Source organism: Thermincola sp. GK-1 (assembly GCF_059412445.1).
The window spans coordinates 57672-173014 of the sequence record NZ_JBSQAT010000002.1 but is presented as its reverse complement, the minus strand read 5'-3'; the positions used below and the strand labels follow the sequence as shown (position 1 = coordinate 173014).

The window sequence follows — 115343 nt, the reverse complement described above, 5'->3', positions numbered from 1 at the left end:
TGCGGAGCTGCCAACCCGACGCCGTTGGCATCATACATGGTATCGGCCATGTCATCCAGCAGTTTAATAATATTAGGGGTAATTTTATTCACCGGCCTGCATTTCTCTTTTAAGATGGGGTCCCCTATTTCCACAATTTTGTATACAGCCACTGTTTTTCCTCCTTAAAGTAAACTTTGCGGATCTATCTCTACATTAAATTTTAAATCATTAAACTGTTCACGCAGCCCTGATTTGTAAAGCGCACTGTCCACCAACGGGCCGAACACCTTACGGTTTTTGGCCTTTATGCATAACTGCCACCGGTATTTGTTTCTTAATTTTGTCAACGGCGCCGGCGCCGGACCCAGTAAAGGCTGTTCCAGCCTTTCTTCCACGCCGCGGAGCTGCGCTTGCACATTTTCCGCCAATATATGGGCTGCCCGGATAACTTTATTTTCATCAAAACCACTTATTACTATGCGCAGCAATCGCGAGAAAGGAGGATACTCCATTTCCCGCCTGGTCTCTATCTCTATCCCATAAAACCCGGGAAAATCATGTTTTTGGGCTGTCCGGACACTGTAATGAGCAGGGGCATAGGTCTGCACAATTACCTTCCCCGGGGCACCAGCTCTCCCAGCACGCCCGGCCACCTGAGTTAACAACTGGAAGGTTCTCTCGGCTGCCCGAAAGTCAGGCAGATTGAGAGAAGTATCGGCGCTAATGACGCCCACCAGGGTCACATTGCGAAAATCAAGCCCTTTAGCAATCATCTGGGTGCCAATTAAGATATCCGCTTTGCCCGAAGCAAAATCCGTCAGGATTTTTTCATGGGCTCCTTTCCGGGAAGTAGTATCCACATCCATTCTCAGCACACGGGCTTGCGGAAAAAGTTTTTTTATTTCATCCTCCACCCTTTGTGTTCCCAGGCCAAAATACCGGACGTGCTTGCTGCGGCAGGCCGGGCACACCTGGGGCACTGTGGCTTTGTAACCACAGTAATGACAAATCATTTTTTCTCCATGGGCATGATAAGTTAAAGAAATATTACAGTACCTGCATTTAACGACAAAACCGCAATCCCGGCACACAACAAAGGTTGAATATCCTCGCCGGTTTAAAAATAGAATAATTTGTTCCTCTTTTTGTAGTGCCGTTGCAATCTCTTCCTGCAGCCGGCTGCTGAATATTGACCTGTTGCCCTGTTCCATTTCCCGGCGCAAGTCCACTATATGTACTTCCGGCATCGGCCGGTTGCCGATCCTGTTAGGCATCGTCTTTAATTTATATTTACCTTCCCGGGCGAGATAATAACTTTCAACGGAAGGGGTAGCGCTGCCCAGGATAACCGGACATCCGGCCATTCTGGACCGGTAAATGGCCACCTCCCGGGCATGGTACTTGGGATTTTCTTCTTGTTTATATGTACTTTCGTGTTCTTCGTCTACAATAATCAGGCCTAATTTTGGCACCGGGGCAAAAACGGCTGAACGGGCGCCTACCACCACCTGAATTACGCCCTCTTTAATCTGCCGCCACTGGTCAAACCGCTCACCCAACGATAAAGCGCTGTGTAAAACAGCCACTTTTTCCCCAAACCTTCCCCGCACACGCTGCACCATTTGAGGGGTAAGGGCTATCTCCGGTACAAGAAAGATTGCCTGTTGGCCCATAGTGAGCGCCTTGTCAATGGCCTGCAGATAAACTTCCGTTTTACCGCTGCCCGTAGCTCCATGCAGCAGGAAAACATCAGAGACCCCACGTTCAATACTGCAACTGATATCAGCTAATACTTCCGCCTGCTCTGAAGTCAGTTGTTTAGGCGGTTCATATTCCACAGGCCGGCATTCCTGAAAAGGGTCACGGATATCTTCTATTTCTTCTATCTTAATTAGCCCCTTTTCTAGAAGAGCCTGAACAGCCGCAGGCGAACAGCCCATATCCTTCAATTCCGGCAGGGTAACAGGCGAATCAGAAGCCAGTATTGTCAGAACTTCGGCCTGTTTTGGAGCTTTCACTGCCAAATGACGGATTAATTCTTCCGTATCATCCCTGCTGTTTTCAGTCAGTAAGACCCGTTTCACCTTTTTTTTGCGGGCTTTTGCCGCAAACTTAGTCCGCACCTCACCCCAGCCATTTTCCTTTAAAATCCTTGCCAGGTATTCCACCGGCTTTTTACCGTATTGCTGTTCCAGTGATTTGATTTCTGCCTTGCCCCGGACAGATAAAAGGTCCAGAACAGCGGCAACCTTATCCTTCAATTCAGTATCGGCTCCGGTCATTATTTCGGCAAATATTTTATTTTTCAAATTGGCGTCAGGGTTGTTTAAGGACAGAAACTTTTTGCTACGCAGTTTCAATCCAGGAGGCATAACCACATGCAGGGCATCGACCATGGTACAAAGGTAGGTTTTAGACATCCAACGGGCTAAAGCCAGCATTTCCCGGCTGAAGACAGGTTCCTCTTCCACAATTTCCAAAACATCTCTGGTTTTTTCTACCTCCGCTGTTTCCGTGAGACCGACCACGTATCCGTCAACAGTCTGGGGGCCAAAAGGAACCAGTACCTGCATGCCTTCCCGCAGACGCTTTTCCAGGGCGGAAGGGATAGAATAATGAAACACCCTGTCCAATTTCCGGTTCAAAAGGTTGACGACAACCTCGGCATACAAATTATGTTCCCATTCCCTTCATTTAGGATAGTTTATTTAACATTATAACAAAAACCCGGTAGTTAATAAAGCGCTGTTCAATTTCCCCATATAAAAGAACAGCCGCCCTGTACATCAGGCAGCTTTTAAAATGTTTTTTAACTGTCATTTTGTTTCAGTCTACAGTTACGTCCGACATAATTTTTAAGGCCAGGGCTTCTACTGGAGCATAATCATCTGTCAGCAATATCGCCTCACTAAGATCAATATTACCTTTGTACTCGGGACGACCCGCCAATTGCCCCGGAGAAGGCAACTTATCCCGTGACGACACTAAAATTAAATTATCCATTTCCGTCGGGTCATCGAATTCTGCCTGAAACACGCGAAATTCAGGGAAAACCTGTTTAGAAGTCAGCAACAAACTCTTGAAAAAGGGACTGTAATCACCCTCGATACTGCTCACAATGTTAAAAACCACAATACCGCCCGGTTTCAGCGCGGCAGCCACTTCATCGAAAAATTCCCTGGTGGTAAGATGAAAGGGAATACTTAATCGGTTGTAAGCATCCACCATAATTACGTCATACTGATTCTTTTTATCTCGCAAAAATGACCTGCCATCGGCAGCCGCAGTATGGAGCCTGGGAGAATCAGGCATATCAAAATATTTATGTGCCACATTGATTACCTCAGGGTCAATGTCAACAGCATCTATATCTATGTCTTTTTTTTGTGCCAATATGCCGTTGATTACTGTTCCTCCTCCAACTCCAATAACCAGCACCTTCTTTGCATCGGGCCGGTAATATTGCATGGCAGCATCCATAAGTTTCGTATATGGCCAGACATGTTCACCAAACTTATATTTGTTGATGACACTTTGTTCAGTATCGTTAAACACCAGGTACCTGAGTTCTCCGTCGTCTTCCACCGAAATATTGTTATACATTGTCTCTTTTTCATATATTAAGCCGGCATTCTGGGAGCTTTCTGCGACAATTGGGTCAGCCAGCGCTATACCAAAAAGAGACAGCCCAAGCAAGCAAATGGCTAATATACCCTGTGGCAGCAATTGTTGAAGTATTAAAATGGCCGCTGCCAAAAAAACAAGAATTATACCCAAAGAAAAAATAATATGTTTTATTCCAAACCAGGGAATGAGCACAAAGGTGGTAGCCAGGGTCCCAAGAATACTGCCAATTGTGGAAACGGCGTAAAACTTACCGACCAAATTGCCCAGTCGACTGGACTCTTTCATTCCCAGCTTGATTATATAAGGCGAAACCATCCCCAAACCCAGACTGGGCAGGAAAAACAGCAGCATACCCACAAACAGCGCCCCGAAATTACCCAGCCCCAGCGAAAAAGCAAATTGCGCAAGGGGAAATACCAGCAGGGGAATAAAAAGAATTAACAACCCTGATACAGCTATATATCCCGATAAAAAAGCCATACTGGGCTTCCTGTCGGCTGCAACACCGCCCAGGTAGTATCCCGTACTAAGGGCAATTAGAAAAACGGAAATAATACTTCCCCAAACATAAACAGAACCGCCAAAAAAAGGAGACAAAAGCCGGCCACCGATTATCTCCAGTGACATCAGGATTGCCCCGCATATTATAGAAGTAATGTATAAAACCCAGCCCCCTTTATTTTTACACCAAATGTTTTGTTGTTTTTCCCGCTTTTTGTGTTTAATTCCACTCATTTTGTAAAAATCACCCTATAACATTCAACACTATGTCTCAATAAATTGTATAATTCGACATTTTTCTATGTTTTCCTTTTATTTACCAAAGCAATTTTAAATTCTGTTTTATCAGGAAGGAAATGTCCCCTCCAAACTACTGTAAACTCTGCCTTTTCCAAATAAAGAAGCAGCATCATCAAAAATGGTATAGACTACAGGTACTATGACCATAGTTAACAACGTAGCAGTTAAAATCCCTCCGATCACAGCCGTAGCCAAAGGAGCAAAACGTTCCGAACCCAAGGCCATACCGGTAGCCAGTGGCAGCATCCCGGCTAGCTGTGACATGGCAGTCATCATAATCGGCCGGAAACGTACCCGCACAGATTCGACAATTGCCTCAAACCGCGGTTTGCCATCCTTCCGGGCCCTGATAATGAAATCTATCAACATAATAGAGTTATTTACTACAGTCCCTACAAGCAAAATCAAGCCAAGCATAACCGACATGGACACAACTTTGTTGGTAAAAAGCAAAGCCAGGGATACACCAATTATTACCAGCGGTACAGCCACCATGATAGTAACCGGATGGATAAATGAACGGAACTGGGAAACCAGAAGCAGGTATACAGCCAAAATGGCCAGGGCCAGAGAATACAGCAAATCCCCCATAGACTCCTGCAGGTCTGTCTGTTCACCGGTTATCGTTATTGAATACCCGTTAGGTACCGGTATTCTGGCGAGTTCATTACTTATATCATCTGTCACATGGCTAAATGTCCGCCCATAGGTATAACCGAGGATATCAATTGTGGGCTGCAGGTTTTCACGGGTGACCACATTGGCTCCCCTACTGATCCCTATTTCTGCAACATCCCTCAACGGAACGCGCACCCCTATGGGAGTAGACAGTGTAACACTTGTAAGATTGTCCAGGGAAGTCCGGTCTTCGGGGCGGTACCTCACCAGAATACGCGTATCCTTGCGGTTATCTGATTTGATTTCCGAAGCCGGCGAACCTTCCAGGCCGGCAAATACTTGTTTGATTACTTCTGTAGGGGTAAGCCCTAACTCGGCTGCCCGTTTTTCATTGACTCTTACATGTATTTCCGGGCTGTTCAAGGACCAGCTTTTGTAAAGGTTAACGGCTCCGGGGACCCTGCTAACCCGGGATTGGACTTGGTCAGCCAAACGGTAAATAATTTCCGGATCCTGCCCAGTGATGCGGATATCAATAGGCGCCGCCGTTGTTGATATTGCGGTTCCCCCGCTCTCCTTGACCACGAAGGTCTCAACACCGGGAATCGCAGATATTTTCTTCCTAATCCGATCTTCAATCTGCCAGATGGTCTCCTTGCGTTCCTTCCGTGTCGAAAGGTTTACTGTTATGTTGGCCTGGGTTACCCCGAGCGCCCCGGTGTCCCCAAGAAAATGGCTCCCCGGCTCGTAACCGATCTGGGTGCTGTAATATTGCACCTCTTTTTCGGAAGAAATAATCTTTTCCACCTGCTGGACGATTTCGCTGGTCTTGGTCAGGGAGGTCCCGGGCGAAGTCTGCAGCGACACAAAGAAGGTCCCAGCATCTATTTTGGGCAATACTTCCATACCAATGGTCCTAAGTAACTGCATTCCCAGAACAAAAAGCACAAAAGTTAGCGCTATCGAAAGCCAGCGCTGCTTAAGGGCTCCGGAAAGGATACCAGTATAAAAATCCCTTAACCCATCCATAAAGCTTGTATAAGGAGAGGCCAATTTAGTTATTACCTTCTGTAGACGAGGCCATGAACGGCCACCAATTAAGACAGTAAATAATGGAATGACAGTAAGGGAAACAATTAATGATACCCCGAGGGCATAAATCAAAGTTAGGGAGAGGGGGCCGAAAACCTTGCCAACAAATCCTTCTATAAACAGTAACGGCACCAACACTATGGCATGAGTGGAAGTTCCTGCCATGTCGGCAAGAAATATTTCCTTCGTACCTTCAATAGCGGCTGTTTTGAGGTCTTTCTTAAATTCGTGATGATGCCGCATAATATTTTCCAGGACGATAATGGAGTCATCTACTACTATACCTACTGCCAGGATTAAGCCCGACAAAGTGATCAGGTTCAGTTCCATACCTGAAATCTTCATAAGGGCCAAAGTGGCCAAAAAGGATATCGGCATGGAAAGAGATACAATTACAGATTCACTGAGCGAAACGATAGAAATCATGATAATTAAGGTTGTCAGGATAATTGCATCCCTGACACTGCCGGTCATATTTTCCACAACCTGTTTGGTAAAAACAGAATCATCGTCTGCTACCTTAAATTCCAAGTAAGGATAGCTCTTCTCCAGTTCCCGTACCTTTTCTTTAACCAGGTCAATAACCTCTACTGTGTTGGCATCTTCCCGCTTGATAACCTGAAGAGCAATAGCCGCCTTTCCATTGAACCGGTATTCACTTCGCCTCTCTTCACCTGATGCATCAACAGAAGCTACATCCTTCAGGTAAATTAAATTCCCGTTTTTATTGTCAATCACGGTGTTTAGTAATTCTTCCGGGTTGGCATACTCCTGGACCAGCCGAATCAAAAATTCCTGGTCCTGTCCGGTAATCCGTCCTCCGGGAGCAGAAGCATTTTGTCCGCTGATGGCCCCGGTAACCCGGTCAAAAGGAATGTTTAAGGCATCCAGTTTTCTTTTATCCACCAAAACATTGACCTGTCCTTTATATCCACCGAAAACATCGACGGCCGCTACCCCATTTACTGCTTGTAGGGCGGTTTTTATTTCATTTTCGGCCAGATCGCGCACAGTTGCCAAACTGACCTTTTGGCTTTGGATAGCGTATGTAATTACCGGTTTACTTGATGAACTAAATTTCATTACCTGTGGTTCCTGGATACCTTCAGGCAGTTGCCTTTTTATCCTGTTGATGGCGTTCTGGATATCTACGGCAGCCACATCAACATCGCGCCCGTAATGGAATTCAACCTTAATGATGGAAAGGCCGTCCTGGGATGTAGACTTAATCTTCTTAACCCCTTCAACTGTAGCAAACTCCTCTTCCATGGGTTTGCTTACATCCTTGGCTACATCCTTCGCAGACACGCCGGGATAAGCGGTAATGACGTTTACCAGGGGAGGTGAAGTGTCAGGAAAAAGCTCCATTTTAAGGGTTTTACTGGCATAAATGCCAAATAGTAATACTGCAATAATAAAAGCAAAAATGCTGTATTTATGTCTGATTGAAAACTCCGCCAGGTTCATATAATCTCACTTCCTTAAATTAATCTTACTTCCTTAAATATAAAAGCCTTCCGTCGTAAATTTCAGAAAGACCGGAGGTTATGATTTTCTCACCTGACTTAAGCCCACTGATAATCTCGATAAATTTGTCATTGCTAATTCCCGTTGTCACTTTCCTTTTAGCGGCCTTGCCATTATTGACAACGTAAAGATAAGTGTTGCTCCCCTCGGTTACTACAGCTTGTTTGGGGACAAGGACAGCATCCTTTTTTTCTCCAAAGATAAAGAAGACATTTATGCTCATCCCCAGTTTAAGGTTATAATCCTTTATCATGTCCGGCGGGACAGCAATTTCCACCGAACCTGTCCGGATTGTCTTGTCCAGGGTGGGAAATATTTCCGTAATTGTTGCTGTATAATACTTTGTACTGTTAACCGGTGACAGATTTACTTTCATACCCCGTTTAAGTTTTATCAAATCTTCTTCCACAACTTTTACCGTAACCTTTAATTTTCTGGTGTCAGCAATTGTAAGGATGGGTTTCCCAGGAACAGCCATGTCTCCAGGATAACTGTAAACGGCAATAATAGTGCCTGTCATTGGTGAATAAATAGTGGAGTTTGCCAGACTGATGCGTGCTTCCTCCAGGGCGGCCTTAGCTTCTTCATAGCTGCTTTGAGCCGTGTCACGGCTGAAAATAATCTGTCGAAAATTCTGCTCGGAAATTGCTCCTTCCTTGAAAAGGGTTTCATAACGTTGGACCTGGGAATTCCAGTAATCAAGACTAATTTTTGTGGTCTCGACCTTTTGGGAAAGACTGTTTATTCTACCCTGCAGGTCTTCATTATCCAAGGCCACGGCTAGTTGACCGGCCTTAATAATTTCCCCTTCCCTACCCGATACACTTAAAATCCTGGCCGAAATCTTTGGCGCCAAATCAACTTCCATCCGCGGCTCAACCGTTCCGACATATGAAATCCCTTCAGAAATAGCTCCCGTTTTGGCTGTTATGGTTTCTACCGGGTAACCGGCATCAGTCTGTACTTCAGGCACTTTTTTTAACTGTTTAATTTTAATGCCCGTAAAAATTCCCAGGAGAACCAGGATAATAATACTCGCTGCCAGATATTTTTTTATGCTTGTTTTCATATGGACCGCTACCTCCAAATAAATTCTCTTTTGGTATTTCCCGTCTTAAAAGTGTTTTGTGTTAATAAGTCCTCACTAACATAATGAGCAAAAAAAATTACGCACAATAATTACGCCCAATAAAACACTGCCGTAAAAACCTGGCCATGGGTTCAAACTGTTGCAACAGGCTTACGTCAAAATCTGTCATGAATGATGTAAATATAGAAGTCTGAATTAATCCAAAAAAGGTTTTGGCCCCCATCTTAATATCCAGGTCACCTCTGAAAATACCCAGTGCAACGCCTTCGGCAATAACAGACATAATGGTTTCCAAATATTTTTCATGACGCTTCATTATCGTTTGCCGGAGTTCCTTATCCCCAAGGTGTAGCTCATCAGAAAACAAAATCCTGGGCAACCCCTTATTTTCCTCAATAAAGGTCAATTGGAACTTGAGAATTTCCTCAAGCTTGTTTAATGGGCCGGTATTTTTGGATATAATCGTCTGGATGCCATTTAGAAGGGATTCATGAACATCAACCATAGTAGCCTTGATTATTTGTAGCTTATTGGGGAAATGCCGGAACAAAGCAGCTTCCGAAAAGCCTACCCGCCTGGCCACTTCTGCCGTAGTCAGCCCGCTCACGCCTTTTTCTGCTATAATCTCAAGAGTCGCTTTGATAATCTGCTTCTTGCGAATTTCAGTAGGCTGCTTCGACATAATTCACCCTCCTTTTGGAAAACTTAACCCTATAAAGGCGACAGTTAGTGATTACTTACTTATATAATATCAGTTACTTGTTCTTTTGGCAATATTAACTATCAGTTTATTTTTTCACAAAATCGAGTTAATAATAAAAAATTCACTTTTGTCAATTTGAGCATGGAACATCAGCTTACCTAAGGCCGCTATATCCAGCACTTTAACACCAACTAAATTAACATTAGGGGCCGCCCCTTCCACCAGGGCCGTCAACCACACCAAATCACTGTTGGCTCCGGCAGAAAACTTGCTCTTATCGGTAAGGGAATCAAAAACATTGGCCATTCCAGCCAAAAAAGCATCAAAAAGAACCTGCGCTTTTCAGCAGCAGGTTCTTCCCAGTGAAGGTTTAAATCAATATCAAAATTCCTGTTAATATCCCAAACCGGCGCTAACCTGCAGGGTCCGGGCCAGCAGCACGGCCGCTTCCGCTCTGGTAGCCGGATTAGTTGGTTTTATGTAACCGTTTTGCCCTGTCAATATACCCATCTGCAGGGCTTGAACCACAGCATTTTTGGCCCACCCGGCAATTTTGTCCGCATCCTTAAATTCCGCCTGCAACACATCGGTTAAGTCTTCCTGCAGGAAACTTCCGCCGCTGTTGGCCGCGTTCATTAACATAACTACCATTTCCTGCCTGGAAATAGGTTGCTGGGGATTGAATTTCTTGCCGGAACCTTTGACCAGACCGGCCCTGGCCGCAGCTTGCACGGCGTTAAAGTACCAGGCGGTTTTGGGCACATCAACAAACACCGGGGCCTCCTCACTACCGGGCTCCAGGCCCTTGGCCGCCGCCAGCATGCTGATGAATTCTGCTCTGGTAATGGTCCTGTCCGGGTTGAATTTCTTCTCTTTATTGCCGCTGACCACGCCCCAGGCGGCCAAAATCCGGATTTCTCTTTCCGCCCAATGGCCGTCGATGTCTTTTAATTCCACAGGAACACCGTAATTATAGACATTTTCCACTTCGCCTGTCCTGGCGTTAACCATCTTGGGCACCTGATTATATAAAGTATAAACTAACATGACCTCTTTTGCCGGTCTGCCGTCTTCCGATGCCTTGCGGGTATATTTCAATGTGGGCTTCTCTAAAGCCAGTAAACTCTCAACGGCTTCTTTTTCAGTAATTATCCCGTCGCGGGAGGCAAAGGTCTGGTATTCATCCCAGTTGGACCAGTATGCCCGCACTTTTCCTGTATTGTTATTTACTGATATACTAATGGTGTTCATATTAAACGGAATGCCGTTTACCACGCGAACAAAGTTAAAACTGTAGGCAGGAGATTTTACTTCTTTACCGTTGACGTAATAATAGTCCTGCCGGGGGAATTCCTGCAAATATACTTGTTCGGCCTTTTGCGGGGCAACTTTTTTCAGGTAATCCAGGGCAATCTGCTTGCACCTGTCATAGTCATAATTGACCGGTTTTTCTTCCTGTTCGCCCCAAATCTCTTCCCATCTGTGATAATTTATCAATTCCCCTGTTTGGGCGTTTATTGTTACACTGATGTTCTCCCCGCCCCGGTAATCACTGGGACCGAACTGAAACTCCCAGGTTTTGGCGGAACCGGGGTACCAGCCTTCTGCATACCGGCTGTTTTGCACTGTATAATCGCTGGGAATATCTATATATTCGCCGGCTTTGGCCCTGGCTTCTTCCAAGGTCAGGGTTTTTCCCGGTTGGTTGGCGGCAGGCGGTTCTTCTTTGACAGGCAGGTACACTTTTTCCGGCACCTTGACTTCTTTGCCGAACCCGTCTATTAACTTGCCGCTGAACGCATCAATATAGCTCCCGCCCCCCATGAAATCCTCAACAGTATAGTATAACTGCACCGGTTTCCTGGCATTTACCGGGCCCGGAGGATACGGCCCGTAAGGCCGTACGTAAGCAAGCCGCAATCCGATCTGTTCGCGGAATATCCGCTCTGCCTGCTCCGCCGTAATAACTCCGTCCGGTCTGGGAAACTCCACACTGTTATCCCAATTGGAGTAATAGTGGATTACTTTGCCCGTTCCGGCGTTAACGTTCACAGTAAGGGTATTTTCCAAAAATGGAATCCCGTTCACCATGCGAACGTAAGTAAAACTGTATGTTCTAAAACCGCCGTAGTAATCATATTCCGGGTAAGGCTGTTCCACCGGTCGGCTTTGTTTAAACTTTTCCGGCGCCAGGCGCTGCAGCATAGCCTCAGCTATTTGCCGGCATTCTTCCCTGGTCTTATACTTGGCCGGTTTTTTGGCATTAGACCAGTCTTCATTTTCCGAGTACTGAATTATTTCTCCCGTGTCGGCATCTATCGACACACTGATATGGCGGTACCGGTTCAGTATTGACATATTCCAGTTGAATTCCCATATCTTCCGGTTACCGAAATAGCTTTCTTCCCGGTAGCTTATGTCCACGTTTTTCAGACCCTCGGGTATGCCAAAAGTATCCCGGGCGATTTTCATGGCTTCTTCCCGTGTTATTTTCGCCCCTTCCCCCTGCGCCCAGGCCGAGGGAACAAAGGTCAGCAGCATTGCGCCGAGAATGGCAAGTGATATCAATTTTCGGGTTATCTTGCGTGGCATAATCTTTACACCTCCGTTTGGTATTGGTAAAAACCTAAATGTCTCCCCCCTTTCAACCGTCGCGGTATTTTTTGCAATTTTCTGAAACTACCGGCCGGTAAAATATGTTAAAACCTATACTTATAATTATATTACATCAGGCCGATTAGATTCATCACCCCGGCGGTAAAATTGAGGGTGATTTTTCTAATCCCGGTTGACTCATATCCGTCCCACACTGCTGATTTATTGTTTATTCTTCAATATAATTCTTTTTATAATCAATAATATCCTTTTTAGTTAATTTAATAAGATTGGTATCTTTCACTTCAAACCGGGCTTTAGAAGTTACATCAATTACATAATCATTCCACACTTTTTGCTTTTCTGATTTATCAACTTGGCCAGTAATTTGATTTTTCAGTTTACCAATAGAGCCTTTAATTTGGTATTTCTTTGGCACATAGCCTTCCCAGTATGTTTTTTCCCCCATGGTAGCAATAAAATCGTCAATTTCACTGGACATTCCCTGTTTTTTGTTTTGCTGGTATTTTTCTTTAGTTTGTTTAGCATAGTCTTTTGCTTTTTGTTCGGATACCTCAATACCGAGTTTCTTTGCTTCTGTAACCAGTGCGTATTCCGTCAAAAAATAAGATAATGCTCTTTTTTCTTCTCCGGCAACCAGTTTTTTATCGATATTGGCAAGGGCCTTTTCTTTTTCCGGACCTGCAGGAGCATTCAATGCTATATTTTCTTTTTCTGTCTTCAAACTGGCCGTAAGGTCTTCCTGCATTTTTAGAGTAATCATATACTCTGCTTTTGTTATTTCGTTTCCGTTTACTACAAGAACAATTTTATTAGCATCAGGCATGCCCTTAGCCTCATTGATATAGTCCGCCGTACTTTTACCTTTTGAAATAGAAAAGGCTGCTGTAGCCGCTACAAGTACAAAAATGGCAACTAGAATAAAAATGGGCATTTTTTTCATAATAATATTCTCCTAACGGTATTTTCTGGTTCTTCACTTGAAAACTTCTTCGTTTTGGGGTAAGGTCCTTTCTATTTTCTTTAATTTCTAAGACTAATTATTATGCAAAATGCTCATACAACAAACAGCCAAAAAAAAGATCAGTTATTACTTTTAAGTAAATTTTTTATTTCTTCTTTATTGAATTCCTTTACCTTTAAAGCAATTACAAATTTCCCGTCGTTAAATATAATGAGTTTTTTTTCTAAAGTTAAAAACCAAAGATTCCCTTTAATAGTCTTTGAGTTTACTTTTATTTCTTTAGCTTTGCTGTAAGTATATATAAAACCTTCGTAACCGCCCCGAATAACTTCATTATGTGTATATTTCTCATTTGTCAAACTCAAATCTTTAATAGCTTTCTCTAGAATGGTTAGTGCTTCTCTGGAACTTTTGTCAGATAATTTTATAATTTTGTTATATGATATTTTAGCAACCTGGACATCGTCTTGATTTGCAATGCAGCCAATTAAAAAAGTAAGCGACATAAAAATGATTATTCCAAATAACCACCGTTGTTTCACGTAGTCACCTCTGTTTTTTCATAAGTTTTTTACTCCAAAGAAGAATGCCAGTACTGACTTGCTGTTGCTGTTACTGATAATTCCAGAGTGCCATTTGTGTGCAGGGTACGGATATCCATTCAAACCATTTTAGAAAAGGAGCTCATAAGTATATCCTACAACAAATTAACATGACTTTAAGATTATTAATCTTTGTATTTTAATTCCTTTAATGTTATAATATAGATAATTTAGAAAAAAAGGGGGAGTTAATATAAAATTTAATTATACTTTGAATACTCTGATATTAATCCTTTTGTTAATTGTTGCCGGATGTAATGATAAAGTAACCAATGAAATCACTTTTGAGGGCGAGAGTAAGAATTGGGAAGTTACTTTGAGTTATAAACTGTCCGGCAATGAGACCTACGAAACTTATACATTAAATTACAAAAATAGTAATATTAGTGATAAAACGAAAGTCAAATTCCAATTTAGCTCAATTGTTAATAATAAGATATTACCGCCCTTTGCTTTCGGAGAAATTACAATAGGTAAAGATTTTAAAATTGAAAGCACTAGTACGTCAGGGGCTAAAATGCCAAGCAACAGTGAAATCTTTGACGTTAGTATTGAGTGGGAAGGTAAAAAAGAATCGATAAGACTAACTTCAAAAAGAGTAGGCCGTTATTAAAACTGGCCTACTCTTTTAATCGATTCATCAGGAAAGATTAGAAGTAAAAATTCTTTTACACTCCCGATTTATCTTGGAAATTCTACACTATAATCATTAATTATTAAATTTTCTAACCATAAATCGTATGTTGTTGATGACGTTCCTTTTCTAACCGAGCCATAAGAATTAGCTCCTACCATTCCTTTTGATATAGGTTTCCATTCTGGAGGTACATTGTAATCATACATTATAAGAACATTGTACTTTGTCAAGGCTTGAGATATAGTATAGCCACCGTTATAAAAACCATTTTGACCAATGTTAACTTTACAATTTTGTACGGAATACGACGAAGAAACCGTCCAACCGCCTTTAACTTTATACATATCATAATAATCGTCATCACCGATAGAAGTAACCGTCCAATATACTGTTTGATAGGCTTTTACACCTTTTGATGGATCCCATCTTTCAACATACTTATAATCGTTTAAAAAATATCTATTCTTTACACGACTATTCGGGGATTTCTTTTCGGAAGAAAGTTCAATTTCGTCTACTATTGCAAAAGTCGTTGTTACATAACTCTTTTTTTCCTTCCCATCTTTTAATTTCTCAATTTTCAACAGTTGAGTGGTCGAATACACTTTAACATTTAACGGTTTTCCCTCTTTATTTTTTAGTTTAGCTTTTGGATAAGTAATTTTATCAGTTTTGCCATTTAATGCACGATTATATAATTCATTTATATCTGTGATTTCTTCCGCTTGATAAATAGTTTTTGATGTTTGAGAATTCGCTGCCAAACTAACTGGTACCAAGCTAAATACCAATAGTGTAATAAGTAGCAATGAAATAAATTTCCTCATCTTCATTTTTAATTTGCTCCTTTCTGTGTTTACCATTTTTAATTAAATTAAATATGCTTATTGAGCATCCCACCTTTCTTGATTTAATTTTTTGTAAAATTATATCGTAATTATATAATTAAAGGCGTATAATAAAACCCCTAAATATTGACAGAAAAAATAGCTAGTTAATTTTTGATACGTTTGTTTGTATCCGTACCTTTCTTGTAATTGCTATTATATACCAAATTTCCGACGAAAATCATCACCCTTTTTCTGAAATTTTTGGGTATTTTTTTAATCCTCTCCCAAATATCAGGGTTATAATTATAACCCCAATAGAAAAACCCAGGCTGTTCCCCATAATCCTATGCCTAAAGGAACAGCCTGGGTTCTCCAATAACATACCTGCGGGAAAGCTCCCCAGAAATTGTGTTGTTTAATTCCATACTATGTCTTTCACCTTAGCCATGCAATCACTGAAGTTTCCCACACCTAATTTTTGATAAATGTTTTTTAAATGACACTTAATAGTATTCTTTGAAATATTTAATTCACCTGAAACCCTCTCCTGGTTTTTTCCACAATACAACTCATACAATACCTCCACTTCCCTGACTGTCAAATCCCGGCGTGAAATGATAATTTTCCCGAAAAACACGGCTTTATCTATGCTTTTTCCTGCCACACCGGAAGAATTATAATGCTCACCCCTGGTATTATGATTATTACCCCTAGGTCTGCAGCTTCCCTGCGTCGTTTCCATATAGCTGCCCGCCAACTCTGCCATCAATTCCACCAGGGCCGTCAACTGCACTAAATCACTGTCGGCTCCGGCAGAAATATCAATATAACCCACCGTCTCACCGGCCACCCTGATAGGCGCCGCAATGCAACTCCAGGATTTCATCACACTGCAGTAGTGCTCATCTCCTATGATTACTGTTGGGCTGTTCTCATAAATGGCCATACTGATGGAATTAGTCCCGAAACTGTAGTAATCCAGACAAGCACCCGGCATTATCCCCCTGTTGAAACACCACTGCATTACCTCCATGCTGCTGTAGAGATCGATGATATACCCCCTGGAATCACATAAAAATAGAAGCTTGCTCTTATCGGTAAGGGAATCAAAAACCCTGGCCATAATGGGGCGGCACACGGAAATCAGCATCTCGTTTCCGGAAAGAAGTTCGCTGAGTTCGTCCCCTTCCAGGATAACCTTTGGCCAGGGCTGGTTTTCCAGCAGCCCGCTTTCTCTGGCTTTAGCGATAACTTTCTCCAGGCTACGCCTGTTTACACGGTATTTCGGGTCGCACTGTAGGTATTTAAACTTTTTAAATACTTCCTCCATTACATCCCTTTACTCCTTTTGTTGAAAAAATCATTTCCTGGATAATTATAACATAAATGGGATGTATTTTTTGTCGTTTCTTGTCGTCTGTTTATCTTTTTTACATTTTCGAAAACTAATCGTAAAGGATATTTGTGGAAAACAACCTTGAAAATCAAGGTTCTATAATAAATGTTGGAGTGGCAGGAAAAGAGAATACCCACTAGCCCACCCTAACCCTCAATGAAGGAGGTATTCACCAAATGCCCTTTCACTTTTTAAACAATAAGGTAGTCAGCAGTATACTTTAACACAAAAACAAGAACGGCAGCACAAATGAAAGCAAAGTAGCTTTTTCTGCTGTAAATCTGTTGTACTGCAAAAGCCGCCAATGGAATGATTAAAATGATAGCCGGGAAAATGTACCGGTATTGAAAAAAGAAGATCGACAGCACCGCCGGAAAATAGGTAGCCGTCAATACTACAAACAGCGCTTCCCGCTTATACAACAAAACCATTACTGCACCCACTGCACCCAAAGCCATCAGGGTCCAGTGATAATATTTGTTAAAGTTTTTTGAGTATAAAAAAATGTTGTCAAAGTGGTATAAATCAGCTATCCAGTCCCTGGTATCGCTGACAGAAATTAATAGTTTTCTAATTACAAGTTTAATAAAAAGAACCGGATGTTGGGCAATCCATCTGACAGCTTCCTGTTTCATAAGCCGGTCTACCTGAGCGTCATTTTTTCCTTCGGTTACTGCTCGCCGGTATCCGGGCAGCTTCATAACCTTATCGGTATAATACCCGGTGGCGTAGTCATTGTTCCCCGTCAGCAGATTAAGCCCTGAAATGGTATCCACCAGGACAAACTCCTTTTGCTCCATATAGTTCCGTATTGTCCAGGGCATAATTGTCAAGGCCATAAACAGTATCATTAAAATTGAGGGGAACCACAGCCGTTTGGTTAGTACTTCCTTATAACTGCGCAGGCAATACCAGCCAAGTAATATTAAAGGTACAAGGAGGGAAATTGACCGGGTAAGGGTAGCCAAGCCAAAAAGAATCCCGGATAATACGAACCAATGAACTTTGTTTTCCTGTGTTCCCCGGACAAAACTATACAGCGCATAAGAAAAGAGGGTTAAAAACAGGATTTCCGTCAACAGCACTCCTGAATAACCTATAAAAGGCACATACAATGCAGCTATAATCAGTCCCATTAGAGCCGTGTTTTGGTCGAAAACTCTTCGGGCAAACAGATAAATTGCCAGCAAAACTGATACGCTCATCAGGGACTGCAAAATGTAAACGACATGATAATTGTGTCCAAATACTTTATAGATTAATGCCAGGAACACTACATAGCCGGGCGGGCGGTAGGTAGCGCCATGTTTCTCGTTGGTCGCAAAAGTTCCTTTTTCCTGTAAAGTTACTGCCCGCCTGTCATAATCCCGCATATCCGAAATGGGTTGTGTGTTAACCTGTATAACATATTCAAGCCGAACAAACAACGATACCAGGATGACCAATATCAATACAATCGTTTTCGTCCGGGATATTCCGCTGCTCAATGTCACTTAAGTACCTCACTTCCATATCGACCTTTAATGTCTCCGGTAGTACAGAAAGAACCTGCGCTTTTCAGCATCAGGTTCCTCTTAATTTTCTCCCGTGTTTTATTAGAGTCCCGCTTCTTTCCTCAGGAGTTCGGCCTTATCGGTCCGCTCCCAGGTCAGGTCGATATCAGTACGCCCGAAATGGCCGTAGGCAGCCGTTTGCTTATAAATCGGGCGCCGCAAATCCAGTTCTTTGATAATGCCCGCCGGACGCAGGTCAAAGTGCTTCTGGACCAGTTCCACCAGCTTATCTTCAGGCACTTTGCCGGTGCCAAAGGTATCGATCCTTATAGATACAGGCCGGGCTACGCCGATGGCATAAGCCAACTGCACTTCGCACCGGTCGGCCAGGCCGGCGGCAACAATATTTTTGGCCACGTACCTGGCAGCGTAAGCGGCTGAACGGTCAACTTTTGTAGGGTCCTTACCCGAGAAGGCGCCACCGCCGTGACGGGCCATACCACCGTAAGTATCTACGATAATCTTCCTGCCGGTAACACCGGAGTCGCCCTGCGGACCACCGATAACGAAACGACCGGTGGGGTTAACAAAATACTTGGTTTTGTCATCCAACATTTCGGCGGGTATAACAGGCTTAATGACCTTTTCAATGATATCCTGCCTGATCCGCTCCAGAGAAACCTCCGGCGCATGCTGAGTGGATATGACAACGGTGTCAACCCGTACAGGCTTATCATCTTCGTACTCAACAGTTACCTGGCTCTTGCCGTCAGGACGCAGGTAATCAAGTACACCTTGCTTCCGTACTTCCGTCAATTTTCTGACCAGCTTATGGGCGAGGGATATGGGAAGCGGCATAAGCTCTTCCGTTTCGTTAGATGCATAACCGAACATCATCCCCTGGTCGCCGGCGCCGATGGCTTCTATCTCGGCATCGGACATTTCCCCTGTTTTCGCCTCCAGCGCCTTATCAACGCCCATAGCAATATCAGGTGACTGTTCGTCAATAGATGTAATTACTGCGCAGGTATCACAATCGAACCCGTATTTAGCGCGGGTATAGCCGATTTCCCTGATAGTTTCGCGGACAACCTTGGGAATATCCACATAACACTTGGTTGTAATTTCCCCCATAACTAAAACCAGACCGGTTGTAACAGCCGTTTCGCACGCTACCCGGGCATAGGGGTCCTGAGCAAAAATGGCATCCAGGACGGCATCCGATATTTGGTCGGCAATTTTATCAGGATGGCCTTCCGTAACTGATTCAGACGTAAAAAGTTTTCTCATGAAATGTTCCCTCCTTGAACTAAAATATTACACAATTTATTTTAAAGTTAGAATTGTGTCCAATATAATGTCTGCCACCTGGCGTTTCGGCATTTTTTCCAGCGGTATAACCCGGCCATCGGCAAATACTAACTTTACCACATTGGTATCCACGCCAAATCCGGCTCCTTCCAACGTAAGGTCATTGGCCACAATCAAATCCAGGTTTTTCTTTTTCAGTTTCTTCTGTGCGTTTTCCATCAGACTTTCTGTTTCAGCAGCAAAACCCACCAAAATCCGGTCGCCTTTATTTTGTCCCAGAAATTCAAGTATATCGGGATTTCGCGTAAGTTCCAGCGAGATACTGTCCGGTCCCTTTTTGATTTTTTGCCGGGTCACGGCAACCGGTCTGTAGTCCGCCACCGCGGCGGCCTTAATGACAACATCAGCCTGAAGGTATTCCTGTTTTACTGCTTCAAACATTTCATCGGCCGATTCAACTTCTATCTTGCGGACATCCATTGGCGCATCCAATGTCGTTGGTCCGGATATCAGCGTAACCTCCGCTCCACGGTCCCTGGCTGCTTCTGCAATAGCATAACCCATTTTGCCGGTACTTCTGTTAGAAATAAAACGAACCGGATCGATGGCTTCCCGGGTCCCTCCGGCCGTAACCAGAACCTTTTTGCCGGCAAAATCCTTTATGCCCACTAAAAGATAGATGAGCTTATCCATTATATATTCAACGTCAGGTAACCGCCCTTTCCCTTCGTATCCACAGGCCAGGCGCCCGGTTGCCGGTTCGATAAAATAATACCCCAACTGCTTGAGTTTGTTGATATTACCCTGGACAATGGGATTTTCGTACATATGTACATTCATGGCCGGAGCAAACACAACAGGTGCTTTGGTAGCCATCAAGGTCGTGGACAACATATCGTCGGCAATCCCGTTGGCAACTTTCCCTATGATATTGGCCGTAGCCGGAACCACAGCCATTAAATCCGCCTTATCAGCCAGCGCTATATGCTGTACTTCGCAACTGACCGGCTCCTGAAACATATCGGTTATAACCCTTTGTCTGGAAATAGTTTGTAAAGTAAGGGGAGTGATAAATCGGCAAGCTGCCTTGGTCATAATAACGTGAACCTCAGCACCATGTTTAATCAAACGGCTGGCCAAATCAGCAGCCTTATAAGCGGCAATCCCACCGGTTACTCCCAGGACCACACATTTGCCCTGTAACAACATCCTCCCCCCTTGTAATTTACTTAATACCCGTTTTGGTGCGGTGGTACTTTACCTTATCCTGGGCTATTTCTTCCAAGGCTACCGTAACAGGTTTGTAAGAATTAGACTCTACCAGTTTAGGAGCTCCTTCAGTAATCATGCGGGCTCTCTTGGCAGCAGCAACAGCCAGTGTGTATTTACTGTCAACATACTTCAACAGCACATCCAGAGAAGGTTGTTTCAAACTATCTACCTCCTATTTTTGATATTGCTCTGCTATAAATAATATTTCATTATCTTGGTCTGGTGACTCAATACACTGATAGCGGCTGGCCCTGTGTTTTTCTGCAAAAATAATAGCCTCTATCGCCGCTACCGCCTCCCCAACCCTTTCATTGACCACAATATAGTCGTAATTAGAATAGCTTTTCATTTCTCCGGCCGCGGAATTCATACGTGTGGCAATTACCTCGGCGCTATCCGTCCCTCTGGTGCAAATGCGTTTTTGCAATTCTTTTAACGAAGGCGGCATTATAAAAATGAAAACCCCTTTGGGGAACTTTTCTTTTACCTGCATGGCCCCCTGAATGTCTATTTCAAGGATTACATCTTTGCCCGCTGCCAGGTTCGCCAAAAGCGCGTCCTTGGGGGTACCGTAATAATTACCGTAAACCTTAGCCCATTCAACAAAACCGCCTTCTTTTACTTTTTGCAGGAATTCTTCTTCACCCAAAAAGAAATAATTCACCCCGTCAACTTCTCCTGTTCTGGGTGGCCTGGTGGTAGCCGACACAGAATAGACAATAGAGGGGTGTTTTTCCACTAAAGCCCGACATACCGTGCCTTTGCCCGTACCTGAAGGCCCAGAAATAACCAACAACAGACCAGGTAACTTCATTTTTCTCTCTCCCCGGTCAGCAATAATTAATCAGCCGGGTCTTCGCTATGGTTTGTATCTTTGGTTGCCAGTCTATGCGCCACGGTTTCCGGTTGCACCGCAGACAGTATCACATGATCACTGTCTGTGATAATAACGGCTCTGGTCCTTCTTCCGTATGTAGCGTCTATCAACATACCTCTATCACGGGCTTCCGTAATTATCCTTTTAATAGGAGCCGATTCCGGGCTAACAATGGCAATAATCCTGTTTGCAGAAACTATATTGCCAAAACCAATATTAATCAATTTTATTTCCATAAATAAAAGCCCTCCTTTGTTTTAAAAACAAAACATATTAAAAATACTAAAAAACCTCGCCATTCGGTATACAGCTATATATTTTCCAGTCTACCCTCCTTTTATTAGGAATTCCTTATTTTACCTTTAACTTACTCTATATTCTGTACCTGTTCCCTTATTTTTTCCAATTCACTTTTGGCCACAATTACAAGGTTGCTTATGGTTAAATCATTGGCTTTGGCACCAATGGTATTCACTTCCCGGTTCATTTCCTGCACCAAAAAGTCCATTTTTCGACCAATGGGTTCCGCACTGTCCAAAGCAGCCTTAAACTGAGCGAAATGACTCTGTAGCCTGACCAGTTCCTCAGTAATATTGCTCCGGTCGGCAAAAAAGGCCACCTCAGCAGCTAGCCGGCTCTCGTCAACTTCTACACTTTCGAGCAGTTCTTTTATCCGGGCATGTAGCTTTTCTTTATACTCCACCACCACATTAGGAGCACGGTCGTTTATCTGCACCCAACAACCTTCCAGTTTCTCAATACGCGAGTACAGGTCTGCGCGCAGCCTTTTCCCCTCTTCCCGGCGCATATTTACTAACTGTTCGAGAGCCATTTCCGTAGCAGTCTGTAAAGCTTTTGCCATTTCTTCCATGTCGGGGTCCCCTTCTTCCAGAACCACCACATCAGGAAAACGGGCAATATCAATCAACTGTATCTGCTGTTCGGGTGCGCCTAAAATCTCCCCTAAATCCTTCAAAGAATTATAATACGCTAAGGCTAAATCTTTGTCAACTTTGATGGTTTTATTTTTACTGTCTTCTGTCTCAACGGATACGAAAACATCAACGCGCCCCCTGGCCACTTTTTCGGCAACACTTTTTTTCACCAGGTCCTCCAAGGCTGCATAAAGCCTTGGCATCCGGACAACTGTTTCCAGGAAACGATAATTAACAGAACGTATCTCTACAGAAAATACAACATTACCGCCGGTACATTCACCCCGGCCATAACCGGTCATGCTCTTTATCAATCTTTCCACCTCTTCATCTCTTGACAACATTCCTATTATTACCACAACCAGTTAAAAAGTTTCGATTTAAAGAAAAAGTTTGAACTACTGGTTTTAACACACAAAATTAATAGTTCTACTTAAAAAAAGAAATTCCTCTTTGAAAATCCAGAAATCAAGAGAATTTTTAAGAATTAAGGAGAATTCCCAACCTATTCCCCGGAAACACGCTCACAAAAAAGCCCAGGTGTTAACCCCGGGTAGCTCAAGTAGATTTAACCAGATTCAAATCGGTTTTAAAATGCTTTTTATTGGGATAAGACATTACTTTTTTCTCCCATGTTCGGATAACTATCTCATCTTCGCCGGATGAAATCAGGTATTCGGGAAGCATAGGCGTTTTTCCGTACCCTTTCGGAGCATTAATTATATAAGTGGGAACGGCCAACCCCGAAGTGTATCCCCGCAGTTTTTCCATGATTTTGATTCCTTCTTCTACCTTTGTGATAAAATGACTGGTGCCTGTAACAGTTTTAGCGTGAAATATATAATATGGACGAATGCGCACCTTCAAAAGTTCATGGTTGAGTTTTTTCATGACATGGACATTATTATTTATTCCGTTCAGCAGAACCGCCTGGTTACCCAACACAGCCCCTGCCTTGATCAACTTGTCGCATGCTTCGGCTACAGCCGGGGTAATTTCCTTGGGATGGTTAAACTGAGTATTGATATAAAGTGGCGGGTGTTTCTCAAGAATCTCACATAATTGCGGGGTAATTCTTTGCGGCATGGAAACCAAAGTCCTGGTACCGATTCTTTTGATTTCAACATGCGGAATGCTATCCAACTGGGTTAAAATCCAATCTAATTCCGAATTACTTAACAGCAACGCATCCCCCCCGGTAATGAGGACATCCCGGATTTCCGGATTCGCCCTGATATATTCAATGGCAGCTTTTATCTCCGAACGGGGCTTGTTGCGGTCAACTTCCCCGATATTTCTCCGGCGTTGACAGTGCCTGCAATACATGGCACACTGATTCGTGACGTTTATTATCAACCTGTCCGGATACCTTCTCGTTATGCACGGAGCGGGCGATGTAAACTCTTCTCCCATCGGGTCGTCTTTCCCTGATTGGTCTAATAACTCCAGTATACTGGGGATAGCTTGCAAGCGAACAGGGCAGCTCGGATCGCGCTCACTCATGAGGCTGGCATAATAAGGCGATATAGCCCATCTGAACTTCTGTCCCACTTTCTTTATATCTTCGATTTCTTTCTCAGTCAGGTCGATGATCTGCGCAAGGACTTCCACATCTCTGATCCGGTTTTTCATGTGCCATTTCCAGTCATTCCAGTCTGCTTCCGTACCGTTTAAAACCTGTAAAATCCTGGCCTTCCTCTTTTCAATCCGGGGCCATTGATCAAAACCCGTTTCGATATGGTCTCTCGCCACCAGATAATCCTCTATCCGCAATTTTAGTTCAGCCGCTCTTTCCAGCGCTACCTGCCTTTTCTCTTCCGGGGTTATAATCCTCTGTACCTGATTGTTTTTTGCGCTACTGTTTTCAACTTCCTGATGCAGCATATAATCCTCTTTCATCACCATGGCCAAGTCCTCCTTTCCAAAGTTAAAACACAAAACCCCCGAAACAAACCGGGGGTATAGAGTCAGCTAATTTTGAGGACAGCCAAAAAATGCTAAAACACTTCTTCCTGTCCACGCTTGCGAAGTTAGCTGACGGATTCGGGTCGACAGATGACCCTACCCACAATAGTTGTGGGATTCACCCCAAAAGGTTGGTTCCTCCGCTTCTTTTTAGCAAAGAATTCAGCGCTGTAAGTAAGCATCTAGCCATTAATAAAGGTGTATTATATATTTGCTTATATATATTATACTATAAAAATCTTTTTTTGTACATAAAAAACAAAGCTTTATTTATTATTTTTAAAATAACCCGATGATTTTAGCCCCATTCCACGCATAATTCACTTTCCTTACACAAATTCGACGAAAAAGAAAAGCGAGACTTTTTCTCGCTTTTAAAATTCCACTTTGCCTACGTTCTGTTTTATTCTTTCAATAGCTTCAAGAATGCGTTCTTTTTCCACCGTCAAAGCAATACGGAAGAAACCTTCGCCGTATTCGCCGTATCCATTGCCGGGCGTAATAACTACACCGGTTTTTTCAAAAACATATTCAGCAAAAGAAATTGAAGTATAGCCCTTAGGCACGGGTGCCCACACATAGATCGTAGCCTTGGGTTTCTCCAGGTTCCAACCAAGGCTGTTCAACCCATCGACAACAATATCTCTTCTTTCACGATAGACTTCACTCATTTCTTTTGTACAATCCTGCGGCCCTGTTAATGCAGCAATACCGGCGTACTGGACAGCCTGAAATACTCCGGAATCAATATTTGACTTGATTCTGCCCAAAGCTTCTATAACTCTGGCATTACCGGCAGCCCAGCCAATTCGCCAGCCGGTCATGTTATAAGACTTGGAGCAGGACCCAAATTCGATACCCACATCCTTGGCCCCCGGATATTCCAAAAAACTTGGCGGCCTGTATCCTTCGAAAGCAATCTCCTGGTAAGCAGCATCGTGGCAAACTATAATGTCGTATTCCTTGGCAAAAGCAATCAGTTTGTGATAGAACGCGTCATCAGCAATAGCCCCCGTCGGGTTATTGGGATAGTTTACAAACATCAGCTTTGCCTTTTTAGCTATATCAGGAGGTATGGCATCCAGATCAGGCAAAAATCCGTTTTCCGGCTTCAGAGGCATAATGTATGGATTCCCGCCGGCCAAAAGTGCGCCTATACCATATACGGGGTAACCGGGGTCGGGAATTAAGGCCACATCGCCCGGATCCAAATAACAAAAAGAAATATGGGCAATGCCTTCTTTGGAGCCTAACAGAGAAACGACTTCTGTCCTGGGGTCCAATTCAACGTTAAACCTGTTCCCGTAGTATTCCGCAACTGCCTTACGGTAACTCAGCATACCTACCGATGAGGGGTACCGGTGGTTTTCCGGGTTATGGGCCTGTTCGCAGAGCTTCTCAATTATGTGGTCCGGGGTCGGGCGGTCAGGGTCGCCTATCCCCAGGCTGATTACATCTACTCCTTCTTCTTTGGCCTTTTCAATTTTTTTTTCGATTCTCGCAAACAAGTAAGCTGGTAATTGCCTAATGCGCTGTGCTTCTTCCAACTTTCAAATCCTCCTTTGTTTATGGTGGTAAAATAGCTTAATATATAATAATGTTTTTGGTCAATCACTGCATAAATTGGGTGGTTGCCAACCTATTCCAGGGTTGTACCTTTGAAAACATAAGCAGCCGGCCCCATCATATAGACATGGTTGTCCTGAGCCCACCGGATAAAGAGGTCGCCTCCATCGAGGTGTACAATGACTTCGCGGCCCGTAAATCCATTGAGGTGGGCAGCCACCGCCGACGCACAGGCTCCTGTGCCACAGGCCATGGTTATCCCGGCTCCCCGTTCCCAAACTCGCATCCGAACTTCATTTTCATTCAAAACCTGGACAAACTCCACGTTGGTTTTATTGGGAAAGGCGGTATGCGTTTCAACCCGGGGTCCAATTGCAGCTACCGGATAATCTTCCGCGTTGTCCACGAAAATCACACAATGAGGATTTCCCATAGAAACACAGGTAACATTATATGTAGAACCGTTTACCGGCAAAGGCTCAGCGACAACTTTCCCCGGTTCCCCCAGCATCGGGATACGCCCGCGTTCCAGTTCCGGCTCGCCCATATCTACTTCGACAAGCGCCTCTCCGGCAGGGTTTTCTATAATCCGGGGTATTCTTATGCCTGCCAGAGTCTCAACTCTGATGGTTTGCTTTTTCACAATACCGTGGTCATATAAATACCTGGCAAAACACCTGATTGCATTGCCGCACATCTCCGGCTCACTGCCGTCAGGGTTAAATATGCGCATCTGAATATCTGCCGTTTCTGAGGGTAATATAAAAACTAAGCCGTCAGCCCCTATACCGGTTTTCCGGTTGCACAGCCGTACTGCCAATTCAGCCCCGTTCGCCAGGTTGTTTTTATCAAAATCTTCGATTAAAATAAAGTCATTGCCAAGTCCATGCATTTTAGTGAACTGCAACCTATTCTGCCACCTCCTTTGACATGGAAAAGCCAAAACAAAAGAGGAATTTCCTCGCCGGTTTTGGCCCCGATAAAAAACACATTATTTTTCGTACAAAAATGTACTATTTTAATAGAATTACTTACTAATTTATCTTATACTACTTATAGGCCTTTTGCAACAGTTTCCGCCCTTGTATACAATATATAATCAAATAATTAGGTTTTGGAGGAAATATGGCATACGACAGTTTAGTTTTGTCTGCTCTGATTAACGAATTGAACCAAACTATCCTGGGCGCCCGTATTGAAAAAATATATCAGCCGGGTAAAACCGATATCGTAATTATTTTCCATACACCCGCCGGTAAACAGAGATTGTTCATGTCCGCCGACCCCGGCATGGCCAGGGTACACCTGACCCGTTTTAACAGAGAAAATCCACTGACACCGCCGATGTTCTGCATGGTACTCAGGAAACACCTGGAAGGCGGTAAGCTTACCCGTATCAGCCAACCTGACTTTGAACGCATCATTCGCTTGCATATAGAAAGCTACGATGAATTGGGCAGGTTAAGTGAAAAAATCCTGGTTTGCGAAATCATGGGCAAACACAGTAATATTATTCTCTTGAACAGCGAGGATAATGTGATTTTGGATGGAATTATCCGTTTCAGTCACGCCGTAAACAGGTACCGGGAGGTTTTACCGGGCAGGTCCTACGTTGCACCACCCGGTCAGGGGAAAATTAACCCCCTGCATATCTCGGAGTATGATTTTAAATCTATTCTCTGGAAAAAGGTCTTGACCTGTGCTGAAAGCGCCCCTGCATCTCCCGACAAATGGCTGCTACAAACTTTTACCGGCTTAAGCCCGCAAACCTGCAGGGAAATGTTTTTGCTGAGCGGCCTGGCCGAAGATATCACTCTGGATAATTTCGGTGAACATGAATTGCAAAAGTTGTGGGAATCCTTTTCTTCCATGATGGAAAAAACCAAAAAAGCAGCTTTTTGTCCTACTTTGGTACTGGACAATCACAAACAACCTGTAGCTTTTTCCGCCCATGACCTGGTTCAGTTCGGCCCACTGCCGAAATTACATGGCTCCATGAATGAAATAACGGACCGCTTCTACCAGGCCAGACACGAACAAAATCTGTTCAGGCAGCTCAGGGACCGGTTAAACAAAACAGTCAGTAACGAGATTAGCCGGAACCGGAAAAAGCTGACTTTTCAGGAAGAAACCATTGCCCTTGCCAAAGCAGCGGAGGAATACAGAAAAGCCGGCGAGCTTTTAATGGCGAACCTGCATCTTCTGAAGCCTTATATGGAATCGGTCACATTACCGGATTTTTACGATCCCGGGCAAAAAGAAATAACCATTGCCCTTGACCCGTCCTTAACCCCGTCAGAAAATGCCCAGGCCTACTTTAAAAAATATAACAAAGCCAAAGCCGGTAAAAAAGCGGCCCGGGAACTACAAAGAGAGATCGAACAGGAACTGGCGTACCTGGAATCAGTTTCCGCCAATATCGACCAGGCCGCCTCCCTGGAAGACCTGGCCGAGATTAAAACAGAACTGGCTGAACAGGGTTATATCCGGGAAAAGTCTACAGGCAAAAATAAAAAAACACCTGCTCCCGAAAGCAGGCCCTGGCAGTTTTCCACAGAAGAAGGAGCAATTATCTGGGTGGGCAAAAATAATAAGCAGAACGATTGGTTAACCTGCAAAAAAGCCAAAGCTTCCGACCTATGGCTGCATGTGAAGGACAGCCCCGGTTCGCACGTAATCGTCCGGTCCGAAAACGGCGACATCCCGGAAAAAGTCTTAATCCAAGCAGCGCTATTGGCGGCTTACTTCAGCAAGGCCCGAAATTCAGCTAAAGTCCCTGTGGATTATACCTTGCGTAAGTATGTGCATAAACCCAACGGAGCCAAACCGGGCATGGTAATATACGAAAACCAGCGGACAGTTTATGTGACCCCGCCAAGGGAATTATCAGAAATACCTGTCCGGCAAATAATAGAATAGGGGGCGATTTTCGCCCCCGCTCCAGAATAAGATGCTCTCCTTCGGTCAGGAGTCTCCTTTTTCTTTTTCCTGCAACTCTTTATGCAATTCTGACTGTACCTCGGCGGATGCCCTTCTGAATTCCTGCATAGCCTTACCGATGGCTCTGCCAACTTCGGGTAGTTTGCCCGGCCCGAAAATTATCAGGGCAATTACCAAAATGAGAATCAGTTCGGGAAATCCCAGGTTAAACAAGGAAACCACCTGCTTTGCTCAGTTTGTTTTCTTGTTTTCGGAAATACCGACCTCTTTTATATATCCTTCTCTTTCTGCCAGTATGTCCAGGTGTATGGTTTTTATGTCTGTTATCAGTGCATTTTCTCTGGTGATAATTTTTTCCTCGTCAATGGTCTTGATATATCCTTTGCACCGTTCACAAACGTTTACCCTGTAGACTTCATCATCTTCCACGGTGAAATACTTTAAGGTATCATGGTCTGTATTCGAACAATGCGGACATTCCAGACCGGCAAAGGGCCATTCCGTTTCACACAGGGAACAATGGAGCAACCTACGGTGACTTCCCGCCGAAATAACAGCAAATGAAGGTTTCCAACCGCAGACGGGGCAGTATCTCTCAAACCACCGGTTTTTGTCGTATTGGCCTTCCAGATTTCTGGCATAATTGGCAACGAAGGGTTTCAACACGTTAAAGAAGACAAAGGATGTCAAGTTGCCGTCTAGACGGTGTTGTTCCACTAACTCGCTGATATAACTTTTATCCTGCCAAAGAAACCTTTCCAGAACCTTTGGCAATTCTTCTTCAAGGTCAGCCAAAGCCTGTATTCCGGCTAGTTTACCGGCTACCTGCGGCCGGTATTCCGCCGTAACCCGGCATACTTCCAGCAAAGCCTGTTTAACTTTCTCTTTTTCCGGATGAAAACCGGTAAAATTTAGCAGAGGGGCCTTTTCATTGATAAAGGTATCCTTTTGTTTCTCTGTTAAGGTTACCGGTAAAAGGTCCCCGGAAAATTTATCTTGTACCCTTATAAGTTCGCCATAAAAATCGAGAATTTCCTTCGGTACCAACAGTTCTTTCGGCAACTTCCTCAACTCCCTGCGTTATGCTTGGTCACCTTTCACCTTTTTCACCCATAATGGATAATGGTGCCTCGCCCACTCTTCCTTAACATAACCCGATAACATGCCATTGATACCGTGTCTGGTTGCCGGCAGCCCGCAGGCCATGTAAGCATGCCCAAGAGCAGCGGAAAAAGTCAGAATAAAGGTTAAATCATGCACCGGCAGGGCCCACTGCACCAAAACTACGGGAAAATACTGTTTAAACCAGATGACAATTCCCGATAAAGCCAACAGGGTACAGCCAAAGACCTGCAGCAGGGAATTAATCTTTTCCCCGGCATTAAACTGGCTTTGCGGCGGGAATTCAACGGGTAAACCAAACAGTTCCCTGGGAAACATCTTCAGGAACAAAAGTTCGTTTTTTCCCCAGGTAGTAACGTCTTTCATCCATTCTTGAAAACCTTTGAAATTAGCGGCCAGGGATATCAGCGGGCAGATAATGAAAGCCACCGCCATAATTCTGTGCACGAGCCTGACGCCCTGAAAACCGCCGAACAGTACGGCCAGAAAACTGAAAGATTTGATATAAATAATCATACCCGTCAATGCCAGCATGAAAAAAGTCACTGTATGCGCCCAATGGGCAAAGATGGCTACCCGACCGAAACGAAGAATCATTTCACCGGAGGTCTTCTTATTGTTGTCCATGCTCTTCCCCTCCTTCACTTTCGTGATGGTCTCCGTGGTTGTTTTTCATTATTCTGTTGGAAACGGCGCTGGCAAAAATGGCCCCCAGGACTCCAACGGGGAGCATTTTACCGATAGGCTGAATAACGTCTTGCCAGATTGAGGCCACGACCGGTATTGCCGGCTTAGCAGGCAAGCCATAGAATTCAGGTTCCTCCAGCAGCAGGTAAAATACACCGGTACCCTGCAAGAACTGGTCGTCCAAACCGTAAAGATTGGCGTTCGGATACTGTTTTTTCACTTCAGCCAACCGTTTCTTTGCCTCCGCAACCAGTTTATTGCGCTCGCCGAACCGAATCGCACCCAGAGGGCAGGTTCTTGCGCAGGCCGGTTGTAAATTGTTGCTTATCCGGTCAGAACATAAATGGCATTTATACATTTTCTTTTCTTTTTCATTAATTTTGGGTATACCAAAGGGGCAGTACTGGGCACAGTATCCGCAGCCGATACACTTCTCCCGGTCCACCACAACAGCGCCTTCCGCAGTGTGGAATATGGCATTTTCCGGGCATACCTTTTCACAGGCCGCTTCTGTGCAATGCATGCACTGGCGTTTTAAAAACAACCAGTCCATCTTCTCCTGCTTCAACCGTTCCTTCATTACCACATAGGTAAAGGTCTGGGGCGACGTATCTTCGTGGGTCTGCAGGTAACCCTTAAATTCCAGTATTTCTGCCGGCAATTGGTTCCAGTTTTTACATGCCGTCTGGCAACCACGGCAGGCAGTACACCGGGAAGTATCTATAAATTTACTTAAATTTGCCATTATTTCGCCCTCCTTATGTTGACCAGAAAGGCTTTATATTCGGGTATCATAGTGTTACCGTCGCCGATATGGGGCGTCAGTTCATTAGCAATTGCTCCCTTGGCAAATCCTTTAAAGCCGAAGTGCCAGGGCAAGCCCACCTGGTGAACTTTCTTACCGTTAATTTCAATCGGCTGGAACCTTTCGGTTACCATGGCTTTTGCCTTAATTCGGCCTCTCATGTTTTCTACGATAACCCATTCGCCATTGGCAATCCCTAACTGGTCAGCCAGCGCCTTACTCATTTCCACAAACATTTCAGGCACCAGCTCGCATTGCCACGGCTGGTTTCTTGTCATGGCTCCCGTTTGCCAATGTTCCGATACACGGTAAGTGGTCGCCACGTACGGGAATCTGCCGGGAACAGACTGCTCGTCGGGATTCCAGACCTTCACCACAGGGTTTACCTGAACAGGGTTAATAATGTTTTTGACTGGGCTTTCCCATGGTTCGTAATGCTCGGGGAAAGGCCCTTCTTTCATTCCTTTCTTGGCAAATAATCCAGCGACACCGTCATCAAGCATGATAAAGGGCTGGTTGCCTACAAAGGGGAAATCACTGCCCGTAGGCGGACAGGTTGCTTTAAAGTCCGGAACGTCCTTACCTACCCATTTACCCGGTTTACCTGTTTTCGGATCAATAGCCGTCGAATCCCACCAAATAACAGCCTTATCCGCGGACCAGGGCTTACCTGCTAAATCGGCAGAAGCGCGGTTGTACAGGATGCGGCGGTTTAACGGCCAGGCCCAGGCCCATTCCAGGAATTGTCCAATACCTGTCTTATCCACCGTGTTTCGGCGCTTGGCCAGGTTGCCTTCTTCGGGATAGACTCCGCTCATAATCCAGTTACCACAGCAGGTAGTGCCATCATCCTTGAGATCAAGGAAATTGTTAACCTGTTTCTTTGTTTTGACATCATAGCCGTTGATTTCGCGCACTACTTTGTCAATGTCAATCTCCTCGCCATGGCCATAATCCCAGAATAAGTCCCGAATGGGAGCGTCCTCTGGCCTGGCGCTGCCGGCGTATGCCTCTTTCAGTTTGGTTGCCAGCAGGTGCATGATCTCCAGGTCTGCCTTGGCTTCCCCAACAGGCGCGGTAGCCTTCCAGCGCCACTGAATCCAGCGCCCGGAACTGGCGATGCTGCCCTCTTTTTCGTAAGAAGAGCAGGCAGGCAGAACAAATACTTCCGTTTTAATAGCGGCAGGGTCCTCTCCTGCTTCACGGGTCCAGAAATGCATGGTTTCCGTCGGGAATAAATCAACGGCCACCATCCAGTCAAGTCTCTTTAAAGCCTCTTTTTCTCTGGAACTGTTCGGCCCGCCTACCACTGGGTTCTGCCCCCACAGCATGGCTCCTTTTATCTCGCCCCTGTACATAGCTTCAAAAAGAGCTATATGGGAATAGTTCTTATCAGGGTCCCTCTTGGGCAGGTAATGATAAGCAAACTCATTGGCCGGGGTAGCCGCCGGACCCCACATGGCTTTCAGGTAACTAATAACCCATTTAGGTGTATTAACCTTAAAACCGGCCTTAGGCGTTTCTTTTTCCAGGAACGCCTTCAGTGTCGCATGCTCTGGGCTTGCGCTCGGAGTTGCGATATATCCGGGCAGGATATGGAATAGCAAGCCATAGTCCGTAGAACCCTGCACGTTGGATTCGCCCCGCAGGGCCTGCACACCGCCACCCGGAATGCCAATGTTGCCCAGCAATAACTGCAAAATGGCGTAAATGCGGACATTCTGCGAACCGACAGTATGCTGGGTTGTCCCCATTGCGTACATAATAGTCCCGGCCTTATCGGGCCTGCCGGTTGCGGCATAAGTCTTGCAAATCTCCAGGTATTTGTCCTTTGGTGTACCCGTAACTTTCACTACGGTATCGACATCGTACCTGGCATAGTGCTTTTTCAGTAACTGGAAAACACAGCGCGGGTGCTGCAGTGTCATATCTTTTAAAGGCTTTCCGTCAGGACCCGTTTTATATACCCAGGTGTCCTGGTTGTATTTTTTCTTTTCGGCGTCATAGCCCGAAAATAAACCGTCTTTAAAATCGAAACCGTCGTCTACTATATAAGCGGCATTGGTATAATTGACCACATAATCTTTGAAGTATAGGTCATTTTCCAAAATATAATTTATCATGCCGCCCACGAAAGCAATATCCGTACCGCTGCGCAAAGGAGCATAAATGTCAGCCTTGGCGGATGTTCGGGTAAAACGGGGGTCTACGTGAATAATTTTGGCGCCCCTGTTTTCCCGGGCATGAGTCAGCCACTTGAAAGATATCGGATGGTTTTCCGCAGCATTACTGCCCAGAATAAGTGCACAATCGGTATTTCTCAGGTCAATCCAGTGATTTGTCATGGCTCCACGGCCAAATGATGGTGCCAGACCGGCAACCGTAGAACTGTGTCAGATACGGGCCTGGTGTTCGAGATAGACTATGCCCAATGCACGGGCCAGTTTTTGCAATAAATAGCACTCTTCATTATCCAGGCCGGCCCCGCCAAGATTGGCGATAGCCTCGGTCCTCATTACGTTAATTCCGTCTTTTTGGGCAACGAAAGTCTTATCGCGGGTTTCTTTGATTCTCCCGACAATTTGTTCAATGGCCCAATCCCATTCCACTTCCTGAAAAGAATCGCTATATGGCGCCCGGTACAAGGGCTTAGTCAAACGGTTGGGGTTTATTTTGCCTACCGCAATGGAATTTAACTGGAATACTGAAGCTCCTTTACTGCAGGCAGTCCCTTCATTCACCGGATGGTCAGGGTCCCCTTCAGTGTACAGCACATGTCCCTTTTCTGCATCGGTATGAACCAGCAAACCGCATCCGACGCTACAAAAAGGACAGATGGTCGGTGTGGCTTTAGCCGAACGGATTCTCAGTTCCTGAACCTGGGCATGGACAGGAGAAACGTCGAACCCGAGGGCGCACACTGCCGCAAAAGCTCCACTGATTTTGAAAAAATCTCTTCTACTAATTTCCACTTTATCCTCTCCTTCCTGTTTTAATAAATTTTGTCATAATTTTGCGACAATTCCCCTCTTTCTGCAAATTGCCTCGGTTTACATTTTCTTATGTTCCATGCATAGGGTCAATTTTACGTAAATAACTAAAGTAAAGAAACCCTTTTTGTTTACTTAATGTTCAAAATGACCAAAATTCAGAGGGCCGCTGCTACGAAAAAGAAACTGCCGCTGTGGAGGTAAAACAAGCGTTGCTCCGAGGTTATGGGCGGAGACGGTGTAAAACTCCGTTAATGGACTGGCTTAAGCTCCCTTCAATCGTGCTAATTTAACTTTGTCTTCAAACTGAAAAGAGGTCCGCAGACCTCTCAGATTGTAGACAGAGCAGGAAAAGGGGAAGTTAAATGTTTTCCGGAGCGGGGCTTAAATCTTCCCACTTTTTTCCGGTGTCAGGAGGGCATATTATTCTGGAGCGGGGACTTTAAATCGTCCTCCGGCCCGCGACCCACGCGGTGGGAGCGGCTGCCGGAGGAGATTTCGTCCGTGAGCGGAAGAATAATATGTCCTCTTTTTTTTAACCAACAAGCTATTTTGATTTGTAAAGTTTTACCGGCCTTCCCACGGTACCGTATTTCTGTTCCACTTCTACCTTGCCGATTTGTTCTAAAAATTCCAGATACCGGCGGGCAGTAACCCTTGTCAGGTTCACACCTTCACCGATTTCCTCGGCCGACATGGGACGGTTTTCTGATTCAATAAAGGCTAAAATCTGTTTCAAGGTTGCTTCATTTAATCCTTTCGGCAGTTCAACCGGTAATGGGTACCCGGTATCCAAACCAATTGGGTCGTTTTTTGCACTTGCAGGAAAATTGATTTCAACAGCGGGTTTTACCTGAACCAAGTTCGGCTCGGACGATGATTGGTGCACAGGAAAGGTGACAGTGTTCACCTCTGTACCGGCAACCCTGGCAATATGCATGGCAAAACTCTGCATACCTTCAACCATCTGGTTAAATGCTGCTGCCAGTTCCCCAATTTCATTTTTACTTGCTATTTCTACCTTTTGGTTTAACTGGCCGGTAGCCAATTCTTTGGTACTTTTGGTAATTTCCTGCAAAGGCCCTATTATAACACGCTGAGTAAAATACCAGGCAATCAAAGCAACCAGCACAGTTAAAATTACCGTTATTCCCACAATTGTGAACAGAGATTTGTGCAGCAATTCATCAGAAAGTTTCTTGGAAATTCCCACATAAAGCATACCTATGATTTTGCCATTAGCGTCCCGGATGGGTTTGTAGGCAGTGCGGTACATCTGTCCGACCACATTGGCTTCACCCAGGTAAAGTTCTCCGTTTTTTAAAACCTTTGTACTGACAATACTTGATACCCGTGTCCCTATAGCCCTCTGGCCATTCTTTTCCCGCACGGTGGTCGTGGTCCGTATATCGCCGAGAAATATGGTCACTGTATCGCCGGTTAACTCAGCTATTCTGTCCACTACCGCAAAATTATTGGTTATTTTCGTATCTCCTTTGTAAAGAATTCCGTTTCTCTCTTCCCAATACCCCGGGTACATCAAATTCAAAATCTCTTCTGCTGTGGCCAGGTCGCATTTTGCTTTTGTATCCGTGGCCAGAATGGCTCTATCCTTCATATATGCTACAGTTATTACAGTCCCGATTATCGAAAGTAAGATTAATGGTCCTATTACCAAAAACAACAACTGCTGTTTTAATGAACGCATCATATCCTAACCACCTTTTTCTATGACCTTAATTCATACTTTTCAGCCCGGGACTCTAATTAATAATTGTAACTTATATTACAGTATTCGGCAAGGCATAAATTCTTCATTTAATTCTTGTTACTTTGCTTCTCTCCTGCTATACTATTAATGTTGTGTGTAGACTCCATAAAATGACCATGGGCGATATGACCGAGGCTGTGCAGAAGGGCGTGAAACCTCAAAATATAACGCAGCTCCAATTTCTGTAAGACTACCGGATATTACAAGGAGGATATATAAAAATGAAGGTAAGTCACAATCAAAATATAAGAAATATAGCTATTATAGCGCACGTTGATCACGGCAAAACTACCCTGGTAGACTGCCTGCTCCGGCAAAGCGGTATTTTCCGTGATAATGAAGTTATCCAGGAAAGGGTTATGGATTCGAATGACCTGGAACGGGAACGGGGCATTACCATATTGGCCAAGAATACTGCCGTCAGTTACAAAAACATCAAGATTAACATTGTCGACACCCCTGGCCATGCCGATTTTGGCGGCGAAGTGGAACGGGCCCTTAGTATGGTTGACGGCGTGCTGCTAGTGGTAGATGCCTTCGAAGGCCCCATGCCCCAGACAAAGTTTGTTCTGCGTAAAGCCCTGGAAGCCAACCTGCATCCAATCGTGGTGGTAAACAAGGCGGACCGAGCAGACGCCCGGCCCCATGAAGTCATAGATGAGGTCTTCGATCTTTTTCTGGAACTCGGCGCCAGCGACGAACAGTTAGATTTTCCTATTATCTATGCTTCCGCCCGCGAAGGGTGGGCACGCAAAGAAATAGAAGACACCAATACAAATATGGAACCGCTCTTTGAGGCTATCATCAACCATATTCAACCACCGGCCTGTATTCAAGATGGCCCCTTTCAAATGTTGGTGGCAAACCTTGAATATGACAATTACCTGGGCAAATATGCCGTGGGCAGAATTAAACGCGGTATCGTTTCCCAGGGTGAGAACATTGCGGTTATAAAGCATGACGGCACCGTAGAAAAAGGTAAAGTGGCCAAGCTTTTTATTTACAGTGGTTTGAAAAGGATAGAAGTTACCAGAGCAGAAGCCGGAGATATTATTGCCGTAGCGGGTCTTACAGAAGTAAATATCGGTGAAACCCTGGCTGACGCCAACCATCCCGAACAACTACCCGTGATTACTGTTGACGAACCTACGCTGACCATGACCTTTATGGTTAACAACAGTCCCTTCGCGGGACAGGACGGTGAATTTATCACCTCCCGCAAACTCAGGGAAAGGTTATACCGCGAACTGGACTCCAACGTCAGTTTGCGGGTTGAGGATACGGACAGCCCCGATGCTTTTCAAGTATCGGGTCGGGGTGAACTGCACCTGTCCATCCTGATCGAAAATATGCGGCGGGAAGGTTACGAAATGCAGGTTTCCAAACCGGAAGTTATATACAAAACCATCGACGGTAAGCTAATGGAACCGATGGAACACCTGGTCATAGATATTCCCGAAGATTGTATGGGGCCGGTCATGGAAAACCTGGGCCGCCGAAAAGCAGAAATGCTGAACATGGTTTCTACCGGCAACGGCCAGGTGAGGATTGAATTTAATATTCCGGCCCGTGGTTTGATAGGTTTCCGCGGCGACTTCCTTACAGAAACCAGGGGTCGTGGTATCATGAACCACACCTTTAACGGGTATGAACCCTATAAAGGCGACATCCAGCACCGTTATAACGGCGCACTGATAGCCTGGGAAACAGGCGAGGCAACAACTTATGGCATGCTGCAAGCCGAAGAACGGGGATTACTTTTTATCCAACCGGGCATGAAGGTTTACGAAGGCATGATTGTGGGAATGAATAACCGGGACAAAGACCTGGAGGTCAACGTCTGCAAGAAAAAGCACCTGACCAACATGCGGGCCAGTACCGCCGAAGAAACGGTAAAGTTGAAAGAACCACGGATTTTATCCCTAGAAGAAGCCATAGAATTTATTAATGAGGATGAACTGGTGGAAATAACGCCAAACCACATCAGGATGCGCAAAAAGGTATTGGATAAAAATGAACGCGCTAAGTACAATAAGCAAGTCAATATGATGAAGGCGCAGTAGGAAACGGGGGACTACGGTACTACTTTTTTGGCGGCCATATCTTCAAATCCGTTATATTCCAGGGTATAAACAGGCGACTTGTTGATGAGGAATATCAGTCGGCCGCTGGCGCTTTCCCCTCTCTGCAGGTCTACAGGTCCAAAGTAATCAGGCAAATCATAAGTATCATAATGGATACCGGCTGATTCTCCGTCAGGAGCCGATAGGGTAAAGTTGTTAGGAATCAGCCGTACCAATTTGTTACCCTTATTTTTTACACTGATCAAAACATGGACAAAAACGTAATTATCCGACGCCTGTTGCAAACGGACATCTTTAACAGCCATCACCACGTCTCCCTCTCCCTCATAAACTGCCATTTTCTTTTTCATCTCTACCCTAAGTGAAGCTTCGTAAGCGGCCTTAATCTGCTGCCGTAGTTCTTTTGCTTCTTGCATATTGCCATCAAGGGAGAAGGCTTCTTCTATATTCGCCAATGCCGCTTTTATGTTGCCCGAAACAAAATTGGCCTTCGCTTTATCTATCAAATCTTTGGCCAACGCTTTTTTGGCCACTTTTAATTGATTACAGGCATCCTGAAAGTTTTTATCCTCCGGCACTACTTTTTCAAAAAACTCAATAGCTTTGTAATAATCTTTGTGTACCATGGCCCGTAAACCATTAGTATAAGCATCATCGGAAACTGCCGGCTTATTCCGGCTACCGGTTTCTTCCTGGGGAAGGTTAGTAACGAAAGAATTTTCCGGAGGTTTATTATTTGAGCAACCCGAAAGGAACAGTATTGAGCTGATAAACAGAAGGACTGCAACCCTCCGCATCATTTACCGCCCCCACTTGGTACCTGTTTTCATATATTACATCGGAATTTCTCTCATTAAACTTAATAACGAAAAACAAAAATCACTCCATAGCTTTCCTGGAGGCAACGGTACAACAACGGAACGGTGGGAGGGGTGACCCGGCTACCCCGGAGCTTTGTGCTGCATAACCTGGCCGGGCAGGCAGTGTTCCCGAACTCGATGGCTCATATTGCATTTCTAATAAGTCGGCCGCCTCCCGTCCGGGCACTCAACCTGCGTTGAGGCCGTACTTCCCGGCGGCCTTCGCCATCTTCAAACATGCGGGAACTCCCTGCCTTCCTGGCTGCGGTTCTGCGGACGCAGTCGCTCCTTAACGGTAGCCTCAGCACCCCTCCCACCGTTCCTTCTTTGTGTAGATTGAACCGTAGCACATACAATGGGCAATCACACCTGGATACCACTGTCCGGTAAAACAACGAGTTGCGACCTGGCGGAGGGCAGATAGACAGTACGGAGTTTACATTGTCTTTGCCCGTAGTCTCGGAGCAACGGTAGTTTCACCGGAAGAGCGGCATCCAAAGGGCAACAATTGTTTCACCGGTACAGTCGCTACGTGTTCAAGTAAGGGTAGGTGGGGTGACCCGGCTACCCCACCCACCCTTACTGCCTTAATTTACTTCCCTGCTGCCCGGTTTTACTACGGGTATGCTTTCCTTACATAGAGGACAATCATCAGCCTCCCATGACTGGATGTCCATTGTCAATTCAGCGTGCAGCGGCACGCCGAAATCAACAGCGCCGTTACTCCTGTCTACCAAAACGCCTACCCCAACAATATTGCCCCCTAACTCACGTATTACGTTCATCACTTCTTTCACTGAACCGCCGGTGGTAACCACGTCCTCCACCACCAGCACATTGGCGCCCGGTTCAATGGTAAAACCGCGACGCAGCTTCATCTGGCCCTGTTCGCGCTCGCAGAAGATCGAAGGCACACCCAAGGCCCTGGCCACTTCATAAGAAACGATAATACCTCCCATGGCCGGTCCGACAACAATATCAATCTTCTGACCCTGAAATTTTGCCGCCAGATCAGCGCATAATTTTTGTGCATACTCAGGAAATTTTAAAACCTGGGCGCACTGCATATACCGGTTGCTGTGGCGGCCGGAAGTCAGCCGGAAATGACCGGTCAACAGCGCCTTGGCCTCGGTAAAAATATTTAATACTTCTTCCTTACTCAACATTTCAACCCCTCCTCCATTTCCGCAACTATTCTTTTGGCGGCCTCCACCGGGTCATTAGCCGCTGTTATGGGCCGGCCCACTACCAGGTAACTGGCCCCGGCCTCAACTGCCTCTTTGGGGGTCATTACACGCTTTTGGTCATTTTTCGCAGACCAGGCCGGCCTTACCCCGGGGGTGACAATGACAAAATCATTACCGCAGGTTTCCCGAATGACCCTGATTTCCCTGGGAGAAGCCACAACGCCATTCAGTCCCGACTCTTTGGCCAGTTTGGCCCACTTAACAACCTGTTCCTCAACGGTTCGGTCAATACCCATTTCGTTGCGCAGTATTTCTTCATTGATGCTGGTTAATACTGTCACGCCGATTACTAACGGTCTCGGAAGATTTAAAGAGGACGCCGTTTCAACGGAAGCTCTGACAGCCGCTTCCATCATCTCCTTTCCGCCGGCCGTATGTACGTTGAACATATATACCCCGTGCCCCGTCAGGACAGCACTGGCCTGCCCGACAGTATTGGGAATGTCATGCAGTTTCAGGTCCAGGAATATCCTGGTCCCGAGGCTATGCAGCCTCTTCAACACTTCCGGTCCCTCGCTGTTAAATAACTGCATGCCGACTTTGAACACTCCGACATGCTCCTGCAGTTGGGCAACCAGCATTTCAGCTTCTTGTGCCGTATCCACATCAAGAGCCACTATCAAACGGTCCTTCGCTGCTAACAATTGTTTAGCCTCCTTTTCTTTGGCCAACCGCCCGGCAAACCCCCTCGGCCTTCGCCTCGGGGGTGTAAAGGAAGGTTTGCTTACGCAAACCCCTATTTCCACGCGGCGCCTACCAGTTCGTTAATATCTTTCACCCCGTATTTCTCCATGTATTGCTCTATCCCTTCAAGAACGTCCATGGTAGCCCGGGGATTAACAAAGTTAGCCGTTCCGACAGCCACCGCCGAAGCGCCGGCCAGGATAAACTCTATGGCATCTTCGCCTGACATGATACCGCCCATGCCCAAAATAGGAAGATTAACTGCCTGGGCTACCTGCCAGATAATGCGCACGGCCACGGGCCTGATGGCCGGGCCCGATAAACCGCCCATTGTGTTGCCAAGGACCGGCTTTCTGGTATGAATATCAATGGCCATGCCCAGCAGAGTGTTAATCAGGGCCAGGGCATCAGCTCCTGCCTCGGCTACCCCCTGGGCTATTTCCACGATGTTGGTCACATTTGGCGATAGCTTGGCAATAACAGGCAGGGTGGTATGCTGTTTTACTGTCCTGATAACTTCGGCAGCCATAAAGCAGTCGGTTCCGAAAACCATGCCGCCTTTTTTCACGTTAGGGCAGGAAATATTTACTTCCAGGGCCGCCACCCCGTCGGCGGCAGTCAGCCGTTTAGCCAGTTCGGCGTAGTCTTCCAGGGTATTACCTGCTATATTCACAACTACCGGAGTATCATACTCCTTTAGATAAGGTAAGGCCTTGCTGATAAAGTGGTCTACGCCCGGGTTCTGCAGGCCTATGGAATTCAGGATTCCCGCCGGTGTTTCCACAATCCTTACGCCCGGGTTGCCCAACCGCGGCTCAAGGGTAGTTCCCTTGACCACTATGGCGCCCAGCCGGTTTAAGTCGATGTAGGGAGCATACTCCGGGCCAAAACCGAAGCATCCCGAAGCAGTAGTAACGGGATTTTTCATCTGCAGGCCCCCAAGATTTACGGCCAGGTTTGGCCTAGTCATCAAAAATCACCTCACCTGCACCAAAAACCGGACCATGGGTACAAACAAGACTGTAATCAAAATTTTGTTCATGACCGGCCACTGACAACTGACCACCGGTCACTGATTGTTGTCCACCGGTCCTTTTTCTTGTTTTACACGTACACGCCAGACAGGCGCCCACGCCGCAGCCCATGCGGGCTTCCAGGGATACCTGGCCCGGGATGTTCGCTTCTTTCATCAGCCAGACCACATTCCTGATCATGACTTCAGGGCCACAGACATAGTAATAATCCGGTTTAAAATCGGTAATGGCCTGTTTAACCAGGTCAGTTACAAAGCCACGGTGGCCAACAGACCCGTCATCGGTAGCTATGGCCAAAGGCCAACCCTTTTCCTGCACGACATCAATGCCCACCACGGCATTAGCATTCCGGAAACCGTAAAGAATCTTCTGCTCCAAACCCGCCTGGTCCAACATGCCGATTAACGGTAAAAGCGGGGCCACTCCAATTCCTCCCCCTACCACCAGGCACCGGGTTGCCCTATCAGGTAGCCAAAATCCATTCCCCAACGGACCCATAATATCCAGGTCGGCGCCAGCTTCTATCTCACTAAGCATGCGCGTACCCCGGCCCACTACCACATAAAGCAGACTTAAAATACCCTTTTCTTTGTCAATATCGTAAAGGCTGATTGGCCTTCTGAGGAGCGGGTCCATGGTCCTGCCAACCCTGATATGCACGAACTGACCCGGTTTTGCTTCTTCGGTAACTTTTGGGGCATCAAGCTCCATAAGGTAATAGCCCGGTTTTACCGGACTGTTGCTGACAACTTTAGCCATTTCCCGGACCGGCAAATCACTTCCCCCTTTTTGTGTAAGTCTAATTAAGGTATTCCTGTAAAGGAATGAGCGTGAAATCTTTACCTTCTTCAAAGGACTTCAGCACGTCGCGGATTACCCGGGTAGTATCCAGGGAGGTCAGGCAGGGGATGCCGTGCTCAACGGCAGCACGCCTGATCTTAAACCCGTCCCTTTCGGGCTGTTTACCCCTGGTCAAAGTGTTTATAACCAGGTCAATTTTGTTGGCCCTGATCAGGTCTATGATATGGGGTGACCCCTCCCTGATCTTGTTGACCTTTTCTACCGGCAGCCCTGCCGCCTGCAGGGCTTTGGCCGTCCCGCAGGTAGCCAGCAGTTTAAACCCAAGTTCTACAAAACCCTTCAGAATGGGGATGACTTCTTCTTTATCCTTGTCTGCTATGGTGGCCAGTATGGTCCCTTCCCTCGGAATATCCATCCCGGCAGCCACCAGAGCTTTGTACAGCGCCATGGACGGGTCGACATCAACCCCCATTACCTCTCCCGTGGATTTCATTTCCGGCCCTAGCGAAGTATCTACCTTCAGCAGTTTGGAGAAGGAGAAGACAGGCACTTTAATAGCATAGTACCTGGGAGCCGGGTAAAGTCCCGGTTTGTAACCCAGGTCCCGGAGTTTCTTGCCCAGAATCATTTTCGTCGCCAGGTTCACCATAGGTACCCCGGTTATTTTGCTGATATAAGGTACCGTCCTGCTGGAACGCGGGTTTACCTCCAAGACATAAATCCGGTCTTCATGAAGCACATACTGGATATTGATAAGCCCTTTCACCTGCAGGGCCCGGGCCAGTTTGGTAGTATAGTCAACCACATCCCTGACCAGGTTCTCCGGCAGGCTCCTGGCCGGATAAACCGCTATGCTGTCTCCCGAATGAACGCCGGCCCGCTCAATATGCTCCATGATCCCCGGTATGAGTACATCCTCTCCGTCTGAAATGGCATCGACCTCAATCTCCTTGCCAACCAGGTATTTATCTACCAAAACGGGATGCTTGGGCGATACATTTACAGCAGACTTCATGTATTCCAGCAGTTCATCCTGATTATAAACAATTTCCATCGCCCTGCCACCCAGCACATACGAAGGACGCACCAAAACCGGGAAACCGATTTCTTCAGCAATTTCCTGGGCCCCTTCCACGGAGGTCGCCGTTCTACCCGGCGGCTTGGGAATGCCCAGGTCTTGCAGGAGCTGGTCAAATTTATCCCGGTCTTCAGCCATATCAATATACTTCACAGACGTACCAAGAATATTTACCCCGGCTTGGGCCAGGGGTTCCGCCAGGTTGATGGCTGTCTGGCCGCCGAACTGTACCACCACACCTACCGGCTTCTCTTTCTCGATGATATTCAGCACATCTTCCGGAATAAGGGGTTCAAAGTAGAGGCGGTCCGAAGTATCAAAATCCGTACTCACCGTCTCCGGGTTGTTATTGATAATAATGGTCTCAATACCTTCTTCCCGGAGAGACCAGACAGAATGCACCGAACAATAGTCAAACTCAATTCCCTGGCCAATCCTGATAGGCCCGGACCCCAGCACAATGGCCTTTGGCCGGTCCGTCGGCTCCGCTTCATCCTCCTGGTCGTAAGCAGAGTAATAATAAGGTGTCACCGCTTCAAACTCCGCGGCACAGGTGTCAACCATTTTGTAGACCGGAACTACCCCGTGCCGCTTCCTGACATGCCTGATTTCTTCCTCAGCCAAACCCGTAATTTCCGCCATATATACATCAGGCAAGCCAAAATATTTGGCCTCAGCCAGAACTTCCTTGGTCAGGAAATCCGTTCCCTGCGCCTGAACACCGGCAGCCAGCTTTTCTTCAAATTTAACGATGTTTTCTATCTTTTCCAGGAACCAATAATCAATCCTGGTAATCCTGTGGATTTCTTCTACAGTCATACCGCGCCGCATAGCCTCAGCAAGGACAAACAACCGCTCATCATCGGCGCTGGCCATTTTTTCTTTCAGCAATTCCGTGGAGATCTCTTCCATCCCTTTAACTGTTAGACCGTACCGGCCGATTTCCAGCGACCGGATAGCCTTCATCAGGGCAGCTTCAAAATTTCTGTCAATGGCCATTACTTCCCCTGTAGCCTTCATTTGGGTACCCAGCATACGGTCGGCGAAAGCAAATTTGTCAAAGGGCCACCTGGGGATTTTCACAACACAATAATCCAAGGCCGGTTCAAAGCAGGCGTAAGTTTTGCCCGTAACGGCATTGATAATCTCGTCCAGGGTCAAACCAATGGCTATTTTGGCCGCTACCTTGGCAATAGGAAAGCCCGTGGCCTTGGAAGCCAAAGCACTGGAGCGGGATACCCGCGGATTAACTTCAATAACAATGTATTCAAAGCTGTTCGGATTTAACGCAAACTGTACGTTGCAGCCGCCTTCAATACCCAGGGCCCTGATTATTTTTAGGGATGCTGCCCTTAACATCTGGTATTCCTTGTCGGACAGGGTCTGGGAAGGAGCCACCACTATACTGTCCCCGGTGTGTATCCCGACAGGGTCGATATTTTCCATATTGCAGACAGTGATGCAGTTATCGTTACTGTCCCTGATAACCTCGTATTCTATCTCTTTCCACCCGGCCACACTGCGTTCAATCAGGCACTGCTTAATCATACTCATTTTCAGCCCCCGGGTGGTAATAGCCTTTAATTCTTCCACGTTGTTGGCTATACCGCCGCCGGTACCCCCAAGGGTATAGGCAGGCCTTACAATGACCGGAAAACCTATTCTTTCAGCAAAAACCACCGCATCATCCACGTTATCCACGATTACGCTTTCCGGAATAGGCTCCTTTATCTCATTCATCATATCCCTGAACATTTCCCTGTCTTCGGCCTTTTTAATGGTTTCGAGCGGCGTCCCCAGCAGGGCAACCCCTTCTTCTTGCAAAATTCCCCTTTCCGCCAGTTCCACGGCAATGTTTAAACCAACCTGGCCGCCCAAGGTAGGCAGCAGGCCGTCAGGCTTTTCTATCTTGATAATTCTGGCTACAAAATCCGCCGTCAGGGGCTCGATATAAACACGGTCGGCTATGTTCGCATCGGTCATGATAGTGGCCGGGTTACTGTTGACAAGGACGACCTCCAAGCCCTCTTCCTTTAAAGCCCGGCAGGCTTGGGTGCCGGCATAGTCAAATTCCGCAGCCTGACCGATGATAATCGGGCCAGACCCTATAACCATTACCTTCTTTAAGCCCTGCTTCTTAGGCATCCTCCTACCTCCTCCATTGTTCCATCAAGTCCAAAAACTGGTTAAACAGGTATTCCGAATCCCAGGGACCGGGAGCTGCTTCGGGATGATACTGGACCGAAAATACCGGCATGGTTTTGTGCCGGAGTCCCTCTACCGTACCGTCATTCATATTTATATGGGAAACTTCCAGGTCCTTATCTGTCAGAGAATCACCGTCTACGGCATAGCCATGGTTCTGGGATGTAATATGCACCTTGCCTGTAGCCAGGTCTTTAACGGGATGATTGGCCCCCCTGTGACCAAACTTTAGTTTATAAGTTTTGGCGCCAAAAGCCAGCCCCAGGATTTGGTGCCCCAGGCAGATGCCGAATATGGGCTTTTCGCCAAGTAGTTTTTTCACCGTTTCTATGGCAAAGGGGACAGCCGCAGGGTCACCGGGACCGTTAGACAACATAATGCCGTCAGGATTCATGGCCAGTATTTCTTCGGCCGTGGTCTGGGCCGGGACAACAGTCACGTCGCAACCAAGGTTATACAGAGACCTGGCAATGTTTTTCTTCGCCCCAAAATCCATCAGCACCACTTTATAACCGTCATTCGGCAAGTTATACGGTTCTCTGGTGGTAACCTCCAAAACAAGCTCCGGCCCTGTCCAAGTTGGGGGCTGCTTAACTTTTTCTTTCAGTTCATCAATATCAAAATCACCGCTGGCAATTATACCCCCCATGGTTCCGTGGTTGCGGAGACGCCTGGTCAGCGCCCGGGTATCTACACCCGAAATTCCAACGATACCTTTTTCTTCCAGGTATTCATTAACTGTTTTTCCAGACCGCCAGTTACTGGGGTGTTCACAGAATTCCCTGACCACAAAACCTTTGCAAAAAGGCCTGATCGATTCAAAATCCTCGTCATTTATACCGTAATTGCCTATCAGGGGATAGGTCATGGTAATTATTTGGCTGCAGTAGGATGGGTCTGTAAGTATTTCCTGGTATCCGGTCATACCGGTATTAAAAACTACTTCGCCAAACTGTTCACCAACAGCCCCAAAGCCCTTTCCTTCATACACGGTACCGTCTTCTAATACTAAAACTGCCTTCATAATTTATCCTCCTTCTACAATGTCCTGTTGTTCATCACAATTTTACCCTGTACAATCGTATAAACAGGCAGAGCTTTTAAGCGCCTGCCGATAAATGCGGAATTTCTGGCTTTAGACGCAAAATTGTCGGGATTAACTGTCTCTTCCAAAGCCGGGTCAATTATGGTAATATCCCCATCGTATCCCACAGTCAAAGAACCCTTGCCCTGCAGCCCGAAAATGGCAGCCGGACGCACAGTTAATTTGGCTACAGCTTCCTTTAAGTCTAAAATTCCCTTCTCCACAAGTTCCTCATAAATTAACCCCCAAGCGGTTTCCAGACCGATCATCCCGAAGGGAGCATAATTGTATTCGACATCTTTTTCCTCCACAGTGTGGGGAGCATGGTCTGTGGCAATAATATCTATGGTGCCGTCTTTCAACCCTTCTTTCACAGCCTGTACATCTTCAGCAGACCGCAATGGAGGATTCACCTTTGTACTCGTATCATAATTGCCCACCGCTTCCTCAGTCAGTGTAAAATGGTGCGGCGTGGCTTCGGCAGTAACCCGGAGGCCTTTTTTCTTAGCCATGCGCACCAGTTCTACAGAACCCCTGGTACTTACATGAGCGATATGAAGTTTCGCTCCCGTAACTTCTGCCAGCAGTATATCCCTTGCTACCATAATCTCTTCGGCAGCCCTGGTTATGCCGCGCAAGCCAAAGAGGGTGGAACAGTACCCTTCATTCATAACGCCGTCGGCAACTAACTGCTTGTCTTCACAGTGAGAAATTATCGGGATATCAAACATCATAGCATATTGCATGGCCAAACGCATAAGCTGAGCGTTGGCAACAGGCTGTCCGTCATCAGATATGGCTATTGCGCCGGCCTGGTACATATCGCCGATTTCAGCCAGTTCTTCACCGCGGGACCCCTTGGTAATAGCGCCGATGGGAAAAACATGTACAACCCCCTCAGCCAGAGCCTTGGCTTTGACAAATTCTACCAATGCCCGGTTGTCAATAACAGGATTGGTGTTCGGCATACAGGCAACGGAAGTAAAACCACCCCTGGCCGCCGCCCTTGTCCCTGTGGCAATAGTTTCCTTGGCTTCGTACCCAGGTTCCCGCAGATGTACATGCATATCTATAAATCCGGGAAAAACCCATTTCCCCTGGGCATCAATCACTTCACAGTCATGCCGGGAAACATCAATTTGTGCCCCGACGGAAGCAATTTTTCCATTTGTAATATAAATATCTGCTACCTGATCCATATTATTGGCCGGGTCAACTACCCGCCCGCCTCTAATTAGCAGGTTCATGAGGGTTCCCTCCTCCCGCCAGTAAGTAAAGCAAAGCCATCCTGACCGCTACCCCGTTGGTAACTTGTTCATTAATAACCGCTTCGACGCTGTCAGCCACATCAGGAGCAATTTCAACACCGCGGTTCATCGGACCCGGATGCATGACTATAACATCAGGACTGGCGACCTTGAGCCTGTCCTTCGTAACGCCAAAAATCCGGGCATACTCCCTGATAGTCGGGAATAATCCCTTCTGCTGCCGTTCCAACTGTAGGCGCAGAACCATTACCACATCCGCATCCTGTAAACCTTCCTCCAAATTGTAATAAGGCTTTGCCCCCATTTTTTCAATTTCCGGCGCCATCAGGGTGGCCGGGCCGACAACTCTAACCTCGGAACCCATTTTCGTCAGCCCGAAAATATTGCTCCGGGCAACCCGGCTGTGTAAAATATCCCCTACAATTGCCACCCTCAGGCCCGCTAAAGTACCCTTTTTCTCCCTAATGGTATACATATCCAGTAGAGCCTGGGTCGGGTGTTCATGGGCTCCGTCCCCGGCGTTAATAACACTGGCCGAAACATGTCTGGCCAATATATGCGGAGCGCCGGCAACAGGATGTCTTAAAATAACTACATCGGTCCCCATAACCTCTATGGTTTTGGCCGTGTCTTTCAGCGATTCCCCTTTAACCACGCTGCTGGTGGAAGTGCTGATATTAATAGTATCAGCGCTCATATATTTCCCGGCCAGCTCAAAAGAGGTTCGAGTTCTGGTGCTCGGTTCGTAAAACAGGTTTACCACCGCTTTGCCGCGCATAGTCGGCACCTTTTTGATTTGGCGCTGAATAATTTCCTTCATAGGCTCAGCCGTATCAAGAATCAGGGTGATTTCATCAGCCGTCAGGTCCTTTAACCCCAACAGGTCTTTCCGGTTCAGACTCACCGTCAGTATCTCCTCCTCATCGGCGCTTGGCGCTCCGTGGCACCAAGGGCATGAATCATCCAACGGGCCACTTGCCCACTGACCGCCCGGTCGTAATAGAAAACCTCCTTATCAGCGCAAGCCAATAAGGAGGTGCTGCCATCTCACCACCCTTATTGGCCTCACCGGACCAAGTTAAAGGGTTACGCTTCACCTTCTACAATGATAACCCGTTCTTCGCCGTCTATTTCCTGGAGCTTACACTCGATAATTTCCTTCTTGGAAGTAGGGACGTTTTTGCCTACGTAATCCGCCCTGATAGGTAATTCCCTGTGGCCCCTGTCTATTAAAACAGCCAACTGAATAGACCTGGGCCGGCCCAAATCCATCAAAGCATCCATAGCGGCACGGATGGTCCGGCCTGTATATAAAACATCATCAATAAGGATAACGGTCTTCCCTTCAATATCAAAAGGTATGTTTGTTTTTTGCAAAACCGGCTGATTATTAATTGTTGTCAAGTCATCGCGATAAAGGGTAATATCCAAAGTCCCAATGGGAATCTCTTTATTTTCAATTTCCTTAATTTTTTGCTGCAGTCTCTGGGCCATTGGCACACCCCGGCGCCTGATGCCTACCAGAACCACATCGTCAATTCCTTTATTCCTTTCAATGATTTCGTGCGCAATACGGGTTAAGGCCCTACGCATGGCTTCCGCATCGAGAATCTGGGTCTTTTCCTGAAGTTTCATTTTACAACACCTTCCGCTTTTAATATTTTTGAACCCCTTTAATTATGCCTGTGGCCAGGCGGATATATAAAAATACCTGCGTACCAAGCGGCAAGCAGGCATAGTTTCCCCAATTAACAAAAAACTGTATACTCCTTACTAGCCTCTCGGACTAATTTAAAGGGACTTTTTATTCTTCTGTTAGTTTACCAAATCGGCCGGAGAATGTCAAGGAAAACTGCACCAGCATTTTTGCACCTTTATTTATCGCCGGTCATATTAATGTATAGAAAATTATTATATGGAGGAGGAGAAGCAAATGTATTTTCACCCTTACCACCCGGGTTTCTACCCAGGTTATAGTTATCCATACAGCCCCATGGGAGAAAATCCGAGTCAAATAATTGCCTGTACCGACCCGATAGTTCAGCACGGTATGAAAGAGCTTAAGGCTCGCGTTCCCATACGCCATGTTTTGAGAGAAGTTGCCGCCGCAGCTTACCTGGCAGGTATGGGCTATGCGCCCACGGAAGCTATAGCTGCTGTTGAAAGATGGGAAGAAATGGGTTATTTCCCGCCTGCCAGAAGATAACGAGGATAGGAAAAGCTAGGGTGATACCCTAGCTTTTTTATGCCACTCGCTCCTTTCCCACCTGCTGCATCTGGACCTTGCTACTCCGGCCGGGCATCTTAGACTTGTTAGCACGAAAATACGAGAGCAGTCCAAGCAAATCACCCCTGTCGAACAGCAATACTTCCAATTGTTGCGCCGCCTCCTGAGCTTTGGGAGTAAAAAAGCCGTTTGTAATAACCATTCCTTCTGTGCAGCCATACACATCACTGCCGTTGCCTGCCGTCAGGACCGCCCTGCTGCCGACTCTGTAACGGGGCAAAGTATGTTTTATCACTACGGCTATCTTCTTCGTGCCTTTATGGAGAATAAGGTCTATCCCCCCCTGGCCGGCTGATTCTCCGCCTATTTTTTTCACCAGGAACCCCTGCCATTCAAACATTCTAATTAAAAGGAGGACAAACTGTTCCTCTGCCAAATGGTCTATCTGATAAATATCAGCGGAACGAATATTTTTATATCTCTGCTTATAACGAAGGTACCTTGTATAATAAATACCGGCTCCAAACATCAGAAAAACCGACAGCACTATCGTCCATAATACCAATACAAAATCGTAAACGGTAATAGCATAACTTACCATATTTTTCACACCTTTAAAGGAAGACTGCTTCCTTTTTTAAGGAGCTTCCTTTGTTAAATCCTCTAATGATATTATAGTATATTTTACAGCGAATTGGTAGTGCCTCCCGCCCCGGAGGCACAGGTCGAAAACTAAAAAAAGACCCAAATCACCGGTGCAGGATTTTCCTGCGATTTGGTTCAGGACTATAAGTTTTAGTCCGGGTAATCCTGGTGGGGGGATTAAACCAAATTCATTTGCCGGTGACTTGAGTTGGATGAGGGCTATTTGGGGCAAAACGGGCAAGGTTCTCAATAAAAAAACCTATCCAGTTACCAAGGACAGGTTAAACACATTGTGCGAGAACACCTTCGGTAACCCGGCTGTCGTAAATCAGCGACCAGTGATCCACAGCCAGTAACCGGTTTATTTTTTATTTACCGGTCACTGGTCACTAGTCACCAATTCGTAGACCCGTGGCTTTGCGTCCCAGATTTTCACCTGGTTTGCCGTTTCGGGACCCAATATTTATTTTCCAAATATATTATAATAGCCATAAACCCAAGTTGTCCAGACTAAATTTTCCATTTTTCGAGAAACCGTTATTTTCCGGTGCACATTAACCCCGCAATTTACTAAGGATATTGTTGAAGTATTCCGGCAAAGGAGCCTTAAATTCCAGGTATTCACCCGTGCGAGGATGGTGAAAACCTAAAATGTGCGCATGTAGCAGTTGACCCGTCTGGCCGAACTCGTTTTTGGCCGGCCCGTAAACAGGGTCACCCACTACCGGATATTTGAGGTAAGCCATATGTACCCTGATTTGGTGGGTGCGCCCGGTCTCCAGTTTACATTCTATAAATGTATATTTGTTGAATCTTTCTAAAACTTTATAATGAGTTACGGCCGGTTTAGAATTTTTGGTTGTTACGGCCATTTTTTTTCGGTCCTTCGGATCCCTCCCAATTGGTGCTTCAATGATGCCCGCCGGCTCCGGGATAACCCCATGAATCAGGGCTAGATACCTTCGCGTTACGGTGCGGTCTTTGATTTGCTTGGCCAGGCTTGCATGTGTCTCGTCATTTTTTGCCGCCATAATAACACCGGAGGTATCCTTGTCCAGGCGGTGAACTATTCCCGGTCTCATCACCCCGTTTATACCCGATAAATCTTTACAGTGCCACAACAGGGCATTGACCAGAGTTCCCGAATAATTACCCGGCGCAGGGTGTACTACCATTCCCTGGGGTTTATTGATTACAATCACATCTCGGTCTTCATACAAGATTTCCAGAGGGATGGGTTCCGCCGATACTTCCAGTTCTTCGGTATAAGGTATTTCCACCCGGACAAGTTCTCCTGCCTTCAGTTTATAATTAGCTTTTACGCGGGTACCGTTAACGGTTATATATCCGTCCCCAATCAGCTTCTGTATGTAACTGCGGGATAAATGGTCAAATATGCCGGCTAGATATACGTCTATCCTTGTGCCCGCATTCTCAGACGAAATGATTTCCTCAACTATTTCTTCCACTGCTTCTTCATCTTCAGCCTTATCGTATTCGAGAGTTTCCCGGTCTCCCACCCTACTCACCTCCCGAAGCGATACCAGGCTGATCTTGCTTGTCGGAACGCCAAAACTCCCAGAACAGCAATCCAACCCCAATTACAATGGCGAAATCAGCAATGTTAAAAACCGGCCATACCCGAAAATCCAAAAAGTCTATTACATAGCCGTAAATTAATCTATCCGTTAAATTACCGATGGCTCCGCCAAACTGCAGGGCTAAAGCAATTAGCAACAGCTTCTTTTCCTTTGGAATTCGCCTGTAAAAAAAAGCCACTACCGACAATACTACTACGGTCACCACTATAAAAAAGGTAGTTTTGTGCGCCAGCATCCCAAAAGCAGCTCCGTAATTGTGTACATAAGTAAGATGAAAAATAGGGCGTACAAGAGGGATAGACTGGCCAGGCTCCATATATCTCTGCACCGATATTTTTGTAAGCCTGTCAACGGTAAAGACAATTATGGCAATTAACCAAAAATACATCTGAATTCCCCTTTTGGCTCGCTTAATCGGCCCATGCCAAACTCAGTATAGCATAAAATTTTCCTTTGAGAAACCAGGGAAATTAAAAAGGGTGTATTATTTTTTATCATTATCTGCCCGCACATCGTCTCCGTAAAGGCTTACATTATCATCGAACAATTCATCATCCTGCCCGTCGAAGTCCTGGTAAAACATCCCGTCTTTATGCTTTTCATAGGGAATTGATTCCACATCCTGCACAGTGCCTACATTTTCGTCGGCATCAATATACATGTGGTCGTAATCGGTTATCCCATGGACACTGATATCCTGGGGGGTTTCGGAAGTTCCCCAACGAGCCACCTGCTGCCATGCATCTTCTCCGTCAAATTCTATCTCGTCTTCCGCACCGCCCAGTTCAAACTGAGAATCATCGTGGGTCCGCATACCAAAAGGCGGAGCTATCACATCCTCCTCAATGGGCCTGATATGCCGGTCCGGCAATTCCTCATCCTTCTCCTTACACTCAATACAGTAAGTAGTAGTAGGCATAGCCTCGAGGCGCTCCCTCGGTATTTCCTTACCGCATCTTTCACACCTGCCATAGGTACCTTCCCTGATCCTCTCCAGGGCGTCCTCAACTTGATCCAACTGGATGCGGGTCGCCTCCCTTAACGCTATATCTTTGCTCCTCTCGAAAAGTTCATCGCCTATATCGGCCGGGTGGTTATCATAAGCAGAAAGTTCACTTAGAGAATCCCCCAGAGAAGTATCCAAGGTTGATTCCATACGGTCTATTCTTGTCAACAAATCTTGTTTTTCCTGCTGTAACCTTTGTTCAAAATACTGTAGTGATTGCCGGTCCAAGTCAAATCCCCCTCATTAACTAATTATTCATATAGAACTACTATGTCATCTACTGAACTCCTGGCCGGGGCTTTTACTTCGCCGCCGGGATAACCAATAGGAATGATGGCTACAGGCCTATGATCAAAGGCCAGTCCCAGGGTTTCCGACACGGCTTTTTCATCGAAGGCTCCGACCCAGCAGGTGCCCAATCCGTAACCCGCAGCGGCCAGCATAATATTTTGCACCATGGCAGCAGTATCCTGAATGGCGTAAAGATTTCTTCCCCGGTCCCCGTAACGGGCAGCCGATTTTTCCGGCAAAGCGCAGACCACAAATACAACCGGCGCCTGAGCCACAAATTGCTGGCCGAAGGCAGCCGCAGCAAGCTCTTGCTTCTTATCTTTACTATAAACAACAGCAATTTTCCACGGCTGTATATTACCGGCGCTGGGAGCCCACCGGGCTGCGTCCAGCAACCGGCCAACAGTAGCGGCCGGAACTTCCGCATCTTTAAATCGCCTTATACTGCGGCGTTCCAATATCGCTTCAATTACGTCTCTTGTCATTGTATCCCACCCTTTACTGCATTTTTAGCTGAGCCTGCACAATCCTTACAATGTCGGCAATGAAGTCCCCGATAACCGGAAGATTAAGCACCTGTAATCTTTGCAAAGTATAGATCAATATAGCGCCTAACAGGGTGAAACCTATTGCCATACCCAGCCCCCGGGCTATCCCGGCAAAGAAATTAATAAAAAACAGGCGCGTCGGCTTATTTAATAACTCCACATACTCGGCCAGCTTCATTTTTTCCATGGCCAGTCCCAGCTCTTCAATTTTCTTATTCAGATAATTCATATCTTCAGGAGGTTTTTTAGTTTCCATCTACTTTCCCCCGTTTAAATTATAATTTACCCCAAAGGAATAGTCTTTACTAATTTATTTCACAAGGGAAAAAAATAGCCGGACCTCTTTACGGACTCCGACAAAAAAATATGGGTTCACATATACTGATAAGTCTCACTTAACATCCTCCCTACCCCGGCGCAAGATAATTTTTAAGTTGCGCACCACTAAAGGAGGCAAAGCTAACCCCGTTGCCAGGTAAGAAGCAATGAGAAAAGCCTGAAAAAATAACTTTAACCCGTCAATAAACCTGTTTTCCAAAAAGGCCAACATGGAATTGTAAGCCACCAGTCCGGGAACCAGCGGAATAATGCCTGATACCACATAGACCGTAACAGGTTGTTTCTGAACCCGGGCAAAAAATTCCCCCAAAGTCCCTACAACGAGGGCGCCGATGACCACAGCGACCAGCTCCGGCATGCCGCTACCGACTGCCACCTTGTTAGCAGTCCAGCCGAGCATACCCGTAATTCCTGCTGTAAATAAGGCTGATGGGGGTATTCGCAAAGTTACCCCGGTAAATAAAACCGTAATTAAAGCCAGAACCATTTTTGTTGCCAACAGCCATCCGCTCCTAAAACAATACCTTTCTAAGATGGTCAAAATAAAGGGCAAGAGCTAAACCCACACCTCCCGCCAGAGCTGCCGAAACAAGGATGGCTTCAACCATTCTTAAAATACCCGATAAGAGGTCGCCCGTAATAAAATCCCTTACCGCGTTAGTTAGGGCAACCCCGGGAACCAGCGGAAGCAGTGCACCAACCACAATTCTTCCCATGTGCTGACCAAAACCCAGGTCAACAAAAAAACCTCCCAATAAACCGGCAACCAAACCGCCTACATAAATCTGTAAAACATAGGCCAGGTTAAAAGCCGTGATACCGATAATCACCCTGACCAAGGCCGCTGCCATCAGAGCCGGCAGAAAATCGGCCCCGCATCCTCCTAACAGAATGGTAGCAGCCCCGGAAGCCAGCGCTCCGGCAAATAACACGCCCAAAAAAGACATACGTGAAGGTGTCGGCTGTTCCAAATCACGAACTGTTTTTAAGCCTTCTTTCAGAGATATTCTCCCGGCAGCATATTTTCTGGAAATATCGTTAATTATTGAGACCACGTGCAGGTTAATATCTCTGGCGTAAATACGTTTAGCTCTTGTTAACCTGACGCCGTCAAGTTCTCCGTTTATGATGATTCCTGTAGGAAAAACAATTACTTCTGTATTATGAAAACCGGCCCGGTTACAAATGCGGTTAATGGTATCCTCCACGCGGGAAGTTTCCGCACCGTTTCTCAGCAGCAGTTCTCCGGCCAATCCGGCAAATTCTATGGCTTCATGACCGCTAATAGCAATCATCCCCAAATTCCTTTTTTCTTATTATTTGACAGGCGTAAATCACTATGCAAGAGTTGGTTGAAAAAATAACCTGTGGTAAAAAAAAGGGGCCTGTTAAGGCTCCCTTCAGGCCGTTGACAAAGATATCTCGGATAAATTTGTGGAGCTTAAATATGTTCCGGAGGCTCTAATTTAATCCACCGGTTTTTTATGGAGGGGTAGGTGAAGCAGCATTTTGGAAGGGTGGGTGGGGTGTCCCGGCTACCCCGGAGCTTTGTGCTGGAGAATGGCGGCAGGGTAGGAGGGTGTCTCCGCTACCTGGGAGCTTGGTGCTGCAAACCCTTGCCGTTCAGGCAGCGTTCCCGAACTCGATGGCTCATATAGCATTTCTTAAAAGCCGGGCCGCCTCCCGTCCGGTCACTCAACCTGCGTTGAGCGCCGGGCTTCCCGGCGGCCTTCGCCATCTTCAAACATGCGGGAACTCCTCTGCCTGCCCGGCAGCGGTTTTGCGGGCGCAGTCGCTCCCAAACGGTAGGCGGAGAACCCTGCCTACCCTTCCCTGGGTAAGGGTGAGAAAGAGGCCGCCCCGGTGAAACAATAAGTTGCGACTTGGTGGAGGGCGGCAAGCCTGTGTTAACGACAGTGAGGGCTTGAAATCACTGTTTCCGGAACGGACGCCGGAAACCCGGCTCAAACGCCATGGACGGCGATTTGGCCGGGTTCAGTGATTTCAACCAAACGGAGTTTACACTGTCTCCGCCCGTAACCTTGGAGCAACGGTTGTTTACCTTCATAGCGGTTACAGCAACTCACGGCTGTGGTTTTGCAGCATAAAGCTCCTGGGTAGCGAAAAACCCCACCCACCCTTCTAATGAACTGAATTGGAAATATTGGAGTGGAGGAATCATTTAAGCTCTCTTCAATCGTACTAATTAGACTTTGTCTAAAATCTGAAGGGAGCCTGTTAAGGCTCCCTTTTTTAGTGGCTACCGGTTAATGAACTTTACCAAATCACAATTTATTTAATTTTAGTGAACGGGGTTAGTACCAGCGTCAACAGTATTCCAGTAGAAGTCGTTGTTCTTCAGTTGTTCAGCCTTGGAGTCAGTATGGCACTTGTAGCAGACAGCCATGTTGTAGTAACGCTTCAGAGCAGAAGATGCGTTAACGTCAGTACTTACACCCTGTTGATCACGAGCATCCTTCATGATGCTGTTGTCTGTACCGTGTGCATAGTGGCAGGACAGACATACCATGTTGGCGTTAGGAGTACCGTTAGCATCCGGCTCGCCAATCATACCGGCCTTGAGGCCTTGTACGATTTTGTGACGGAATGCCTTGGAGAAGGTACCGGTTTCAGTCTGAGCGCTGTTGGAGTTGTAGTCGGTATGGCAAGCAGCACAGTAAGCGTTTACGCCTTTCTGATAGCTGGTTACCTTAACTACAGGAATACCGGCTACAGTTTGCAGCAGTTCTTCATTCATCTTAACAACAGTAGCAGGAGCTATGTCCATTTGGATGTCAGCAGGGTTGACACCATTCAGTACACCGTTGGGGTCGGTGAAGAAACCGCCACGGTAGTTAACTTCCAGTACATCGTTCCAGGACTTAGATGGGTCGCCCGGATACTTGTAAGAAAATTGACCGGTTGCCGGATCCTTAACACGGATCTGGGTCCAGTAAACTTTCGGCTTACCATAAGTGTAACCGTAGAGCCATGGACCGGCAATAGCCTTACCGGCAGAATCTTTGGCAGTATATTTGCCGGTAGCTGAATCAAAAGCAACAGTAGCGTTAACTATCTTGGTACCACCCTGGTCAGGAGTACGGGTACCGAGACCATTCGGGTTGTAGTGAAGCAGCCTATCACTGTAGGAACCGTGTGGGCTGTGGCAGCTAGCGCAAGTGAAGTCCTTGCCCCAGGTGTTCGGATCAGTGCTGGTTCTGTTACCACCGGGAGCTGCACTTACCTTCATAGCGCCGGTAGCCAGGTGGACGGAAGCACCGTTAGCAGGATCACCGCCGAAGGTACCGGCATTAGAAGCCATAGCGCCATCAGCAAATACGTTGTAGAAACCTAAAGTACCGTCATGGCATGCAGTACAGGTGTTGTAGATACCGTTCCTGAACAGTAATTGCCGGCCGGAAGCGGTGTGTGTCTGGTGACAGGAAGCACAGGAGTTGGTATCGTTGGCATATTCGCCGTGAGTTCTTTGACCGTTTTTGTTCTTAATTACAGTTGCAAAGCTTTCAGTAGTACCGGTAGCGCCTTCACCGGTTTTGTTGGCGTTAACCAGGCCGTTGGAGAGATCCCACGAATTAGTGAACTTAGTACCACTAGTCTCATTTAATTGGGCGGTAAACTTGTCAGACGTGGAATCTGGTGGGTAGTTACCAGGAGCAGCCATAGCTGCAGCTAAACCCACTGTAAAAAGAAGGGCCGCAGATAATGCCAAAGCTAAACCAAATTTTTTCACTTTTGTGTTTCCTCCTTTAGTACTTAAAGATAATTCTGAGGACTTGACCTTTGTCATGCCACCTTTCACCCCCTTTCTCTGACAGGCTAGGCAAGTCTGTCAGTGGCAAAGCCACATAACAGCGTAAGTGATTAAAGAGGGGTTTCCCCTAAATCCCGGAAAACCCCGGTATAAATTATCAGCAGGAGGAAGAAGCTGAAATTGATTAGGACAGATATATAAACCTTAAGACTGGTATACTGTTACACGGGCATTAGCGGTATCGGTAATATACACGCGGCCCTGGTCGTCAACATAGAGGCCGTTTGGTAGGGTAAATTGTTCATTATCCTCCCCCTGGCCGCCAAAGGAGAATATCTTTTTACCGTCTTTGTCAAAACCATAGATAAAGTGAGTCAGGTTGCTGACTACCAGAATATTGCCTTTTCTGTCTATACCAATACCTCGCGGGTTAACGAAAACAGAGTCGCCTTTACCATCTTTGGAACCGTTGATAATCTTCATAAATTTGCCGTTTTTATCAAAGACCTGCACTCGCTGGTTACCCGTATCAACTACATAGATATTGCCATCCCTATCGACAGTAACGGCATTGGGAGCCAGGAACTGTCCGGGTTCCCTGCCGGGCTTACCGATAGTCTTTAGGAGTTTGCCCTGCAAGTCAAAGACCAGTACGGCATGTTTTTTCACATCTGTTACATAGAGCTTGTTGTCATCGATAAACAACCCTGCCGGGGCGGCGATTATATTTTCCGAAGGTTTTTTCTCGGCAAAGTAATTCAGAAATTTGCCATCAGCATCAACTACAGAAATTGCACCTGTATAAAGGTCTGCTACATAGAGCTTTCCGTCTTTACCGGCTAACCCGTAAGGAAACTGGAATTTCCCGGGTTCAGAGCCGTATCCGCCGAATATTTTTAAGGGGTTCCCTTCATAGTCAAAAATCTGTACACGGTGGTTATTGGTATCACTGATATAAATCTTGTTATCCATAACGGTTACTGCCATCGGCTTTTCAAATTCCCCACCGCCGAATTTACCGTAGATAACCTTTAGAAAAGTCGGTTGCCCGGTTAGATTTTGGGTCACTTTGGGTACTATTTCAAAAGGCGACTTATTCATCAGATAAGAATAACCGAAACCAATTACGGCAATCATAAACATCAACTGAATCAACCAATAAACGTATTTACGTTTAATTTGGATCGGTCTTCTCTCGGCAATCGTAGTCATTTATTGTTCTGGCCTACCCTTGTAGACCAGTCTTCACCTCTCTTTTTTATTTGTGAAAAATGAGAGAAACACTACTTCAAGCGGTTCAAAGCTTCCTGAGCATCTTTGAAATTAGGGTCGTAATTCAGCGCCTCTTTGTACATGGAAGCGGCGCCCTCTTTATCACCGCTCTTTTCTGCGGCTACACCGATATAATAGAGCACGTCGGCTGAACCGGGACGGTTCTGATTAGCCTTGTTTAAAGCCTTGAAAGCCTCATCATATTTGCCCATATCGGTATAAACAATGCCCATCATCATGAAGTTCTTGTAATCAAGAGGAGCCAGCTTGGTGGACTTAGCCAAAGCCTCAAGGGCATCGTCATAACGCTTCATGTCCTTATAAACCAAACCCATGTTGTAATAAGCATCAGCATACTTGGGGTCAAGATTTACAGCAATTTGAAACTGCTTTAAAGCCATATCATAATCTTTTTTCAGGTAGTAGGTATATCCCAGATTGACACGATTTTCAGGAACCCTAGGCTCAGCCTCGACCTTGGCTTCAAAGTAAGCCAACTGCTGATTGATACGGTCCTGGTCAAGGTTATTCCAGAAAAAGTTCTTACCAATCAGGAAACCTGCAGCAATAAATACAGTTGCAGCGAGCAATACAATAGCTATGGCTTGGAACAGGGTAAAAGTTTTTTCCGACGGTTGCTGAAATCCCTGAGCTGGTGCAACAGAACTCATTTGTTATCCCCCTTAATTGATTAATTTGGTTCCAGGACAATCTGAGCTGGAATCTAGGAAGTACGGTGACAGCTTCCACAAAGGTCTTGCACATGACATTGCAAGCATTTTTTCTCCAATCTGCCGTACCTGGGCGGTACGGGTATCGGATGGCTTTTGCGCCAGTCATATTTATGGATACTGGGGTGGCAGGAGGAACAAGCCCCTTTACTGGTTGTTCCCGGCACATCGGTACGTGGACTGTGGCAAACCATACATTTCTCGGTATTCGGCCCTTTATTAGCCGCTGTACCGTGGTCAAAGGCCCAGTTATCGTTATGGCTGGGCGGCCTTTTCCTGTGGCAGTCGGAACAATAAGAGTTATTGGCTGCATAACTGGCGGCAGTGGTTTTCTTTTCAGCGCCAATCAGCCGGTCCAGGTACTGGGAAACAATGTCCTGCTCTTTGTTTTCCAGTTCCAGAGACTTACCGCCATTAGCCGTAATGAAATCATGGCAGGTAGCACAATAATCTATCGATTTTCGGGCCAACTGGCCGTGGTTTACTTTGAAATCTTTACGCCGGTGGGAATCTGGCATGATATTGCCCGTATGGCATGCCTCACAGGCAATTGTCACATTTCTGCGCTGGTGGCAGTCCATACACAGTTCCATCTTCGGCTGAGTGTATTCCTGGCTCATCAGTTCCCGGCCCTTTTTCAAATCCCAGTTGGAGAAATCGCCTCCCATAGTTTCACCCCGGGTGGCTATCTTGCCGTGAGCCACGCCCTGGTGACATTTAATACATGGAACTCCCTGTTTGGCATGTTTATCGTGCGGTATATATAAATCCCCTGTAGGAGTAATTTTCCGTTTCAGTGAATGGCACTGCAAACACCTGGAATCAGGTAATTCCTCGGTCATGATTATCGGTAATTCGTAGGTCTTTGTAAGATACATGTATAGTTCTTTAGTAGCCACAACTTTGTGCTTCATTTCATTTACCAGCCCGGAATCAACGTGACACTTTACACAACTGATCTGGCTGTGGGAAGATGCCTGCCAGGTCACATATTCCGGTTTCATAATATGGCAGGTCTTACAAAAATCCGGAGTAGAAGTCAATGCGGTAGCTCCATACATTCCGACAAACAGAAACAACAGTACCCCTGTTAAAATCAGAACATACTTAGCAACAGCCTTCCCCTCCGGCACTAATTTTTTTATATTAATTTGCATCTGCAGTTCCCCCTAGGCCTTGGGTATCCTTTAATGTGATACAGCGTAAATTACTGTGATAAGGCTTTGATTAATGGATTTGGATCATACCCATATGTAGGACCCTTGGAACTCGCGCGCTCATTGCCCCGGTTATCCCGGTCAATGACAATGTTATCACAGGAAACTTGTTCAAACACGTGCCATAAGTCCTGCTTTTTCTCGGTCCTTCCTTACTATCTACCCCTGTCGAAATGTACTGAACCAATATTCTGACAACAGTAAAAGGAGCATGTACAAAAGTACATGCCGGGTAAAAAAGCCGAAAAAAAGCCGCGGGATTAGTTCCCGCGGCGGTCATTTACCGCTTTTGAATATGCCATGAGGTTGTTACGTACGGCATAAGCTGCCGCTTCTGCCCGGTTGCTGAAATTAAGTTTGCTTAAAATGCCGCTGACATAGTTTTTGATTGTATTATTACTTAATGTCAGAATCTGGGCAATCTCCTTGTTGGTCTTACCTTCCGCAATCAAGCCCAGGATCCTTCTTTCCTGCGGATTAAGTAGGGCAACATCCTTGGGCTGAGGTTTTGGCTGGCCGTTTTTCACCCTGTCCAAAACCTTGTTGGTAATGGAAGGATCCAGCAACGCCTTTCCTTCCAAAACCATATGAATTGACCTAATCAGTTCTTCACTGTTGAACTGTTTTAGCAGCAACCCGTCTACACCGGCGGAAATACAGGAAAAAATCGCTTCATCATCATTACCGGTAACCAGCATAATGACTTTAATTTTCGGTACCGACTCTTTTATTTTCCGGCAGCATTCAATACTGTTGCCGTCAGTCATCCTGGCTTCCATTATAATAACATCAGGCTGTAATTCTTCAGCTTTTCTCAGCACTTCGTAGCAGGAACCTGTTTGTCCAACTACCTCAAACTCATGGGAACATTGGATAATGAAACTGATTCCAAGCCGTACAACTTCGTGGCTGTCAGCTATAAAAATTTTAGGTTTAGCCATTCTACATACCCCCGTATATCTTCTGTTTTGGAACATATTGTGAATGTTAGTATTACATGGTATCGTACAATAGCCTAAGTAAATATACATTATTACTAAAGATACCATACTTTTCGACATGTAAATATAAATCCCTTTTAATATTTATAAATTTGTTTTGTGTAATTAATGGAACAGTTAGAAAATTACGCCGCTGGTTGCTCCGTATTCGTTGATTGAATTTCCAGTTCAATCATCCAGGAAGAGGCATATTGTGGGAAATACTGTTCATTTTTTTTTGCGGAATTTGTTATCAGAAGAATAATCTGAATCAATCCAGCAAATCCTATACTCGTTCGGGAAATTAAAATTCAGGAGGTGACATAACTTGCCATTTCATCAACAATTACAGCAAAACCTTAATCAAATCGCTCAAATTTGTCAACAGTTGAGCCAAAACGAGCAATGGAATGTATCAAAACTGGAGCAAATGGTTCAAGCGGAAAGAACCGCAGCCCAGCAATTACAGCAATGTGTTCAACTGTGCCAGCAAGCAGTTCAACAGATGCAACAACTCAGCGCTCAATTCACATCTGGTCAGTATGGTACTACCGGAGCCGGAGCAGGAACTTACGGAAATTGGTCAACCAGACCTGTAAACACAAGTAACGCCTTTGTTGGACAAAGTGGTCAATTCGGTACTTTTGAAACTTCAAATGAACTACAACCAACTGGAAAATCTGCTTTTAACACTAACAAGGATTTAGGTCAGTAAATCCAGCATTTTTCAGTCTCTTTAAGGACTGCTGAGAAATCAGCAGTCTTTTTAATACAAAAGAATACCACTAACGATGAACAAATTACTGCCGAGAATAAACAGGCCGGACGTACTGTTTCGTTTATTCGCCCCTTTTCCGAAACGTAAAGGCCACCGGAAATATCATGTCCTGCATAAAATCTCTGTAGGTTCATTAATCCCCTGTTCTATCTAAATCCGAAGGGGTCAAAGGTTGCTTTTGAGATTTTGGTAATACAGATACTTTAACCCCACTCGGCCTATGGCCTTCGGGGGTAAAAAGGTTAGTTTGCCCTGCGGGCAAACTTCAGATTAAAGACAAAGTTACATAATAAGGATAAGGCAAAGGGGAGGTTAAATGATTCCTCCGCTCTGGGCGAAATCAAAAAAAGGGAGGACATATTATTCTTCCGCTCACGGACGAAATCTCCTCCGGCAGCCGCTCCCACTTCGTGGATTGCGGGCCGGAGGACGATTTTAGTCCCCGCTCCAGAATAATATGCCCTCCCGACACAAGGAGAATAAACGGGACGATTTTAGCCCCGCTCCGGAAAACATCTAACCTCCCCGAATTTCTCAGAATGAACTTTATCAACGGCCTTTAGTTTGCCCTTGCTAATTCTTAAGACTGTGGATAGGCGCAGGGATCCGCCCGCCTCTTTTCACGAACTCTGCGGAATTATATTTGTTTACGGGCATTATCGGCCCCGCACCGAGCAAGCCGCCAAACTCCACCCTATCCCCCACTTGTTTGCCCGGAACAGGTATAATCCTTACGGCAGTGGTTTTCTGGTTTATTACACCTATAGCCACCTCGTCAGCAATGATGGCCGCTATTGTTTCCGCAGGCGTATCGCCCGGAACGGTAATCATGTCCAGCCCCACCGAGCAAACACAGGTCATGGCTTCCAGCTTTTCCAGGGTAAGGGCCCCTTCTTCCACTGCCCGGATCATCCCGGCGTCTTCACTGACGGGAATAAAGGCCCCGCTTAAGCCGCCTACATAAGATGACGCCATAGCTCCCCCTTTTTTTACAGCATCGTTAAGCAGCGCCAAAGCTGCCGTAGTGCCATGAGCGCCGCACCTTTCCAGGCCCATAGCTTCCAATATTTCAGCCACACTGTCCCCAATTGCCGGTGTCGGCGCCAGGGATAAATCAACAATACCAAAAGGCACGCCCAGCTTTTGGGAAGCTGCCCTGCCTACCAGTTCACCCATGCGGGTAACTTTAAAAGCCGTACGTTTAATAATTTCGGCTAATTCACCAAAGCTGGCCCCATTAGCCTTTTCCACAGCATTTTTTACTACTCCGGGACCGCTGACTCCCACGTTGATCACACATTCAGGCTCACCCACACCATGAAAAGCTCCCGCCATAAAGGGATTATCTTCAGGAACGTTGGCAAATACTACTAACTTGGCACAGCCCAAACCACCTTTATCGGCTGTTCTCTCTGCTGTTTCCTTGATAATGCCGCCCATGCGATATACGGCATCCATGTTGATTCCCGCTTTGGTGGTGGCCACATTAACGGAAGAGCAAACTCGCTCCGTGGTACTCAAAGCTACAGGTATGGCGTTAAGTAGGTTTTCATCACCCTTAGTGAATCCTTTATGTACCAATGCAGAAAAACCACCGATAAAATTAACCCCCACTTCCCTGGCTGCCCGTTCGAGGCACTCGGCAAAACCTACATAATCATCTGTCTCGGAAACTTCGGCAACCAAAGAAATAGGCGTTACAGAAATCCGCTTGTTCACTATAGGAATACCGTATTCCTTTTCAATTTCTTCTCCTGCCTCCACCAGATTAGCCGCCAACCTGGTTATTTTATCATAGATTTTTTGCTGCGCCTTGCGGGGGTCGGCATGAGCGCAGTCACGTAGGCTGATACCCATGGTAATAGTCCTGATATCCAGATTTTCATTCTGGACCATCCGGATTGTTTCCATTATCTCCTGTATGGTTAACATCAACTGTTCCCCTTTCCTAAATCCTATGCATAAACTTAAAGATATCTTCGTGCTGAGCCTTAATCTGCAAGCCCAGTTCCCGCCCCTTATCTTCCAGCTTTTCCCTGAGCAGGTCAAAATCTATAAAGCAATTGCTGATATCTACCACCATTACCATAGTAAAAATATCCTTTAATATAGTCTGGCTGATGTCCAAAATATTGGCGTTATTTTCCGCCAAAATAGTGGAAATGGCCGCAATAATACCTACCCTGTCCTGTCCAAGGACTGTAACAACAATTTTGTTGCCTGATGTACCTCCTGCTGTAGCGATTTTATAATCGTTCATTTACGTCATCCCCTCGTAAAAAATAGTTTGTGAAAAATGGAATTTTTTATGTTCTTTAAGTATAACGAATAGCTTCTTTTTGGTCAATATATTATTACCTAACTTTATAATCTGCTACCAAATAAACAAAATAATAACTATATGCTCTTTCCGGTTAAAATATGACTGAAAATATATCCGACTACCACAAATCTATTACTTTAACCAGGAGGCATTCAAATGCTTGAGCACAACAATCCAAATATCACTGAATATCATGAATATCAAAAGCCGCTAGAAATGCCGGAACACCTGGCATTTAAGCCCTTAACCAAAGCTACTAATCAGGTAACGGTAAGAATTTCAGGCCGGCACATTCATTTGTGCCCTGCCGACCTTTATGCATTATTCGGTCCCGGTTATACCCTCCATAAATACAAAGACTTAAATCAACCAGGCCAATTTGCCGCCAAAGAAACCCTCACCGTTGTGGGGCCAAAAGGAGTTATCGAAGGCGTAAGAGTGCTTGGGCCTTTAAGAGACAAAACCCAGGTAGAAATATCCGGTACCGATGGTTACCATCTGGGAGTAGATCCACCTGTGCGTGATTCCGGTGACCTGGAGGGAACACCGGGTATCGTTTTGGTTGGACCAAAGGGGGCCGTCAATTTAAAAGAGGGACTTATACTGGCAGCCACTCACATTCATATGCATACCTCTGATGCCGAACGACTGAACCTTAGAAACGGAGACAGGGTACAGGTCCTCATTGATGGTGAAAGGGATTTGATATTTACCAAAGTTCTGGTTCGGGTAAGCGATAAATTTAATACTGAAATGCACATTGATACCGATGAAGCCAATGCGGCTGTAATAGAAGACGGCGATATTGTCGAAATCATCGGCAAATTTGCTCCCATGTAGAGGTATATCTGCCGCCGGGAGCGGCAAACAATAATAAAGACGGCGAAACTTATTTTTAAGGAGGTAAATATATTGACAGAGCAAAAGAAAAAGCCAGATACATTAAACAAGGTACCGTCTCTCAAACATCACAAGGAAGGTAACCTTTACGTGACCATGAACAATCCCGACGACAGTTTAACCAAGCAAACAGGAGATAATGCCAGTCTGATAAGCCTTGATAATCCTGACGACAGTTTGGAGGAGTGATAAAAAAAGTTAATTTTTATGAGCAGGAATATAGCCGGTTGCTGGTAAATTAATTGTTAATACATTATAAAGCTATGGAGGAGTGTCAGTTGTCCCTACCTTTTTATTCCGAATACCCGTTTGTCATTCGGCCGGCTACCACAAATGATTTAACTGATATTGCCTATGTCATCACCAGAATAGCCAGAGAAGAAAATTCTCTTGGTGCGGAACCTATGCTAACCCAGGAACCGGCTACAATTACCATGTTGGAAAAGATGAGAGAACGGCCCCATTGTTGGCTCGTGGCTTTAGTCGATAACAAAATCATCGGCATCGCCTGCGCCGTTAAATTTTTCGAAACAGGAAATTCAGGCAGTACTGCCGTACTGGGCATTGGAGTGCTTAAGGAACACCGCAACAGATCCGTCGGCAGCGCACTTATACACCGGGTCATCGAGTGGTGTATATCCAACAATATCTCCAAAATCCGCTTGACTGTTTGGGAGCATAATAACGCAGCGCTTCAACTGTATAAAAAATTTGGTTTTAAACCTGTGCAAAAGAAAAAAACAGCCTTTCCTGCCAAAGGCTGTTTTGTTGATGAAATCATCATGGAAAAACAAATTGTTTGAAACAGGGCTTCGCCAAGAAGCCTTGGTTTTTATTCCCGCTGTTCAAACACTTCACGGCCCAGCAGCATGGGTAGCCCCAACAGGTCAAAGACTTCGTAAACCTCGGCAGACAAGTTGCGTATTTTCACATCAATGTTGTCATTTTTTAAGCTCTTAATAACGTTAAGTAAACCACCAACACCGGTAGAATCAACAAAACTCAGTTTTTCCATGTTCAAGGTCAAAGCTGTGGCCCCCTGCCGGGCTTCCTCCACACCGGTCTTGAACTTGTCTACCGTCGCTATATCGAGTTCCCCGATTAATTCTATCATTCTGTCAGTACCCTTAACAATCGTTTGTAATTCTAACATCATTACCCCCCTCACCGCATTTTCATATATTCTTATGCTTTAAGTTTATCGGTAATTAAGCGCCCTTCATGGTTTACATAAGCATTAAAATTCCTATATAAATTATCCACCCTATACTTTTCGGTTCCTATCTGCACTATAACATTAGGATGTATTAATTCGGCAGAAAATTTACCGGTTCCTTTAATAGCCACGGAAGTTTGGGTATCGAATGCCGAACCCAGCTCTTTAACAGTTATACTGCGACCGGCTGTAATTTTTACTCCCCTCGCAATACCTGGGTTTCCGGCAACAATAACTTCACCACCCGCTGTTACCGTAGAAATGTAGCACCCCTGACCTTCTATAATCACATCCCCGCTGGACAGTAGAGTGGAATTCTGCACATATCTTACAGTAATACATTCTGCTTTCCGCATATAATTATTTATAAAATCCGTGACCTGGTCTAATCCCTTTATAAGAATCAGGAGATAATCAATTTTATCCAGGTGCAGCGGACCCAGACCACATAAACTTTTCTGAAGAAGGGTAACTACATTTATAACCTCTTCGTGCACAACCTGTTCTTCACTTGATACGGCCGCGACCAACTCACTAACTGCCTTGGGCACATTATGAAACTTGGAATCTATAAGCAGTTGAATTAACTGCCCGTCACCTCTGGTCTGCAGGTCCGAAGTTTTAAACCCCGGCACTTGTTTTAACTGCAGGGCCACAGTATAAGTTTTATCCACAAGGTCCCTTATTTCCTTTAATAAAGGCAAAATCGATGTATATAAAGCTGCCAGCCCACCGGCCACTATAGTGCTTCCCAGCACCATTTTATGTACTGTAACACTACCCCGGGCCTTAAGCGTTGCCCTGGTTACATCGCCAAATACCTCAATATTGCCTGTGGCTTCAACTTTATATCCCTCCCTGACTTCGCCCGTAACCCGAACGTCACCGGAAAACTTTATATCTCCCGTTGTACTGTCTACATTTGTCACTTCCAGCACAGGTTCAACCGTGAGTACTGCGTTTTGCCCGTTGTACTCCACTACCGGTCTGCCGTCGATACTGGCCACAACTTTCCGACCGTTATCCACCAGTTCACAACCGCCTTTAACGATAATGGAACAATCCACTGCGGGTCTGGCTTTAATCTTTTCACCGGTTACCGTCCGTCCGTCCACTCCTTCCTGGGGAGGAACCTTGACAGCAATTACGTCACCTTTGCTTACCGAAATCAGTTTATTCCGTCCAAACAGTCCTTCCTCCTCATCCGGTTTATTTTCCAGAAAAAGGCACCTGACATAAGCATCAACCCCATCTACAGGCCTTTGCCCCCGGGCAATCAGAAAACTCTCTTTGCTATTGGGATTGGCTATAACCTGCTCGATAACATCCTGATAAACTCCTTCGATAATGTTATTCTCCTGCAAGAATCTCTTTATATCGTCCGGTGTAACCGGCGGCGGCTCAACTACTTCGGCTACTTCTGTCAGCAAAGTCAGCTTGTTGGTCCGGGGCTGGTCCTTCAACCGGTAATTGGCCCCCGGGTGTCTAATCAGCCTTATCCGGGCTTCCACTTTATCCTCTGAAAGTTTTAATTCAATAGTATTTACGGGTTCGTCATTAACTATATCAATATGTACTTTGTCTTCTTCTGAAACATAAGTTTCATTTTCAACTTTTTTACCGTTAATCAATAAATTCACGTGTTTCCCGGGCGTAATTGTAGCATATTTACCTTCCGCCACGGGGTTGGTAATAATGAGTTCTCCCTTTTTTACCGCCGCAACACCGAAGTCTTTATAAACCACTTTTGATCGGTAGTTTTCCTGCCCGGTCTCATCCTTTATATCAAGAGCGATCAATAAATCTGTTAATTCAATTTCAGCCATTGCGTCTTCTCTGACACATACTTTAACTTTTGCGGGCCTTGCGCCCATGCCCAGAAAGCCGTGCTTGCCTTCATCCAAAATCTCAATTTTTGCCTGTTCCCTGGAAATTCTCAATGCTTTGAGGGCCTTGTTTACCGCCTCCTCAACAGTAACCCCCTCGGTAGTGATACAGGTATTCTCAACTAGCATTTCTCGGCACCACCTTTTCTTCTAATACCCTGCTGGGGCTGCTATTACTCTGTCCGATACCGTAAACCATTTCCAGAACCAGGGTTGTTCCGCCTGTAGTAGACATTATTAAACGGTCCAAATAATCCAACATGATGGTAAATCCGTAACCTAAAGAAATCTTGGTAGAGTATCCTTTTCTCAAGGTTACCTGGGGCAACTGGGAAATATCTATGCCCGGACCGTTATCCTGGATAATAACGCGAATGGCATGATCCAGCAAATAAATGAAAACCTTGCCTTTCCCCACGTGTTTGATAACATTGGTAGCTGCCTCAGAAACACATAGGACCATTTGCGTTTTTCGCCGGTTGGGCAGGGGTGCCTTCTGGAGCGCCTCCCTGATTAATGCCCGTGCACGGGCTACATCTTGCGGTTCTGCCAGTTCCATTTGATAATGAACCTTATCTTCATCATGATAGGTTTGTATTTCTTCCTTGGCAGCCAGGAGCAGCTTACCTTGGGTAACAGCCATAATGACATCCCGGTAAATATTAATTTCCCTTTCATCCCTGGCTTTTTCGGTTTTTAATATTTCCGTCATATCAAAAACCGTTATTAAACATGAACGCTCTGAAACCGGGATAAAATAAGTCTCAAAAATCTTAGCAGATGCAGAATCGATAATAAATTCCTTGCCGTATCTGTCAATACCCTCTTTCAGATAGTCCAACAAATAGCTTTTTATAGAATCAGGCACTTCTTCCCGCCCCAGGTTTTTTATCTGGCCGTCTTCATAAAGCGCTACATAATTCATCTGCAAAGACTCCAGTACCCAGGATTTATCCAGGTAATACCTTAACTGCTCAATTACGTCTTTCGCCCCCGATTCCAAGCGCTCAGTCAGCCGGTCATTATCGAGAGTAATCACTTTCTTATCACTCATAAGCGCTTGCAAAAAGGTCTCAACCAATTCAGGGTCCAACTCTGTTCCGGCAATGTTTTTCAGTTCCGTGCAAGCCTGTTCTAACTTTAACCCATCACGAAACATAAAATTGTCAAACCTGTCGGCAATAGCGATGACCCTGGCCCCGAAGGGAATATCCTGACCCGCCAACTGCCTGGGATACCCTGTTCCATTGTATTTCTCATGGTGGCAATAAATTAATTCGGCCACATTACTCAAACCGTGTATCTGCTGAATCAGGTTCCTGCCTATTTCCGCATGAGCCTGTAATTGCTGCATTTCTTCGCTGGTCAGATAATTGCGCAATTTCAACAGTTTTTCAGGCATACCCAGTTTCCCTATATCATGCAGTAAGGCGGCATATTCTATGGTAATGCGTTCTTCCCTGGTTACCCGCAGGTGTTTTAAGAGAATTTGGCAAAACTTGACTACTCTTTCGGAATGGCCCCGCAAATGGGGAATTTTGTTTTCAGAGACATTTAAAAAGGTCTCCACCGTTTTTAGGTATTTTTGTTCGGAATAATGATAATCCTTAAATATTTTCCATATGGCAGCAAGTAAAAACAAAATCATGATAATTCCCGGTAACCCGCTGCTTTGCAAAACTATGGTACCCACAATGCCTGTTAATACGGCTACGGTCAAGGTTAAACTATCGTCAGGAACTGTAATTAACACCTCTACCGGTTTATCGGCAACTATAGTCCTGTAAATGGCCTTAAAGGCGGAAACCAAAATAAGGTAACCGGCCACAAAACTCAGTACAGGTAAATAATCGGCGCGCAAATCCAATGCCCCAAAGTTGCCACCTGCCACAACAAACAAAAAACCGGCCACCCAAACAACCAGCGCTTGTCCACCGATAATCAGAATAGAATCCTGTAAAGACTGCTTCGTGAACAGGGTAAATCCTAACATAGCGATAGCAACAACCCAAACTGCGGAAAAGCCATAGCTCAAAACATAAATAATGATAACGGCGCTTTCCAGTGATAAAGCCCCAGCCATCGATAAATAAGTCTTTAATAGTGAAAATAAAAGGACAGCAGCAGCAAAAAACAAAATTACGACCCACAAACCAAGGTCTGTCGGAACATAGTGATTAAGCAAATAAACACTGACGGCAAATACAATTGCATTAAATGCCCATAATCTAATATTGCCTATAATCATACTATACACACCTTCTTTGCCGCTTGGCCCCAACAGTGTTGAATTAATCTATTTAATTTTTTTACAATTTCACAATACTATTTTTCGACAAATCCCCCCCCTTTCCTGCTAAATAGGTACTTTTTTAGCAAAATTAACTATATTATATTGGCATCATTTAGTTTATATATTGGTATCTTTTACTTTCCACAGGGCAATATTAAATTCAGGTGATGGTTGATGAAAAAGAAACAAAGCAAGAGTCGGGTAAGAGTCTTGAAAAAAAAGAGCCCCCTTACCCCTCAAGAAAAATTGAAGTATGAGGTGGCCAAAGAACTCGGTCTCTGGGACAGAATTAAAGAAGTTGGATGGGCCGGGCTTACCGCCGCTGAGACCGGCAAGATCGGCGGTTACATGACCAAAATCAGCCTGACCGGCAAAAAGGAAGTGTCCCATAAGTAAATGGGCCCCCCTTTTTAGCTATGAAAGCATAAGGAGCGGCAGACATATTCCTCCACGACGGCAACAATTCAGCTTGTTACCGGCTCCCGCATACGCGGATCGCCGACAAGCGGACATCAGACTCGTCGTTCCGAAACATATCTGCCACTCCCTGAATTTACGGTCACAAAATGAAGGGAGCGCGCCATAAGATTTTTACTTATGGGACACTCCCTTTTTATTAAAGCTGGGCGACGACTTCAGCGCAGCGCGGGCATATGCTAGGGTGGTCGGGATTTTTACCGATCTCCGGCGAGTAAACCCAGCAGCGCTCACATTTTTCTCCCGGAGCTTGGTTTACTGTAACGGCAAGCCCCGGCACTTCCTCTGATACAGAGGCCGCCTCAGGTAACACCTCTTCGGGTTCGTGAATCTGTACCGATGACACAATAAAGATTGTTGCCAGTTGTTCTTGTAACGGCGCTAGAAATGCTCTCAGTTTTTCGTCGGGATAAATGTGCACTTGCGCGTTCAGAGAATGGCCGATAACCTTATCCCTTCTGGCCTTCTCAAGTTCTTTGGCCACTTCTTCCCTGATTTTGATGACTTTTTCCCATTTATCTTCTAAAGCCTGGTCCAGGTAAGCTTCATTCACTTTGGGCATATCTGCAAGCTGTACACTGATCAGGTTTTCTTCCTTATAGGGAATGTAACGCCATATTTCTTCGGCCGTATAAGACAATACCGGAGCAATCAACCTGACCAGGGTATTTATAATTTCGTACATGACCGTCTGGGCTGCACGCCGCTCAACAGAAGAAGGTAAAGAGGTATACAGCCGGTCCTTAATAATATCCAGGTAAAATGCGCTCATATCAACGGCACAGAAGTTATGAATAGCATGGTACAAAATATGAAATTCATAATTTCTATATGCATTTAATACCCTCATGGACAGTTTGTGTAACTTCAGCAAAGCCCACTTATCCAGTTCTTCCATTTGCTCGTAAGGTACAGTATCTTTAGCCGGATCAAAGTCGTAAAGGTTGCCCAGGATATAGCGGGCAGTATTCCTGATTTTTCTATAAGCTTCGCTCATCTGCTTCAAGATATTGGATGACAAGGCAACATCAGCCTTGTAATCAGCCGAAGAAACCCACAATCGCAAAATATCGGCGCCCATTTTATTGATTACTTCCAGGGGATCTATACCGTTACCCAGCGATTTGGACATTTTCCGCCCCTGCTCATCTACCAGGAAACCATGGGTCAGTACAGTTTTGTAGGGGGCTTTCCCTGTAGTTGCAACTGACGTACATAGGGAAGAGTTAAACCAGCCTCTGTGCTGGTCGCTTCCTTCCAGGTACAGGTCTGCCGGCCACCGCAGATCAGGCCAAATTTCCGGCTGTTCTAAAACAGCCTTGTGACTGGAACCGGAATCAAACCAAACATCCATTATATCGGTTTCCTTACGAAATTCGGTCCGGCCACAGGAAGGACACTTAGTTCCCTCAGGCAGCAGGTCTTTGGCGTCCCTGGCAAACCATACATCAGACCCATACTTCCTAAAAAGCCCGGCAACATGTTTTATAGTGGCATCGTTTATCAAGTCCTTACCACATGCTTCGCAGTAAAAAATGGGTATTGGCACACCCCATGTCCGCTGCCTGGAAATACACCAGTCCCCCCGGTCAGCAATCATGTTATGAATTCTGTCCTCGCCCCAGGTAGGTATCCACTGCACTTCTTTTATTGCTTCCAGGGCTTCTTTCCGGAAACCGTCAATGGAAGCAAACCACTGTTCAGTAGCCCTGAACAAAATAGGATTCTTACAGCGCCAGCAGTGAGGATATTGGTGTCTGATCCATTCCAGTTTTAGCAGGGCACCAACTTTATCCAGTTCTATAACTACATTTTTATTGCCTTCATTGGTATCCTGACCGCAAAATATACCGCCTTCTTCCGTAAACCTTCCCTTGTTGTCAATGGGATTGATAACGGGCAAATTATATACCTTACCGATTTCAAAGTCCTCCAAGCCATGGCCGGGAGCCGTATGAACCGCACCGGTACCTGCTTCCAGGGTAACATGCTCACCGAGAATGACTAATGAATCCCGCTCAATTAAGGGATGCTTACAAACTACGTATTCCAGTTCCTGGCCCCGGATTGTTTTCATCTCGTCGTAAAACTTGATGTCAAATACATCCATTACCCCGGCCAGCATTTCCTTGGCTATTACATACCTTTCACCTTTGCGTTCGCTATCTTTTACCTCTACTAATGAATATTCAAAATCAGGATGAACAGCTATGGCCACATTTGCCGGGATCGTCCACGGAGTAGTGGTCCAGATTACAATAAAAGTATTATCTTCAGGTAGTACCCCTTTTCCGTCTTTCACGGCAAACTTGACATAAATTGATGCAGATTTCTTCTCAGCATACTCAATTTCCGCTTCAGCCAGGGCAGTTTCGCAACTGGCACACCAGTATACCGGTTTCAACCCCTTATAGATATAGCCCTTTTTGGCCATTTCCCCAAAAACTTCGATCTGTTTTGCTTCAAAGTGGGGCTGCAGGGTGAGATAAGGGTTGTCCCAGTCCCCGCGACAGCCAAGGCGTTTAAACTGTTCACGCTGAATATCCACATATTTTAATGCGTATTCTTTACATTTTTTTCGAAACTCAACAGGTCCTACTTCATGACGGTTAATACCCAAAGCTTTGATTGCCTGCTGTTCGATAGGCAGCCCGTGCGTATCCCATCCGGGTACAAAGGGCGCGTCAAAACCGTCCATAGACTTAAATTTGACAATTATATCCTTTAAAACCTTATTTAAAGTGTGCCCCAAATGGATATCACCGTTTGCATACGGCGGACCGTCGTGTAGGATAAACTTTTCTTTGCCTGCGTTTTTTTCTTGAACCTTTTTATAAATGGAGTTATCCTCCCAAAACTTCAGAATCTCCGGTTCCCGCTCAGAAAGATTCGCGCGCATGGGAAATTCTGTCTGCGGTAAGTTTAGAGTTTTACTGTAATCCATCACTATCCTCCTCTTGACCAACGTGCAGTAAAATTTATTTAAGCATAATAAAACTCCTCCCGCCTCCAAGGGACGAGAGGAGATTCCCGCGGTACCACCCTAATTTCCGAACCCAAATGCCCGGACACTTGTTACCTGCACTTTAACGGTGTGCAACCGATACAGCTTAATCGGCAGTTCTGATCACTTGGTCCGTACCTTTAGGCTGTACTACTCCCGGGTGATATTCAGTTAAATCCTTGGTTCCGGCTTCCACCAATCCCGGAATCGCTGTTCCTCGGAAGTTAACCTACTGGCCCGTTCATAGTATTTCAGATTTTATTTTCCAATTACATCTATTTATTATACTTTAACAGGGCACTTAAGTCAACTTTCGAGCTTTTTTTGCACCCTTTGCCAGGTTGGTGCTATCCACTACACCTTTAACTATCCAGAAACACTTTTTAGCCATATCCCACTTCAAGTTGGGTGGCAGTTCCTCAATTTCATGATCCGAATCAAGTACTAACCGGACCAAGACCCATGGAATCTTGGCCTGCTCACAAAACTCCGCTAGATAATACCCGTCCATGTCCCAACAGTTAATTGTTTTAGTGTTGGGTGGCGGGATAAAGCCTTTGGGTGCAACAGCGCCCGGTTGGTAAGTACTGATGCTACCAACTACGGCTTTAGTATCAACTTCTTCTGTCTTATAACGTTCCAAAGCACTAAGTACCTTGTCCATCAGTTTGGGATGGGCAGCAAGAGATTTGGCATTCACCAATAACCCCTTTGAATCAACCTGCCACAACTGCGCGTCCGATGATAAAACGATATCTCCCTCCTGCAGCCATGGTTCATTTGTCCTGCCTATATCAAAGGATAATAACTGACCCACCCTGTATTCCGAAAGTAAGCCGGCAACCTTTTTGTCTCTAAATCTTTCATTTTTCTCAGAAAGTTCGAAAAGACAAATTACTTTTCCCCACAGTTTCCCATGGGTAACCCTGATACCTTCATTTTCACTGTATAAACCACAGGACATATTTTCTTTAATGAAAACGGTTAATACTTTAGAAGGGCTTATAATCCCCAGTTTCATTGCAACCGAAGGCCTCCTTCACCATCACCAACAATTTTCGACATTTTTTGGAATATTCTGCAATTTTAGTTAGTAAAATTATTTATCTTCTTCTTAACTCAACCTTCGCATTTTAAAAATCATGTCCTATAAATTCAGCCTTTTCTCTGCTTCTTCCTTGGTTAATCCTTTAACCTTCAGGAGTTTTGTTCTAGATGTATGCCCGGTAATAATTTCTACCTGGCTTTTGGCAACAGAAAATAATTCAGCAAAAAAGCGAATACACGCCTCGTTAGCCGCTCCCTCGACAGGCGGCGCAGTAAGTTTTACTTTAAGGGAGTCGCCCTGGACTCCCTTAAGTTCGTTTTTTGAAGCCTTCGGCTGAACCTTGATTTTAAAAGTTATTCCGTCAGAATGCTGTTCTATTATCAGAATAGAACCCCCTTATTAATTATGGTCTGCGGCTCTTCCCGCCCGACAATTTCTTCAGCGCCCTCGCCAGGCACCTGTCCGGCATCGGAAGCCGCTGCCTCGTGGGCAGCTCTCAACATCTCGGTTTGCGGCTTCAATTGAATTTTCCCGGCGTTTTGGTTGATGGAAATTTCTCCAAAAAGCTCGTGTTCGCTATCATTAATAAGGGAAAGTTGGCTTTCCAGAAAAGATTTAAACTTGATCCTAAAAACCTGCACCTGTTTCTGCAAGTCTTCCAAATTTTTATATGTATTATTCGCTTTTTCTTCTGCCCCGGCTATTATATTTCTTGCTTTTTCTTCTGCAGCGCCAATTATCTCGGCAGCCTTCAATTCAGCTTCTTTAAGCATTACCTCTACTTGTTTTTCAGTATTATGCTTCATTTCATCAGCTGTTTGTTGAGCCACAACCAAAGTCTGTTTCAAAGTTTCCTCTAAATCCTTATACTTACTGACATCAGAATCTTTGGTAGCAACCAGCTCTTTAAGGCTGAGATTCTCCTTGTATATGGATTCGTAGCTTTCCACTATCTGGTCCAAAAACTCATCAACTTCCTCTTCGTCGTAACCCCGAAATACCCTCTTGAATTCCTTGTTACGAATGTCCAGTGGGGTTAAAGGCACAACAAGCACCTCCCTGTATTTTCCTCTATTTATTAGTTCGACGGGCAGTATAAAAATTCCTTTAGCAAAAGAGAAAAAGAACCCTACAAGGTTCTTTATTAAACGACAATTTTTACAAACTTGCGTTTACCTGCTTTTATTATCATACCGTTATCCGGTTGTACCTTTGCGGCAGGATCGACAACCTTTTTATCATTTACCCGGACCCCACCCTGAATAACCAATCTGCGGCCTTCGCTGGAACTCGATACCAATCCGGCCAACGCCATGAGTTTAGGCAACCAGATTTCCCCTTCTTCCAGTTGATTCTTATCCAACACATATTCAGGGATTTCATCGGGCAGCTCTTTCTTCTGGAAAATACTTTTAAATTCTTCTTCTGCTTTTAATGCTGCTTCACGCCCGTGATACATAGTAACTATCTCGCGGGCCAGCCGCATTTTTACATCCCTGGGGTGCAGAGCGCCGTTCTTCATTCCCTCTTCAATATCCCGAATCTCTGCCAGTGATACAGGAGTAACAAGTTCGAAATACCTGATCATCAGTTCATCGGCTATGGACATGGTTTTCCCGTACATTTCCCTGGGGCTTTCCGTAATGCCAATATAGTTTCCCAGGCTCTTGCTCATTTTCTGAACCCCGTCAAGCCCTTCTAAAATAGGCATCATTAGAGCAACCTGTGGCTCCTGGCCATATTCTTTCTGCAGGTGGCGTCCCATTAACAGATTGAATTTCTGGTCTGTGCCGCCCAATTCCACATCAGCTTCCAAAGCTACAGAATCATAGCCCTGCATCAAAGGATAAAAAAATTCATGGATACTGATGGGCTGTTCATTTGCAAACCTCTTGGCAAAATCGTCCCGTTCCAGCATCCGTGCTACCGTATACTTTGCTGCCAGGTTGATAATATCTGCAAACGAAAGAGATGCCAGCCATTGGCTGTTGAAAACAACATTGGTCTTTGCCGGGTCGAGAATTTTAAAAATCTGTTCTTTATATGTGGCAGCGTTTTTCCTGACCTCTTCTTCTGTTAATTGTTTGCGGGTTTCCGATTTCCCGGTAGGGTCGCCTATTCTGGCTGTATAATCACCCAGGATGATGGTCACCTTATGACCTAACTCCTGAAATTGCCTCAGTTTTTGCAGAACCACCGTATGTCCCAGGTGAATATCGGGAGCTGTAGGATCCAGACCCAGTTTAATATGTAAGGGTTTCTTACGGGCAATCGATTTTTTCAGTTTTTCAACTAACTCGTTCTCAGGGACTATTTCCGCAACCCCTCTTTTAATAATCTCCAATTGCTCCTGTATGTCCAATACCACCCTGATTCTCCTTCCTACCGTTTCTACAGATTCCATAGAATACACAACAAAATTTATTTTTTAATTATAACAAAATAGTTTCCAATTAGCAACAAGCCCTACAAAAGATGGCTGCCGGAACCTTTTTTAAAGTGATTTCGTATGATATTTCCGGAATCTGACTCCAGGACGGATAAGCGGTGTTAACTTTGGCAGGAGTTTATGGTATAATAACAGAGTTATATCCCTTGCGGGAGGAAGGTGTTTTATGACGTTAGAACCCAGTAAACCTGTTAACAAAAAACCAAAACCTAAAAAAAGACGTAAACTTAACTTGTTCAGACTGTTCCTCTTCCTGGTCATTGTCGCCGGGCTCCTGTTGGTCGGGGCAGTATCGGGAATCGTCTTGGCCAGCATAAAAGATGTACCCGCCTTTGACCCCAAGGCCCTGGAACCCAATCTGCCTACATATATCTACGACATCAATAAAAACCCGGTCACCAAAATTTATGTAGAAAATCGTGAACCTATTAAAATTCAAGATGTGCCCAACTTGGTTAAAAATGCTTTTTTAGCCATTGAAGATGTCAGGTTTTACGACCACAAAGGAATTGATTTGCGGAGAATAATAGGAGCGGCTATTGTAGACATTAAGGAAGGCCGGGCTGCCCAGGGAGCCAGTACTATTACCCAGCAGTTGGTCAAAAAAGCCTTTTTGAACCCAGACAAAAATATTAAGCGAAAAATTCAGGAAGTGGTGCTGGCTATTAAACTGGAACGTGAATACACCAAGGACCAAATTTTGGAAATGTACCTTAATCGGATATATTTCGGCCATGGCGCGTATGGTCTCCAAAGCGCCGCCCAGATATATTTCAATAAGGACGTCAAAGAACTTACCCTTGATGAAGCAGCCGTACTGGCCGGTTTGCCACAGGCCCCTTCTGCTTATGACCCGTACAGAAACCCGGAAGCGGCTTTAAAGCGGCGTAATGTTGTTCTGGACATGATGGCCAAGTATGATTTTATTTCCCAGGCCCAGGCCGAGGAAGCCAAAAATAAAGCCATTACCTTGAAGAACTCAGGAGAGGACGGTAAAAAAGAGGAGTACCCGCATCCTTATTTTGTCGACTATGTAACTGATGTTCTCCTGGAAAAATACGGGGAAAACAAGGTCTTCAAGGGTGGCTTAAAGGTTTATACCACTATGGATCCCAAGATTCAGACCATTGCTGAACAGGCCATGGCCAATCCCAATAATTTTCCCAGGTCCAAAACCGATAAAAACGGGTTAAAACAGCCGGAAGGAGCCTTAGTCATCTTAGACCCTCATACAGGTTATATCAAAGCCCTGGTCGGTGGCAGGGAACATTCACAAAAACTACAGTTTAACAGGGCTACGGACGCCAAACGTCAGCCAGGGTCCGCCTTTAAACCGATCATTGCTTATGCACCGGCCATCGAAAAAGGAGCCGGCGCCGGTACGGTAGTTGTTGATGAACCTGTAACCTTCGGCAAATATAAACCGGAAAACTCCGATGGTAAATACCGGGGACCAATTACGCTCCGGGAAGCCGTTACTCATTCCGTAAACGTGGTTGCGGTGAAGGTTCTCAAAGATACGGGTATCACCAACGCTGTTAAATTTGCCAAAAAACTCGGCATTACCAGTTTAACACAAGAAGATGAAAACCTGGCTCTCGCCCTGGGAGGCCTCCACTATGGAGTAACGCCCCTGGAACTGGCCGGCGCCTACGGGGCTTTTGCCAACAAAGGTATATACATACAGCCGACGGCCATCATCAAGGTAGAAGACCGTTACGGTAAGGTCATAGACGAATTCAAACCCCGCAAAAGAATAGCCATGAAAGACACAACAGCCTATATTATAACGGATATGTTGAAATCAGTAGTACAACGCGGCACCGGTACCAGGGCAAGCCTTGGCAAGCGACCGGTGGCAGGCAAAACCGGAACTACGAACCAGGGCAAAGATATCTGGTTCGCCGGCTATACCCCCGAATTAGTGGGCGTGGTATGGATGGGACATGACGACCCCAAACCTATGCCCCGCACTTACGGCGGTACTTATCCAGCCAAGCTCTGGAAAGAAGTGATGTCTAAAGCCCTGAAAGACATAGAGATTAAAGATTTCGACAAACCGGCAGGCTTAGTAAAAGTAGCTATTTGTACTCTATCCGGCAAACGCGCCGGCAAAAACTGCCCACAGTCGGAAATCAGGTCGGACTGGTTTGTTAGAGGCACAGCGCCTTCCAAAATATGCAACGACCATACTTATGTTTCGGTGGAAGTTTGTGCCGACTCCGGCCTTTTAGCAACAGAATACTGTCCCAATAAAATTACCAGGTCTTTCCTGAAACGGGATAAGGAACATACTTACAGTTCTTCCGATATATATGTACCAACGCAAACTTGTAATATTCACGGTCCTAATAACAGAGTAATCAGCATTTGTACCGACCCGTCTCACGGAGGAACCAGGTACCTGGCCAACATACCGGGTCCGGGTGAAACCGGAGGATGTCCGCCCGAGTATGTTGTCAAAGAAACTCTGGGGGCAGGAGAGACCGCGCCCTTAGAACATTGCCCCATTCCGGAGCATCAGGTTTACCCCAAATCCCCGGATAACCCAGGAATTATTCAACCGGAAATTAACCAAAAGCCGGAAAAGCCGGCCAAACCCGGTAAAGTAAATCTACCGGCTCAGCCTGAAATAACTACACAAAATTACCAGGAAAAGGATAAGCGGAAAGGGCTGCCCTGAGGCAGCCCTGACTTACTTGCGGTCAAAGAATGGGTTCTTGCCGGACACGCTCAGCGGTATTCCGTAAGCAATCCGGATGTTGCCACTGAACAGCCCCAGATCAATGGCCGCCCTGCCGACGGTAAACATAATCCTGTTATCCACATGGTGGGCCGCTGCGACTGCCACTGCCGATCCCACCGCAATACCCAGGTCACCTGCATTAAAAGCGCAGATACCTCCGGTTTCATTCATTTCCGTGCAGTTTTTAAAGCCGCAGTACCCGCAATGGGGAAGCCCTAACGGTTTTACCTCCGTACCCAAAATAACAGCCGCTCCCGCCTTTTCCAGGTTTTCGGCATCGCGGGCAAAAAACTCCGCTCTCGGTGAATCGGCCAGTTTTCTCATGTACGCAGCCACTTCTGTCTTGGTTTCCGCAGTGATGATAAGGGTCTCAAGGTGGTCTCTCCCTTTTCCCTTCGGCGCTGTCCGGGCGGCCAGACACATGAGTTCGGCCACCTGCAGCAAACCTTTTTCCTCTGCTTCAGCCTGTCTGATAATCATAACCGTATAACCTCCCATGGATATAATCTCTGTGTCGCAATCTCGTACTCAAATACAAGATTAACACCCTACTTTGATTTATTGACAGCCCCTATTTTAATTTTATCACGGTCACTCCAGTCCCGCCTTCGCCGTAATGGCCCAGGCGAAATTCCTGCACATATTTGTGCTTCGCCAAGTAGCTGTTTACGGCTTTTCTGAGCACGCCGGTGCCTTTACCGTGAATTATCTGAACTTGCTGTAGACCTGCCAGGTAAGCATCATCAAGGAATTTCTCCAGATCAGGTAAGGCCTCGTCCACAGTCTTGCCGCGAATATCAAGCTCGGTCCTGGCTTCTTTAGCTTTGCCGACAACTAATTTTCCTGTTCCCGTTGGCGCTGTGTAAACGGCCGGCTTCTCCTGCTTCCGCCGTACTTCACTTACATGAACCGCTAATTTAAGTATCCCGGCCTGTACATAAAGTTGGCCGTTTTCGTCAGGAGTGGTAAGCACATATCCCGTTTGGTTAAACCTTGGCAGAAATACCGGTTCTCCTTCTTTTAATCCTTTGGGTATTTCACCGGCTGCGGCTTTTTCCTGCATCAGTTCTTCATCTTTGCTATTTTCCAGTTCCTTCAGCCTGTTTCTTGCTTCTTCAGCCTCCGCCAACTGTTCAGCCCGTTTTTCCTGCACATACCGTCTAAGCTCTTTAACCAGTTCATCCGCTTCTTTTCGGGCCTGCCTCACTATTGATGCGGCTTCCTCTCTCGCCTTTTCCACCAGTTCTTTCCGCCGGTTTTCCAGGGCCTCCAATTTGGCTGCATAATCCCGCCGCATTTCGTCCAACTCGCGCCTTAATCGCTCAGCTTTCCTCCTTTCTTCTTCAGCTTTCCTGCGGTTGGTCTCCAGTTCTTCTACCAGGTCCGCCACCTGGATCTCCTCACTGGTCAGGAAGCTGCGGGCCCTGGTTACCAAGGCTTCGGGCAAACCCAATCGCAAAGCAATCTCAAAAGCGCTGCTGCGACCTGGTTGGCCAATTAACAGTTTGTATGTGGGCCGGAGAGTTTTGCTGTCAAATTCCACGGAAGCGTTTTCCACGCCTTGCCGCTCAAAGGCAAAAACCTTGAGTTCACTGTAATGGGTCGTTGCTACTGTCCGGGCTTTTTTCTGATAAAGGTATTCCAGAATAGCCATAGCCAGGGCCGCCCCTTCAACGGGGTCAGTTCCGGCCCCCAGTTCATCCAGCAATACGAGCGCAGACTCGTTGACCTTTGCAAGTATATGTATAATATTTTTCAAATGCCCCGAAAATGTGCTAAGGGACTGTTCGATGCTTTGTTCGTCTCCGATATCCACAAAAATGTCATGAAATACAGGCACCTGCGAACCGGGTTCACAGGGAATATGCAGGCCCGCCTGGGCCATCGCGGCTGTTAAACCCACTGTCTTCAGGGAAACAGTCTTACCGCCTGTGTTTGGCCCCGTTATAACCAAAACATGAAAATCCCGGCCCAGGTATATGTCTATCGGAACAACATGGCCTTTTATCAGTGGATGGCGGCACTTCCGCAGGTTTATATAGCCGTCCTTATTAAAGACCGGTTTACTGGCATTCATGTGGTGAGCTAATTTACCTTTGGCCAGAATAAAGTCGATGGTGCCCAGGATTTTGGCGTCTGACAGTAATTCTTCGCTAAAGGCCTTGACCGAGGCGCTTAGCTGGGTCAGGATACGCAAGACTTCCCGTTCCTCATCACTGTACAGCTTTCTTAACTCATTATTTAATTCCACGGCCGCCACGGGTTCAATAAAAAGGGTCGCGCCGCTGGCCGACTGGTCATGAATAATACCGGGAAATTGCCCCCGGTACTCCTGCTTGACGGGAACCACGTAACGGTCGCCCCGTACAGTAATAATAGGTTCCTGAAAAAATTTTTGATGTTCCTGTGACCTGATGATACCTTCCATTTTGGCTTTGATATTTATTTCCGTTTCCCTTATCCGGTGCCGAATTCGTCTCAGTTCCGGGGAAGCCTCATCAGCAACAGCTCCGGAAGGGTCAATAGCCTGGCTGATTTTTTCTTCAAGTTCTTTATTGATAAAGAGGTTTTTTACTAGGTCACCCATAATCGGGTATTGATGGGACCGGTCACTGAAAAATCTTTTCAAGCGCCGGGCCGCCACCAGGTTCCCGGCTACGTCCAGGAGCTCGGCCGGTTCCAATATGCCACCGATATTGGCCTTTCTGATGATTCCTCTGGTATCCCGCATTCCTCCCAAAGGTACATCAGGTTCTTTTCTGTAAATTTCAGCAGCTTCCGCAGTTTCCTCCTGCCTGCGCAATACTTCTGCATAATCAGTACTGGGCTGCAGCTCCGCGCAATATTCCCTGCCCAGGCTGAAGGTAGCGCATTCCGTAAGCAGCTCAATAACCTTATGAAATTCCAACCTCTGCAACATTTTATCTTCCACAATCGATCAATCCTTACTGTTTTAGTAGCCCGTAATTAAGGTTAGCAGCCATTGATTAAAGCACGCCGCGGTACAAATGTCCTTTGGTAACACCCTGGGCCGTCATCGCAACCAGTGTTTCTTTAGCGTCCGGATCAGGGGCATAAGTATTTTTATTTTCCATAAGTTTATCTATCTCCTGCCGGTAAAAACCGGCAACTTTTTTCACGTAATCCGGGGAATCTTTTCTTAACTCCAGCCTGACCGTGCATACACCTGCTTCGTACAATGGTTTAAGGTCTTCGATCAGACATAACTCTTTGGGATTAAAAATATGCGACCTGCAGAAACAGTCAGTCACCAGCGGAAACAACATCCCCAGCCGGTCCTTTAATGCAAATTGTTCGCCCCCCCGGCATGGCTGATTACATTTTTGGGCCTCTTTAAACCCACCGTAAACGCTGCCGACAACACAGTGCTCCGAAATCATTAAAGGCAAAGCCCCGTGCCCCACTACTTCTACATTAAACTCGGCAGCCAGTCTTTCAATCTGCTCAAGGGTAAGTTCCGGCGACAGCGTTACTTGGGATACGCCATTGTCCTGCAACCAAAGCAGCGCCTGGGAATTAAAGGCGTTTAAAGAATAATCGGCATATATGTTGCTAAAGCCTATATCCCGCACAGTTTTTAACGTTCCCAGGTTAGTTGCCAAAATACCCAGGTTAAGTTTCCCGGCCTGCTGTAGAAAAGGAGCAATAACCGCCAAATCTTTGTCTTTAGTAATCCTGGGAAGGGCAAAAACAAGCTGGGCCCCCTGAGATTCAGCTTTGGCAGCCAATTCTTGCAGGTCATCAACCTTTAGGACCGGTGTCCCATTAAGTCCGTCGGCGCCTACATAGACCACATCCACTCCGGCTTCAAAGGCTGCCAGGGCCGCTTCTTTATTGCCAACAGCCGCCGAAAGTCTCATGATCTTCCGTTGCACCCGTTTCTCCTTATCCTTCCGGTAATAATCAGCCTCTTCCAATCTGGCAGCCACCAGGGTTTCCGGAATAGCAACAGGCCTTTTGAGCATTATGCGCTGCTGTTCCAATAAATGCAGCGCTTTACGCCGGGCTTCATTTATTTCACTCAAAGGCACCATTATATTACCGTCTATCTTTATCTCCAGCGTCGCCAAATTAAAAGGGGTATTGCCCAACCGCTGCACCTGCCGGCGAATAGTTTCTTTGGTCAGAGGCCGGTTGATGGCTTCTTCGGCAATAAATTCCGTACGGGCCACCGCCTTATTGCCTTCCGTATCTTCAACAATTATCCGGAGAGGTTCGCCGGCTTTAACCCGGACTTTCATGGCAATATTTACCTTCCGCAATTCTTTAGGGGAAGTAAAACTCTGTTGCGCCTGGCGCATCAACAGGGCGTCATGGGTTTTAAAAACTCGGTCACCCGGCTTGACTTTTCCCTTGACGGGAACGGTGACAGTTTGGCCGGGCAAACCCGATTCAACCGAATTACCTGCCAAAAGAATCTGGTCCACGACGGTACCCTGCCGTCCTCCCTCAGAAACCCAGACTTCTATACCATCGCCCAGGTTCAGCCGCTCATCAAGCTGTATGCTCATGGTTGCTTTTTTTCGGTTGTAATTTACCACCCGGCCGACCCTGATCCCCCTGTTGTTGGGCCTCTTATAACTCATCAAATCGGCGCCCGGGGGTCCCATAAAGTATCCCGTGGTAAAGTCCCTGTTGAAAATCTGCAACAACTGCCTGTCCTCTTCAGGCGTAATTTCAAAATTATAAGGGGCCATGGCATACCGGTCAAGGGCTTGCCGATAAATCCGGGTAACGGTAGCCACGTATTCGGGCCTTTTCATGCGCCCTTCAATTTTCAAAGCATCTATGCCCGCTTCCGCCAGTTCCGGAATATGGTGTAACAGGCGCAAATCCCTTGGGCTTAAGAGGTATTTCCCCACCTCTTCGGGTTCCAGCAATATCTTGCCCCTTTCGTCAACCAGGGTATAGTGCAGCCGGCATGGCTGGGCGCAACGTCCCCGGTTTCCGCTGCGGCCCCCGATCAGACTGCTCATCAGGCACTGACCTGAGTAGGATATACACAAAGCCCCGTGCACAAAAACTTCTACTTCTACGCCTGTCCTTTGTTTCGCCTGCTTTATCTCATCCAGGGACATCTCCCGGGCCAAAACCACCCGTTTTACACCACTGGCTTTAACCAATTCAACTCCGGGAGTATTGTGCAGTGTCATCTGGGTACTGGCGTGTACATTAAGTTCCGGAAAAACAGAACGGGCAAGGCGCAGCACGCCCAAATCCTGCACAATGACAGCATCTACGCCTGTCTCGTACAGAAACTTCAAATAGGCGACCAGTTCCGATATTTCGTTGTCAGCTATCAGGGTATTTACGGTAACATATACCTTGACCCCTCTTACATGAGCATAGTCTACTGCCCGGATCAGCTCTTCCCTGTCAAAATTACTGGCATACTGCCGGGCATTGAACATCCTGCCGCCCACATATACAGCATCGGCGCCGTTCTGCACGGCAGCCACCAAAGCATCCCAACTCCCGGCTGGAGCCAACAATTCAGGCTTAAACATGCAGAAATCTCTCCTTCACCAATAAAGCGTGGCTATTCAGCTTGACCGGCAAGCCCCATAGACACGCTTCCCACATTTGCCTTAACTTCTCTGGTATCTAGTAAATCCCGCACAAGGGATGATATCAATCCCCTGCGAAACCAGGTTGTCTACGATAAGGTTCATCCCCAGCGAATCACTGGCCATATGTCCCGCAATAACAACGTTTATATGGTTTTTTTCCGCTTCCTTACGATGTTTTTCCCCAATGTGCATACATACCAGCGTGCCGACGCCGGCCTGAGCCAGTTTGCTGAAGGCATCCTCGGAACCGCCTGTGCCGCCCGTCATATCGACGAAAATTTTACCCGTTTTACGTTCCTTGGACCCCGTAACTATCGTCGGTCCTGCGCTGTTTTTAACGGCTTCCTGGTATTCGGGCAGGTCCTTGAGTATCTTCACTACTTCTCCTACGGTGTCCGGTTTTTTCTTATCAAAAAGGTTCTGCAAAAAAGTAGTAACCATATTATCGGCGGGAGTATGGCAGCACATAAAAGGAATGTCCAGTATTCTCGCCACATCTACCGCTTTATTATGATTTAAGGGCAAGAGCCCTCTTTTAACTTCGCTGATCCTGGACACCATGATGCCCTGGGCCACGCTGATGGGCACGCCAAATTTTTCTAATATTTCTGATTGCATATGCATGACTTCAGAAAGGGCAGCAAGAGCCTTACCTTCCGGGTGATGGGCGATGACCAGGTCAATGTTCCGTCCCTTTTCTTTTAGACGGTCTGCCAACAGGATTTCGGCCGCTTCAATATCGATACCGACAAGAGCTGTCTTTACCTCCCTGTCACCGTCACCGTATAATATACGGGTATCGCTGTACGGGTTGGTTAGAGCTTCCTGATCAAATTCTTTTTTCTCGGTACCTTTCAGCTCCTTGAAGGCTTCTTTGGCTTTTTTCAGGTCCCTTTCGACCTCTTTTTTTCCCCGGGGATCACTCTCAATACCTTTCCGGACCACCAATTCGTATATGTCCCTTAACTTCAACCCACATCCTCCTCTAAACTTAATTTATTTTTAACTGCTATGAACAAGCACATATTTTTTCTATATTCTCTTAAATACAAAAAATTCCTTTTTAAGGTAGCATTTTTTCCAACTTTGATGCTGCTCTTTTACAATAATTATACCCTTATAAAGAAGTGTGTATTTTACCGGTTCTTCAGGAACCTCCTTAATTTGTCGTAATCCCAGGTATTGATAACATCTTCTTTTTCAAGCCAGCCCCGGCGGGCGGTCCCAATACCATACCGGATTTCGTGCATTCTGATAACTTCATGGGCGTCGGTATTGATAGCTATTTTAATGCCCATTTCCTTGGCCTGCCGGACATAAAGGTCATTCAAATCAAGTCTGTCCGGTGAAGAATTGATTTCCAGTACCGTATTGTATTTGGCCGCCATCTCGAAAATCCTGTCCATGTCTACTTCGTATGGATCCCGACGCCCGATGAGGCGTCCGGTAGGATGCGCAATAATATCAACGTGTTCGTTCTTGATGGCTGAAATGATCCGTTCTGTAATTTTTTCTTTATCCTGCCGGAAACCGGAATGAATTGACCCGATGACGATATCTTTTTCGGCCAAAACTTCATCGGGGTAATCCATATCCCCGTTGGCTAAAATATCAGCTTCCACGCCGGTCAGTATATGAATTGCTTCTTCTTTTTGCAGCGCGTTAATAACTTCCTGTTGTTCAGTCAGTCTCTCTGTCGATAACCCCCGCGCAATTCCAAGGGACCTGGAATGATCTGTTATGGCAATATATTCGTAGCCCATTTTTTTGGCCTGCTCAACGATCTGTTCTATGCTGTTCACTCCATCGCTCCAGTTGCTGTGTAAATGCAGATCGCCTTTCATGTCATCGTACCCGATGACCTGCGGCAGCCTACCCTCCTCCGCAGCGAACACCTCGCCCCTGTCCTCCCGCAATTCCGGGGGAATATAGGCCAGTCCCAGCGCCGTATAGATATCTTCTTCCCCCGATACAGGAATTCGTTCGTCCGAATCCGTTTTGAACAAACCGTATTCATTTATCTTTATACCGATTTTATGGGCTCTTTCCCGCAGTCGGACGTTATGTTCCTTGGAGCCGGTAAAATGATGCAGGGCCGTCCAGAATTCATCAGGTCGTACAAGCCGCAGGTCAACCTGTACCCCGAATTTTAACAAAACACTGATTTTCGTACTGCCGTGGGCCAGGACTTCTTTCACCTGAGGGTGTTTAACAAACACCTCGGCCACCTTTTCGGGTTCTTCGGTGCCGACCACAATATCAATATCCCCAATAGCTTCTTTCATGCGGCGTGTACTCCCGGCTGTTTCCGCTTCCACCACCCAGGGCAGACTGCGCAAAAAATTCAATAGACTATCAGCTACAGTCCAGGCCAACCCAAGGGTAATCCGGCCCCGACCGCCGGATTTCAGCATTTCGATGCCCCGCAATATATTCAGTTCCGTTTTACTGCCCATTCCCGGCAAAGAACGGATCTTTTTGCCGCGAGCCGCATCCTCAAGTTCTTTTAAACTGCTTATGCCAAGCTTTTCATAGAAAGTTCTGGTCATTTTGGGTCCGACACCGGGAACATTCATCATTTCAACCAAACCGGGCGGAATCTCGCCCCGCAATTTTTCCAGGTAGATCAGCCGCCCCGTCGACAGAAGTTCCTCTAATTTGGCCGCTATGTTCTTTCCTACCCCGGAAATGCCGTTCAATTTCTTTTGTATAAATAAATCGGTAATATCGACATCCAGGTTTTCAATTGCCCGGGCGGCCCGCTGATAAGCCCTTATCTTGAAGATATCTTCTCCTTTAATTTCCAAAAGCGCGGCTATTTCGTCCAATACCCAGGCAACTTCAATATTTCCGAACTTCTTCACCTTTCCACCGCTCCCATACATGTACCGGCTATATTAGGTTACCCAGAAAAGAAAGCAAGTAATACCTAAAAAGGCTCATGGAAGCTTAAACCATGAGCCTTGACTGCGTGTACTATTTAGGCCTGCTTTTTTTCGGTATCCATCAGTTTGACCAGAGTATCATAATCTTCCTGCAGTTTGCATAATTCATCAGCTATATTTAAAGCAGCCAAAACAGCCACCTTGGTAACAGACAGCCGGGAATTTTTCGCAGCAATTTGTTTCATTTTTTTGTCCACATATTCTGCAATCATTTCAATGTATTCTTCGGGCATATCGCCAATCACTTTATACTCTTCGCCAAAGATTTCCACCGCTACTTTGGTTTTTTTCCCCTGCATAAGGCCACCCTCCCGAACTATCTTTGGTAGAATAATTCGGCATCAGGCGACAAATTCCTTCCAAATCCCTCAATTTCTTGCAACTCCTGCTTATGCCCTCAATTGAGCGCCAAACTTGGTCTGCAAAGCGTTCTGAATCTTTTCGTACAAATCGTTAACTTCTTCATCCGTCAGGGTCCGGTCATTGGATTGGAAAAGGAAGGCATAAGCCAAACTCTTGTACCCTTTCTGAATCTGTTCACCCTGGTAGACGTCAAAAAGGCGGACGTTTTTCAGAAGGGGCCCCCCCTGCTGCCGGATTTCCGCAAGCAGGTCGGCTGCCAAAACTTCCTCCTTTACAACTACGGCCATATCCCGCTCTACCCCAGGGTACTTGGGCAGGCTTCTGTACATTTTAGTTTTTACTGATACAGCTATGATTTCTTCTAAGGCCAGCTCCATCACATAAACGCGACCGGAAAGGCGGTAATTTTCCATAACTTCAGGGTGCACTTCGCCTATAAATCCTACCGGTCGGCCAGCCAGCAGCACCTGGGCCGTTCTGCCCGGATGTAGAGCCGGATGTCCCGGGAAAGGAACAAAAGACGTTTCTTTAACACCCAACTCTTCTAACAAAGTCTCCAGAATTCCTTTCAGGTAGAAGAAATCCATGGGTTCGGCTTTTTGATTCCAGTTTTCCGGCCGGTTACCTGTAACAACCGCTCCCAAAGTAAGCTCTTCCCTGGGTAGTTTTTCTCCGGCCACAGGAATAAAGATATTGCCCATTTCAAACAATGCCAGGTCCTTGTTTTTCCGGGCCAGGTTCCTGGCTACAACCTCCAGCATACCGTGCAGCAAAGTTGTCCGCATAACCCCTTGTTCCTCACTGATAGGATTCTGCACCACCACGGTGTTGCGGAGTTCCGACTCAGCGGGTAAATTCAGCATATCAAAGGCTTTCGGATTGATAAAACTGTAAGTAATTATTTCGTTTAATCCAAAACCTGTTAAAATACTTCTTACCTTGTCCTGCATGCCCTGTTCAAAGGTCTTTTTGCCCTGGGTTGAGCGGCCTGAAGGCAATTCGGTAGGAATCCGGTTATACCCATATAACCGGACCACTTCTTCCATCAGGTCTACTTCACGGGCAATGTCTCCCCTGAAGGTAGGTACCGTAACCAGCAACACTTCATCCTTAGCCTCGACGGGAAGCTGGAGCCTGTTCAGGATGTCAACCATGGTTTTTGTCGGAATATCGGTGCCCATTACCCGGTTAAGTCTGGCAGGCCGTAACGTAATTTGCAGGTTTTCGACGGGGCAGGGGTAATTATCGACCACCCCGGCTACAATCTCTCCCGCTCCCATTTCGGCAATTAACTGGGCCGCCCTGTCGATAGCCCTTAAACATCCGTTAGGGTCAACGCCCTTTTCAAAGCGCAGCGAAGCCTCAGACCGTAATCCTAAAGCCCTGGAAGTTCTCCGTACACTGGGCCCGTTAAAACATGCTGACTCCAGCAGCACATTAACGGTATTTTCCGTGATTTCCGAATCAAGCCCACCCATAACCCCGGCGACAGCTACCGGGACACAACCGTCAGCTATCACCAGCATATCGGAATTCAATGCCCTTTCCTGATTGTCCAGGGTGACTATTTTCTCCCCTTCACCGGCCCGGCGAACAATAATGATTTGCTCCTGTATTTTATCAAAATCAAAGGCATGCAACGGCTGGCCCAATTCCATCATCACGTAGTTCGTAACGTCTACGATATTGCTGATTGGCCTCACCCCCGCTGCCCGCAGCCGTTGCTGCATCCACTCCGGCGACGGGGCAACCTTGATATTGCGCACAAGGCGCCCGATATAGCGGTTGCAGAGTTCCGGAGCCTCTATAACCACCTTCACCAGGCCATCAATTTTTTCACTGGTTTCAGGCACCGAAATCCTGGGCGGCCTGAAATCGGTCCCCAGGACAGCGGAAACTTCCCGGGCTACGCCGACCATACTGAGACAGTCAGCCCGGTTGGGGGTTAGCTCCAGCTCAAGAATAACATCATCCAAGCCGAGAACTTTCTTTATGTCCTCTCCCAATGGTGTTCCCTCAGGCAGAATGATAATTCCTTCCTGCTGGTCGGGCGGAAAGCCCTTTGGGTCCAGGCCCAATTCCTGGGCTGAACAGACCATCCCTGCCGATTCCACCCCCCGCAGCTTAGATTTACCGATCTTGATTCCTCCTGGCAGTTTGGCGCCAACCAGGGCTAATGCTACAATCTGTCCTTCAGCAACGTTGGGGGCACCGGTCACGATCTGCAGATTTTCAGCTTGTCCGCAGTTTACAGAACAAACCACCAATTTGTCGGCATTGGGGTGCCTTTCTATTTTTTCAACTTTGGCAGTGACTACCTTCTCGATATCTTTCCCCAGGTATTCAATATTTTCGACAGCCACACCGGAAAAAGTAAGCCGTTCTGCCAGTTCCTCCGGACTTACAGGTATATCAACGTATTCCTGTAACCATTTATATGAAACCCGCATAAATTTCCTCCTTTATTCAGATTAACAGCCAACGGCCGGTAATTTTTTTAAAAAGCAACGTTAGAACTGCTCCAAAAACCTCTTGTCGTTCTCATAGAGCAACCGCATATCATCAATGTTATATTTTAGCATAGCCACCCGTTCCACACCCATGCCGAAGGCAAACCCGGTAACCTTTTCAGGATTGTAACCGGACATTTCCAGCACCCGCGGGTGAATCATGCCGGCGCCCAGTATCTCCAGCCAACCGGTATTGGCGCATCCCCGGCAGCCCTTGCCGCCACAGGCCATACAGGAAATATCCACCTCAGCACTGGGTTCGGTAAAGGGGAAAAAACTCGGCCGCAAGCGAATCTCCCGGTCTTCCCCAAACATCTGGCGGGCAAAAGATAATAAAGTTCCCTTTAGCTCAGCAAAAGTAACATTCCTGTCAATTAGTAAACCTTCCACCTGGTGAAACATCGGTGAATGGGTAGCATCATCGTCACGCCTGTATACTTTTCCCGGAGCAATAATCTTCACCGGCACATGCGGCGCCTTTTTCTCCATTACCCTGGGCTGAACCGGAGACGTATGGGTGCGCAGTAAAACTCCCTTGCTTATATAAAAGGAATCCTGCATATCCCGGGCCGGGTGATCCGGCGGAATGTTCAGCGCCTCAAAGTTATAATACTCAAGCTCTACCTCTGGGCCCTCGGCTATCTCATAACCTAACCCGACAAAAATCTCTTTAATTTCATCAAGCACTGCCGTTAACGGATGTTTTTTCCCTACCTGTACGACCTTCCCGGGTAAAGTCACGTCGATTTTTTCTGCCCGCAAACGTTCCTGCCTGGCAGCCTCCTTCAAAGTTATCAACCTGGCCGCCAGGGCCTCTTCCAGCTTGGCCCTGACTTCGTTGGCCAGTTGGCCTACCCTGGGCCTCTCATCGGGTGACAGGCTTCCCATTCCGCGCAGAATACCCGTTAATAGCCCTTTTTTACCCAGGTACTTGATTCTTATTTCATTAACTTCATCCATTGTTGCAGCTTCGGCTATTTCCGCCAAACCTTTGGTCTGCATGCGCTGTAAATCCTCTTGCATAGTCCTCCTCCTTTGTTTGAGCCTTAAAAGAAAGAAAATTATGCCGATAATCACGGCATGATATTTACTTTAAGATATCTGAACATAAAAAAAACCTTCGCCCACAGGGACGAAAGTTATATTCCGCGGTACCACCCTATTTAGTATCCAACAAGGTTACTCACTCCACCAGGTACAAGCAAAATTTAACTGCTGATACCTGCTTCAAGATAACGGTTGAAGTCGCCGGCTCACCCTACTGTAAATTTCAGGCGGCTGCTCCCGGGTGAACTTCCCTTAAAATTGCCTTCAAAAGGCTTCCAGTCTCCGGCCTTTTGTCCCTGTAAGGCAACTTTTTAAGGTACTTTTCCCGTTCAACGCTTTTCTGTATATATATGCCGGCTGCCATTAATGAACAGCCAGCCTTTTGTATAAAATGTAGGCAGTGATAGAACCAGTAGCTTCAAATATCCTCCAAAAAAATTCGGCGGTTAAAAACATTTAACCACAACCTTTCAGCGGTTTTTGGGGGACCTTGCCTCTGATTATATCACATGAATACCGGTTTTACAAGTCGGTTTAAGCCTGTCCGCAAGCTCTTTGCCGCGCTGCTTCAAATAAGATTATTCCTGTCGCCACCGACACATTCAGGGATTCCGCTTTGCCCGGCATTTTAATTGCCACCCGGTAATCGCTATTCTCAATGGCAAAGGAGCTTGCTCCGCTGGCTTCATTCCCCACTACCAGGGCAACAGGCTCCGAATAATCAACTGCCAGATACGAGGATGAATCTTTGGAGATATCAGTCACTATCAGTTTTAATCCATGTTTTTTCGCCAGGTGGCAAGCTTCTTCTATAGAATCAAAATTAATAATGGGCACATGGAAGACAGACCCCATAGTAGCCCTTAATGTTTTGGGGTTGTATAAATCAGCCGTCCCTTTCACCAGGGCCACCCCCGTCACCCCCGCCGCATCGGCTGTTCTGATAATAGTACCAAGATTTCCCGGGTCCTGAACCTTATCGATAATGAGTAAAAAGGGATTGGCTACCACAAATAAATCCTCCGCGCGGAATTCCTTCTTCCTGACCAAAGCCGCAATCCCTTGCGGGGTCTCCGTATCAGTTATCTTTTTGAACAACTGGTCGGCAATAATGGTAATGGGGATTTTATCAGATATTATACTTTGAAAAGACGGATTTTTTTCCAAAACGCCGGCAGCCAGAATTAACTCTTCAATATCCGCTCCCGATTGAAGGGCTTCCTGAACAAAACGCAAACCCTCCACCAGGAACTTCCCTTCCCGGTCCCGGTATTTTTTTTGTAGCAAAGACTGCAGGTACATGATGCGCATGTTTTTCGCACTGGTAATAGTCTCTTTCATCTCCTTATTCCCTTTCCAGCCTGCGAAGTTTTTCGTTTTTACCGATGGCAACCAGGATATCGTTTTCCCGTATTACCTCATCTGGCTGCGGTGCCACAAGAATATCCCCATCTCTTTTTATCGCCATTATCGTAACCTCATAACGGGCTCTAAGCTCGGACTGGCGCAATGATTTACCCACTAAAAAGTCAGGGGCAACCACTTCCAAAATGCTGTGTACCGGCGATAATTCTATGTGGTCTAAAACGTTGGAGGAAACTAGACTGTGCGCAACTTTAGCTCCCATGTCGCGCTCGGGATAAACTATTTTATCGGCTCCTATTTTAGCCAGCACTTTTCCGTGCAAATCGTTTTGCGCCTTTACAACGACGCATTTTACGCCCATTTCTTTTAGCATTACGGTTACAAGAATACTGGCCTGGATATCCTTGCCGATAGCCACGATAACCACTTCGAAGTTCCTTATGCCCAAGGCTTTCAGGGCATCTTCATCCAGTGCGTCAGCCTGCACACAGTGGGTAACAGAATCTACCATTTCCTCGATCCGTTCTTCATCACTGTCAATAGCCAGGACATCGTGTCCCATGTTGTATAAAGTTTTGGCAACACTGGAACCAAAACGGCCCAACCCGATAACAGCAAACTGTTTCAATGCCTTTCCCTCCCATTTTTATTTGTTTGGAAGCACAACATTTCCTTTGTCTAACCGATGATTGTTTAACCGACCATGACTTTTTCTTCCGCATACCGAAACGCAGTTCCCCGATTTTTCTTGGCTATCGCAAAAGCCAGAGTGAGAGGCCCAACCCGGCCCATAAACATGGTCAAGATGATCACAATCCGGCCTATGGTGCTAAGCTCCGGGGTTAATCCCATACTTAAACCCACGGTACCAAACGCTGAGGTGGTTTCAAACAAAACGGCCAGAAACTGGGCCTTTTCCGTTATGGATAACAACATGGAAACCCCGATGACAAGAGTCAAAGCAGCAAACATAACCGTCAGCGACTTATACACCTGATCCTTGGGAATACGGCGTTCAAAAATTACCACATCGGAGTCGCCTCTGATCATACTCCATACGGCAACAAAAAGGGTCCCCAAAGTGGACGTCTTAATTCCGCCACCCGTTGAACCGGGCGATGCACCGATAAACATGAGAATTACCAGCAAAAATTGCGTTGCATTACGAAGTTCAGCAATATTCAGGGTGTTAAATCCGGCCGTTCTCGGTGTCACTGACTGAAAGAACGAAGCCAGCAGTTTACCTCCCATATTCAATTGTCCCAAAGTATGGTCGTTAGAATATTCCAAAGCAAAAACCGAAACCGTCCCCAGGGCCAGCAGCAAGGTCGTCATGGTTAAGACCAATTTTGTATGCAGACTGAATTTTTTCCACCTACGTCTGGTAAATATGTCCACCAGTACAGTAAAACCAAGACCCCCGAAAATAATCAAGGCAGCAATCATCAAATTTACCACAACATCGTCGGCGAAAGACGTCAGACTTCTAAATTCGCCAAATAAGTCAAAACCCGCATTGTTAAAAGCCGATACGGCGTGAAATAACCCGTAATAGAAGGCCTTGGCCGGGCTCATATCCTGCATGAATCTTAGACCGAGAACAATCGCGCCAAACCCTTCAAAACAGAAGGTCATAATAAGAATGTACTTGGTTAGCCGGACCACACCTTCCATGGTCAACTGATTCAAAGCTTCCTGCATAATCAGGCGTTCCTTGAGTTTGATGCGCTTGCCCATCAGCAATGCAAATAAAGTAGCTGTGGTCATAAACCCCAATCCGCCTATCTGGATAAGAAACATGATAACCAACTGTCCGAAAATAGAGTAGTGGGTTCCTGTATCCACAACAACCAAACCTGTTACACAAACGGCCGATGTAGCGGTAAACAAAGCATCCAGAAAAGGAGTAGGTTTACCGTCAGCTGCCGCTGCAGGCAATGATAAAAGTATGGCGCCCATCAATATGACTGTAGCAAAACCGATTACCAGGACCTGGGGGGGACTTAGTTTTATCTTTGGTTTATTAAGATCCATCTGGAGGTCCCCTTTCAATTACTCTCAATAAGTAAGTATTGTCATAAGTCGAAAAAAATAAAATCTAGTTTATCATAAATCGTATAATTTAAAATGTCCAATCTTAATTTCAGCGAAATTGTTCACAATTTTCAGCATTAAGCAACCCTTTGGCAATTTAAGGAGATATTCTTAGCAATACTTATTATTCCATCATTTTACTTAACATAGCTTTTTAAACGGAAGATGTCCACCGGGTTGTTTGGAAAAAGGAATAATAAAAAGCATGGGTAATATATCCCATGCCTCATTCTGATCTTTTGAATTTACGCGTTAACTTTGGCTTTGGCAGCTTCCACGAGCTTCCCAAAAGCCTGTTGGTCGTTCACAGCCAGGTCCGCAAGCATTTTACGGTTTACTTCAATGCCTGCCTTTTTCAAGCCGTTAATAAGTTTGCTGTAAGAGATGCCGTTAATTCTGGCTGCCGCGTTAATTCTGGCAATCCACAGCTTGCGGAATTCTCTCTTTTTGGTCCGCCTGTCTCTGTAAGCATAAGCCAAAGATTTAAGCACCTGTTCGTTGGCCGGTCGGAACAGTTTACTTTTTGCACCCCGGTAACCTTTAGCCAGTTTAAGTATTTTTTTATGTCTTTTACGGGTTGTAACCCCACCTTTAACTCTCGGCATTCTATTACCTCCTTTGTACAGATTATTTCCGGAACAATGCCCTTCTAAGCCGCGAGATTAAGCGTAAGGAAGCAGAAGTTTTACCTTTTTGGTATCTGCAGCGCTCACCAAACCAGGCTGCCGCAAATTACGCTTTCTCTTGGCGGATTTCTTTTCCAGAATATGGCTTTTATAAGCTTTCGCTTTTTTCACCTTTCCGGAGCCGGTAACCTTAAACCTTTTGGCTGCGCCCCGGTGTGTTTTCATTTTGGGCATAAAATTTCCTCCTCTCTAGTCTTGTTTTGGTGCTAGAATCATTACCATGTTACGGCCTTCCACCTTAGGCTGTCTTTCCACAATGGTGATATCTTTTAACTGATCAACCACTTTATCGAGAAGCTGCTTCCCCAAATCAGTATGAGCCATTTCACGGCCTCTGAACATGACAGTCACTTTCACCTTATCGCCGTCTTTGAGAAACCTGACGATGTTATTGGTTTTAGTGACCAAGTCATGGGCCTCAATATTGGGCCTCAGCTTGATTTCCTTAACATTAATAATTTTTTGTTTCTTACGGGCTTCTTTTTCGCGTTTGCTCTGCTCATACTTATATTTCCCATAATCCATGATTCGGCAAACAGGAGGCTTAGCGCTGGGAGCTACCTCGACCAGGTCAAGATCCTTTTCCTGGGCAAACCTTAAAGCTTCTTTAAGGGGAACTATCCCTAACTGTTCCCCGTCAGAGCTGACCAGCCGTACCTCTTTAGCTCTAATTTCTTCATTAATTCGCAAATCCTTGCTAATAATTGTCACCTCCTGGATTATTACCCATCCAAAACTAAAAACGGATGGACATACTCCATCCGCTGCAAATCAACAGTTACAACTAAACAAATGCTGTACGAACCTTATTAACAACCGTCAGGCGTCATAAGGTGAGAAGCGGATGGCTTCTGCTTAAAATGATTATTATTTATTAAATTTTACTTTGTTATTATAGCATTGCTCCCATTACTTGTCAAATATTTTGTCACCTGACTTTTTCTTTTATTTCTTTGGTTATTAGGGCCACAAAATCATCTGCATTTACAGCGCCTTTGTCGCCTTCGCCACGTTTTCTGACGGCAACAGTCCCGTTTTCCATTTCCTTATCCCCAACAACCAGCATGTAGGGTACTTTTTCCACCTGAGCTTCCCTGATTTTATACCCGATCTTTTCATTACGAGCATCAACCTCAACCCGGACGCCCTTTTCTTTTAACCGGTCGGCTACTTTTTCGGCGTATTGTTTACTCCTGTCTGTTACCGTCATGATTTTTGCCTGAACAGGTGACAACCAGACAGGCAGAGCTCCGGCAAAATGTTCGATTAGAATCCCGATAAAGCGCTCAATACTGCCAAAAACAACCCTATGAATCATGACCGGCCTGTGTTTCTGTCCATCTTCACCTACATAAGTCAGGTCAAATTTTTCCGGCATGAGGAAATCCAATTGGATTGTACCGCACTGCCAGGTTCTGCCCAGGCAGTCCATCAGATGGAAGTCTATTTTGGGTCCATAGAAGGCACCGTCACCCTCGTTAATCTTGAAATCCATACCTTTGGCTGCCAGTGCTTCTTTCAAAGCATTTGTGGCCAGGTCCCAAATTTCATCGGAACCCATTGCTTTTTCCGGTTTGGTACTCAGCTCCACGTGGTATTTAAAACCAAATACTTTGTAAAAATTATCTATCAGATCAATAACCCTAATGATTTCATCTTTTATCTGGCTCGGCAGCATAAAGATATGGGCATCATCCTGGGTAAAGCATCTTACACGCATCAAACCGTGCAGCACGCCGGACATTTCGTGCCGGTGCACCAGACCCAATTCTGCCAGCCTGATCGGGAAATCCCGGTAGCTGTGCAGCCTGGTTTTATAAACCAGAATACTGCCGGGACAGTTCATGGGTTTAACAGCAAAATCAATGTCGTCAATTTTGGTAAAGTACATATTTTCACGGTAGTGGTCCCAGTGACCCGATTGTTCCCATAAAGACCGGTTCAGGATTATGGGAGTCCTGATTTCCTGGTATCCGGCCTTTTCATGCTGTTCGCGCCAGAATTTCTCCAGTTCGTTCCTGACAATCATCCCCTTGGGATGGAAAAAAGGAAAGCCGGGCCCTTCTTCCTGAATGGAGAAAAGGTCTAACTCAGCGCCCAGTTTGCGGTGATCACGTTTTTTCGCCTCTTCCAGGCGGAATAAGTATTCATCAAGTAAACTTTTCTTGGGGAAGGAAGTTCCGTAAATCCGTTGCAGCATTTTATTCTTTTCACTGCCGCGCCAATAAGCGCCCGCCAGGCTCATGAGTTTAATTGCTTTAAGTTTTCCGGTACTGGGTACGTGCGGACCGGCACACAGGTCAACAAAATCTCCCTGTTTATAGCAACTGATAACGGCGTCTTCCGGGAGGTCATTAATCAGTTCTACTTTATAGGGTTCCCCCATTTCGTTAAACAGCTTCAGGGCTTCTTCCCTGGACAGTTCGGACCTTTCAAAGGGGAGGTCCTGCTGAACGATTTTCTCCATCTCTTTTTCTATCTTCTCTAAATCTTCCGGAGTAAAGTTTTCTTTCACATCAAAATCATAATAATATCCGTCGGTAATAGCCGGGCCGATTCCCAGTTTTGTTTCAGGAAACAAATGCTTGACTGCCTGTGCCAACACGTGGGAAGAACTGTGGCGAAATACCTCCCGCCCCTCTTCGTCATCGAAAGTAAGAATTTCCAAGGTACTGTCTTCGTTAACCGGTCGGGACATATCCACCAATTTGCCGTTAAGCCTGGCAACCAAAGCGTTCTTGGCTAAACGGGGGCTGATATCACCTGCTATATCGGTAATAGTTGTGCCGGCTTCATATTCTCTTATACTACCGTCTTTTAAAGAAATTTTGATTTTCGCCATTTTTCTACCTCCAGGTCCTCAAATAATGAAAATATTAAAACCTCCCGCCACTGAATTATAATTCCAGGGACGAGAGGTATGTTTCCCGCGGTTCCACCCAGGTTTCCTAATAACCCCTGCGGATTATTAAGCGCTCATCACAGGATAACGGCCTGTCCGTCCCGGATTAGTGTTATTTCCACCGGGATGCTCCAAGGCGGTTCTTCGATATTTCCCCCCTACCGGGGCTTCCAGCCTCGACCCCGGCTCTCTGTAAGGTTAAAAATATCTACTCTTCCTCTTCCTCGCATTTGATTACTTATCAACCACTTTCAACGCCTTCATTATAATCTCTGGTCAAAGGGCTTGTCAAGCTCGTATCTGCAGTAAAATAACCTGCAAACACCCAATAAAGAAGCCCAGTACTCCGCCTAAAACTTCAATATGTTTAAGTTCCCTGGAAGCAATGCCAAAAATAAGCTGTTCAAGTTCCTGCAGGTTGAAATTGTTCACCTTTTCCTCCACTATCGGAGCCACATGTAAATCCTCCCTGAGATGCTCCGCCATTTTATCCATAACACGGTCAATAATTTTCGGCATTTCTCTGTCCAAAATTTCCTCGGCCGCCTGTCCCAGCAAATGGCGGATTGAAATAGGCAAGAAATTCGGGATCTTTTGCATGATACGGCTTTTGATAATTTCTTTAGCCGATTTTTCAAAATTGGCCGTTACCCGGTGGCTGCTGAACTGGGCCAGTACATCTTCAACACAGAGCAATTGTCCTTCAATTATCTCGCCCAGGTTTTTGGCCATCTCCTTTTGTCTTTTGGGAATAACCCCCTGAAAGACCCAATTAGTCAAAGGAATTTTAACAGGCTTATATGGCCAAAACAGCATTTTTATGGCCAAAACATTGGTAATCCAGCCGATTAAGGCGCTGATCACGGGTATCGTTAAAAGCTTCCAGTCCATATCCATTCCTCCGGCTTCCGATACTGACTAAACTATACCAGATATTCAGAAACCGTGCAATATGTCGAAACAAACCAAAAGAATTACCGCTGTGAAGGTAAAACAACCGTTGCTCCGAGGCTCCGGGCAAAGACAGTGTAAACTCCGTTCAGTTGAAATCACTGAACCCGGCCAAATCGTCGTCCGTGACTCAATGGCCGGGTTTCCAGTGATTTCAAACCTTCACTGTCGTTAACACTGTCTACCCTCCCTCCGCCAGGTCGCAACTTATTGTTTTACCTCTACAGCGATTATCTGCGACTACAAGACACTGGCTGTTTCACTAATAAAGCAGCTACCCACAGGAACGGAAGGGTGGGTGGGGTGCTGAGGCTACCGTTAAGAAGCGACTGCGTTCGCAAAACCGCAGGCAGGAAGGCGGGGAGTTCCCGCATGTTTGAAGATGGCGAAGGCCGCCGGGAAGTCCGGCGCTCAACTTATGTTGAGTGCCTATTTAGAAATATGCGGCATCGGTCAATGTTTCTGCAAATGCACCTCGTTTTCCCGGCAAAGTTCACAACCACCACAATACTTGACCCGCTCCCCGAAAACACCGACAATTGTATCAATACTGGTTAACATTTTATCCTCTTCCCGGCAATGCAGGATTATGGTAGTAGGCGCTATTGTTATTAAGGCGCTTATCAGCAGGTCTTCATAATTAAGTTCACTGTCCCCAAGCTCGACAATAAATCCATCCAGGTATTCGCAGTTAATGCTTTTGTTTGATGCATCCAGCAGTTTAAACATACCTGAAGGTTGGATAAGCACCTGTACCACATCCAGCCGGGGTTCCTGAATATCTACAAAGTATTTGAGCAGGCGAAGAAATTCTTTATACTCTTTATCCAACAGATAATCGTCAGCAGCTTTTTCCGCGATTTTCGTCAATTCCTCAATATACTCTTTTAAGCGAAACCTGATAAAACCTTCGATAACTATGTTGTTGTTCGTCTGCAGGTATTCCAGAACCCGTCTTAAAATGAGACTCTTCCGACTTAATTGCTCATACATGGTTTCTCCGTTTTCGTGACCTAAATTTAAATGTTTTAGGGCAAATTCAGAAATAGTCTGCTGTTCTTCCTTGGAAAAATAATAATAATTCTCCTTAATTATTTCTTCTAAAAGGGTGCGCTCCCAGTTATTTACAATAATATCAGAAACAGCATTAGCCACATAATGCTTGAAAATATTTTTTGTGTCTTCTTCAGAGTAACCGGCTTCTCCATAATCAGCAATATTATATTCCAGGAATACGTAGTCGCCCTTTTTTCCCTCTTCACAGGAAATTTTTATACCGTCATTTTCCAATAATCGAAATTCTTGATCCAGTTTTTCCTTTACATAATCTATATGGTTAGCAGCACCAATACAGAATGATGCCGACATCAATATCACCACCCCCATCTTTGCTACTAGTATATGTGTAAGATTTTTTTTGTATACAGTAGCCTTTCAGGGGAAGAATGGAATAAAAAATGACAAAAATAAAAGCTCCGGAAATCTCCGAAGCCTTGATTTTCTATGGTGGGCATACGTGGAATCGAACCACGGACCTCTTCCGTGTCAAGGAAGCGTTCTCCCTCTGAACTATATGCCCATTTTTTTGAACCACGTATATATATTATAGCTGATTCAAAGTAAAAGTCAAGCTTAACAATCATTCGGATGCTGTCAAGATTTTTTGGGTAAATTCACATTCAACTTTTAGTTCACCGTATTCTGCCGCAGGTATGACCGTTTACTCCGGTTTCCCAGGGCGGCATCCAGTCATCTAAGCTGTTAAGCTCCGGCAGCAAGCCGGCGTCCCCGAACTTGACGGCTCACCGGGTATTCCTTATATGATGGCCGCCTCCCGTTTCGCTATTACTGCCAACGAAACTTCCCGGCGGCCCTCGCCGTCTGCGGACATGCGGGGACTCCCCGATTTGCTGCTCTCCGCTTTACAGCAAGATTCCTGACGATGCCGCCCAATGGAAGCCCTCCGCAAACGGTCATACCCGCTCTTATATTATGGTTAAAAATAAAATTAAGCCGATTACCATTAATCTTGCAGTATCGGGTTAGTTTCAATCCACGCACCCGCATGGGGTGCGACTTTATGGCTTAACCCTGTAGCCGCAGAAGCAAACAGTTTCAATCCACGCACCCGCATGGGGTGCGACATTACACCCCACTCGGAATAGTTACAGCGCTGAAGTTTCAATCCACGCACCCGCATGGGGTGCGACATTGGGATTTTTTCTTTACTGGTACTATTTCAAAGGTTTCAATCCACGCACCCGCATGGGGTGCGACATCGGGAGAAGTGACATCATGGAATTATGATTCTGTTTCAATCCACGCACCCGCATGGGGTGCGACGACCGCATTACCGCTGTGCTCTTTGCGAAAAATAGGTTTCAATCCACGCACCCGCATGGGGTGCGACTTGATTAGTTTTTTACTTCTTCCAGCTCCTCATTGTTTCAATCCACGCACCCGCATGGGGTGCGACTCAGCATAAACTGAGATAATTTCATCGGTGCTGCGTTTCAATCCACGCACCCGCATGGGGTGCGACAGCGAGCCAAACGAGCGTGGGAGGAACCTTATATTTTGTTTCAATCCACGCACCCGCATGGGGTGCGACTATAAGGCAGGTGATATGGATGTAGACGATATCAGTTTCAATCCACGCACCCGCATGGGGTGCGACGTAGCCAACTGAATAGTGGGAGCAGTACCCCCGGTGTTTCAATCCACGCACCCGCATGGGGTGCGACGAGGTTGAGCCTTCACCTGCGGTTGATGTCTCGTGTTTCAATCCACGCACCCGCATGGGGTGCGACACTGTTCCAGCCAGTCTTACGACCATATGCAACGGTGTTTCAATCCACGCACCCGCATGGGGTGCGACACCATTGCCGCCCACCATGAAGGGGATGACTGGACGGTTTCAATCCACGCACCCGCATGGGGTGCGACCTTATGGCACTTGCCGCACCCGTTGCCGCATACATGTTTCAATCCACGCACCCGCATGGGGTGCGACTAGCGGTCCCTTTTATGTTGTGGCCCAAACAAGCGGTTTCAATCCACGCACCCGCATGGGGTGCGACTGATTCTCTGATAACATGCTGGTGTATCGGTCGTAGTTTCAATCCACGCACCCGCATGGGGTGCGACAAGCTGACAATAGCCTTGCCGTGGCCGCAGTACAGTTTCAATCCACGCACCCGCATGGGGTGCGACATTTGTTTTAGACTGGCCATTGCCCTGGTATAAAGTTTCAATCCACGCACCCGCATGGGGTGCGACTTGGAGGCAAACAGTTGTACCGCCGGTATATCAAAGTTTCAATCCACGCACCCGCATGGGGTGCGACTTAGTGGGTATCTCTTGGCTGCACTGGTAGCCGCGTTTCAATCCACGCACCCGCATGGGGTGCGACATATTCCCGCTTTTAACCGTTGGCGTGGAAGTCTGTTTCAATCCACGCACCCGCATGGGGTGCGACTGGGACCGGCCGCAGGGTATGTAGGCTTCGTAGGGGTTTCAATCCACGCACCCGCATGGGGTGCGACCCCGATAACCAGCACCAGAGGCCAGGCCATGCTCGTTTCAATCCACGCACCCGCATGGGGTGCGACGTTGACGAAGCTCTGGCTGGCTCTACAGATTAGGGTTTCAATCCACGCACCCGCATGGGGTGCGACTTTTGCGCCCTGTCCAAGCAGGTAGGGCACCGCTTGGGTTTCAATCCACGCACCCGCATGGGGTGCGACATACGCCAGGCAAAACAGCGATGTCATTCTTATAGTTTCAATCCACGCACCCGCATGGGGTGCGACTCATGCCTAAGCTGCGTGATTATTTTTTTTCTGACCGTTTCAATCCACGCACCCGCATGGGGTGCGACAATCACCGTGGCATGATCCGCAGTTATATTCAGAGTTTCAATCCACGCACCCGCATGGGGTGCGACGGATTCTCTTTGAGTTGTTTGCCGCATTTGATACAGTTTCAATCCACGCACCCGCATGGGGTGCGACGCCAGTTTCTTGTTAAGCTTGATGAAGATTATATGTTTCAATCCACGCACCCGCATGGGGTGCGACTCATTGCCATTAGTTTAATTGGTTGTAGTAGCAAGGTTTCAATCCACGCACCCGCATGGGGTGCGACTTAGTATTTTTTGTAATATTCTACCGAAATTAAAGTTTCAATCCACGCACCCGCATGGGGTGCGACCTCTTCCCTTATTGATAATCATTGTACAATAACCCGTTTCAATCCACGCACCCGCATGGGGTGCGACTAAACGGTCTTGCGAAAACCGTTGATGGTCTCAAGGTTTCAATCCACGCACCCGCATGGGGTGCGACTTCAGAAGAGGTATTTAACAAGGTAAAAAATCCAAAGTTTCAATCCACGCACCCGCATGGGGTGCGACTCATATCGTTGCTGTATGCGAACTGGTAGGTAATGTTTCAATCCACGCACCCGCATGGGGTGCGACGCCAGTGTTTTTGGGAGCCGTTGCCTTGACTTCCTGTTTCAATCCACGCACCCGCATGGGGTGCGACTATCCAGGTTGCAACAGGTTTGAGAGATAGAATTGGTTTCAATCCACGCACCCGCATGGGGTGCGACTGCATTCTCGAACAAAACCGGCTGTAGTTATCATGTTTCAATCCACGCACCCGCATGGGGTGCGACTTTTATTGTATGAGGGATGTGTGTTTAATGTTATTAGTTTCAATCCACGCACCCGCATGGGGTGCGACTGCAATAATAAACGCCTGGATTTATTCATATTTATTGTTTCAATCCACGCACCCGCATGGGGTGCGACTGAAGATGATGGTTGTAATAATCCTGGATATTTTGTTTCAATCCACGCACCCGCATGGGGTGCGACAACCGGTGGGTGTTAAAGGACTGGTGATTGCCCGAGTTTCAATCCACGCACCCGCATGGGGTGCGACAACATTGCTCACGCAACTGCTTAACAACCCTAGTGTTTCAATCCACGCACCCGCATGGGGTGCGACTTATTCATGAAATTACTTTATGTATTATTTAGAGGAGGTTTCAATCCACGCACCCGCATGGGGTGCGACCTTAATTTCTTTAATTCCTTATCCACATCCATTAGTTTCAATCCACGCACCCGCATGGGGTGCGACTTGATTCAAAAAATTATCGATTGGCAACAATTATTAGTTTCAATCCACGCACCCGCATGGGGTGCGACGCAACGACTACTTCCCCCCACGTAACAAAGGTCAGGGTTTCAATCCACGCACCCGCATGGGGTGCGACAACTTAAAATTCTTAAAATTAATGAGGCCCCTCCTGTTTCAATCCACGCACCCGCATGGGGTGCGACGCAGGCTAAAGTTAAAACACCAACTGGCGAAGATGATGTTTCAATCCACGCACCCGCATGGGGTGCGACGTGAATTAATCGATGATGTGTTAAGGCAGTTGGCGGTGTTTCAATCCACGCACCCGCATGGGGTGCGACTCTGCGCAGCCGGTTGATGTGGTAATACCCAAAGGTTTCAATCCACGCACCCGCATGGGGTGCGACCAAAAAGAAGCCAGTAAAACCGCATCATCTAAGTCGTTTCAATCCACGCACCCGCATGGGGTGCGACAATGCCGCCAGTAAAAAAACCGAAAACGGGGCTCCAGGTTTCAATCCACGCACCCGCATGGGGTGCGACGTTTCTACCTCCCTGGTCGGTACATGGGAAAAGATTAGTTTCAATCCACGCACCCGCATGGGGTGCGACGATTGGCTCCGGAAAGATTATCTACTGCCGGACCGGTTTCAATCCACGCACCCGCATGGGGTGCGACTTTAGTGTTGGGGGTGAATATTGAAGTATGAACCAAGTTTCAATCCACGCACCCGCATGGGGTGCGACCTATTGCCGCAGACCCAATCAAGCTTGTTGTAAACGGGTTTCAATCCACGCACCCGCATGGGGTGCGACGATGTCTGCGGACATCGAGGATAAGCCGCTTCAGGTTTCAATCCACGCACCCGCATGGGGTGCGACTACAATTGATGTGGGCCAAGACCCTGTGACCGGAAGTTTCAATCCACGCACCCGCATGGGGTGCGACTTATACTGGGCATTTCAGTGGGCCGGACATAGCAGGTTTCAATCCACGCACCCGCATGGGGTGCGACCGTCTTGCTCAAATTGGTCCTGGAGCCGTTTAATAGTTTCAATCCACGCACCCGCATGGGGTGCGACAGCACCTAAAATAAAGCAAGACACTTCAAGGGTTAAGCGGTTTATTATAGCGAATCCCGGATTTAGGTAATAAAAACAGTGTTCCCCAAAAACCGGATGTTAACTATTAACCCTAGATTTTTATGCGGTGCGATTTTGCAGAAAAAACATGTTCACATATGGTTCGCGCTTTTTGTACTAAACTATTAAAGTCCCTTCAGGATCAAAAGTGGATTTTGCTCCAACATGCTCCACTCTGTTTTTCCAATTACTACCAAGATAATAATACCTCAAACTATCCTTTTCTTGGTCTATTATCTCTTCCAGCCTGTGCCGTAACTGAGCAAACTGGGCCGGATCAACCAAACATTCGAATACGGAGTTTTGGACTCTTTGTCCATAGTTTACGCATTGCTTTGCGACGCGTCGTAATCTTTTTCTGCCGGCTTCTGTGGTGGTATTAACGTCATAAGTTATCAATACCATCATTGACATCTACCCCCCTACTTCCAAATAAAAGGTGGATAGTCGTCCAGATCTCCTCTTAAATACCTGGAAAGCAACAATGCCTGGGCATATGGTAGTAACCCTATATGTATTTTCTCAGTCAGAAAGGGATGAGTAATCTCTTCTCTTTTTCTCCTTTGCCAGGCCTCCAAAACAGTTTTTCTTGCCCCCTCTTTCATGACAACCCCACCTGATTCCTTTTTAATAAAATCATTCCCTGTAATTTGCCGACGGTTAATAAGGGTCAGAACTAACCTGTCCACTAAATACGGACGTAATTCTTCCATCAGGTCCAAGGCTAGGCCGGGTCTTCCTGGCCGGTCGCGATGCAAAAACCCCACATAAGGATCAAGCCCCACAGATTCAAGAGCGGACCTGGCTTCAAGTACTAATAGGGTATACAGAAAAGACAGTAATGCATTTATGTTGTCTAGAGGCGGTCTACGGCTTCGTTCTTTCATATAAAACGATTCTTTTTGGTACAATATCATATCATCAAAAACCGAAAAATAGTATCTTGCGGCTTCTCCTTCTATTCCTCTGATTTCTTCCAGGGATGAAGCCCTGCTTAATCTGATAATACTTCTCGCCAATTCTTTTGATACTGGCTCAATATTGTCAACACCACACTTATTGCCATGGTCACTCATAAAACGTCTTATAACCGCCCTGCAATTGACCAACTTGCCAATAATAAATCTGGATGCCAGTTTAGTACACTCAGGCGCAAAATCTGCCATTCTGTACTGCTTTCGCCGTAACAATACATTACCCTTGACAGGTCCGGAAACGCTGGCCAGAAATTTTCCGTGCTCATTTAGAAATGTTAGGGATACACCCCGTTCCGCACACAACCCAAGCAGAGCCGGACTGGCTCCCATGTAACCGAAGGTTACTATTCCCTCCAGGTAATGTATAGGCGTCCGAAATATTTCGTTGTCCTGCACTTTGACAACAAGGTTCTCCCCATCTTTGGCCAAAAATGCCTCGGGAGTTGTCACATAAAGAACATTCAGCATTTTTCTCATAGCATTAATCTCCCGCTGATTCACTCTCAATTTCCGCTATTAAACTGTCAATGTAACGGCAGGCTTCTCTTGTTTTCTTTCCCAGAACCGGCAAACACAGGTCATTTAGGGAACAACACTTGCACTTTTTACTTTTAACCGGCGGCGGAGTTATACCTTTTTCGAACAATTCGTGCATTTTACCTGATAACTGTTCTACCTTTTCCCTCAGTTTTTCGTGAAAATCTACTCTGTGCCTGTGTCTTGTTTCTCCATAATAGAAATAAGCATAATCCAGTTTTATTCCCAGCATTTCTTCCAAACACATAGCCTGGGCACACAATTGCACTTCATCCCTCTCATCCGGTTTTGGCTTACCTCTTTTATATTCTACAATTCTGATTTTCGGAGACCTGTCTGCAGCTGAATTATGTTCATACTCAATTAAGTCCGCCACTCCGTAAAGACCCAGCCGCCTGGACACCAGCGGTACTGAACGCACAACCTTTATGTTGCTCCTCTTTTCCGTAAAATATGGATCATCAACCCGCTCATGCAGTTGTCTGCCTTCAACAGTCCGTATATTTTCCGCCCATTGTTTTTCAACATGGATTAGGGCCCACTGCCGTTCACAAAAAGCAAAATGCTGGATACCGGACAAGGGGAGGAGGCTTTCATCGTCATAAGCCCCGGTAATCATTATTTTTCTATTATCTTAACTCCGGCCGGCAACGCCGAACTGTTGAGATCAACTTGATAATCCTCATATGAGCGGGCAGGACGACCGAGGTCCTTCCTGGATACCTTCACAAGATCAAACAATTTGTGAGCCGGTGCATTCCCCAGGGGTGACTCGTGCTCAAATATAATTAGCTTGCGCGAAGCCATTTTTCCCCTTGCGGCTGAACGGTCATGGTCAAACATATTAACCAGTGCATCCCAGAGTAGTTGAAGGTCATCCATAGAAAATCCCGTTTTCTCTGCTAGGTGAGCAGATATGTAACCTTCTACCCTGTAAAGAGCATAAGGTATAATATGTTTGCGTCCCATTTCCCTATCCTTCTTTTCCGCGTCTTTTTCTGAAGTTACAGCCATCCTCGTAATGGTTACTTCCTGTTGAACAATGGGATCTATACTTCTGGCAAAATTAAGCTGAACAGGTCCGCGGACCTGACCACAATTAACCTCCGTTGTCATGACTGCACCAAAAGCCCTGATATCAAAAAAATGGTGGCACATAAAGTCAGTAATTTCTTTTGCTTTTTGGACATCTGCGGGAAGCTTTTTATCCTTGGTGTTAGGCTCAATCCCTATCGCGGTATATGCTCTCCTGTGCTGCGCATTTAAAATTGCACCCTCGCGCACATAAATGTCATAGCCTTCAATCCCATTTTTAACAATATCCACGTAATTCCTGATTTTTCGTTTCAGGCAGACATCCGTCACCAATCCAAGCCCGGTCTCCGCGTCTATCCTGGGCATATTGCCGGCATCAGGATCCCCGTTGGGGTTACCGTTTTCTACATCAAAAAGAAGAACAAACTCATACCTGTTTTTAATTACATCTGCCATAAATCATCCCTCTTTCTTTTCGTTTTTTGCATAAAGAGCCTGACGCTGATGATAATATCCCAGCACAAATAAGCCCTGTTCCTCAAGGTTCAAGTAAGACGGAAAACTACCAATCCCGCCCATAACCTCCTCTATACGCTTGTCCGTGATACGGCCATATTCGGCTTTAGCAAGATGATGCTGAACAAGTCTCATCAATATAGGGAATACAGAACCCGGAGTCGCAGAAGCAGCTCCAAAATACCTGTCTCTTATAGTAGCATTCAAACCCGGATTCGCATCCTGCTGCGCTTTTTCCAGAAGGGCAAACAATCGTCCCAACCTGTAGGCCAAATTTGTGTTTTGTTCATCTAATGACATTAACACATTCACCTCATTTCCTTTGTTATAAAAGCGTTGGCTTCTTACCAGGCAGGCTTTGATTATGGCCGCCCGGACATAATTTACTCTTTGGTCTGCCCTGATTCTTGAAAGAATTGCATTGTAAAGCGCCTGGGGATAAGGCATCCCTGTAAGAATGGAGCGCATCAGCACACCTCCCAGCAGCGGAGGAATTCGCTTGGCATCACCCAAAGGCGCCGTCTCTTTTAAAAGCATGCTTACGGAAATAAAATCCGGGGCTTTATCAAAATCCTTTATAATCGCCAAATCAGAATAATGGCGACCAATTTTGTCCAAAAAATTTCCATACCGGTCTACATGCCAGAATCTTACCGAAAGCCTGGCAGAATTAGGTGCCAGTCCCAAAATAAAAAAGTTAACGTTTGGGTCTATACCAACAAGCCCTTCATCTACTGGTTCTCCAGCCCGAACCTTGGTAAAAATATCATGCAAAAGACGTACTGTTTGTGGGTCGCGCCTTACCTTGCTCTGCTCATCGTCTATTCTTTCATTGGTTTCAGTATCGCCTTGAACAATCGGGTAAAACAAAGCTCCCAGCAGATCTTCCTCTAAGCCGTCTGTTGAACGCTCAGCCCAAAATACAGTTGTGGTGTCGCCTATTCGTATTCTATGTTTTTCATTGCTGAGCAAATAATTTAGAGCTGTGGTATAGCCAAATGCTACATTTTCACCAACAGGTGCGTTATAACTCTGCTCCTTACCATATGATTCAGACGCTTTAAAATTAAAGGATACCAAAGAAGTCCCCGTCGATTGACCACCAACCACTCCTTTAATATTCTGGTGCAGCCGCGCTATGGGTGAAATTTTACCGGTTACCATGCATTGGCCTGTGACCTCCGAGACTTGCCCCGATCGGTATTTATCCCAGGCATTAATGATCGCCTGCCGTTCATGAATATACCCTTCTGAGCCTTCCAGCCGGAAAACCAGGTTTCCCCCTTCAGCGAGTCCTTCAATGTTTTCTACTATTTTTGGGTGATTAGCCGCATTTGTCACATCCCAGGTGGTTAAAAAACTTAGTACTGCTTCTGCGCCCTGGTCATCCACCCCATCCAGTATCTCCTTGTGCAAGTTGACAAAAGCCTGAAATGTCTCTCTGCTTCTGTCCTTTTGGGTTTTTTCCTTTTTAATTTCCGGGTTCAGGCCAAGGACATATTTACAATTATCACACAAAAAATTTGCCGCCACCCCTGAAGACCTTTTCACCTGCTCCGGGACATCCATTTCGCGGGAAACCAGTTTTTTCCCCTTTACCACCCGCAGGTCCAAAATATTAACCAACTCACCTTTGCAGGATAGAACCAGAGCATATGCAACCTTGGCTTTACTGTACCCAGGCTTGCTTACTCCTGAACCTTCATCCTCCAGTAAACGTTCATAGTACTGATATAAAGAATTGATAATCACTTCGCTATCCCCCCTTCCTCCATCCGGGGCACTTCAATTACTCCTTCCTTCATTACTGCCCTGAAAAACTTTGATGTCATGTTATTCTTATAATCAATGTCAAGCAACATCCAACCCAGGTCTTTATCTCCCTTATGTATTGAGCGCGGAAGTGGTTCATCTTCCTCAATTAGGCGGAACCTGGCCGGAAACTCCCTGCATCCAAGATAAGGATAATGATAACACTGCCCCTGCCTGGCCCGTCTCAGGACTATATTGTAGTGTTTCTCCGCTGAATCCTCCGGACCGGCATTTTCCGTGATCTCAAAATGCGCTTCAATGATATAAGCTACATCTCTCAGTAAAAGAGTAGCCCGCTGCTGCCTGTCGTCAGCCGCATACTGACACAGTACCACAGTCTCTCCCTTCATAGCCTTTTTAACGTTCCCTGCCGGTATTTTGCCCCCAACTTCATTACGGCGTATGTTGTCAAACCGTATTTCATTAAGGACATGTATCCTGTCCACCACCCACCGGATTGCCGGTTTCCAGTGGATAGCCTCCAGGATTCCCCGGGCAGCGGAAGGGGTCATGACATCATAGCTAACCCTCTCCACTTTCATTTCCGGCCTGGTAAAGCAAGCATAATCCCCCCAGACCAGCAGACGAATACCATAACCCATATTTTCACCTCCTTATCAAGCTAAACAATTAATGTATCATTAAGAAACATACTCTCTGTGCATGGAAGCAACCCCATTTCCTTATTGTAATATGATCTATAAACATCCTCACGTAGCACATAAAACATGTCGGCAACATTTTCAAGGATTCCTAGCCGGAGCATTTCCCTGAACTCTTCTTCGTACACATCCACTGTGTATTTTTGCAACTTACGGCCATATTGGCCAGGAAAATGTCTCCACCGTAACTCCTGTAGCAGTTTCCTACAAGCTTCATCCCATGGAATGACCACTGCAGTCGTATTTTTATCAATCAATATAAACTTATCAGCAATTCTCCGGAAAGGAAACTTCAGCATCCTTTCCTGTTCTTTTATTTCCGCCATTATCATCTCTCGGTCCAATTCCTCTCCCTCGAGGTCATAGAGCATCAAAAAATAATCCCTGACTGCGTCCAAGCTGAGTGGGTCTTCATGTTGCATGACTATACTGCCACCAACTGATGCCGTTCTGGATAGCCAGCCTGCGGGCAGCCCGTGCTTTTCAGGTCTGAAAACGTACACCTCACCTTTTTCTTTTAAGCCTTCTCTGTTGCACCTACCGGCAGACTGGGCAATTGAATCGATTCCCGCCAAACTGCGGTAAACAACAGGAAAATCTACATCAACACCGGCCTCGATCAATTGGGTAGAAACCACTCTGCATATTTCTCCTTTTGTCAACCGCTCCCTTATGTTTCTCAGGGTTTCAGATCTATGGGCAGGACACATGCGCGTACTTAAATGAAAGACCCCTTCCCCCTGA

General features: G+C 46.1%; 99 protein-coding genes, 1 tRNA gene, 1 CRISPR repeat array, 2 riboswitches and 4 other annotated features (2 of these 107 cut by a window edge). Of the genes, 11 read left to right on the top strand and 89 right to left on the bottom strand.

Annotated features, from left to right (window positions below; all coding sequences use genetic code 11):
• The 10 genes from def to ACSNJE_RS02445 all read right to left on the bottom strand — a co-directional run.
• Positions 1 to 152 carry the 5' portion of a peptide deformylase gene (gene def, locus ACSNJE_RS02490; RefSeq protein ID WP_052218733.1) on the bottom strand. Its footprint begins 301 nt before the window's first position, so only the first 152 of its 453 coding nucleotides appear in the window; it begins with the start codon at positions 150 to 152; its stop codon lies beyond the left edge, outside the window.
• 12 nt (positions 153 to 164) lie between these two features.
• Positions 165 to 2654 carry a primosomal protein N' gene (gene priA, locus ACSNJE_RS02485; RefSeq protein WP_495251918.1) on the bottom strand — a complete coding sequence of 830 codons (2490 nt, stop codon included), beginning with the start codon at positions 2652 to 2654 and terminating at the stop codon, positions 165 to 167.
• A gap of 154 nt (positions 2655 to 2808) precedes the next feature.
• Positions 2809 to 4236 (bottom strand): fused MFS/spermidine synthase, encoded by a 1428-nt coding sequence (locus ACSNJE_RS02480; protein ID WP_495251917.1) that lies wholly within the window; start codon positions 4234 to 4236, stop codon positions 2809 to 2811.
• 219 nt (positions 4237 to 4455) lie between these two features.
• Positions 4456 to 7587 (bottom strand): efflux RND transporter permease subunit, encoded by a 3132-nt coding sequence (locus ACSNJE_RS02475; RefSeq protein ID WP_495251916.1) that lies wholly within the window; start codon positions 7585 to 7587, stop codon positions 4456 to 4458.
• A gap of 25 nt (positions 7588 to 7612) precedes the next feature.
• On the bottom strand, positions 7613 to 8716 hold the full coding sequence (locus tag ACSNJE_RS02470) for an efflux RND transporter periplasmic adaptor subunit (protein ID WP_495251915.1): 1104 nt from the start codon (positions 8714 to 8716) through the stop codon (positions 7613 to 7615).
• Between the two features lie 97 nt (positions 8717 to 8813).
• Positions 8814 to 9419 carry a TetR/AcrR family transcriptional regulator gene (locus ACSNJE_RS02465; RefSeq protein ID WP_474658575.1) on the bottom strand — a complete coding sequence of 202 codons (606 nt, stop codon included), beginning with the start codon at positions 9417 to 9419 and terminating at the stop codon, positions 8814 to 8816.
• 114 nt (positions 9420 to 9533) lie between these two features.
• Positions 9534 to 9746, bottom strand: coding sequence for a hypothetical protein (locus ACSNJE_RS02460; RefSeq protein WP_013120664.1), 213 nt, complete (start codon positions 9744 to 9746; stop codon positions 9534 to 9536).
• A gap of 87 nt (positions 9747 to 9833) precedes the next feature.
• Complete coding sequence (locus ACSNJE_RS02455) at positions 9834 to 12032, bottom strand: S-layer homology domain-containing protein (protein WP_495251914.1); 2199 nt, start codon at positions 12030 to 12032, stop codon at positions 9834 to 9836.
• Positions 12033 to 12264: 232 nt separating this feature from the next.
• Positions 12265 to 12999, bottom strand: coding sequence for a hypothetical protein (locus ACSNJE_RS02450; RefSeq protein ID WP_495251913.1), 735 nt, complete (start codon positions 12997 to 12999; stop codon positions 12265 to 12267).
• Between the two features lie 140 nt (positions 13000 to 13139).
• Positions 13140 to 13562, bottom strand: a complete 423-nt coding sequence (locus ACSNJE_RS02445) for a hypothetical protein (RefSeq protein ID WP_474658580.1) — start codon at positions 13560 to 13562, stop codon at positions 13140 to 13142.
• Positions 13563 to 13938: 376 nt separating this feature from the next.
• On the opposite strand from ACSNJE_RS02445, the gene ACSNJE_RS02440 reads away from it, so the two are divergent.
• A complete protein-coding gene (locus tag ACSNJE_RS02440) occupies positions 13939 to 14235 on the top strand; it encodes a hypothetical protein (RefSeq protein WP_495251912.1) in 297 nt (98 codons plus the stop codon).
• A 68-nt stretch (positions 14236 to 14303) separates the two neighbouring features.
• Here ACSNJE_RS02440 and ACSNJE_RS02435 read toward each other — a convergent pair whose 3' ends face one another.
• From ACSNJE_RS02435 to dapF, 12 genes are all read right to left on the bottom strand, one after another.
• On the bottom strand, positions 14304 to 15092 hold the full coding sequence (locus ACSNJE_RS02435) for a hypothetical protein (RefSeq protein WP_495251911.1): 789 nt from the start codon (positions 15090 to 15092) through the stop codon (positions 14304 to 14306).
• Positions 15093 to 15504: 412 nt separating this feature from the next.
• Complete coding sequence (locus ACSNJE_RS02430) at positions 15505 to 16419, bottom strand: helix-turn-helix transcriptional regulator (RefSeq protein WP_495251910.1); 915 nt, start codon at positions 16417 to 16419, stop codon at positions 15505 to 15507.
• 257 nt (positions 16420 to 16676) lie between these two features.
• Positions 16677 to 17978 (bottom strand): ArnT family glycosyltransferase, encoded by a 1302-nt coding sequence (locus tag ACSNJE_RS02425; protein ID WP_495251909.1) that lies wholly within the window; start codon positions 17976 to 17978, stop codon positions 16677 to 16679.
• Between the two features lie 102 nt (positions 17979 to 18080).
• The gene (metK, locus tag ACSNJE_RS02420) at positions 18081 to 19268 is read right to left on the bottom strand and encodes a methionine adenosyltransferase (protein ID WP_052218718.1); all 1188 of its coding nucleotides are present in this window, start codon (positions 19266 to 19268) and stop codon (positions 18081 to 18083) included.
• Between the two features lie 36 nt (positions 19269 to 19304).
• A complete protein-coding gene (coaBC, locus tag ACSNJE_RS02415; protein ID WP_052218717.1) occupies positions 19305 to 20495 on the bottom strand; it encodes a bifunctional phosphopantothenoylcysteine decarboxylase/phosphopantothenate--cysteine ligase CoaBC in 1191 nt (396 codons plus the stop codon).
• Positions 20496 to 20514: 19 nt separating this feature from the next.
• Positions 20515 to 20721, bottom strand: a complete 207-nt coding sequence (gene rpoZ, locus ACSNJE_RS02410) for a DNA-directed RNA polymerase subunit omega (RefSeq protein ID WP_013120669.1) — start codon at positions 20719 to 20721, stop codon at positions 20515 to 20517.
• A gap of 12 nt (positions 20722 to 20733) precedes the next feature.
• Positions 20734 to 21375 carry a guanylate kinase gene (gene gmk / locus ACSNJE_RS02405; protein WP_495251908.1) on the bottom strand — a complete coding sequence of 214 codons (642 nt, stop codon included), beginning with the start codon at positions 21373 to 21375 and terminating at the stop codon, positions 20734 to 20736.
• 26 nt (positions 21376 to 21401) lie between these two features.
• The gene (remA, locus tag ACSNJE_RS02400; RefSeq protein WP_052218715.1) at positions 21402 to 21674 is read right to left on the bottom strand and encodes an extracellular matrix/biofilm regulator RemA; all 273 of its coding nucleotides are present in this window, start codon (positions 21672 to 21674) and stop codon (positions 21402 to 21404) included.
• A 131-nt stretch (positions 21675 to 21805) separates the two neighbouring features.
• A complete protein-coding gene (locus ACSNJE_RS02395; RefSeq protein WP_345786544.1) occupies positions 21806 to 22696 on the bottom strand; it encodes a YicC/YloC family endoribonuclease in 891 nt (296 codons plus the stop codon).
• Positions 22697 to 22931: 235 nt separating this feature from the next.
• Positions 22932 to 24278 carry a glutamate 2,3-aminomutase gene (gene eam / locus ACSNJE_RS02390; protein WP_152909054.1) on the bottom strand — a complete coding sequence of 449 codons (1347 nt, stop codon included), beginning with the start codon at positions 24276 to 24278 and terminating at the stop codon, positions 22932 to 22934.
• 99 nt (positions 24279 to 24377) lie between these two features.
• Positions 24378 to 24516, bottom strand: a riboswitch (cyclic di-AMP (ydaO/yuaA leader).
• Positions 24517 to 24712: 196 nt separating this feature from the next.
• A complete protein-coding gene (locus tag ACSNJE_RS02385) occupies positions 24713 to 25885 on the bottom strand; it encodes an LL-diaminopimelate aminotransferase (protein ID WP_495251907.1) in 1173 nt (390 codons plus the stop codon).
• Between the two features lie 92 nt (positions 25886 to 25977).
• A complete protein-coding gene (gene dapF / locus ACSNJE_RS02380; protein WP_052218711.1) occupies positions 25978 to 26811 on the bottom strand; it encodes a diaminopimelate epimerase in 834 nt (277 codons plus the stop codon).
• 218 nt (positions 26812 to 27029) lie between these two features.
• Between dapF and ACSNJE_RS02375 the strand changes: the two genes are divergently transcribed.
• Positions 27030 to 28823 (top strand): Rqc2 family fibronectin-binding protein, encoded by a 1794-nt coding sequence (locus tag ACSNJE_RS02375; protein WP_495251906.1) that lies wholly within the window; start codon positions 27030 to 27032, stop codon positions 28821 to 28823.
• A 45-nt stretch (positions 28824 to 28868) separates the two neighbouring features.
• On the opposite strand, the gene ACSNJE_RS02370 is transcribed toward ACSNJE_RS02375, so the two are convergent.
• The 6 genes from ACSNJE_RS02370 to ACSNJE_RS02345 all read right to left on the bottom strand — a co-directional run bounded on the left by ACSNJE_RS02370 (position 28869) and on the right by ACSNJE_RS02345 (position 36159).
• Entirely contained in the window at positions 28869 to 29057 is a 189-nt protein-coding gene (locus ACSNJE_RS02370) for a TatA/E family twin arginine-targeting protein translocase (protein WP_052218709.1), read from the bottom strand.
• Positions 29058 to 29075: 18 nt separating this feature from the next.
• Positions 29076 to 29906: a formate dehydrogenase accessory protein FdhE gene (locus ACSNJE_RS02365; RefSeq protein ID WP_052218708.1), complete on the bottom strand. Its 831-nt coding sequence runs from the start codon at positions 29904 to 29906 to the stop codon at positions 29076 to 29078.
• A gap of 18 nt (positions 29907 to 29924) precedes the next feature.
• The gene (locus ACSNJE_RS02360; RefSeq protein ID WP_461568235.1) at positions 29925 to 30593 is read right to left on the bottom strand and encodes a formate dehydrogenase subunit gamma; all 669 of its coding nucleotides are present in this window, start codon (positions 30591 to 30593) and stop codon (positions 29925 to 29927) included.
• Complete coding sequence (locus ACSNJE_RS02355; protein WP_495251905.1) at positions 30580 to 31398, bottom strand: 4Fe-4S dicluster domain-containing protein; 819 nt, start codon at positions 31396 to 31398, stop codon at positions 30580 to 30582. The genes ACSNJE_RS02360 and ACSNJE_RS02355 overlap by 14 nt, the downstream gene beginning before the upstream one ends.
• The gene (fdnG, locus tag ACSNJE_RS02350) at positions 31398 to 34430 is read right to left on the bottom strand and encodes a formate dehydrogenase-N subunit alpha (RefSeq protein ID WP_495251904.1); all 3033 of its coding nucleotides are present in this window, start codon (positions 34428 to 34430) and stop codon (positions 31398 to 31400) included. The genes ACSNJE_RS02355 and fdnG overlap by 1 nt, the downstream gene beginning before the upstream one ends.
• A gap of 565 nt (positions 34431 to 34995) precedes the next feature.
• The gene (locus tag ACSNJE_RS02345) at positions 34996 to 36159 is read right to left on the bottom strand and encodes a methyl-accepting chemotaxis protein (protein WP_495251903.1); all 1164 of its coding nucleotides are present in this window, start codon (positions 36157 to 36159) and stop codon (positions 34996 to 34998) included.
• A 281-nt stretch (positions 36160 to 36440) separates the two neighbouring features.
• Here ACSNJE_RS02345 and typA point away from each other — a divergent pair, with 281 nt between their 5' ends.
• The gene (typA, locus tag ACSNJE_RS02340; RefSeq protein ID WP_495251902.1) at positions 36441 to 38282 is read left to right on the top strand and encodes a translational GTPase TypA; all 1842 of its coding nucleotides are present in this window, start codon (positions 36441 to 36443) and stop codon (positions 38280 to 38282) included.
• An 11-nt stretch (positions 38283 to 38293) separates the two neighbouring features.
• Here the strand turns inward: typA and ACSNJE_RS02335 are convergent, their stop codons facing one another.
• The 10 genes from ACSNJE_RS02335 to pyrR form a co-directional block, all read right to left on the bottom strand.
• Positions 38294 to 39103 carry a DUF4352 domain-containing protein gene (locus tag ACSNJE_RS02335; protein ID WP_495251901.1) on the bottom strand — a complete coding sequence of 270 codons (810 nt, stop codon included), beginning with the start codon at positions 39101 to 39103 and terminating at the stop codon, positions 38294 to 38296.
• 647 nt (positions 39104 to 39750) lie between these two features.
• Positions 39751 to 40329, bottom strand: coding sequence for an orotate phosphoribosyltransferase (pyrE, locus tag ACSNJE_RS02330; RefSeq protein WP_495251900.1), 579 nt, complete (start codon positions 40327 to 40329; stop codon positions 39751 to 39753).
• Positions 40323 to 41081 (bottom strand): orotidine-5'-phosphate decarboxylase, encoded by a 759-nt coding sequence (pyrF, locus tag ACSNJE_RS02325; RefSeq protein WP_282432054.1) that lies wholly within the window; start codon positions 41079 to 41081, stop codon positions 40323 to 40325. The genes pyrE and pyrF overlap by 7 nt, the downstream gene beginning before the upstream one ends.
• A 65-nt stretch (positions 41082 to 41146) precedes the next feature.
• Complete coding sequence (locus ACSNJE_RS02320; protein WP_495251899.1) at positions 41147 to 42064, bottom strand: dihydroorotate dehydrogenase; 918 nt, start codon at positions 42062 to 42064, stop codon at positions 41147 to 41149.
• Positions 42057 to 42902: a dihydroorotate dehydrogenase electron transfer subunit gene (locus ACSNJE_RS02315; protein WP_495251898.1), complete on the bottom strand. Its 846-nt coding sequence runs from the start codon at positions 42900 to 42902 to the stop codon at positions 42057 to 42059. The genes ACSNJE_RS02320 and ACSNJE_RS02315 overlap by 8 nt, the downstream gene beginning before the upstream one ends.
• A gap of 25 nt (positions 42903 to 42927) precedes the next feature.
• Positions 42928 to 46152 carry a carbamoyl-phosphate synthase large subunit gene (carB, locus tag ACSNJE_RS02310; protein WP_495251897.1) on the bottom strand — a complete coding sequence of 1075 codons (3225 nt, stop codon included), beginning with the start codon at positions 46150 to 46152 and terminating at the stop codon, positions 42928 to 42930.
• Positions 46153 to 46156: 4 nt separating this feature from the next.
• Entirely contained in the window at positions 46157 to 47236 is a 1080-nt protein-coding gene (gene carA, locus ACSNJE_RS02305; protein WP_495251896.1) for a glutamine-hydrolyzing carbamoyl-phosphate synthase small subunit, read from the bottom strand.
• A 14-nt stretch (positions 47237 to 47250) separates the two neighbouring features.
• On the bottom strand, positions 47251 to 48543 hold the full coding sequence (locus tag ACSNJE_RS02300) for a dihydroorotase (RefSeq protein WP_052217147.1): 1293 nt from the start codon (positions 48541 to 48543) through the stop codon (positions 47251 to 47253).
• The gene (locus ACSNJE_RS02295; protein WP_013120694.1) at positions 48527 to 49468 is read right to left on the bottom strand and encodes an aspartate carbamoyltransferase catalytic subunit; all 942 of its coding nucleotides are present in this window, start codon (positions 49466 to 49468) and stop codon (positions 48527 to 48529) included. Before ACSNJE_RS02295 ends, ACSNJE_RS02300 begins: the two co-directional genes overlap by 17 nt.
• Positions 49469 to 49650: 182 nt before the next feature.
• Positions 49651 to 50199 carry a bifunctional pyr operon transcriptional regulator/uracil phosphoribosyltransferase PyrR gene (gene pyrR, locus ACSNJE_RS02290; RefSeq protein WP_013120695.1) on the bottom strand — a complete coding sequence of 183 codons (549 nt, stop codon included), beginning with the start codon at positions 50197 to 50199 and terminating at the stop codon, positions 49651 to 49653.
• A gap of 298 nt (positions 50200 to 50497) precedes the next feature.
• Here pyrR and ACSNJE_RS02285 point away from each other — a divergent pair, with 298 nt between their 5' ends.
• Positions 50498 to 50770, top strand: a complete 273-nt coding sequence (locus tag ACSNJE_RS02285) for a hypothetical protein (protein WP_052217148.1) — start codon at positions 50498 to 50500, stop codon at positions 50768 to 50770.
• Between the two features lie 37 nt (positions 50771 to 50807).
• Here ACSNJE_RS02285 and ACSNJE_RS02280 read toward each other — a convergent pair whose 3' ends face one another.
• The 9 genes from ACSNJE_RS02280 to ACSNJE_RS02240 form a co-directional block, all read right to left on the bottom strand.
• Positions 50808 to 51392 carry a restriction endonuclease gene (locus ACSNJE_RS02280; protein WP_052217149.1) on the bottom strand — a complete coding sequence of 195 codons (585 nt, stop codon included), beginning with the start codon at positions 51390 to 51392 and terminating at the stop codon, positions 50808 to 50810.
• Between the two features lie 349 nt (positions 51393 to 51741).
• Positions 51742 to 51892, bottom strand: a riboswitch (cyclic di-GMP riboswitch).
• A gap of 98 nt (positions 51893 to 51990) precedes the next feature.
• A complete protein-coding gene (locus ACSNJE_RS02275; RefSeq protein WP_474659507.1) occupies positions 51991 to 52956 on the bottom strand; it encodes an RluA family pseudouridine synthase in 966 nt (321 codons plus the stop codon).
• A gap of 1 nt (position 52957) precedes the next feature.
• A complete protein-coding gene (lspA, locus tag ACSNJE_RS02270) occupies positions 52958 to 53425 on the bottom strand; it encodes a signal peptidase II (RefSeq protein WP_495251895.1) in 468 nt (155 codons plus the stop codon).
• Positions 53426 to 53521: 96 nt separating this feature from the next.
• Positions 53522 to 54271: a TraR/DksA C4-type zinc finger protein gene (locus ACSNJE_RS02265; RefSeq protein WP_495251894.1), complete on the bottom strand. Its 750-nt coding sequence runs from the start codon at positions 54269 to 54271 to the stop codon at positions 53522 to 53524.
• Between the two features lie 23 nt (positions 54272 to 54294).
• The gene (locus tag ACSNJE_RS02260) at positions 54295 to 54819 is read right to left on the bottom strand and encodes a nitroreductase family protein (RefSeq protein WP_495251893.1); all 525 of its coding nucleotides are present in this window, start codon (positions 54817 to 54819) and stop codon (positions 54295 to 54297) included.
• A 13-nt stretch (positions 54820 to 54832) separates the two neighbouring features.
• Positions 54833 to 55138 (bottom strand): DUF5665 domain-containing protein, encoded by a 306-nt coding sequence (locus ACSNJE_RS02255; RefSeq protein ID WP_474773213.1) that lies wholly within the window; start codon positions 55136 to 55138, stop codon positions 54833 to 54835.
• Between the two features lie 135 nt (positions 55139 to 55273).
• On the bottom strand, positions 55274 to 55720 hold the full coding sequence (locus ACSNJE_RS02250; RefSeq protein WP_013120703.1) for a threonine/serine exporter family protein: 447 nt from the start codon (positions 55718 to 55720) through the stop codon (positions 55274 to 55276).
• A 13-nt stretch (positions 55721 to 55733) separates the two neighbouring features.
• Positions 55734 to 56516 (bottom strand): threonine/serine exporter family protein, encoded by a 783-nt coding sequence (locus ACSNJE_RS02245; protein WP_495251892.1) that lies wholly within the window; start codon positions 56514 to 56516, stop codon positions 55734 to 55736.
• A 293-nt stretch (positions 56517 to 56809) separates the two neighbouring features.
• Positions 56810 to 56965 carry a hypothetical protein gene (locus tag ACSNJE_RS02240; protein ID WP_160315502.1) on the bottom strand — a complete coding sequence of 52 codons (156 nt, stop codon included), beginning with the start codon at positions 56963 to 56965 and terminating at the stop codon, positions 56810 to 56812.
• Positions 56966 to 57097: 132 nt separating this feature from the next.
• Between ACSNJE_RS02240 and ACSNJE_RS02235 the strand changes: the two genes are divergently transcribed.
• A complete protein-coding gene (locus ACSNJE_RS02235; RefSeq protein ID WP_495251891.1) occupies positions 57098 to 57223 on the top strand; it encodes a hypothetical protein in 126 nt (41 codons plus the stop codon).
• Between the two features lie 300 nt (positions 57224 to 57523).
• Here the strand turns inward: ACSNJE_RS02235 and ACSNJE_RS02230 are convergent, their stop codons facing one another.
• The 5 genes from ACSNJE_RS02230 to ACSNJE_RS02210 all read right to left on the bottom strand — a co-directional run bounded on the left by ACSNJE_RS02230 (position 57524) and on the right by ACSNJE_RS02210 (position 63154).
• Positions 57524 to 58972, bottom strand: coding sequence for a cytochrome c3 family protein (locus ACSNJE_RS02230; RefSeq protein WP_474773215.1), 1449 nt, complete (start codon positions 58970 to 58972; stop codon positions 57524 to 57526).
• 225 nt (positions 58973 to 59197) lie between these two features.
• The gene (locus ACSNJE_RS02225; RefSeq protein ID WP_013120706.1) at positions 59198 to 60205 is read right to left on the bottom strand and encodes a 6-bladed beta-propeller; all 1008 of its coding nucleotides are present in this window, start codon (positions 60203 to 60205) and stop codon (positions 59198 to 59200) included.
• Positions 60206 to 60276: 71 nt separating this feature from the next.
• Positions 60277 to 60936, bottom strand: a complete 660-nt coding sequence (locus ACSNJE_RS02220; RefSeq protein WP_013120707.1) for a tetratricopeptide repeat protein — start codon at positions 60934 to 60936, stop codon at positions 60277 to 60279.
• A gap of 53 nt (positions 60937 to 60989) precedes the next feature.
• Positions 60990 to 62153: a cytochrome c3 family protein gene (locus ACSNJE_RS02215; protein ID WP_474773216.1), complete on the bottom strand. Its 1164-nt coding sequence runs from the start codon at positions 62151 to 62153 to the stop codon at positions 60990 to 60992.
• Positions 62154 to 62473: 320 nt separating this feature from the next.
• Entirely contained in the window at positions 62474 to 63154 is a 681-nt protein-coding gene (locus ACSNJE_RS02210) for a response regulator (protein WP_495251890.1), read from the bottom strand.
• 367 nt (positions 63155 to 63521) lie between these two features.
• Between ACSNJE_RS02210 and ACSNJE_RS02205 the strand changes: the two genes are divergently transcribed.
• Entirely contained in the window at positions 63522 to 63908 is a 387-nt protein-coding gene (locus ACSNJE_RS02205) for a hypothetical protein (protein ID WP_474773217.1), read from the top strand.
• 636 nt (positions 63909 to 64544) lie between these two features.
• Here ACSNJE_RS02205 and ACSNJE_RS02200 read toward each other — a convergent pair.
• Complete coding sequence (locus ACSNJE_RS02200) at positions 64545 to 65903, bottom strand: PFL family protein (RefSeq protein ID WP_474773218.1); 1359 nt, start codon at positions 65901 to 65903, stop codon at positions 64545 to 64547.
• A 16-nt stretch (positions 65904 to 65919) separates the two neighbouring features.
• Positions 65920 to 66231 carry an ACT domain-containing protein gene (locus tag ACSNJE_RS02195; RefSeq protein ID WP_495251889.1) on the bottom strand — a complete coding sequence of 104 codons (312 nt, stop codon included), beginning with the start codon at positions 66229 to 66231 and terminating at the stop codon, positions 65920 to 65922.
• A gap of 219 nt (positions 66232 to 66450) precedes the next feature.
• Between ACSNJE_RS02195 and pduL the strand changes: the two genes are divergently transcribed.
• The 3 genes from pduL to ACSNJE_RS02180 all read left to right on the top strand — a co-directional run bounded on the left by pduL (position 66451) and on the right by ACSNJE_RS02180 (position 67997).
• The gene (gene pduL, locus ACSNJE_RS02190) at positions 66451 to 67134 is read left to right on the top strand and encodes a phosphate propanoyltransferase (protein ID WP_345786538.1); all 684 of its coding nucleotides are present in this window, start codon (positions 66451 to 66453) and stop codon (positions 67132 to 67134) included.
• Positions 67135 to 67206: 72 nt separating this feature from the next.
• Positions 67207 to 67383, top strand: coding sequence for a hypothetical protein (locus ACSNJE_RS02185; protein ID WP_013120713.1), 177 nt, complete (start codon positions 67207 to 67209; stop codon positions 67381 to 67383).
• Positions 67384 to 67472: 89 nt separating this feature from the next.
• Entirely contained in the window at positions 67473 to 67997 is a 525-nt protein-coding gene (locus ACSNJE_RS02180; protein ID WP_052217159.1) for a GNAT family N-acetyltransferase, read from the top strand.
• A 29-nt stretch (positions 67998 to 68026) separates the two neighbouring features.
• Here the strand turns inward: ACSNJE_RS02180 and ACSNJE_RS02175 are convergent, their stop codons facing one another.
• Genes ACSNJE_RS02175 through ACSNJE_RS02165 form a run of 3 tightly spaced genes read right to left on the bottom strand, consistent with a single transcriptional unit; the run spans position 68027 to position 72544 of the window.
• Complete coding sequence (locus ACSNJE_RS02175) at positions 68027 to 68347, bottom strand: STAS domain-containing protein (RefSeq protein WP_495251888.1); 321 nt, start codon at positions 68345 to 68347, stop codon at positions 68027 to 68029.
• A gap of 32 nt (positions 68348 to 68379) precedes the next feature.
• Positions 68380 to 70425 carry a flagellar assembly protein A gene (locus tag ACSNJE_RS02170; RefSeq protein WP_495251887.1) on the bottom strand — a complete coding sequence of 682 codons (2046 nt, stop codon included), beginning with the start codon at positions 70423 to 70425 and terminating at the stop codon, positions 68380 to 68382.
• The gene (locus ACSNJE_RS02165; RefSeq protein ID WP_495251886.1) at positions 70415 to 72544 is read right to left on the bottom strand and encodes an HD domain-containing phosphohydrolase; all 2130 of its coding nucleotides are present in this window, start codon (positions 72542 to 72544) and stop codon (positions 70415 to 70417) included. Before ACSNJE_RS02165 ends, ACSNJE_RS02170 begins: the two co-directional genes overlap by 11 nt.
• Positions 72545 to 72763: 219 nt before the next feature.
• Between ACSNJE_RS02165 and ACSNJE_RS02160 the strand changes: the two genes are divergently transcribed.
• Positions 72764 to 72985, top strand: a complete 222-nt coding sequence (locus ACSNJE_RS02160) for an alpha/beta-type small acid-soluble spore protein (protein WP_052217163.1) — start codon at positions 72764 to 72766, stop codon at positions 72983 to 72985.
• A gap of 220 nt (positions 72986 to 73205) precedes the next feature.
• On the opposite strand, the gene ileS is transcribed toward ACSNJE_RS02160, so the two are convergent.
• The 5 genes from ileS to tyrS form a co-directional block, all read right to left on the bottom strand.
• Positions 73206 to 76010 (bottom strand): isoleucine--tRNA ligase, encoded by a 2805-nt coding sequence (gene ileS / locus ACSNJE_RS02155; protein ID WP_495251885.1) that lies wholly within the window; start codon positions 76008 to 76010, stop codon positions 73206 to 73208.
• 65 nt (positions 76011 to 76075) lie between these two features.
• Positions 76076 to 76324, bottom strand: a binding site (T-box leader).
• 47 nt (positions 76325 to 76371) lie between these two features.
• The gene (locus ACSNJE_RS02150; protein WP_013120720.1) at positions 76372 to 77091 is read right to left on the bottom strand and encodes a hypothetical protein; all 720 of its coding nucleotides are present in this window, start codon (positions 77089 to 77091) and stop codon (positions 76372 to 76374) included.
• Between the two features lie 126 nt (positions 77092 to 77217).
• Complete coding sequence (locus tag ACSNJE_RS02145) at positions 77218 to 77505, bottom strand: DUF167 domain-containing protein (RefSeq protein WP_083436807.1); 288 nt, start codon at positions 77503 to 77505, stop codon at positions 77218 to 77220.
• Positions 77499 to 78164 carry a DivIVA domain-containing protein gene (locus tag ACSNJE_RS02140; RefSeq protein ID WP_474773224.1) on the bottom strand — a complete coding sequence of 222 codons (666 nt, stop codon included), beginning with the start codon at positions 78162 to 78164 and terminating at the stop codon, positions 77499 to 77501. Before ACSNJE_RS02140 ends, ACSNJE_RS02145 begins: the two co-directional genes overlap by 7 nt.
• A 98-nt stretch (positions 78165 to 78262) precedes the next feature.
• Complete coding sequence (gene tyrS, locus ACSNJE_RS02135; RefSeq protein ID WP_495251884.1) at positions 78263 to 79522, bottom strand: tyrosine--tRNA ligase; 1260 nt, start codon at positions 79520 to 79522, stop codon at positions 78263 to 78265.
• 211 nt (positions 79523 to 79733) lie between these two features.
• On the opposite strand from tyrS, the gene ACSNJE_RS02130 reads away from it, so the two are divergent.
• On the top strand, positions 79734 to 82250 hold the full coding sequence (locus ACSNJE_RS02130) for a transglycosylase domain-containing protein (RefSeq protein WP_495251883.1): 2517 nt from the start codon (positions 79734 to 79736) through the stop codon (positions 82248 to 82250).
• A gap of 12 nt (positions 82251 to 82262) precedes the next feature.
• Here ACSNJE_RS02130 and ACSNJE_RS02125 read toward each other — a convergent pair whose 3' ends face one another.
• From ACSNJE_RS02125 to cas3, 27 genes are all read right to left on the bottom strand, one after another.
• On the bottom strand, positions 82263 to 82793 hold the full coding sequence (locus ACSNJE_RS02125; RefSeq protein WP_052217167.1) for a ferredoxin domain-containing protein: 531 nt from the start codon (positions 82791 to 82793) through the stop codon (positions 82263 to 82265).
• 91 nt (positions 82794 to 82884) lie between these two features.
• Positions 82885 to 85233: an endonuclease MutS2 gene (locus ACSNJE_RS02120; RefSeq protein ID WP_495251977.1), complete on the bottom strand. Its 2349-nt coding sequence runs from the start codon at positions 85231 to 85233 to the stop codon at positions 82885 to 82887.
• A 67-nt stretch (positions 85234 to 85300) separates the two neighbouring features.
• Positions 85301 to 87841, bottom strand: a complete 2541-nt coding sequence (locus tag ACSNJE_RS02115) for a U32 family peptidase (protein ID WP_495251882.1) — start codon at positions 87839 to 87841, stop codon at positions 85301 to 85303.
• An 81-nt stretch (positions 87842 to 87922) separates the two neighbouring features.
• Complete coding sequence (locus ACSNJE_RS02110) at positions 87923 to 88876, bottom strand: NGG1p interacting factor NIF3 (protein WP_495251881.1); 954 nt, start codon at positions 88874 to 88876, stop codon at positions 87923 to 87925.
• A gap of 164 nt (positions 88877 to 89040) precedes the next feature.
• A complete protein-coding gene (gene polX, locus ACSNJE_RS02105) occupies positions 89041 to 90768 on the bottom strand; it encodes a DNA polymerase/3'-5' exonuclease PolX (RefSeq protein WP_495251880.1) in 1728 nt (575 codons plus the stop codon).
• 116 nt (positions 90769 to 90884) lie between these two features.
• Positions 90885 to 91148, bottom strand: a complete 264-nt coding sequence (gene zapA, locus ACSNJE_RS02100) for a cell division protein ZapA (RefSeq protein WP_474773230.1) — start codon at positions 91146 to 91148, stop codon at positions 90885 to 90887.
• 90 nt (positions 91149 to 91238) lie between these two features.
• The gene (gene pheT, locus ACSNJE_RS02095; protein WP_495251879.1) at positions 91239 to 93662 is read right to left on the bottom strand and encodes a phenylalanine--tRNA ligase subunit beta; all 2424 of its coding nucleotides are present in this window, start codon (positions 93660 to 93662) and stop codon (positions 91239 to 91241) included.
• A gap of 60 nt (positions 93663 to 93722) precedes the next feature.
• Entirely contained in the window at positions 93723 to 94745 is a 1023-nt protein-coding gene (pheS, locus tag ACSNJE_RS02090) for a phenylalanine--tRNA ligase subunit alpha (protein WP_495251878.1), read from the bottom strand.
• Positions 94746 to 94847: 102 nt separating this feature from the next.
• Positions 94848 to 95111 (bottom strand) — a binding site (T-box leader).
• A gap of 21 nt (positions 95112 to 95132) precedes the next feature.
• On the bottom strand, positions 95133 to 95225 hold the full coding sequence (locus ACSNJE_RS02085) for a YqzL family protein (RefSeq protein ID WP_152908973.1): 93 nt from the start codon (positions 95223 to 95225) through the stop codon (positions 95133 to 95135).
• A 78-nt stretch (positions 95226 to 95303) separates the two neighbouring features.
• On the bottom strand, positions 95304 to 96110 hold the full coding sequence (locus ACSNJE_RS02080; RefSeq protein ID WP_052217173.1) for a TrmH family RNA methyltransferase: 807 nt from the start codon (positions 96108 to 96110) through the stop codon (positions 95304 to 95306).
• A gap of 4 nt (positions 96111 to 96114) precedes the next feature.
• Positions 96115 to 96762, bottom strand: coding sequence for a potassium channel family protein (locus ACSNJE_RS02075; protein ID WP_013120734.1), 648 nt, complete (start codon positions 96760 to 96762; stop codon positions 96115 to 96117).
• Between the two features lie 65 nt (positions 96763 to 96827).
• Entirely contained in the window at positions 96828 to 98168 is a 1341-nt protein-coding gene (locus tag ACSNJE_RS02070; protein WP_052217174.1) for a TrkH family potassium uptake protein, read from the bottom strand.
• 305 nt (positions 98169 to 98473) lie between these two features.
• Positions 98474 to 98833, bottom strand: coding sequence for a 50S ribosomal protein L20 (gene rplT / locus ACSNJE_RS02065; protein WP_013120736.1), 360 nt, complete (start codon positions 98831 to 98833; stop codon positions 98474 to 98476).
• Positions 98834 to 98890: 57 nt separating this feature from the next.
• On the bottom strand, positions 98891 to 99088 hold the full coding sequence (rpmI, locus tag ACSNJE_RS02060) for a 50S ribosomal protein L35 (RefSeq protein ID WP_013120737.1): 198 nt from the start codon (positions 99086 to 99088) through the stop codon (positions 98891 to 98893).
• 15 nt (positions 99089 to 99103) lie between these two features.
• Positions 99104 to 99625 (bottom strand): translation initiation factor IF-3, encoded by a 522-nt coding sequence (infC, locus tag ACSNJE_RS02055; RefSeq protein ID WP_013120738.1) that lies wholly within the window; start codon positions 99623 to 99625, stop codon positions 99104 to 99106.
• Positions 99626 to 99642: 17 nt separating this feature from the next.
• Positions 99643 to 99777, bottom strand: a sequence feature (ribosomal protein L20 leader region).
• Positions 99778 to 99842: 65 nt separating this feature from the next.
• Positions 99843 to 101756, bottom strand: coding sequence for a threonine--tRNA ligase (gene thrS / locus ACSNJE_RS02050; RefSeq protein WP_495251877.1), 1914 nt, complete (start codon positions 101754 to 101756; stop codon positions 99843 to 99845).
• Between the two features lie 62 nt (positions 101757 to 101818).
• Positions 101819 to 102050: a binding site (T-box leader), on the bottom strand.
• 54 nt (positions 102051 to 102104) lie between these two features.
• Complete coding sequence (locus tag ACSNJE_RS02045) at positions 102105 to 102707, bottom strand: DUF445 domain-containing protein (RefSeq protein ID WP_013120740.1); 603 nt, start codon at positions 102705 to 102707, stop codon at positions 102105 to 102107.
• Between the two features lie 513 nt (positions 102708 to 103220).
• On the bottom strand, positions 103221 to 104135 hold the full coding sequence (gene ytxC / locus ACSNJE_RS02040; RefSeq protein ID WP_495251876.1) for a putative sporulation protein YtxC: 915 nt from the start codon (positions 104133 to 104135) through the stop codon (positions 103221 to 103223).
• Between the two features lie 136 nt (positions 104136 to 104271).
• Positions 104272 to 104346 (bottom strand) — tRNA-Val (locus ACSNJE_RS02035).
• A gap of 237 nt (positions 104347 to 104583) precedes the next feature.
• Positions 104584 to 104736: a hypothetical protein gene (locus ACSNJE_RS02030; RefSeq protein WP_495251875.1), complete on the bottom strand. Its 153-nt coding sequence runs from the start codon at positions 104734 to 104736 to the stop codon at positions 104584 to 104586.
• A gap of 76 nt (positions 104737 to 104812) precedes the next feature.
• Positions 104813 to 109000: a CRISPR direct-repeat array (repeat unit 32 nt; unit sequence GTTTCAATCCACGCACCCGCATGGGGTGCGAC).
• A 177-nt stretch (positions 109001 to 109177) separates the two neighbouring features.
• Positions 109178 to 109468, bottom strand: coding sequence for a CRISPR-associated endonuclease Cas2 (gene cas2, locus ACSNJE_RS02025; protein WP_495251874.1), 291 nt, complete (start codon positions 109466 to 109468; stop codon positions 109178 to 109180).
• Between the two features lie 14 nt (positions 109469 to 109482).
• Positions 109483 to 110514 (bottom strand): type I-C CRISPR-associated endonuclease Cas1c, encoded by a 1032-nt coding sequence (gene cas1c, locus ACSNJE_RS02020; protein WP_495251873.1) that lies wholly within the window; start codon positions 110512 to 110514, stop codon positions 109483 to 109485.
• Between the two features lie 4 nt (positions 110515 to 110518).
• Positions 110519 to 111193 (bottom strand): CRISPR-associated protein Cas4, encoded by a 675-nt coding sequence (gene cas4, locus ACSNJE_RS02015; RefSeq protein WP_495251872.1) that lies wholly within the window; start codon positions 111191 to 111193, stop codon positions 110519 to 110521.
• A complete protein-coding gene (gene cas7c, locus ACSNJE_RS02010; RefSeq protein ID WP_495251871.1) occupies positions 111193 to 112065 on the bottom strand; it encodes a type I-C CRISPR-associated protein Cas7/Csd2 in 873 nt (290 codons plus the stop codon). Before cas7c ends, cas4 begins: the two co-directional genes overlap by 1 nt.
• 3 nt (positions 112066 to 112068) lie before the next feature.
• Positions 112069 to 113877: a type I-C CRISPR-associated protein Cas8c/Csd1 gene (gene cas8c, locus ACSNJE_RS02005; RefSeq protein WP_495251870.1), complete on the bottom strand. Its 1809-nt coding sequence runs from the start codon at positions 113875 to 113877 to the stop codon at positions 112069 to 112071.
• Positions 113874 to 114539 carry a type I-C CRISPR-associated protein Cas5c gene (gene cas5c / locus ACSNJE_RS02000; RefSeq protein WP_495251869.1) on the bottom strand — a complete coding sequence of 222 codons (666 nt, stop codon included), beginning with the start codon at positions 114537 to 114539 and terminating at the stop codon, positions 113874 to 113876. Before cas5c ends, cas8c begins: the two co-directional genes overlap by 4 nt.
• Before the next feature lie 20 nt (positions 114540 to 114559).
• Positions 114560 to 115343: the final stretch of a CRISPR-associated helicase Cas3' gene (cas3, locus tag ACSNJE_RS01995; RefSeq protein ID WP_495251868.1), read on the bottom strand. 1424 nt of this gene lie beyond the right edge of the window; the window shows 784 of its 2208 coding nt (coding positions 1425-2208); the start codon falls outside the window, past its right edge; its stop codon occupies positions 114560 to 114562.

Bases quoted from the DNA above. Each gene is read 5' to 3' on its own strand.
- ACSNJE_RS02070 (WP_052217174.1), bottom strand. From the start codon at position 98,168: ATGGATCTTAATAAACCAAAGATAAAACTAAGTCCCCCCCAGGTCCTG.
- cas1c (WP_495251873.1), bottom strand. From the start codon at position 110,514: ATGAGAAAAATGCTGAATGTTCTTTATGTGACAACTCCCGAGGCATTT.
- ACSNJE_RS02470 (WP_495251915.1), bottom strand. From the start codon at position 8,716: ATGAAAACAAGCATAAAAAAATATCTGGCAGCGAGTATTATTATCCTG.
- ACSNJE_RS02280 (WP_052217149.1), bottom strand. From the start codon at position 51,392: ATGGTAAGTTATGCTATTACCGTTTACGATTTTGTATTGGTATTATGG.
- ACSNJE_RS02335 (WP_495251901.1), bottom strand. From the start codon at position 39,103: ATGATGCGGAGGGTTGCAGTCCTTCTGTTTATCAGCTCAATACTGTTC.
- ACSNJE_RS02120 (WP_495251977.1), bottom strand. From the start codon at position 85,233: ATGTTGCAGAGGTTGGAATTTCATAAGGTTATTGAGCTGCTTACGGAA.
- ACSNJE_RS02375 (WP_495251906.1), top strand. From the start codon at position 27,030: ATGGCATACGACAGTTTAGTTTTGTCTGCTCTGATTAACGAATTGAAC.
- ACSNJE_RS02115 (WP_495251882.1), bottom strand. From the start codon at position 87,841: ATGTTTAAGCCTGAATTGTTGGCTCCAGCCGGGAGTTGGGATGCTTTG.
- gmk (WP_495251908.1), bottom strand. From the start codon at position 21,375: ATGAAGTTACCTGGTCTGTTGTTGGTTATTTCTGGGCCTTCAGGTACG.
- ACSNJE_RS02130 (WP_495251883.1), top strand. From the start codon at position 79,734: ATGACGTTAGAACCCAGTAAACCTGTTAACAAAAAACCAAAACCTAAA.
- ACSNJE_RS02150 (WP_013120720.1), bottom strand. From the start codon at position 77,091: ATGAAACTGGGGATTATAAGCCCTTCTAAAGTATTAACCGTTTTCATT.
- cas5c (WP_495251869.1), bottom strand. From the start codon at position 114,539: ATGGGTTATGGTATTCGTCTGCTGGTCTGGGGGGATTATGCTTGCTTT.
- ACSNJE_RS02085 (WP_152908973.1), bottom strand. From the start codon at position 95,225: ATGTTTTTAACCGCCGAATTTTTTTGGAGGATATTTGAAGCTACTGGT.
- typA (WP_495251902.1), top strand. From the start codon at position 36,441: ATGAAGGTAAGTCACAATCAAAATATAAGAAATATAGCTATTATAGCG.
- ACSNJE_RS02215 (WP_474773216.1), bottom strand. From the start codon at position 62,153: ATGCAAATTAATATAAAAAAATTAGTGCCGGAGGGGAAGGCTGTTGCT.
- rplT (WP_013120736.1), bottom strand. From the start codon at position 98,833: ATGCCGAGAGTTAAAGGTGGGGTTACAACCCGTAAAAGACATAAAAAA.
- ACSNJE_RS02355 (WP_495251905.1), bottom strand. From the start codon at position 31,398: ATGGCAAATTTAAGTAAATTTATAGATACTTCCCGGTGTACTGCCTGC.
- ACSNJE_RS02225 (WP_013120706.1), bottom strand. From the start codon at position 60,205: ATGACTACGATTGCCGAGAGAAGACCGATCCAAATTAAACGTAAATAC.
- ACSNJE_RS02345 (WP_495251903.1), bottom strand. From the start codon at position 36,159: ATGATGCGTTCATTAAAACAGCAGTTGTTGTTTTTGGTAATAGGACCA.
- ACSNJE_RS02480 (WP_495251917.1), bottom strand. From the start codon at position 4,236: ATGTCACTGGAGATAATCGGTGGCCGGCTTTTGTCTCCTTTTTTTGGC.
- thrS (WP_495251877.1), bottom strand. From the start codon at position 101,756: ATGGCGAAAATCAAAATTTCTTTAAAAGACGGTAGTATAAGAGAATAT.
- pheT (WP_495251879.1), bottom strand. From the start codon at position 93,662: ATGCGGGTTTCATATAAATGGTTACAGGAATACGTTGATATACCTGTA.
- ileS (WP_495251885.1), bottom strand. From the start codon at position 76,010: ATGGATTACAGTAAAACTCTAAACTTACCGCAGACAGAATTTCCCATG.
- ACSNJE_RS02165 (WP_495251886.1), bottom strand. From the start codon at position 72,544: ATGATTATAGGCAATATTAGATTATGGGCATTTAATGCAATTGTATTT.
- lspA (WP_495251895.1), bottom strand. From the start codon at position 53,425: ATGTATTTTTGGTTAATTGCCATAATTGTCTTTACCGTTGACAGGCTT.
- ACSNJE_RS02125 (WP_052217167.1), bottom strand. From the start codon at position 82,793: ATGATTATCAGACAGGCTGAAGCAGAGGAAAAAGGTTTGCTGCAGGTG.
- eam (WP_152909054.1), bottom strand. From the start codon at position 24,278: ATGGTGATGAAAGAGGATTATATGCTGCATCAGGAAGTTGAAAACAGT.
- ACSNJE_RS02465 (WP_474658575.1), bottom strand. From the start codon at position 9,419: ATGTCGAAGCAGCCTACTGAAATTCGCAAGAAGCAGATTATCAAAGCG.
- ACSNJE_RS02475 (WP_495251916.1), bottom strand. From the start codon at position 7,587: ATGAACCTGGCGGAGTTTTCAATCAGACATAAATACAGCATTTTTGCT.
- ACSNJE_RS02285 (WP_052217148.1), top strand. From the start codon at position 50,498: ATGTATTTTCACCCTTACCACCCGGGTTTCTACCCAGGTTATAGTTAT.
- cas7c (WP_495251871.1), bottom strand. From the start codon at position 112,065: ATGGCAGATGTAATTAAAAACAGGTATGAGTTTGTTCTTCTTTTTGAT.
- ACSNJE_RS02245 (WP_495251892.1), bottom strand. From the start codon at position 56,516: ATGATTGCTATTAGCGGTCATGAAGCCATAGAATTTGCCGGATTGGCC.
- ACSNJE_RS02170 (WP_495251887.1), bottom strand. From the start codon at position 70,425: ATGCTAGTTGAGAATACCTGTATCACTACCGAGGGGGTTACTGTTGAG.
- tyrS (WP_495251884.1), bottom strand. From the start codon at position 79,522: ATGGAATCTGTAGAAACGGTAGGAAGGAGAATCAGGGTGGTATTGGAC.
- ACSNJE_RS02435 (WP_495251911.1), bottom strand. From the start codon at position 15,092: ATGAAGATGAGGAAATTTATTTCATTGCTACTTATTACACTATTGGTA.
- remA (WP_052218715.1), bottom strand. From the start codon at position 21,674: ATGGAAATAAAATTGATTAATATTGGTTTTGGCAATATAGTTTCTGCA.
- pheS (WP_495251878.1), bottom strand. From the start codon at position 94,745: ATGCAAGAGGATTTACAGCGCATGCAGACCAAAGGTTTGGCGGAAATA.
- ACSNJE_RS02300 (WP_052217147.1), bottom strand. From the start codon at position 48,543: ATGAACCTGCTAATTAGAGGCGGGCGGGTAGTTGACCCGGCCAATAAT.
- ACSNJE_RS02260 (WP_495251893.1), bottom strand. From the start codon at position 54,819: ATGACAAGAGACGTAATTGAAGCGATATTGGAACGCCGCAGTATAAGG.
- ACSNJE_RS02460 (WP_013120664.1), bottom strand. From the start codon at position 9,746: ATGGCCAATGTTTTTGATTCCCTTACCGATAAGAGCAAGTTTTCTGCC.
- cas4 (WP_495251872.1), bottom strand. From the start codon at position 111,193: ATGATTACCGGGGCTTATGACGATGAAAGCCTCCTCCCCTTGTCCGGT.
- ACSNJE_RS02210 (WP_495251890.1), bottom strand. From the start codon at position 63,154: ATGGCTAAACCTAAAATTTTTATAGCTGACAGCCACGAAGTTGTACGG.
- rpmI (WP_013120737.1), bottom strand. From the start codon at position 99,088: ATGCCCAAAATGAAAACACACCGGGGCGCAGCCAAAAGGTTTAAGGTT.
- ACSNJE_RS02255 (WP_474773213.1), bottom strand. From the start codon at position 55,138: ATGGAAACTAAAAAACCTCCTGAAGATATGAATTATCTGAATAAGAAA.
- carB (WP_495251897.1), bottom strand. From the start codon at position 46,152: ATGCCTAAGAAGCAGGGCTTAAAGAAGGTAATGGTTATAGGGTCTGGC.
- ACSNJE_RS02430 (WP_495251910.1), bottom strand. From the start codon at position 16,419: ATGGAGGAAGTATTTAAAAAGTTTAAATACCTACAGTGCGACCCGAAA.
- ytxC (WP_495251876.1), bottom strand. From the start codon at position 104,135: ATGTCGGCATCATTCTGTATTGGTGCTGCTAACCATATAGATTATGTA.
- ACSNJE_RS02045 (WP_013120740.1), bottom strand. From the start codon at position 102,707: ATGGACTGGAAGCTTTTAACGATACCCGTGATCAGCGCCTTAATCGGC.
- pyrR (WP_013120695.1), bottom strand. From the start codon at position 50,199: ATGAAACTTCAGGAAAAGACCCAGATTCTCGATGCGGAAGCCATGCGT.
- ACSNJE_RS02200 (WP_474773218.1), bottom strand. From the start codon at position 65,903: ATGTTAACCATACAGGAGATAATGGAAACAATCCGGATGGTCCAGAAT.
- cas2 (WP_495251874.1), bottom strand. From the start codon at position 109,468: ATGATGGTATTGATAACTTATGACGTTAATACCACCACAGAAGCCGGC.
- ACSNJE_RS02450 (WP_495251913.1), bottom strand. From the start codon at position 12,999: ATGAAAAAAATGCCCATTTTTATTCTAGTTGCCATTTTTGTACTTGTA.
- ACSNJE_RS02175 (WP_495251888.1), bottom strand. From the start codon at position 68,347: ATGTTAGAATTACAAACGATTGTTAAGGGTACTGACAGAATGATAGAA.
- ACSNJE_RS02220 (WP_013120707.1), bottom strand. From the start codon at position 60,936: ATGAGTTCTGTTGCACCAGCTCAGGGATTTCAGCAACCGTCGGAAAAA.
- ACSNJE_RS02455 (WP_495251914.1), bottom strand. From the start codon at position 12,032: ATGCCACGCAAGATAACCCGAAAATTGATATCACTTGCCATTCTCGGC.
- carA (WP_495251896.1), bottom strand. From the start codon at position 47,236: ATGAAGGCAGTTTTAGTATTAGAAGACGGTACCGTGTATGAAGGAAAG.
- ACSNJE_RS02320 (WP_495251899.1), bottom strand. From the start codon at position 42,064: ATGACTAGGCCAAACCTGGCCGTAAATCTTGGGGGCCTGCAGATGAAA.
- pduL (WP_345786538.1), top strand. From the start codon at position 66,451: ATGCTTGAGCACAACAATCCAAATATCACTGAATATCATGAATATCAA.
- ACSNJE_RS02360 (WP_461568235.1), bottom strand. From the start codon at position 30,593: ATGGACAACAATAAGAAGACCTCCGGTGAAATGATTCTTCGTTTCGGT.
- metK (WP_052218718.1), bottom strand. From the start codon at position 19,268: ATGAGAAAACTTTTTACGTCTGAATCAGTTACGGAAGGCCATCCTGAT.
- ACSNJE_RS02080 (WP_052217173.1), bottom strand. From the start codon at position 96,110: ATGAAAGAGACTATTACCAGTGCGAAAAACATGCGCATCATGTACCTG.
- ACSNJE_RS02195 (WP_495251889.1), bottom strand. From the start codon at position 66,231: ATGAACGATTATAAAATCGCTACAGCAGGAGGTACATCAGGCAACAAA.
- zapA (WP_474773230.1), bottom strand. From the start codon at position 91,148: ATGCAGGGGAAAAAAACCAAAGTAGCGGTGGAAATCTTTGGCGAAGAG.
- ACSNJE_RS02160 (WP_052217163.1), top strand. From the start codon at position 72,764: ATGAAAAAGAAACAAAGCAAGAGTCGGGTAAGAGTCTTGAAAAAAAAG.
- pyrE (WP_495251900.1), bottom strand. From the start codon at position 40,329: ATGTTGAGTAAGGAAGAAGTATTAAATATTTTTACCGAGGCCAAGGCG.